The following is a 110,669-nucleotide window of genomic DNA, read 5'->3' as shown; positions in this document are numbered from 1 at the left end:
CGCTCCGAACTGTACGTTGACCTGGTTGGAGATAATCGGCACCGCGACGATGAGCCCGTAGCCAATCAGGCTGCTCAGCGCGCTGAGACGCAGGTTCCAGTATTTCGCCGCTTCATCGCTGAGGTTGAACGGGCGTAGCTCCGGGATGCGGGGGCAAAAAATAAGCCGCAGAATGGCCTTGAAAAATTCAATCAGCGCGAAGGCGTTGAGAAACAGGCTTTGTTGAAAGGCGATGGTGGGGTTGTTACCGTTCAGGCGGTCGCTTAAAAGCTGGCCCACGAAGAGCGTGAGCGCCAGCAGAAGCAGGTCAAAAATAAACGCGCCGGCGATGGTTGCAGGTAGCTGAAGCCAGTTGCTGCGGTCGCGGTTTTTATGCCGTCCCCAGTGGCCCATTTTGCGATACAGCGGCAGGGCCGCCAGGCGTACCAGCCACCAGAACGCAAAGACCAGGCCCGCCAGCAGCAGGAAATGCCAGGCGGCGTTGGTGAAAGTCTGAGAATTAAACGCTTTGTGCGGAGAGCCGGTGATGTTGCGCCACAGCTGGGAGAAGCGCGAAGAGAGCTGCTCTCCGTATTCGCGGCTGATGTGGGTGACGTTCTCCAGCACCGTGGTCTCGTCTTTTATTTCCGGCGGCGTCAGCTTCGGCGTACTGTCCGGCGGCGGCGTGGCGGCGGCTTTCCGCAACTGCTCGATAAGCTCCTGACGGGCGTCGGCGTTTTCAAGCACGTCGGCCAGCGCGCCGTAGGCCGCTTTCTTCTGCGCCACATCGGGTTCACTACTGCTGGACGGGTCCGCTGTGGTTGCCGGAACGCCGGGCAGCGTCGCGGCCCATAGCGGAGCGGTGAAGAGTAGGGCAAGCAGTAACAAAATCCGCGGCACAGGCACCTCCATTGCATCTCAAACCAATAAGTATAGAAGATGAGATCCGCAGAGCGAGGTTGGGATGATTCTGGAAAGCGGCTCTCCCGCGAAGGGAGAGCCGGGGGGCATCAGGCTACGTGCTGCAAAAACTCGCGCAGGCGCGGGCTGGGCGGGTTATTCACCAGCATCTGCGGATCGCCATCTTCCGCAATGCGCCCTTTATCGATAAAGATCAGGCGCGACGCCACTTTTTCGGCGAAGCCGATTTCGTGGGTAACGATAACCATGGTCATGCCTTCTTCGGCCAGATCCTGCATCACTTTCAGCACTTCATGACGCAGTTCAGGGTCAAGCGCGGAAGTCGGCTCATCAAACAGCATCATTTTGGGTTTAACCGCCAGCGCCCGGGCAATGGCCACGCGCTGCTGCTGTCCGCCTGAAAGCTCAGAAGGGTAGTGGTGCGCACGTTCCGCGAGGCCCACTTTCTCCAGCAGGTCTTTCGCCAGTTTTTCCGCCGCCGCTTTATTGGCGCCGCGAACGCGCAGCGGGCCGAACATCACGTTTTCCAGCGCCGTCAGGTGCGGGAACAGATAAAACTGCTGGAATACCATCCCGGCTTCCTGGCGAATCAGCCGCTCGTCAACCTTCGGGTCGTTGACCTTCAGACCGTCGACGATCAAATCGCCGCTGGTAATCTCTTCAAGTTTGTTAATACAGCGCAGCAGGGTCGATTTACCGGAACCGGACGGCCCGATAATCACCACGACTTCGCCCTGGTTGATCTTCAGATCGATATCATGCAGCACCTTGGTTGGGCCAAAATGCTTGGAAACGTTTTTAAATTCAATCACAGGATTTTCATCCTTCTTTCAAGACGACGCAGAACAAAGCTCAGCACCAGGGTGATGATCAGGTAGATAACCGCAACGGCGCTCCAGATCTCCAGCGCGCGGAAGTTACCGGCAATAATTTCCTGGCCCTGACGGGTCAGTTCGGCCACGCCGATGACGATAAACAGCGAGGTATCTTTGATGCTGATAATCCACTGGTTGCCCAGCGGCGGCAGCATACGGCGCAGCGCCAGCGGCAGGATCACGTAGCGGATAGTTTCCCGACGAGAAAGGCCCAGCGCGAGGCCGGCTTCCCGGAAGCCTTTATGGATCGACAGCACCGCGCCGCGGGTGATTTCCGCAATATAGGCGCCGGAGTTGATCATAATGGTTACCACCGCCGCCGAGAACGGGTCGATGCGTAAATCGCTAAACGCCATCGGCAGGGCGAAGTAGATGAACATGACCTGCACCACAATTGGGGTGCCGCGGATGATTTCGATAAAGACCAGCGCGATGTGGTTGGCAATCCAGCCGCCGAAACAGCGGGCGAAACCGGCCACCAGACCGATTATCAGACCGCCGACCAGGCCGAGGACCGAAATCCACAGCGTCATTTTGGCGCCTTCCAGTAAAATTGGGATGGCGGGCCAGATGGCACTCCAGTCAAACTGCATAATGTGTTCCTGTTACCGTGTCGAAAACAGAGGAAAACCCCCTGAGAAAACTATTCAGGCCTGCTGACGGGTAGCCCGGAGAGCTCCAGGTCTACCAGACCACAGCAGGCCTGGAAGAGAGTATCGCTAATTATTATTTGGGTTCAGTACCGAACCATTTTTTATAAATTTCGTTGTAAGTGCCGTTCTCACGCAGCGTTTTCAGCGCGCCGTTCACTTTTTCACGCAGCTCGTCGCTGCCTTTCGGGAAGGCGATACCGTAGTTTTGCGCTTCCAGCGAGTCGCCTACCGCTTTGAACTTGCCGTTACCCGCAGTTTTGATGAAGTAAAGGATGTTTGGCGTATCGTGCAGAACCGCATCAGCGCGACCGGTACCCAGTTCCATATAGGCGTTATCGATGTTCGGGAACTGGCGCAGATCTTTGGTTTTGATATTGGCTTTCGCGTAATCAACGGAGCCGGTGCCGCCCTTCACGGCAACCACTTTACCGTTCAGATCTTTGACATCTTTAATATCGTTATTATTCGCGTTAACCATGACCAGCAGGCCGCTTTTGTAGTAGCCGTCAGAGAAGTCGATCGCTTTTTTACGTTCGTCGGTGATGGTGATCCCCGCCAGCGCGAGATCGATGTTTTTGGTCTGCAGCGCCGGAATGATACCGCTGAAGTCCATTGGCTTCAGGGTGTAGTCAAGCTTCAGCTCTTTCGCAATGGCAGCCCACAGGTCAACGTCGAAACCGACATACTTATCGCCCTGTTTAAATTCGAACGGTACAAACGCCGTGTCGGTCGCGACAACCAGTGTTTTATCAGCGGCGTGAGAAGAAACCGCAAAAGCCAGGGTCAGTGCAGCCAGTGAAACTTTAAATACAGACTTCATAGCATTTCCTTTTATATCCACGGGACGATCCCCTGCGAGAACGAGTTGCCTTATGAAAAAATCATGCCACTTTTACAACCTGTTGTTTTATAACAAGCAGGAAGGCGCCTGTTGCACAATTTTGATAACGGATAACGTTAAATGCACCGATATGGGGCGCTGTTTTGGTGCGTCATAAAGGCATCGCATAACAAGAGCATTTTTAACGCAAACCCTGATGTTAAAACAATCTCGGCGTAACGATTGTGTGAGGTGATTATTACAATTGTTTTACTTTTGCGCGTATTTTGTACATTCTCATGCACTGAAGTGGTGCGCGGCGGGGAAGTGGAAAGAAAAAAAAGCCGCCAGCATGGCTGACGGCAGTTGGCCTTACTCGATATTGGCTTCGATGAACCACAGGAATTTATCCAGGTCGCGGGAAGCGGCGGTAAAGATATCAGCGGTATCTTCATCTTTGGCTTCATCGATGGCTTTACGCACATCGTTGGCGACGATCGCATAGCGGTCGGCCAGCTCTTTCAGATGGTCCTGGACGCTATGGATATCCAGCGGGTAGCTTTTCAGCGGGCTTTTGCTGTTGATGACCTGAGTCGTACCCAGCGCTACGCCACCAAGCTGTACGGCACGTTCTGCCATCGTATCAAGGTGGTCGACGAGCGCAGTGCGGAAGCCGTCCAGCATCTCATGAACGGCAATAAAGTTTGCACCGCGCATATTCCAGTGAGCCTGTTTGGTAATCAAAGACAGGTCAATGAACTGGATCACCTGGCGATTCAGCAGCTCAACGGTCGCTTTCTTCGCGCTATCAGCGACGTCGTTACGGGTATAGAGCAGATTCGTTGCTTTAGTTTTAACCAGTTTTGCGGTACTCATAGTGTCATATCCTCTTGATATTTGTACTCGTCATACTTCAAATTCGAATTATTCGGAGCGTCTCATCCCAATAACTTGCGGAATTAAGTATAGCAACGGATTTGAGCTTTGCAGCGGCGGTAGTCTCTATCGGTCTGATAGCGCAGGGCTGTTAGTCAGGAAAAATAGTTTATAAATTAAGGAGATGATTGAGTTTCTCGTCAATCAGCTCCTTTTCGCTAGCTGATGTCGACCTTCTGTATCTTCGTTTCCCGACGCATCGTCAGCGTGGAGCCCATCGAGGCAAGAATAATCGCCCCCAGCGCCAGCGTTTGGGTCGCGGTTAGCGTTTCCCCAAGAAACACCATTCCGGAAAGCGCGGCGAGAGCCGGCTCCATGCTCATCAGGGTGCCAAAGGTCTTGCTGGGCATGCGGGTCAAGGCAACCATTTCCAGAGAGTAGGGCAGCGCGGTCGATAAAATGGCGATCCCCAGTCCCGGCAGCAGCAGCCCCCACTGAAAGAGCGTATCGCTGGCCTGGATCATCCCCATCGGGACGAAGACCACCGCAGCGATCAGCGACCCCATAGCGACCGTTGCGGGGCCATGCTCTTCGCCGGCGCGCTGGCCGGTCAGAATGTAGACCGCCCAGCAGGCGCCAGCGCCGAGGGCCAGCAGCGCGCCAATGGGATCGATCTGCGCCACGCTTTGCCCCAGCGGCAGTAGAAACCAGAGCCCGAGCACCGCCAGCGCCACCCAGACGAAATCGAAAGGGCGACGGGAGCCAAAGAGCGCCACCGCTAGGGGGCCGGTAAATTCCAGCGCGACGGCGACGCCTAGCGGAATGCGCTGAATCGATAAATAGAACAGGTAGTTCATCGCACCGAGCGACAGGCCGTAGAAAAGCAGCGGCAGGCGCTGCTCCGGGGCAAAGCGCAGGCGCCAGGGTTTGAAGATAACCACCAGGATGAAGGTGCCGAGCGCGAGGCGCAGGGCGGTAACGCCTGGCGCACCCACCAGCGGGAAGAGTGACTTGGCCAGCGAGGCGCCACTCTGGATCGAAATCATGGCAATTAAAATAACCAGTATCGGCAACCATGCCGGTACTTTGCGGGAAGAGCCGGGCATCCTTTCTCCTGTCAATTTTGTCAAATGCGGTAAAGGTTCCAGTGTAAATGAATTACCCCGCGCCGGTTGAGCTAATGTTGAAAAAAAGGGGTGTAAAAGCAGTACAATAGCGCGGGGTTGAAGATAATTTCACCAGAAGATTAGGAATAATCTGGATACACGTCTGGCGCTTTATGAGCCTTAATAGGAGTATATTTGTAAAAAAGGTTTGTTTTCCAGTTTGTTATAGAAACGTAGAAACCTTTAGTTACATGAAAAAGTACGTTAGACAATGTAAAGTGAAAAGAGTTTCCCAAAAGTTTTTGTTATATTTAAGGCTTAGGACTTATTAGAAACACATTTGAGGTGGTTATGAATAAAATTGCACGTTTTTCAGCACTGGCCGTTGTTCTGGCTGCATCCGTAGGTACCACTGCTTTCGCCGCGACTTCTACCGTTACCGGTGGCTACGCGCAGAGCGACATGCAGGGTGAAGCGAACAAAGCAGGCGGTTTCAACCTGAAGTACCGCTACGAGCAAGACAACAACCCGCTGGGTGTTATCGGTTCTTTCACCTACACCGAAAAAGATCGTTCTGAGTCTGGCGTTTACAAAAAAGGCCAGTACTACGGCATCACCGCAGGTCCGGCTTACCGTCTGAATGACTGGGCGAGCATCTACGGCGTAGTGGGTGTTGGTTACGGTAAATTCCAGGACAACAGCTACCCGAACAAATCTGACATGAGCGACTACGGTTTCTCTTACGGTGCTGGTCTGCAGTTCAACCCGATCGAAAACGTTGCTCTGGACTTCTCCTACGAGCAGTCTCGCATTCGTAACGTTGACGTTGGCACCTGGATTGCTGGCGTAGGTTACCGCTTCTAATCACTCCGGTGATATAAAAAATCCGCCTCAAGGGGCGGATTTTTTTTGCCTGCGGTTTACGCAACCGTGTTAATTGACGGTAAACGCGTCGGTACCCAGATGGGTATAGTCCACTTTCTTCAGCTGGAAGTTAGTGATGTAGATGGGGCCGGCCTTCTGTTCCGAGATAAAACGATAGCGCGGGGCAATCTCCTGAGCGCTGATGCCGGTCCACTGCGAAAAGAAGCTGAGGAAGTCGTTGGCGGACCGCCGCGCTTTAATGACCTTATGCGCTTTATCATCGCTGGAGATCACCATAAAGGGGACCTGGAAATTCTGCTGGTACTTATCGTCGTGCGCCAGATACTGCACCTCTTTCCCGCGCTCTTTAAAAGCCAGACCGTGATCGGAAAAATAGGTCATCGAGAAGGTTTCGCCCGAGTTTTGTAGCTGAGTATAAAGATCGCTCAGCAGCGTATCGGTTTGCGTCATGGTGTAGAGATAGCAGGAGGTCTCTTTCGACTGAACAAAAACCGCGTATTTCCCTTTGGTGCGGTCGCAGGCCTGCGGATGCGAACCCATCAAATGCAGGACAATCAGCTGCGGCTGGGTGCGGCGGGTGGCAAGCACCTGCGCGGTCAGCTTTAATAGCTGCTCATCCTGAGTGTTTTTATTGGCCTCGAAATCGCCGTTCTTGAGGAACTGAACTTCGTCCGCGCGTTTGGCGATGCTGGCAATTGCCGTATCGTATTCGCCAATTTGCCCCTGATTCGAGAACCACCAGGTCTGAAAACCGGCGCGGTTGGCGAGGGTGACAAAGTTATCCTGAAACTGCGGTTTATCATCGACCACCCGGTTGAGGGTTAAACCGAGCGATTTCTGCGTTGAACCGCTGGCGGCAACGTAGTCATTGAACAGATAGCCTTTTACCGAGCTGGCGAACGGGGTGTTGTCCCAGTGGCCGCCAAAGGCGCCGAGCGCATCGCGACGCGCGCTCTCGCCGATCACCACCACATACAGATGATATTTGGGCTTTACCGCCAGCACGTGCCAGCTGTCTTTCATATTCGCCAGCTGCGCCATTCGCGCCTGCTCATCCAGCACTTCATTATTATTCACCACCACGTCTTTAACGAAGCGTACGGCGGGGTAGCCGGTGTCGATAACCTTAAAGACGCCGCCCCAGGCGAGGTTTTGCACCGGCTGGAGAAAGAAAATAGCGGTGCAGAACAGCAGCCCCAGCGTCTCCATTTTCCCCCATCGCGCCGATGCATCCGGCTTGCGCCGTACGGCAATCACGCCGAGCGCAAAGATAAACACGGCCAGCAGATAGTTGTACCACGGGAAAATGGTCAGGATCTCGGTGGACTCTTCGATGTTTGTGGCATGCAGCGCCAGCAGCGTGTTGAAATTGGGCGCGCCGTAGGCCTGGCCGAAAGGATAGTACATGGCCGCCAGCAGCGAATAGGCGCCGATCGTCACTTTTTGCGCGCGCGGAAAGCTGCGCCACAGCAGATGCAGCACGCAGGTAAAAGCAACGGTATAGAGCAGGCTAAAGTCGTAGCCCAGCGCCAGGTTAATAAACAGCGATTGTAAAAAGTAGAATCCTGTCCATGGGTTCAGTACCAGTCCGCGGGCGACCAGCGTTTCTTTCAGCGTGACATTCATAGTAAACAATCAAAAAGAGCCATGTGCGTCCCCTGGCATCAAGGGGTAAAACCTGCTGGACAGTGCGTGAAGAGGGTCTCTGCGAGCCGCAGTAGTGGCAGGGCTGACAAAAGATAGGGCTTGCAAATGTTAAGGTCAACCATCCATAACGGATTGTTTTGGGAGGAAGCTTACAAAACTTGAAAAAAGTTGCCGTAGCGCTGAGTAATCAGCCAGTTTGACGGGGAATTATGACAGAAAAATGAAGCGGCGTACCGCGACGCCGCATTAGTTGTTGGGTTTATCCTGCTGGGGCTTGCCGTTGATCAGATCGCACAGCATACCGACAAGCATTAACCGTACTTTAAAAGGAGAATGGGTAAACACGTTTAAACACCTCTTGAATTCATTCATCTCGACCTCCTGTAACTTCGTCCTTCACTCCTTGAAGGATGTGTGTATTACATACAGATATAGCACAGGCTATATTTTATAGCTATGGCTAAAACGTTAATTTTTTGTTCTCTGTGCGCGATCCATTACAATAGGGATCCTTTTATATGATGCTTGATGCGTCACAGGAATGAGGAAGCACAATGAACCGTCGCGCAGGTAAGCCAATAACAAAAAAAGTGACGCAGCTAGTGAATGTCGAAGAACACGTTGAGGGGTTTCGTCAGGTGCGCGAGGCGCATCGTCGGGAGCTGATTGATGACTACGTGGAGCTGATCTCCGATCTGATTATGGAAGTGGGGGAAGCCCGTCAGGTGGACATGGCCGCGCGTCTTGGGGTGTCGCAGCCAACGGTTGCGAAAATGTTAAAACGACTGGCCAGCGTCGGGCTGATCGAACAGATCCCATGGCGGGGGATCTTTTTAACCCCGGAAGGTGAGAAGCTGGCGCATGAAAGCCGCGAACGCCACCAGATCGTCGAAAACTTTTTACTGGTGATCGGCGTTAGCCCGGAAATTGCGCGTCGCGACGCCGAAGGCATGGAGCACCACGTCAGCGAAGAGACGCTGGCGATGTTTAAACAGTTTACCCTCAAGCAGGGGTCACCGGGAGAATGAACCTCGTCTTTGTTCAGTCGCTAATCCGCGACCGTTTTTTGCATCTGCTGCTGATCGTCGGCGTTGTTTTAAGCTTTTTTGTTCCGTTTGCCCCTGCAGGCTGGCTACACGCCATTGACTGGCATACGATTATCACCCTTAGCGGGCTGATGCTACTGACCAAAGGTATTGAACTGAGCGGCTATTTTGACGTAATAGGTCGCAAAATGGCGCGCCGCTTTGTGACCGAGCGCCAGCTGGCCATCTTTATGGTGCTGGCGGCCGCGCTGCTATCCACCTTCTTAACCAACGACGTGGCGCTGTTCATCGTCGTGCCGCTCACGCTGACTCTGAAAAAATGGTGCGCCATCCCGACAAGCCGTCTCATCATTTTTGAAGCGCTGGCGGTGAACGCCGGGTCGTTGTTAACGCCCATCGGTAACCCGCAAAACATTCTTCTCTGGGGGCGCTCGGGCCTCTCCTTTCCGGCCTTTATCGGCCAGATGCTGCCGCTGGCGGCAGCGATGATGCTCACCCTGCTGGCGCTGTGCTGGTTCTGTTTCCCCGCGAAGCGTCTCGACTATCAGAGTAGCGACAGGGCGCCCTCCTGGCGGCCAAAGCTGGTCTGGAGCTGCCTGGCGTTTTATGGGGTCTTTTTAGCCGCCTTAGAGCTGAAGCAGGAGCTGTGGGGACTGGCACTGATCGCGCTGGGTTTTTTGCTGCTGGCGCGGGCGGTCATTATCCACGTCGACTGGACGCTGCTGCTGGTCTTCATGGCGATGTTTATTGACGTTCACCTGTTGACCCAGCTACCGGCTCTCCAGCATGCGCTTAACGGCGTCGGCCAGCTCTCGGCAGGCGGATTGTGGCTGACGTCGATTGGCCTGTCGCAGTTTATCAGCAACGTCCCGGCGACCATTTTGCTGCTCAATTACGTTCCACCATCGGTGCTGCTGGCCTGGGCGGTAAACGTCGGCGGGTTCGGCCTGCTGCCGGGCTCTCTGGCAAACCTGATTGCGCTGCGCATGGCTGGCGATCGCCGTATCTGGTGGCGTTTCCATATCTACTCTCTGCCCATGCTGCTGTGGGCCGCGCTGGTAGGGTACGGATTGCTGCAGCTCTGATTTTCAGAGAATTGGGCAAGAAACGGACAGAAACGCCACATTCGCGCTCTCCTTTTCCGGGGTATAACGTTATTCACGATGGTGAATCACCCTGATTGAAGGAGAGTCCTATGCGTTATCAAAAACTGGGCCATACCGGCCTTTTTGTCTCTGAGCTGTGCCTCGGCACCATGACCTTCGGCGGCGAAGGCGGCCTGTGGGGGAAAGTGGGGCAGCTGCGCCAGGCGGAGGCAGAGCAGCTGGTGGGCAGCGCGCTGGATGCGGGCATCAACTTCATCGACACCGCTGACGTCTATTCAGAAGGGCGCTCGGAAGAGATTACCGGCCAGGCGCTGAAGAATCTGAAAGTGCCGCGTGAAAACGTCGTCGTGGCGACCAAAGTGTTTGGCGAAACCGGCACCGCAGGCGTGAACTCGCGCGGCAGTTCGCGCTATCACATCATCGGCAGCGTGAAGGAGAGCCTGCGTCGCCTGCAGCTCGATCATATCGATCTCTATCAACTCCATGGCTTCGATCCGGCGACCCCGATCGAAGAGACGCTGTATGCGCTGGATAACCTGGTGCAGCACGGCCACGTCCGCTATATCGGCGTGTCGAACTGGGCGGCATGGCAGATAGTCAAAGCGCTGGGCATTTCCGAACGTCTGGGGCTGGCGCGTTTTGCCTCGTTGCAGGCTTACTACACTCTTGCCGGCCGGGATCTGGAGCGCGAGCTGGTGCCGATGATGCAGAGCGAAGGCCTGGGCCTGATGGTCTGGAGCCCGCTGGCGGGAGGGCTGCTCAGCGGTAAGTACGATCGCGATGGGCACTCGGCGAGCGGCGGCCGCCGTCAGGAGTTTGATTTCCCGCCGGTGAATAAAGCGCGGGCTTTTGACTGCATTGATGTGATGCGCGAGATTGCCGATGCGAAGGGTGTTTCGGTGGCGCAAATCGCGCTGGCCTGGCTGCTGCATCAGCCGGCGGTAAGCAGCGTGATTATTGGCGCGAAGCGCGCTGAGCAGCTCGCCGATAACCTCGCGGCGACCAGCATTGCCCTGAATGATGATGAACTGGCGCGGCTTGACGCGGTCAGCGCGCTGCCGCGAGAGTATCCGGGCTGGATGCTGGAGCGCCAGGGCGAATACCGCCGCGACCAGCTCGCCCAGCAGTAACTTCCTCTCTTGCACGCCGGATCGTCTGTTTCGCGATCCGGTTTTTTTATCCGTTGCGCTCACAAAACGCGATCCTGGACTTTGCCTGACGGGAGAATTTCGTTTATATGACTAGTCATGAAATTAATATGACTAGTCATAGGTGCGAGCGATGAACAGAACACTACCGGCAGATTTTTTATGGGGTAACTCGGTTTCCAGTATGCAAACCGAAGGGGCGTGGAATGAGGGCGGGAAGGGGATGTCGGTTTACGATATCCGCCAGCCGGCGGAATTTGCGTCCGACTGGAAGGTGGCAACCGACTCGTACCACCGCTACCGGGAAGACTTCGACCTGATGCAGGATTTGGGCATGAACTGCTACCGCTTCCAGATTGCCTGGAGCCGCGTTTGCCCGGAAGGCGACGGTGAGTTCAATGAAGAAGGTATCGCCTTTTATCACCAGTTTATCGATGAACTGCTTGCCCGCGGCATTGAGCCGATGATCTGCCTCTATCACTTCGATATGCCGCTGTCGCTGGCTGAACGCTACAACGGTTTTACCGACCGTCGGGTGATGGAAGCCTTTATTCGTTACGGGCAGAAGATGATCGACTGCTTTGGCGACAAGGTGAAGTGGTGGCTGACCTTTAATGAACAGAACCTCTACCACATGCCGGACGCGTTTCTGATTTCAGGCTATATGCGCGGCGAGAAGACCCTGCGCGAGCTGTATCAGATCCAGCACCACGTGATGATGGCCCACGTGCACCTGACGCAGTATCTGCACCAGGCGAAGCCGCAGTGCCTGATGGGCGGCATGCTGGCCCACGCGCTGGTCTATCCGGCGACCTGCAAACCGCGCGATATCCTTTGCGCCCAGCAGCTCGATGAGTTTTTAAACCAGAACCTGCTGCGCGCCTTCGCCGGAGAGGGCTACAGCCCGGAGGTCATGCACGTTGTCGCCCGCGAAGGCTTTGCGGATATCTACCGCGCAGAGGATCTGGCGCTGATGGCGCAGGTTAAAATCGACTATCTGGCCTTTAGCTACTACGCCAGCAAGGCGCTGGATAGCGACCCGATCCCGCCGGGCACGCCGGTGAACCACTACATGCGGTTTGGCGATAAAAAGAATGACTTTCTGCAGGCCACCGAGTGGGGCTGGCAGATTGACCCGCTGGGCTTTCGCACCATCATTACCCGCTACTACAACGACTGGCGTCTGCCGGTATTCCCGATTGAAAACGGCATCGGGGTGATTGAGTCCTGGGACGGCGAAAATCCGGTCGCTGACGATTACCGCATCGCCTATCATCGCGACCATATCAACGCCATGAAAGAGGCGATGTTTGAGGACGGCGCGCGGGTGATTGGCTATCTGGGCTGGGGGTTAATCGATATTCTCAGTTCGCAGGGAGATATGCGCAAGCGCTACGGGGTTGTCTACGTGAACCGTGAAAACCACGACCTTAAGGACCTTAAGCGCGTCCCGAAGAAAAGCTATGCCTGGCTGAAGCGGGCCATCCGCAGTCACGGCGAAGAGATGTAGCGGCGCCTCGCGCGGGCAGATGGTATATTCTGCCCGCCAGCCACTATCAGACACGTAAAAGGATCCGGGAATGACGGCCAAATATCTGAGTATCGCGCGGGAAATCAAAAAACGTATTATCAGCCGGCAGTATCCCGCCAGCGCGCCGTTACCCGACCAGTTCGCCTTAGCGGCGGAGTTCAGCACCAGCAGGATGACCATCCAGCAGGCGATGCGCCAGCTGATTGTCGAAGGCCTTATCTACACCCGTAAGGGGCAGGGAACCTTCGTGCGCAAAAACTTCCTCCAGCTTTCGCAGTGGGAGCTGCCCGGCAGCGACTATTTTGGCGCCACCAAAACCTGGGAGCATGTAGGGGAAGTGACCAGCCGGGTGATTCGCTTCGAGCTGCGTTTTCCGTCGGAAAAAGAGCAAAGCTCGTTGCTGATTGACGCCGATGCCCCGGTCTATGATTTCGTCCGCCTGCGGCTGCTCAACGAGGAACCCGTGTCGCTGGACCTCACCGTGATGCCCGTTGCGCTGGTGCCTGGCCTGAATAAAACGCATCTCGAAAGCTCGGTATTTCGCTACGTGCAGGAGACGCTGGGGCTGAAGATGATGGGATCGTATCGGGTGGTGCGGGCGATGAAACCGCAGGCGCTGGACAGGGAGCATCTCAACTGCGAAGCGAGCGACCCGGTGCTGGAGGTGGAGCAGGTGATCTATCTGGAGGACGGTACGCCGCTGGAGTATGCCCATTGCCACTATCGCTACGACCACGGCGGAATTATTCTGGTCAATAACGGATAAAAAAATGGCGGGCACCGGGCCCGCCACTCTGTGCGATGCGTTTTAGTTCAGACGCACCGGCATACCGGAACGGTTCTGGATCGCCTGATCGACCACGCTCTGGTCTACGTCAGTCTGGCTGGTAATCGCCTGTACTGATTTGGTCAGGTTAATCGGCACGATTTCGCCGCCCTGGAACTGCTCTTCCGTGGTGGACAGCGGGTTGTGAACTTCAATGAAGCGGCTGCCGTCAGGCTCGGTAGTGGCTTTTACCGGCTCATCGATAAACTCAACGCGGGTGCCGACCGGCACGTTTTCAAACAGGAATTTGATATCGTCGTTACGCAGACGCACGCAGCCGTGGCTGACGCGCAGGCCGATGCCGAAGTTAGCGTTGGTACCGTGAATAGCGTACAGGCGGCCGATATACAGCGCGTACAGGCCCATCGGGTTATCAGGGCCGGCAGGAACAACGGCCGGCAGCGGTTCACCGGCTGCGGCATATTCAGCGTGCATTTTGGCGGTAGGCGTCCAGGTCGGACCGGCTTTTTTACGCTCAACTTTCGTCACCCAGTTGATCGGCGTGTCTTTGCCTAACTGGCCGATACCGATCGGCAGCACGATGACGGTGTTGGTGCCTTTCGGATAGTAGTAGAGGCGCATTTCCGCGCTGTTGATGACGATACCTTCATGCACGGTGTCCGGCAGGATCAGCTGCTGCGGGATATTCAGCACGGTGCCGCCTTTCGGCAGGAAGGTGTCCACGCCCGGGTTGGCTTCCAGCATGTTGGATAAACCCATCTGGTATTCAGCGGCGAAATATTCCAGCGGCTGCTTGTTGCCTTCCGGAATGGTGATCACCTGGTTCTGGCCAATCAGACGGCTGCCGTCGGTGGGCAGAGGGTAGGTTACAGCAGAAGCTGTGTTGCAAAAGCCCACGATGGCGAAGGCTGCCGCGAAGAGTGTTGATAATTTCATAATCTTTATGTCGTGGGCGATGTTAATGCCGCACAGGCCTTTGTCAGTTTAAACAGGAAGTCGATGGGAGCGCATTATATGTGCTTTCCGGCAAACAGGTAAATGAGATGTGTACGAAATCACATTTTTTTCCTGTGACCCTGAGTGTAGCCCGTCAACGCGGGCTCTGCAGCCTGAAAACGGGAGGGGATTACCCCTCCAGAAGCCGCGACTGGAGCGCTTCTCGCGCCTGCGGCGTGAGCTGATACTCTTTCTCCAGCCAGGCATCGACGCTGGCGTAGCGTTCGTCGATTTGCGAAAGTGCGGCGGCAAGGTAGGACTCATGCACCGTCATCATTTCCGCCAGGTTCTGCCGGCCGCGGGGGGTCAGCGCATTGCCGAGGGACTGGAGCATGAAATCTTCGACCTGCGTCAGCATGCCCTGGGTGAGCAGATATTCCTCCATGACCGTATGACGATCGCAGCCGAGGGCGAACAGCGTCAACGCGCAGCCAACGCCGGTGCGGTCTTTTCCCACCGCGCAGTGCTGCAGCAGCGCGCCGTCGAAAGGCTCCATCAGCCAACCGGCCAGCTGGCGATAAGCGGCGTTATTGAACGGCAGCTGGCGGTAGAGCGCCAGCATAAACTGCTCGCCGTTAAGGACGTTCAGGGTGGCGGCGTTGAGCTCGGTGACTTTGGCGTTGACGTCGCGAACGTGCGGATTCGCCGGGGCGTTGAGGTAGTGAGCCGCTTCGTTCAGCTTATCGGGGCTGCGATTCACTTCGCCCGGATCGCGATAATCAATCACTCGGCTAAGCGGGATCGCGTCCAGATGGGTGAGGTCATCTGCCGTCATCATATGCAGCGAGCCGGAGCGGAATAATTTCCCGGTACGCACGCGACGGCCGTCGGCGGTACGCTGGCCGCCCAGGTCACGAAAGTTGATACCGCCCTGCAGCGATAAGAAAGCCGGATGGCGGGAGAGTGTGGTCATAGGTTCCTTCCAGATTAAGGTAAAAAATTACGCATTAAGCAGTGTAACCGCGCAATATGACATGACCCTAACACAGGCGTCATTGATGATTTTATAACGCCCCGTGAAAAGTGAAGCATTTGCTGGCATAATGTCTGGTTCATCACACTTCTCATTCTCTATTTTCAGGATAACCCCGTGCTAGTATCCAGCAACGTCACCATGCAGTTCGGCAGTAAGCCGCTGTTCGAAAATATTTCCGTCAAATTTGGCGGCGGCAACCGTTACGGCCTGATTGGCGCCAACGGTAGCGGCAAATCCACCTTTATGAAGATCCTCGGCGGCGATCTTGAGCCGACGCTGGGCAACGTCTCCCTCGATCCGAACGAGCGTATCGGTAAGCTGCGTCAGGATCAGTTTGCGTTTGAAGAGTTCAGCGTGCTGGATACGGTCATTATGGGCCACGGCGAGCTGTGGGAAGTGAAGCAGGAGCGCGATCGTATCTACTCCCTGGCGGAGATGAGCGAAGAAGATGGCTACAAAGTGGCTGACCTGGAAGTGCTGTACGGCGAGATGGACGGTTACTCCGCTGAAGCGCGCGCCGGCGAACTGCTGCTCGGCGTCGGCATCCCGGTTGAACAGCATTACGGCCCGATGAGCGAAGTCGCTCCCGGCTGGAAGCTGCGCGTGCTGCTGGCGCAGGCGCTGTTCTCTAACCCGGACATTCTGCTGCTTGATGAACCGACGAACAACCTGGACATCGACACCATCCGCTGGCTGGAGCAGACCCTCAACGATCGCGACAGCACCATGATCATCATTTCGCACGACCGTCACTTCCTGAATATGGTCTGTACCCACATGGCGGATCTGGATTACGGCGAGCTGCGCGTTTACCCGGGCAACTACGATGAGTACATGACCGCGGCGACCCAGGCGCGCGAACGTCTGCTGGCGGACAACGCCAAGAAAAAAGCGCAGATTGCCGATCTGCAATCATTCGTCAGCCGCTTTAGCGCCAACGCCTCTAAATCTCGCCAGGCGACCTCGCGCGCCCGTCAGATTGACAAAATTAAGCTGGACGAAGTGAAAGCGTCCAGCCGTCAGAACCCGTTCATTCGCTTTGAGCAGGATAAGAAGCTGTTCCGTAACGCCCTGGAAGTGGAAGCGCTGGCGAAAGGCTTCGATAACGGCCCGCTGTTTAAAAACGTCAATCTGCTGCTGGAAGTGGGGGAGAAGCTTGCCATTCTGGGCGCCAACGGCGTGGGTAAATCCACGATGCTGAAAACCCTGGTCGGCGATCTGACGCCCGATAACGGTACCGTTAAATGGTCTGAGAACGCGCAGATTGGCTACTACGCGCAGGATCATGAATATGAGTTTGAAAACGATCTGACGGTATTCGAGTGGATGAGCCAGTGGAAGCAGGAAAGCGATGATGAGCAGGCGGTGCGCAGCATCCTGGGTCGTCTGCTGTTCAGTCAGGACGATATCAAGAAGCCGGCGAAAGTGCTCTCCGGTGGCGAAAAAGGCCGCATGCTTTTCGGTAAGCTGATGATGCAAAAACCGAATATCCTGGTGATGGATGAACCAACCAACCACCTGGATATGGAATCGATCGAATCGCTGAACATGGCGCTGGAGATGTATCAGGGCACCCTGATCTTTGTTTCCCACGACCGTGAGTTTGTGAGCTCGCTGGCGACCCGAGTGATTGAAATTACGCCGGAGCGCGTTGTGGACTTCACCGGTAACTACGAAGATTATCTGCGCAGCAAAGGTATCGAATAATATTCCTGTTGTCTGTCCCGGATTGCGGCGCTGCAGCGCCTTATCCGGGCTACCGGCCCACAGACGGCGGTGAACCTGTAGCCCGGGCAAGGCGCGTCAAGCGCCGCCCCCGGGAGCAGTTCGCAGAGTGGCTGAATTCCCTGGAGGCAGCGCGAAAAAGGTGAGGGCTACACTCGCCACTCGCTCCTTTCTTCACCGTTCACCAGCAGCCTGCGTTTTTCCCCCGCCGGCAACGACACCTTCAGCGCTTTCCACGCCGGACGATAATCGCCGCGCGCGTTCACCTTCAGGTTGATGCTGGCGCTATCGCAAACCATTTCCCATTCTACCCACAGCGCATGGCCATTCTGGTAGCTCCAGCTTTCGCCATCATCTTCAAACAGCAGGCCGCAACGGGTCCCCACGCCCTTCAGCGGGAACAGCTTCAGCTCGCGGCAATCGTCTTTTTGCGCATCGACGTGGCGGATACGCTCGCTCAGCGGCAGGCCTGCTCCGGCGCGAACCAGCAGCGGCAGTTTTTCCAGCGGCGCATCAAGGACGATCCACTGGCCTCCCGCGAACCACTGGTGGCTATCAAAGTCGTACCAGCCGTCCTGATTGGCCGGCAGCCAGACGCGGCGCTGACGCGCGCCGGGTTCGACGACGCTGGCGACCAGCAGATCGCGACCCAGCAGGAAGTCGTCGCATTCGGCAAACGTCCGCGGATCGTGTTCGTGATCGAGGAAGGTCGGACGCAGCATCGGTTCATCGTCGGCGTGAGCCTGCCACAGCAGCGTATAGAGGTACGGCAGCAGACGATAGCGCAGCTCAATGGCTGAACGGATAGCCGGCGTGACTTCCGGGTACATCCAGGCTTCGTTGACCGTCTGGTCGTCATTCCACGAGTGAATGGTAAAGCGCGGATGCATAACGCCGTTTTGTACCCAGCGCACGAACAGCTCCGGGTCCGGTTTATCGCCAGAGAAGCCGCCAACATCGTGTCCGACGTTGAACAGCCCGGAGAGGCTCATTCCCAGCCCCATGCGGGTGTTATAGCGCAGCGTATCCCAGTTGGTACGGTTATCGCCGCTCCAGGTCTGGACGTAGCGCTGCATCCCGGCGCAGCCGGAGCGAGAGATCAGGTACGGTCGTTTGTGCGGCGCAAAGCGCTGCTGAGCCTCCAGCGACGCGCGCATCATCAGCAGCGGCATGACCGGGCGAATATGTTTAATGGCAATTTCCTCGCCAAACCCGTAACAGCGGGCTTCGCCGTCCCAGACTTCATACTCGTTATTATCGTTCCACGTGGAGTCGATACCCATCTCCAGCAGCTGGGTTGTCACGCCTTCCTGCCACCAGGCGACGGTCTGCGGGTTGGTAAAGTCAAGGTGCGACCCTTCGTCATCCCAGAAGCTGGAGCGCTCGGGAGCATCCGCCTGTGAATCGCGGATAAAAAGCCCGCGCTCCGCGACCTCGTTATAGCGCGGATGGTCCTGCAGCAGGCAGGGCTTAATATTGGCGGCGAGCTTCAGTCCGGCATCGTGGAAGGCCTGGCTCATCACCTTCGGCTGCGGCACCTTGTCGTTGTTCCAGTTAAAGACGTAGCGCTTGCCGTCAATCGAGGTATAGCCGGAAGAGAGCTGGAACGAATCGCACGGTATGGCGTGTTCATCACACAGGCGGATGAAGTTCATCAGCTGGTTTTGCGCATCCGGCGCGTCGGTGTAGTGCATCGTCGAACCGCTGTAGCCGAGACTCCATTTCGGTCCGAACAGCGTTTTGCCGGTCAGGCGTACGAATGCTTTGGTGATATCCAGTACCCGTTTGCCGGAAAAAAGATAGTAATCGATGTCGCCGGCTTCCGCCTGCCAGCGGCGATAGGCGGTATGGTAATTATCGATTTCGTTGCCGAGATCCAGCCAGCAGCTGCTCAGGTTGTCGTAAAACAGACCGTAGCTGACATCGCTACGCTGCGCGATGGTAAACGGAATATGTTTGTACAGCGGGTCGGTGCTTGCCGCGTTATAGCCCATGGCGTCGAGGTTACGCATCTCATAGCGCTTCCCGTTACGCTGCAGATCGCCGGCTTTTTCGCCCAGACCGTAGAAGCGTTCGTCTTTGCGTCGGCTCAGGTAGTGGGCAACGCCGTCGCCGTGGGCATTCGCCAGGTAGGCGCTGGTGGGGCGGTCGTTAACCAGCGGCTGCCACTCGCCGGCCTCATCGCGATAGCTCCATTCCAGCCACAGCGGCTGGTGGACGGTGACGCGCAGCTGGTCGGTGGCGATGCTCAGGGTATCGCTATGCTCCGTGAGCTGCCAGGCGGGGAGGCTAAAGCCGCTCAAATCTTCGCGCGGGCGTCCTTCCCACGGCACGTCCTGCTGGGGAGCGATACTCCAGGTGCGATCCAGCGCCAGCTGGCCGTGCCGCTTTAGCAGCACGCGGAACATATTCTCTTCCAGCACGTACAGACACAGGGTGTGCTGGCCGTCTACGATCAGCTCAACGTGGTGGTCCAGCCGTTGGTGCAAAGTCCAGTTTTTCAAAGTCTTCATTTTTTACATCCACTCTCAGGCGCGTTTTGCGCGACGTTCAGCAATAAATGCCACCAGGAATACCGCGCCAATCAGGTCAAAGAACCCCATGGCGATAAATAGCGGGTTGAAGCCGATTTTGTCGGCGGTGACGCCAATCAACAGCGAGAACAGAAAGCTGGCGATCCAGGCGGCGGAGCCGCGCATCCCGTTCACGGTCGCCATCTGTCCTTTATCGAACGACTCCACCACCAGCGCGCTGAGCATGCAGGAGATGATCTGGTGGCCGAAGCCGCCTATCGAAATCAGCACGATGGTGATATAGGGATCGCGGGTGATCGCCACGGTGGCGAGCGAAATCATCAGGAAGGCGCCGGTGACGGAGCTGGCGACCACCGAGTTCACCCGCGAACAGCCGAACCAGCGGGTATACAGTTTGGTCAGATAGCCGCTGGCGACGCTGCCGAGGTCGGCCGCCAGAAACGGCAGCCAGGCAAACATGGCGATTTGTTTTAAATCCATGCCGTGCTCTTTCGCCAGGTAGAGCGGTACCCAGAAGCTCAGCACCGCCCAGGCGGGCTCAGCCATAAAGGCCGGAATGGCGATACCGTAGAAGCGCTTGTTTTTCGATACGGTTTTTAGCGCGGTAAAGAAGGGCAGTTTGACCGGTGGCGCTTCATTGTCCTGCTGGATCAGCGCCAGCTCAGCTTTACCGAGGTTAGGGTGTTTTTCCGGGTTATGATAGAACGCCCACCACAGCACGACCCACAGCAGCGCCAGCGCGCCGGTGAACATGAATGCCCCCTGCCAGCCGAACGAAGCGTGTGCGAAGTAGATAATCGGCGGCGCCAGCATGGCGCCCACGGAGAAGCCGACGCCCGCCCAGCCTGCCGCGATCGGCCGCTCGGATTTTGGAAACCACTCACCCAGCGTTTTGGCGTTGGCTGGCGTTGCCGCCGCCTCAGCGCCGCCCATGAAAAAGCGCAGAATCGCCAGGTGCAGCCAGCTCCCCGCCCCGGCATGGGCGATGCAGGCGATGGCCCACAGGGTGGCGCAGATCATAAAGCCGAGCTTGAGGCCAATAACGTCGATAAGCCAGCCGCAGAGCGGCTGGAAAATGGTGTACGCCAGCTGAAAAGCGCCGACTATCCATGAGTACTGTTCAGTGGTAATACCCAGGGAGGTTTTTAGTTCCGGGGCGATAATCCCCAACGAATTACGCGTGATGTAGTTAACGGTGACGCCGAGTAAAAACAGCACCAGCATCCACCAGCGCAGGTTCTTCACTATGCGGCGCGATTTACTGACCGCCATATCATTATTGAGGCCTTGGCTCATAGAACTCTCCACGAGACATGTAGTAGGGAAAATTGACCAACCCGCTTGTTGAGTTGTCGCTAAAATTTTCTATTTCGTTGTTTGTTAAGGTTGATGTCTCGACACTATTGGTTGACTAATCTCAAAGGTGTTGGACCAATTCAGGCTAAGGGAGAATGCGAGCGGGCAATAGCGACAATTCTGCAAATATTTTCATGGAACGATCCAGATCGCAGTATGACATCGCCAAATCGCTTAAAAATATTCACATTCTCAATATGAAAATTTTTTCATGAGCAAAGTAGAGCGCGATCACAAAATGGACAAAAAGCTGAAAGTGAGCGAAATTGCGGCGCGTACCGGGCTGTCGGTGAGCACGGTATCGCGGGTGCTGGCGGGAAAAGCAAATACCAGCGCCAGGGCTCGCCAGAGGGTACTGGATTGCGCCCGCGAGCTGGGCGTGATGGAGGGTATCGCCGCCGGGCGAATGCTGCTCAATAATCTGGTGGTCTTTGCCCCTCAGCGCGCTTTCGATGAACGCACGGATATTTACTACTATCGGGTGATTCAAAGCATCAATTGCGCCCTTATGCCGCATGAGGTACACCTGCGCTATTGCGCGCTGGAAGAGAACGACAGCGATGCCAATTTGTTTTTGCAGCGCATGCATGAAGCATCGACCCAGGCCGCGATTTTACTGGGTATCGACGATCCGCATATTCACGATCTGGCGGCCGATCTGGCGAAGCCCTGCGTGATGATTAACTGCCACGACGCGGGAATGCGTTTACCCTCCGTCGCGCCGGATCATCGGCTGATCGGCCAGTTCGCCGCCCGGTATCTGTTTGAGATGGGGCATCAGGCGATCATGAACGTGATGTGCCTGCGCCGCTATACCATGGAGCTGCGTCTGCTGGGCATTAAGCAGGCATGGCGGGCGCGGAATCTCCGTTTCGTTGACGGCAGGGATTTACTCGCTGTGGCCAACTTCAGCGCCAGGGATACCGAGGAAAAAGTCGGGGAGTGGCTGGATCAGCGCGGCGATGGCCCGCTGCCGACGGCATTTCTGGTGGGCGGTGATTTTATGGCGGCAGGCACGATCGCCGCATTACAAAAACGCGGTTTGCGCGTCCCGCAGGATGTTTCCGTCATGAGCATCGACGGCTTTAACCTGGCGGCGATCCAGGATGTACCGCTAACCGCCGTCCACGTCCCACGCGATGAATTAGGGGTTGAAGCGGTACATCTATTACAGCAGAGACTGATCCGTCCCGATGCGCCGCACGGCGCGTTACTCCTGCATGGGACGCTGGCGGTACGCGATTCGGTGCGGCGGATACGCGCCGGTAACCGCCGTACCGCCGTTGAAGCGAAGGGGTTATATGATGATTAATTCGCCATCCCCAACGCGCGCTTACCGTGGATATTTAAGTCATCCAGCGTAAAGCGGCCTTCCCAGTCGCTTTCATAATCCTCGCGGGGGAAATCTCCCGGCGAAGCGCCGCGCGCCAGCGCCGCTTTGACCTTCTGCGCGTAGGCGAGGTTTTTCTCGCACATTGGTGCGGCGGGAATATACATCACGTTGCCCCAGCCCTGCTGATTTTCCACCGGCGCGACCGAGTGGATCACGTCGCAGTGCCACCATACCGAATCGCCCGCATTCAGCGCCGGAATAGAGCTTAAGGCTTTGATCAGCAGCGGGTGCCATTTTTCCGAAATCGGCAGCACCTTGCCCGGCGCGACGCCGCACAGCTCATCTTCCGGGACATCGTCGAGCAGCGGACGCAGCAGCACGTAAGCCATCGCTTCCGGGATCGGCACCACGTGCAGCAGGCCCTGATCGGGGATCATATCGGAGAGCGCGGTCCACCCCTGGAAGGTGCGGAACACCGAGCATTTGGTGGTGTTGTCGACCGTATACTCTTCGACTTCGGTGCGGTGCGCCGCGTCCCACGGGTCGTAAGCATCAATGTTGCCGTTAAACACGTCGGCAAACACTTTCTGATAGGCCGGCAGCAGCCAGCGCTCCAGGGCGCCGGAATCGGTATGCGCCCCCAGACCTTTCGAGGTGGTTCCCGGCGGGCGGCGGCGAATGCGGTCCGGGTAAATGACGCTGACGTCCGGGTCGAACCACTGTTTGCCGTCGCGGTTAAAGGTCCACAGACGGTTGAGGAACGACTGCACGGCGGCCATTTCATCGCTCTGTCGCGCCTGCATCTGCGCCTGGGACCAGTAAATCGGATAGATTTCCGGGCGCGAAGCTTCCAGCGACCCGAAAAAGGTATCGCCGGGACCTTTATAAACGTCATCGAAATGGTTGCGGTCGAGATACTCGAGCATTGCGTTGTCCCACGCCAGCGCCTGTTCGCGAGAAAAATGGCCCTTGATAACGGCGCAGCCGCGACGCTTGATGAGCTCGCGCTGGGCTTCCGTGACCTGGCCCCGGGCAATATCGGCGAACGGGATCGTTGGCCAGACGTCCTGACCGCTGGCCTTAAGGGCGTCAATCTCTTCCAGACGCGCGGAGATACGCGCCGTCAGCCGATCGAACACCGCCTGCACGTCGCCAATTTGCGCCCGCAGCTCCTGTTTAATCCGGCGGATGGCCGCTTTGGGGTCGGCGGGTAAAGTTTCACAGGTATGGGTAACAGCCATAATGACCTCTCATCTTTCATTCGAAAGTAATTTATCTTACATATGATAATTTAAGTTAAAATTAAGTTAATGCAAGTTTAAAATTATGCGGAGGTGCACAAAACGGGAAGCCGGGGCGGTAAACCCCGGGTGGCGTTACTCGTTGAACGGGGCGGTGTGGTCGAGGACGGCCTGAATGACGTTCAGCGCGCCGTCGTGGTTGTTATCATCGGTGGCAAAACGCGACACCGCTTTGATGCTTTCGGCGGCGTTGGCCATCGCGAAAGAGTATTTCACCAGCTTGAGCATTTCCGTATCGTTAGCGCTGTCGCCAATGGCTACGCAGGCCTGCGGCGAGATGTTCCAGCGCTTCAGCAGGCGGCTGATGCCGTTGGCTTTATGCAGGCCGGGGATAATCAAATCGACGAAGCCGAAGCCGCTGGTGACCGGCTTCATGATGCCGTCCAGCGAGACGTGCAGTTTGTCGATAAGCTGCGGGATTTCGCTATCCGGCAGGTTCAGGGAAAACTTAAACAGCGTGTCGTCGATGTCATGATAGCTGCTAATGCGCTGCAGGCGATGGTAGTGCTTTGACATCAGGGTGACAAACGCCTCGGGCGCGCGCTCGCTGACGTAAGCGCTCTTGAGGCCGCAGGCGACGAAGTTGAGCTGCGGGTCTTTCAGCAGTTCGCCGATGACGACCTGGGATTCATGACGGGTGAGTTCGCCGTGGAACAGCTGTTGACCGCGTTCGTAAACCAGCGCGCCGTTCTCGGCAACAAAGGAGATTTGGTCACGGATTTCCGGGAAAAAAGAGATCAGCTGGTAGTACTGGTTGCCGCTGGCGACCACGAACTCAATACCCTGCTGCTGGAGTTGCGCAAACTGCGCGAGAAAACGCGAGCGGTCATACTGCTTGGCGTCATTGAGAAAAGTTCCGTCCATATCGGTGACGATAACTTTAACGGTCATAACACATGCTCCTGGCTTAACTTCGACCAGTAACATTCTAATTACAATGTGATGGGGAGCACAAATTTATTTCGAATGAAAGTTTGCGTTCACCTCTGTGCAGCAGAAAACCCCGGATTGCGGCGTAAACGCCTTACCCGGGCTACCGGCCCGCAAACGGCTTCGAACCTGTAGCCCGGCTAAGCGTAGCGCAAGCCGGGGGATGAGATTTACAGCGTATGCTCGGTACGGGCGATAATATCGTCCTGAGCATCCGGCGACAGGGCGGTAAAGAACGCCGAGTAACCGGCCACGCGGACCACTAAATCACGATACTGGTCTGGGTGCTTCTTCGCTTCCAGCAGCGTCTCGCGCGACACGATGTTGTACTGAATATGCCAGCCTTTATGCACCTCGAAGAAGGTGCGCAGCAGCACCATCAGTTTCTGCTTATCGGATTCGTTCTCCAGCGTGGCCGGGTTCAGCTTCTGGTTAAGCAGTACGCCGCCGAGGATTGAGCCGGTCGGCAGTTTGCCCACCGAGCTGATTACCGCTGTCGGCCCGAGATGGTCGGTACCGGAGGCCGGGCTGGCCCCTTCCGCCAGCGGCGAGTGCGCTTTACGGCCATCCGGCGTCGCCATCGTTTGGGCGCCAAACGGCACGTTGGCGGAGATGGACGAGGTGCCGGCGTAGTAGTTGCCGCCGATCGGGCCGCGACCGTAGCGCGGGTTATGATACAGCTTCAGCTCGTCGATATAGGTCTGGTAGGCGCGAGCCAGCAGCATATCCACGCTGTCTTCATCGTTACCGTATTTCGGCGCGCCGTTGATTAAGCGCTGGCGCAGCTGCTCGTGGGTCAGGCCTTCGAAGTCTTCAGCCAGCGCCTTTGCCAGCTCCTGCTGGCCAATAACGCCCTGATCGAACACCAGCTTCTTCACCGCCGCCAGGCTGTTGCCGAGGTTAGCGATGCCGACCTGCAGACCGGAAACCCAGTCATACTTCGCGCCGCCCTGCTTGATGCTCTTCGCGCGCTCGATGCAGTCATCGACCAGCGCCGAGCAGAGAATATCGTGCACGTTCTCTTCCAGCATGGTGTCGACCACGTACTCAATCTCGATAGATTTGCGCGTGTAGTAGCGGATCTGCGTATCCCAGTCGGCCAGAACCTGTTCAAAGTTGTCGAAGTTGCCTTTTGACAGCGCATGTTCCTGCGGCAGGAAAACCTGGCCGCTGGTGGCGTCGCGGCCGCCTTCCAGGGTTGCCAGCATGACGCGGGCGAAGTTGATAAAGCTCATCCCGGTGCAGCGATAGCCCCATTTACCGCCGACGGCGGTTTCGATGCAGCCGATAGCGGCATAGTCGTACGCGTCCTGCGGCTCAATCCCCAGCTTGATAAATTCCGGGATGACGATTTCATCGTTGTTGAACGCCGGCATGCCGAAGCCGCAGCGGATCACCTGCACGCAGGCGTCGAGGAAGTCGTTGCTCATGCCCGCGTGATAGCGCACGCTGAGGTTAGGTTGAGTCGAACGCAGCCGACCGCAGGATTCCAGGATGGCGTAGGAGAGCGGGTTCACCGCGTCCTGCGCGTTGCCGTCCACCAGATTCTGGCCGCCGATGGTGACGTTCTGGTACAGCGGGCTACCGGCGGAAGCCTTAGAGTGCGAGCCGGAGCGAATTTTGTTCACTTCCAGCAGCTTCAGCCAGCAGCAGTGCAGCAGCTCGATGGCGTGTTCGCGATCCAATGATTGCGCCAGCTCAACGTCGCGGCGATAGTAAGGGTAGAGATACTGGTCCATACGGCCGAAAGAGACCGAGTGACCGTTGGATTCGATCTGCAGAATCAGCTGGATGAAATAGCACAGCTGCAGCGCCTGCCAGAAGGTTTTCGGCGGCTCGTGGGCGATAATATCGCAGTTTTCGGCTATCGCCAGCAGCTCGTCGCGGCGGGATTCGCGGCTCTCCGTCGCGGCCATATTGCGCGCCAGCCCGGCATAGCGCTTACAGTGGTCGCTGACCGCTTCCAGCACGATATCAATGGCTTTAAGGAACTGCTCGCCGTGCAGATCTTCCAGCACTGTCAGGTTAATGCGCGAACGGCGCTCGGCGACTTTCGCCCGCATGCCGTCGAGGCCTTTTTCCAGCAGCAGCGGATAGTTGACCGCAAGGTGAGCGTCGCCGGAGGTCATATTGCCTTCGGCTTTGATAATGCCGGTCGCCAGCAGCGCTTTTTGCTCGTCGGTAAACATGCCGTAGCAGCGATCTTGTACGGTTTGACCGCGCCACCACGGGCACACTTCATGGAGCACGCGTTTGTTCTCTTCGCTAACGGCAAAACCGGCGCCGGGGCGATCGGCGAGGTCGTCGATCTCTTTTTCGATCCAGCTAACGGTGTATTCCGGGAAGATAGGCGCCGCGCGAACTTCGCTGGCCTGGTTGCCGACGATCAGTTCATCGTGCTTAATCCAGATCGTGCGTTCCGCCAGGTGATGGGCCAGCGCCAGCGCGCGGCGTACCGGGATCGGCTTATCCAGGTGCTGCTGATAGGCTTCGGTATAGTGCAGGGCGCGCTCGGTACAAACCGGCGGCTTAACGATATGCACCAGCGCCATTTTATGCGCCTGAATGCGCGGGCTCAGAGTATCCAGTTTCAACGTTGTCATAAGGTTATCCTCGTAGAGTCGCCGTTAAACCTTTGCTCTGAGCATAGCGCTGCGCGAAGGCGAGCAGCTCGGGTGCAGCAAGCGGTTTATCCGGAGCGGTATAGGGCTGACTGAGTAATTGGTATTTATTCATGCCTAAGGTGTGGTAAGGCAGGAAGTGGATCTCGCCAACCTGTAAACGGTCAGCGGCAAAATCGGTAATGGCGGCAATATCGCTTTCGTTGGCGTTAAAGCCCTGGATCAGCGGCACGCGAATGATGATTTTCTTTCCGGCCTGCGCGACGCGCTGCAGGTTATCCAGCACCCGGCGAGCGCTGCCGTCCGTCCACTGCTGGAAAATCGCTTCGTTGACGTGCTTGAGGTCGGCGAGAAACAGGTCGATAAACGGCAAAGCGGGCTCGACGTATTTCCACGGCACGTGCAGGCAGGTTTCGACCGCGGTGTGGATCCCCGCGTTGTGGCTGGCCTCAAACAGCTGTCGGGCCAGTTCGGGATTCATAAACGGCTCGCCGCCGGAAAGCGTGACGCCGCCGCCGCTGCGGTCGTAAAACGGTTTGTCGCGCAGCACCGTGGCCATAATCTCTTCGACGCTTTTCTCTTCGCCGCACACGGTTAATGCCGTGGTCGGGCAGCAGTCGCGCAATTTGCCGATATGCGCATCGGTGAGCTCTTCGCGGTGGATAATCAGACCGTCCAGCTTGCGGGTAATCACCTCCGGCGCAGCCTGCTGGCAGAGGTCGCAGCCGTCCAGGCAAAGGCGGGCGTCATACAGCAAATCCGCCGTGCGGGCGCGGCTTTCCGGATTCTGGCACCAGCGGCAGCCCAGCGAACACCCTTTGAGGAAGACGACAGTGCGGATCCCCGGGCCGTCATGGGTTGAATAACGCTGAATGTTGAAGATCATGATTCACCCTCTTATTTGCATATGAAGATTAAATTACTTTCGAATGAAAGTTGTATTGATATAAATCAACAAGCAGAAAGAGGAAGGAGAATGAAGGTTAAAATGCCGCTGCGGGTCACAAAACATCCGGCGACAGCGCCGCCGGAAAAGGGTCAGGGCGTACCGCACACCTCGCAGTGAGGGTTACGCGGCAGCCTCATTTCACGGAACTGGCAGCGCATGGCGTCGTACATGACGATTTTTCCCGTTGCCGGGCTGCCATAGCGGGCCAGCAGCTTAATCGCTTCCATCGCCTGCAGCGAACCGATGGTGCCGACCAGCGGCGCCATGACGCCGGCTTCGACGCAGGTGAGGGCGTTTTCGCCAAACAGGCGGCTCAGGCAGCGGTAGCAGGGTTCATCTTCCTGATACGTAAAGACGCTGATTTGCCCTTCCATGCGAATCGCCGCGCCGGAGACCAGCGGCGTTTTATGGCGGAAACATCCGGCGTTGAGCTGGTTACGGATCGCGACGTTGTCGGTACAGTCGAGCACCAGATCGTGGGCGGCGATTTGCGCCGCCAGCGCCTCGTCTTCCAGCCGCGCGTTGAGCGCCGTGAGCTGAACGTGGGGATTAATCCGCGCCAGCGCGGCGCGGGCGGAGTCGACCTTCGGCTGGCCGATGGTGTCGTCGCTGTGCAGCGTCTGGCGCTGAAGGTTGGAGAGCGAGACGGTGTCGAAATCGAGCAGGGTTAGCTGGCCGACGCCTGCCGCCGCCAGATACTGCGCGGCGGCGCAGCCCAGCCCGCCGAGGCCGACGACCAGCACGCGGGAGGCTTTCAACTGCTCCTGACCGTCAAAATCGAAATCGCGGAGAATAATCTGCCGGTTATAGCGCAGCATCTCCTCATCGCTCAGCTCCACGCCCATTACAGCCCTCCGAACAGATGATTAAACGGCTCGACTTCCACCCATTCGCCCGCTTCCACGTTGCCGCGCTCGCGTTCGAGAACGATAAAGCAGTTGCCGAGGCTGAATGAACTGAAGATATGCGAGCCCTGGTGACCGGTGCTGCTAACCACCAGCTCGCCGTCGGGACCGCGCTGCAGCACGCCGCGCTGAAAATCGAGGCGGCCCGGCGATTTCTTCAGGCCGGAGGCGGCGCGAACGCGCAGGCGCATCGGCTGAGCTTGCCCGACGTTGCCGGACAGCTTCGCCAGCAGCGGCTGAACCAATTGGTAGAAGGTCAGCGTTGCGGAAACCGGGTTGCCGGGCAGGCCGCAGAACCAGCTGTGGTTGAGCTTGCCGAAAGCGAAAGGTTTACCCGGCTTAATCGCCAGCTTCCAGAAGCCGATTTCCCCCAGCTCTTCGAGGATCGCTTTGGTGTAGTCCGCCTCGCCGACGGAAACGCCGCCGGAGCTAATCACCACGTCGGCCTGCTGGTCAGCCTGAATAAAGGCTTCGCGCAGTTTAGCCGGGTCGTCGGGAATAATGCCGAGGTTAATGACCTCGCAGCCCAGCTCCTGCAGCATCAGGTGCACCGCCAGGCGGTTGGTATCGTAAATTTGCCCGTCGGCCAGCGGCTGGCCCGGTAGCTGGAGCTCATCGCCGGTGGAGAAGACCGCCACCCGCACTTTACGCACCACCTCAACCTCGGCAATCCCCAGCGAGGCGATGACCGGCAGCTCGGCGGCGGTCAGGCGGGTACCTGCGGGGAAGACGACCGCGCCGTGGGCGATGTCTTCGCCAAGACGACGAATATTCTGCCCGTTTTTCACCGGGGCGAGGAAGCGGATACCCTCATCGGTTTGTTCGGCCTGCTCCTGCATCACCACCGCGTCGCAGCCTTCCGGCACCGGCGCGCCGGTCATAATGCGGATACAGGTGCCCGCGGGCCAGACGCCGTCAAAGGGTTGACCGGCGAAGGCCTTGCCGGCCACCGGCAGCGCTGCGCCGTCGGTGAGATCCGCCAGGCGCACGGCGTAGCCGTCCATCGCCGAGTTATCAAAACCGGGAACGTTAAGCGGCGAAACGAGATCATGGGCGGTCACGCGCGAAAAGGCCTGCAACAGCGGTACGGTATCCGTCGCATTCAGCGGCGTAATACGAGTGAGCATCTGGGTCAGGGCTGTGTCGAGCGGCATCAGTCCGGCGGTAAAATCCATGGGTTTCTCCTGCGGGCAAACATCGAAAACGCCTATTATGGCAGAAAAGAGAGACGGGCTATAACCCATCTGGCGACAAGCTTTACATCACCGTCCGCTCTTTCTATATTCAAAAATTGTATAGGACAGTCAGCACGATAATGATATTTATACACTTTATCGTTAAGGAATGGCGCAATGGGTAAGGCGGTTATAGCAATTCACGGCGGGGCCGGGGCGATTAGCCGCGCGCAGATGACGCCGGCGCGCGAGCGGGAGTACGTGGCGGCGCTGTCGGCGATTGTCGATAGTGGACAAAAAATGCTGGCTGCTGGGGCCAGCGCGCTGGATACGGTAACCGAAGCGGTCCGGCTGCTGGAGGAGTGCCCGTTATTTAACGCCGGTATTGGCTCGGTATTTACCCGCGATTCCCGCCATGAGCTCGATGCCTGCGTGATGGATGGTTACAGCTTACAGGCGGGGGCCGTGGCCGGGGTTCAGCATTTACGTAATCCGGTGCTGGCGGCGCGTCTGGTGCTGGAGCAAAGCCCGCACGTGCTGTTGATTGGCGAGGGGGCGGAAGCGTTTGCCGCTTCCCGCGGTATGGCGCGGGTCGATAACAGCCTGTTTTCGACTCCCGAGCGTTTGCTGCAGCTGCGTCAGGCGCAGGAGGGCGACGATATCGTGCTCGATCATCACGCCGCGCCGCTGGATGAACGGCACAAAATGGGCACCGTCGGCGCGGTCGCGATGGATCTGGCGGGCAACCTCGCGGCGGCGACCTCCACCGGCGGCATGACCAATAAGCTACCGGGACGCGTCGGCGACAGCCCGCTGCCCGGTGCGGGCTGCTATGCCAATAACGCCAGCGTCGCCGTTTCCTGTACCGGTACCGGCGAAGTGTTTATACGTACGCTCGCGGCCTACGATATTTCGGCGCTGATGGAGTATAGCCAGCTCAGCCTGCAGGAGGCCTGCGAAAGGGTGGTGATGGAGAAACTTCCGGCGCTGGGCGGCAGCGGCGGCCTGATCGCCATCGACAGAGAAGGCAACGTGGCGCTGCCGTTTAATAGCGAAGGCATGTACCGGGCCTGGTGTTATGCGGGCGATACGCCCACGATTGGTATTTATCGCGAATAAGAGGAAAGGGCGTTGCCGCATAGTCAAGAAATCGATGCCGATGATGTTCTGCAGGTGCGCGGCCTGAACGTCGTGTTCAATCAGCAGCAGCAGGCTTTTTCCGCCGTCCGCGACCTGTCGTTTACCCTGCGGCGCGGCGAGACGCTGGCGATTGTCGGCGAGTCCGGCTCCGGGAAGTCGGTGACGTCCCTGGCGCTGATGCGCCTGCTCGACCAGGCGGTCAGCGAAGTGCGCAGCGATGCGCTGCTGCTGCGTCGTCGCAGCCGGCAGGTGATTGAGCTGAGCGAACAGTCTGAAACCGAGATGCGCGGCGTGCGCGGCGCGGATATGGCGATGATCTTCCAGGAGCCGATGACGTCGCTGAATCCGGTCTTCACCATCGGTGAACAGATTGCCGAATCTATCCGCTTACACCAGGGCCTGAAGCATGATGAGGCCCTGCGCGAAGCGAAGAAAATGCTCGATCAGGTGCGCATTCCGGAAGCGGAAGCCATGCTCTCGCGCTATCCGCATCAGCTTTCCGGCGGGATGCGTCAGCGGGTGATGATCGCCATGGCGCTCTCCTGCCGACCGGCTGTGCTGATTGCCGATGAACCGACCACCGCGCTGGACGTGACTATTCAGGCGCAGATTTTACAGCTGATTGCCGTCCTGCAAAAAGAGATGGCGATGGGCGTTATCTTTATTACCCACGATATGGGGGTGGTCGCCGATATCGCCGACCGCGTGCTGGTGATGTATCGCGGCGAAGCGGTGGAAACCGGCAGCGTGGAAGAGATTTTCCGCGCGCCGAAGCACCCGTATACTCAGGCGCTGCTGGCCGCGGTGCCGCGGCTGGGGGCAATGCGCGGCACTTCGCTGCCGCGCCGCTTCCCGCTGTTAAACCAGAGCCCGTCGCCGGAGGGGCAGAACACCGTTGTGCCCGGGGAACCGATCCTGAAAGTTCGCGATCTGGTGGCGCGCTTCCCGCTGCGTAGCGGCATTCTCAACCGCATTACCCGCGAGGTGCATGCGGTCGAAAAGGTCAGCTTTGATTTATGGCCCGGCGAAACCCTGAGCCTGGTGGGGGAGTCCGGCTGCGGTAAATCAACGACCGGCCGGGCGCTGCTGCGGCTGGTGGAAACTCAGGGCGGCAGCATCACCTTCAACGGCCAGCGGATTGATACGCTGACGGGCAGTAAGCTTCAGGCGCTGCGCCGCGATATCCAGTTTATCTTTCAGGACCCCTACGCTTCCCTCGACCCACGGCAAACGGTGGGCTATTCGATTATGGAACCGCTGCGCGTGCATCGGCTGCTGGAGGGCGATGCCGCTCGTGAGCGGGTCAGCTGGCTGCTGGAACGCGTCGGGCTGGAGCCGGAGCATGCGTGGCGCTATCCGCACGAGTTTTCCGGCGGCCAGCGGCAGCGCATCTGTATTGCCCGCGCGCTGGCGCTCAATCCGAAAGTGGTGATTGCCGATGAGTCGGTATCGGCGCTAGATGTGTCGATTCGCGCGCAAATTATCAATCTGATGCTCGATCTACAGCGTGAGATGGGTATCGCATTTCTGTTTATCTCCCATGACATGGCGGTGGTTGAGCGCATCAGCCACCGCGTGGCGGTGATGTATCGCGGGCGTATTGTCGAGATCGGCCCGCGCCGCGCCGTGTTTGAAAACCCGCAGCACCCCTATACCCGTAAACTGATGGCCGCCGTTCCGGTGGCCGATCCTGCGCATCGTCGTCCGCAGCGCGTGCTGCTCTCAGACGAGCTGCCGGGCAACATCTTCAAGCGGGGCGAAGAGGGGATCGGTACGCCATTACAGCAGGTGGGACCGGGGCACTTTGTCGCCAGAGAGCCCGCCGCCGACGTGCTGGCGCGCTAACAACGACACCAATAATGCAGCATTTCAGGAGAACAACATGACTCAACGCGTATCAGGCAAATGGCTGTTGGCGCTGGGCGTCGCCTCGGCGCTGACAGCGGCTCCGGCTCTGGCCGCAAAAGATGTGGTGGTGGCGGTCGGCTCTAACTTTACGACCCTCGACCCGTATGATGCTAACGACACGCTGTCGCAGGCCGTCGCGAAGTCGTTCTATCAGGGGCTGTTCGGCCTTGATAAAGAGATGAAATTGCAAAACGTGCTGGCGGAAAGCTATACCGTTTCCCCGGACGGCCTGGTGTATACCATTAAGCTGCATCCGGGGGTGAAGTTCCAGGACGGAACCGAGTTCAATGCCGAAGCGGTTAAAGCGAACCTCGATCGCGCCAGCAATCCGGAAAATCATCTCAAGCGCTATAACCTGTATAAAAATATCGCCAGCACCGAGGCGGTTGACCCGACAACGGTGAAAATTACTCTCAAACAGCCTTTCTCGGCGTTTATCAATATCCTGGCCCACCCGGCGACGGCGATGATTTCTCCGGCGGCGCTGAAGAAATATGGTAAAGAGATTGGTTTCCATCCGGTTGGCACCGGCCCGTACCAGCTCGACACCTGGAATCAGACCGACTTCGTTAAAGTGAAGAAGTTCGCCGGTTACTGGCAGCCGGGGCTGCCGAAGCTGGACTCCATCACCTGGCGTCCGGTCGTGGATAACAATACCCGCGCGGCGATGCTGCAGACCGGCGAAGCGCAGTTTGCGTTCCCGATCCCTTACGAGCAGGCGCCGCTGCTGGCGAAAAACAGCAAGCTGGAGCTGGTGGCCAGCCCGTCGATCATGCAGCGCTATATCAGCATGAACGTGACGCAGAAGCCGTTTGATAACCCCAAAGTGCGCGAGGCGATTAACTACGCCATTAACCGTCAGGCGCTGGTAAAAGTCGCCTTTGCGGGCTATGCCACCCCGGCGACCGGCGTGGTGCCGCCGTCAATTGCCTACGCTGAAAGCTACAGCGCCTGGCCGTACGATCCGGCGAAGGCCCGCGAGCTGCTGAAAGAGGCGGGCTATCCGAATGGATTTAGCACCACGCTGTGGTCGTCGCACAACCACAGCACGGCGCAGAAAGTGCTGCAATTTACCCAGCAGCAGCTGGCGCAGGTGGGCATTAAGGCGCAGCTGACGGCGATGGATGCGGGCCAGCGCGCGGCGGAAGTGGAAGGTAAGGGGCAGAAAGAGAGCGGCGTACGCATGTTCTATACCGGCTGGTCGGCGTCGACCGGAGAAGCGGACTGGGCGCTGTCGCCGCTGTTCGCGTCGCAGAACTGGCCGCCGACCCTGTTCAATACGGCTTTCTATAGCAATCCCCAGGTGGATAAAGACCTCAACGACGCGCTGAAAACCACCGATGCGCAGGAAAAAACGCGGCTGTATAAAGACGCGCAGGATACCATCTGGAAAGAGTCGCCGTGGGTGCCGCTGGTGGTAGAGAAACTGGTCTCGGCGCACAGTAAAAATCTGACCGGATTCTATATCCAGCCGGATACCGGATTTAGCTTTGAACAGGCGGATCTTAAGTAGATAGCTGCGGGTCCCCGGGCGCAGGCTGCGGGGACTTCGCGCAAGGAGAAGCATGCTCAATTATGTGATTAAACGCCTGCTGGGGCTGATCCCCACGCTGCTGATTGTGGCGGTGCTGGTGTTTCTGTTCGTGCATATGCTGCCCGGGGATCCGGCGCGGCTGATTGCCGGACCGGAAGCCGATGCTCAGGTGGTGGGAATGGTGCGCCAGCAGCTGGGGCTCGATCGGCCGCTGCACGTGCAGTTCTGGCACTATATCAGCAATATTGTGCAGGGGGATTTCGGTACCTCGATGGCCTCGCGTCGCCCGGTAAGCAGCGAAATCGCCAGCCGTTTCATGCCCACGTTCTGGTTAACGCTCGCCAGCATGAGCTGGGCGGTGATCTTCGGTATGGCGGCGGGGATCGTGGCGGCAGTCTGGCGCAACCGCTGGCCGGATCGCCTGGGAATGGCGCTGGCGGTAACCGGCATCTCGTTCCCGGCGTTCGCGCTCGGCATGCTGCTGATGCAGGTCTTTTCCGTTGAGCTGGGCTGGCTGCCGACGGTGGGCGCCGACAGCTGGCGCCACTATATTCTGCCTTCGCTGACCCTGGGCGCGGCGGTAGCGGCGGTGATGGCGCGCTTTACCCGCGCCTCGTTCGTCGATGTCCTGCATGAAGATTACATGCGTACCGCGCGGGCGAAAGGCGTCAGCGAAACGCTGGTGGTGCTCAAGCACGGCCTGCGCAACGCGATGATCCCGGTGGTGACCATGATGGGGCTGCAGTTCGGTTTTTTGCTCGGCGGCTCAATCGTGGTGGAGAAGGTCTTTAACTGGCCAGGCCTCGGGCGTCTGCTGGTGGACTCGGTGGAGATGCGCGACTATCCGGTGATTCAGGCGGAAGTCCTCCTGTTTTCTCTGGAGTTTATTCTTATTAATTTAGTGGTGGACGTGCTGTATGCCGCCATTAATCCGGCTATCAGGTACAAGTAAGGTGCGATTGCTCAACTGGAGAAGACAAGCGGCTATCAACGCGATGCCGGGGATTAAACCCGGGCAGATACGTACCCCGTGGCACGAGTTCTGGCGGCGGTTTCGCGGTCAGCCGGTGGCGATGGGAGCGGGGGTATTTGTTCTGCTGCTGATTGCGGTGGCGATTGTGGCGCCGTGGATTGCGCCGTTCGACGCGGAAAACTATTTTGATTACGACCGGCTCAACGACGGACCGTCAATGATGCACTGGTTCGGCGTTGATTCGCTGGGGCGGGATATCTTTAGTCGGGTGCTGGTCGGCGCGCAGATCTCGCTGGCCGCCGGGGTACTGGCGGTATTCATCGGCGCGGCCATCGGCACCGTACTTGGGCTACTGGCCGGGTATTACGAAGGCTGGTGGGATCGCATCATTATGCGTATCTGCGACGTGCTGTTCGCTTTCCCGGGGATTTTGCTGGCAATTGCGGTCGTGGCGGTAATGGGGAGCGGGATGTCGAACGTCATCATCGCGGTGGCGATCTTTTCGATCCCGGCCTTTGCGCGTCTGGTGCGCGGCAATACCCTGGTGCTTAAGCAGCAGACCTTTATTGAGTCGGCGCGCAGCATCGGCGCCAGCGATGCTACCATCCTGTTTAATCATATATTGCCCGGAACGGTATCATCGATTGTGGTCTACTTTACGATGCGTATCGGGGTGTCGATTATCTCCGCTGCCAGCCTGTCATTTCTGGGGCTTGGCGCGCAGCCGCCGACGCCGGAGTGGGGGGCGATGCTCAACGAGGCGCGGGCGGATATGGTGATGGCGCCGCACGTGGCGCTGTTCCCGGCAATCGCGATTTTTCTGACGGTGCTGGCGTTTAACCTGCTGGGTGACGGCCTGCGCGATGCGCTGGATCCGAGGATAAAAGGGTAGCGTTCGAGGATTGTGCAGCCCGGACAGGTGTCCGGGAAAGCACACCGCACGTTAATCCTGTGCGGTTTTGTCGCCCGGATAAGGCGCGCGAGCGCCTTCATCCGGGATAGGTTAAGCGGGCGGAATTAAACCCGGCTGCCCCACAGATCGTATTCGTCGGCGTGTTCGACTTTCACCCGCACAATGTCGCCCGGTTTGACTTTACTCTCACCGTTCAGGTAGACCGCGCCGTCGATTTCCGGCGCATCGGCCATGCTGCGGCCAATTGCCCCTTCTTCATCCACTTCGTCGATCAGCACCATAATTTCACGACCGACTTTCTCCTGCAGGCGCTCGGCGGAGATCTGCTGCTGCAGCTGCATAAAGCGGTTCCAGCGCTCTTCTTTCACCTCTTCCGGCACCTGATCCGCCAGCTCGTTGGCGGTCGCGCCTTCCACCGGGCTGTACTTGAAGCAGCCGACGCGGTCGAGGCGAGCTTCTTTCAGGAAGTCGAGCAGCATCTGGAAATCGTCTTCCGTTTCACCCGGGAAGCCGACGATAAAGGTCGAGCGCAGGGTGAGTTCCGGGCAGACTTCGCGCCACTGCTTGATGCGCGCCAGCTGGCGGTCGGCGGAGCCCGGACGCTTCATCATCTTGAGAATACGCGGGCTGGCGTGCTGCAGCGGAATATCGAGGTAGGGCAGAATTTTGCCTTCCGCCATCAGCGGGATCACATCATCGACGTGCGGGTACGGATAGACGTAGTGCAGGCGCACCCAGATACCGAGCTTCGCCAGCTCTTCGCACAGGCTAACCATACTGGTTTTGACCGGCATACCGTTGTGGAAACCGCTGCGATGTTTGACATCAACGCCGTAGGCGGAGGTGTCCTGAGAGATCACCAGCAGCTCTTTGACGCCGGCGTCGGCCAGGCGTTTGGCTTCCGCCAGCACTTCGCCAATCGGACGGCTGACCAGATCGCCGCGCATTGACGGGATGATGCAGAAGGTGCAGCGATGGTTGCAGCCTTCGGAAATTTTTAAGTAAGCGTAATGACGCGGCGTCAGCTTCACGCCCTGTTCCGGCACCAGGCTGAGGAACGGGTTGTGTTTAGGCTTCGGCGCGTAGTGGTGGACGTGTTCCAGCACCTGTTCATAGCTGTGCGGGCCGGTAATTTCCAGCACCTTCGGATGCACTTCGCGGATCTGATCTTCTTTTGCGCCCAGGCAGCCGGTGACGATCACTTTGCCGTTTTCTTTCAACGCTTCGCCAATCGCTTCCAGCGACTCCTGCACGGCGCTATCGATAAAGCCGCAGGTGTTAACGATAACCATATCAGCGTTATCGTAGGAGGGAACCACGTCATATCCTTCGGTACGCAGTTCAGTCAGGATACGTTCTGAGTCCACGAGGTTTTTCGGGCAGCCCAGAGAGACAAAGCCGATCTTCGGCTGAGGGGTGACATTGCTCATAGCTTAAAAAGTGTTCAATTATTGGGATGGTCAGGGCAGGGATTCTACAGAGATCGGCGGAAAGTTTATACTCCTTTTCTTGTTAGCCTGGCGATGTCCGTGTTTCTTTTTATCGGGATGATTATCCAGATTGTTAATCAAAATAAGGGAGTTATTCACCTTTTATCTTGCAACCCGGGGAAGTCGGTTTAGATCTGGTTTAACCTGAAGCGGTAAAATAGCCGCTGCTTTCAGTCTTTATTTTTATCAGGTTTCCCATGTTTAAAAAGTTGGGTGGTTTCGTCTGCGCGCTGGCCATGATTGGCGCGACGCCCGTTTATGCCAACGAGATGGCGTTATATTCGGTCAATACCGGTTCCTTTGTTTACCACATGACCGGCAATCACGGTCAATATAACGAAAAATTCAATAACCAATTTTTTTCCGTTGAGCGCAAGCTGTCAGCGGATTCAAAGTACAGCCTGTTGGCCGGCACCATGAAGAATAGCTTTGCCGACCGCTGCCTCTCTTTAGGGGCGAGGAGAGACTGGTACGCGGGGGCAAGCGGCTGGACGTTCAAGGGCGTCTATGCCTATACCGGCGAGTTTTTCTTTAAAGCCTTTCGCGATTGCGGGGATTCAGGCACCTATCGAACGGCGAAGAAAATCACCGGCGTCGGTTTCTCTCCCTATATTTATCATGGCCTGCAGTACAATTTTACCGATTATTTCGGCGTGGAAACGGGCATTATCGTCCCGGCCATATTTGTGATGAGCGTGCAGTGGAGCTTCCGCTAATTTGCCCGAAAAAGGCTTCCGGGCGAATTTTGATTAATGGCTTTGCGCAACGCCAGCGCCTGGCGCAGCCCCCGGCGCGGTCGGTTCTCTATTGTCGCGCAGCGTAAATACCGAGATCAGCGTAAACAGCCCGGCAATGCCGCCCAGAATATAATAGGTATGCGCGAAGCCGATGGTGTCGTACAAATACCCGGCCAGCGGCGAGTAAATCGCGGTGGCGATGGAGGCGACGAACAGCACCAGCAGGTAGACCGTCGAGGAGAGCTTGTTGTCGAAGTTGGCGGCGATAAATTTAAACACCGACACCAGAATCAGCGGTTTTTCCAGCGCATGCATCATTTTGACCGCGCCGATCCACACCGGGCCCAGCGGAATCGCGGAGCCGACGATACGCACCGACATGATCAGTCCGGCGATGATCAGCGCCCATTTCGCGCCGGTGCGGTTTACGAACCACGGCATCAGGCATAAAAACAGCGTCTCGCCGCATACCTGAATGGAGGCCAAAATGCCGTACCAGCGATTGCCTTCTTCCGGCGTCGGGAACTGCAGAGAAAAGTACTGGGCAAACTGCTGATCGTAGGTGTCGTAGATTTGCGTGACGAACAGGGTAAAGACCAGCAGCATCCAGAACTGGCCGTTCTTCGCCAGCTCCAGGGCATGCGAAACTTTCAGCGCGCTGGTTTTCTGCATTTCCGCTTCGGTCAGCTCGATTTTGGTCAGCATAAAACAGAGCGCGGCAATCACAATGGCGATACTCGCCAGCCAGAAGGCGAGGTTCGGATTGCTGTCGATATACTTGCCGACGATCCACGCGGCGGCGGCCCAGCCTAACGATCCCCACATTCTTACCCGGCCATATTCGAACTGGTAGCGCCGCGAAATTTTATCAATATACGAATCAATCACCCCGCAGCCGGAGTTAAAAATTATTCCCAGGTATACTCCGCCAAGCAGCGCACCCAACCAGAAGCTGTGCACCAGCAGCGGCGCGTACAAATAAATAAAGAACGGGCCTACCGGTAGCAGCATGGCGACCAGGATCCAGATCAGCCGCTTTTTCAGGCCGAACTTATCGGAAATAAAGCCGAAGAAGGGCTGCATCAGCAGGGCAATAAAGGCGTTGACCGAGTAGAGCAGGCCGGTTTTCGTTGCGCTAATCCCGAGGTGCTGAGTCGTCCAGATCACAAAGAACGCCATGGTCGAGGACCAGGCGAAGAGATAGAGGAAATCGAAAAGACTCAACAAGATATAGTTTCTTTTGCCGGGCGTCATCATTTCAGTTCCTTCAAGCGATAGAGATAAAGGTTACAAACAGGATCGATATGCCTGCCGTTCTTATTGAATGTTATACGTAATACATTTTATTTGATGATATGACACCCGGCGGCATTTTCTGGCAACGTGAATTGCGCTAATTTGTGATCATTACTGCAATAAATGATTTTATATCCCAGGGTTGGAATTTTTACTTTTATGAGAACGTATGACATTTTTGGCTTTCAGGAGATGATGTCGCAGGTGGGGATTTTAAGCTTCGTTGTAACATTGTAAAGGATGTTAATGACCTGAGAATTATTGATCTGCCTCATCGTTTTGTACAAAAAATGACCATATTATGATTGTGGTAAAGGACGACAGAGGAGGAACCGCGATGAGCGTTGACAGACTATATCGTAACCTGATGAATAAGCTGATTAATGCCAACATTGATCTCGATGCTTATTTACAGCTGCGTAAAGCAAAAGGCTATATGTCAGTCAGCGAAAACGACCATCTACGTGATAACTTGTTTGAACTGTGCCATGAAATGCGTCAACACGCGCCGCGCCTGCAGCACGTCGTTGCGCCGGAGGAAAAGGATGCCCTGCGGCTGGCGGGCGAAGCCGTCGCTTCCGCGGCGGTGTGCCTGCTGAGCGGACATCATGACTGCCCGTCCTACATCGCTGTCGACGTAGATAAGCTGGAAAGCTGCCTGGCGGTATTGCGGCTAAATATTCATAAATTGAATGATTCCAAGCCCATTACTCATGCCTGAGATCGGGGGGAGCCTGCTCCCCCCGATTAATGTTATGTAAAAATCCCTTCCCGTTTTCCCACGCTGGCTACCCTTATCGCATTGCTGACAAAAGGAGTATGCCATGCGCCAGACCATTACCCTGATGATAGCCCTTACCGCACTGTTGCTGCCTGCGGCTGCCCTTGCCGCCCGGGAGCGCGTAGAGGTGCTGCAGAACCAGCTTGAACACCCGTGGGCGCTGGCCTTTCTTCCGGACGATCGGGGCATTCTGATGACCCTGCGCGGCGGTGAGCTCCGGCTGTGGCAGCGGGAAAAAGGCCTCGCGCCTGCGATTTCGGGCGTACCGCAGGTCTGGGCCAACGGGCAGGGGGGGCTGCTTGACGTGGCGCTGGCCCCGGATTTCGCCCAGTCGCGCCGGGTCTGGCTAAGCTACGCCGAAGGCGGGAGTGACGACAAGGCCGGGACCGCCGTAGGCTACGGCCGACTGAGCGAGGATCTCCAGCGCCTGGAAAACTTCCAGGTGGTTTTCCGCCAGCAGCCGAAGCTCTCAACCGGCAACCATTTTGGCGGGCGGCTGGTGTTCGACGGCCGCGGTTATTTGTTTATCGGTCTCGGGGAGAATAACCAGCGTTCGACCGCTCAGGATCTTGATAAGCTGCAGGGAAAAGTGGTGCGGCTAACGGCTGATGGCAAGGTCCCGGATGATAATCCTTTTGTCGGCCAGGCTGGCGTCAGGCCGGAAATCTGGTCTTACGGTATTCGCAACCCCCAGGGGATGGCGATGAACCCGTGGAGCGATACGCTGTGGTTAAATGAACACGGCCCGCGCGGCGGGGATGAGATCAACCTGGTGCAAAAAGGGAAAAACTACGGCTGGCCGCTGGCGACGCACGGCATTAACTATAGCGGCCTGCCGATCCCGGAGGCCAAAGGCAAAACGCTGGAGGGAACCGAAGCGCCGCTGTTTGTCTGGGCGAAGTCGCCAGCGGTGAGCGGTATGGCGTTTTACAACGCGCCGACCTTCCCGCAGTGGCAGCACAGGCTATTTATCGGCGCGCTGAAGGATACGTCGCTGATTGTCCTCAAGGTTGACGGCAATAAGGTGACGGAACAGGAGCGGATTCTGGGCGATCGCGGTAAACGTATCCGCGATGTGCGCGTTGGACCCGATGGCTATCTGTATGTCTTAACCGACGAATCCAACGGCGAGCTGCTGAGGGTGAGCCCGGCGGGCTAATATCAGGTGACCGGGATCATCACCACGTTGCGCCAGGCCTGGCGCTGGTTAATCTGCTGATACCAGCGCTGCAGGTGCGGGCGCGGTTGCCAGGTTTTCACGGTCTCCAGCAGGTTATAAATGAACGGCGCGACGGCGATATCGCCGAGGCCGAAGGCGTCGCCTGATAGCCACTGATGGCGCGACAGTTCGTCATCGAGAATGGCGAACAGGGTCTCGCAGGTGGCAATACCGGCTTCAATCGCGGCGGGGTCGCGTTTTTCCGGCGGGGTTCTCACCAGCCCCATTAAAATCGGCCGATGGGCCGGCGAGAGCGAACCGTTGGCCCAGTCCATCCATTTCTCTCCCTGAGCGCGTTCGGCGGGCGACTCCACCCACAGGCGATCCTGACCATACTGCGCGGCCAGATAGCGGATAATGGTGTTTGATTCCCAGAGCACGATATCGGTCGTCTCATCTTTCAATAGCGGTACCAGCCCATTGGGATTCATGACCAGATAGGCCGGATCGTGATTCAGACCGAACTCCAGGCCTGCCAGAATTTGCTGATACGGGAGGTCGAGTTCTTCCAGCACCCAGCGCACTTTCTTCACATTGGTCGAGTTATTTCTGCCCCACAGCGTAATCATATCCGCTCCTGCTTTTTATTTCGCCGCCGTTGCGGCGTAGTGAGCATTCATGTTGGAATAAAGTTAATATTCCGGCAAGTGATTTTATTCTACTGAAACTAAACGTTTTTTATGCCTACTACCTTGCGTTTGGGGCACCCTTGGGACACAACGTCAGAAAAACTGTTATTCAACATTTCCACCTGGTTGCGGTCCATCTCTCCGATCCACTTTGAGTAAATCTCATAAACCATCTTCGCGTTCTCGTGGCCCATCTGCCCGGCGATGAAAGAAGGGTTAGCTCCGGCAGTTAAAAGCCAGCATGCGAACGTGTGGCGCGACTGGTAAGGGCGTCTGCTCCTGATTCCCGCCTTCTTTAATCCCGCCTCCCAACTATACCCCAGAGACTGAGAGCCATAATACTTCGTTTGCCCGCGCCAGTTTTTGGGCGGGATAAACACGAACCGCAATTTATGTTGTTCAGTTAAGCCATGTTCTCGGTGATGAAAAGTGATTTCGGTTTTGCTTAATGCGCCAGTTAGCTTGAATTGCTCACGTAAGGCGTTCAGCGCAGGCTCAAGCAGGGTTACAGTTCTGTTCCCCGCTTCGGTTTTGGGTGGCACAAACAGCCCCTCATTAGTTTGATTACGCCTGATGTGAAGTTCACCCTTATCAAGATCTACATCTTCCCAGGCTAAGGCTGTTAGCTCTCCATGCCGAAGGCCGGTAAAAATGGCCGTAGTCCAGAGCAAAGCATACCGATGAGATAGTGCCTTTATAAAACCTTCGTACTCGCTCTGGAGAAGCGGATCAGGGTCTCTCCTGGTGCGTTTAAGCATCTTTATCCCTTCATGAGGGGTATGCTCGATAAAGCCGCTCAGGTTCGCCAGTTTGAGCAACGAAGTCAGGTTGTTCATCAGGCCGTTGACCGTGGATACAGCCCGACCTTTTCTTTTAAGCCAGGGCGCGTGATCGCTAAAGGTGTTACCAGTTAATAGCGCGTTCCTGTAATTCAACAGGTCGGTATGCTGAATATCCGCAATATGCGTATTACTTCCGACGATAGCGCAAAGTGTTGCTATGCGTGATTCCGCGCCTCTGAATGATGCAGCTGAAACCTCAAGCTTTTTGGCATCAAGATAAACTTTGCATAATTCACCGAATGTTTTAATTTTTTGCGTCGTGGTGAATTTTTTAAGCGCCTTTGATTCAGGGAAGTGCTCTGCATAGTCAAATTTACCTTGCTGAATCTCACTCATAATTAAAGCGCGGAGATTGCCAGCCTTTCTTATATTGCTATTTGATACAGTCCAGCCTCGCAAAACTTCGCGGCAACGTATGCCGCGATATAGAAAGCTAATTCTTATTCCTTTCCCATGCAGCTCTACGCCAGCAGGCATATTCATTATGTTTCCCCGACAAGCCTATTGATCCTAGTGTAGTTGTAGAGAAGCGTTACCCTTCCTTCTGAAGCTTTTGGATCTGGTGGGTGCTTCTTATAATGAACGCCCTCAATCCATCTTCCCTCCCGGTAAGATTTAATTTGCCGGGGAGTCATATACATCTTCGCTACAATTCCCTTTTCCATCACCCATTCATCTTCTTGAGTAATATCGGCCATAAATAACCTCATGGCCGGGAAACTATAATCAGTTCCCCGGTTTAATGTTGATTATTGGAAATCATTCAGTTTCTACAGTCGTATCATGCTATTTATGCGATAGAGCCTTTCACAGCCAGAAACGTACCCATCGCTTTATCAACAATCTTCGCGTTGTGGTATTTGCTGATTGCCCAGGTGATAGCGAATAGAATCCACCGGAAGTGGCTGGTATACGTTTTAAAGGTCAGGCCGTCGCATACATCCCATGCGCTAAACCTTTCAGGCCAGTTGGCATCATAAACAGCGTTATAGGCTTCAAAATCGTTGTTAAACTCAGCACGACATAATTCACGGACGATTTCGCGCACCTTAGCCTTTTCGCTGTCCGGCGTTTCGTCATCGTCGTCCCAGTCTTCATCTTCTTCTGGATCCGTACTTTCGTCGTCCTCCAGGTAATTACTGAGCGACTCTTTCAGGCTTTTGCAAAATGCTTCGTGGTTGTACTCTTTCGCCAGCATTTCACGTGCCGAACATCCCGCGCCAGCCACCAGCTTTTCAGACCAGTAATGGGTATTGATTCCACCTTCCCAGGCACCAAAAAAGTCGAACATGTCCGCGATTCGGGAAAAGATCCAGGTTCCCATGTCGCCGGTTACGGTCAAGTATCCAGGCCAGGTGATCACGTCGTAGTAGTAGCAGGATGTTCCCGGCTGCTGCATGCGCAGGTGGCGATACAGACCATCATCACGGATGATTTCCAGGCGGTGAAATGCTGTATCGATTAAAAATCGTGAGTCAATTTCGAAGAAACTCATGCCGCACCGCCTTCAAGGCGTTTGAACTCGATAACCCAAACCCACGGGTTGGAATTCCATGATTCTTTGCCGTAGATTGATTTCCAGAGGGTTACGAATGAGCCGCGGGCGCTCAATTGATGCTGCGTCCAACCTGGCTGATAGTGCTGCCAGAATCCCCCTCGTAGTTTCGCTACTCCTTCGGCCTGAGCATCGCGCTCGCTGATAGCGTTTAATCGCTCCATACGCACGTCGGTGATTTCCAGCAGAATGCGGCTTGCTGCTTTCGGCATATGAATGGATGGCTTCCAGCACGAACGACCATCTTCATAACCATCGTCATCACCCCAGGTAAAACCACCATCAGCTGCATAAATGGCGTGGCCAGAGTAATAGCCATTGCCAAACGGCATTTCGTGAATGGCTGTAGCCGGTCGGTCTGGCGTCCATGGTTGGATTCGACCATCCTCATCCAGTTCGTGGCTGACGACTCCCCACGTCTCGCGCACCCAAATTCGATCGTCTGGCTTGCCAAATGCGCTGTTCAGATAGTTGCCTGCCGACAGTTCCCCGGCCAGTTCATTGCCAGCCAGCTCGCACCCAAGGTTTTTATCATGTACAGGGAATTTCACTGGGCGCCGCGTCTGCGTCTTCCGGCCGTCGAGGATGGCACGCACCATTTCTCCATTAAAAATCATTCCACGCTCGATCATCGTGAAGCCTCCGACTGAAGAGCCTTGTATGCACGCAATACATGGGTTGTTTTCCCGGAAATAACCGTTTTTAAAATAAAGAATCCGCTACGCTTTGAACGAACGGAAGGAGCCAGGAATAAAGCAGTATCAACGGCGCGATTGTGTAGCCGGAATTCGAATACCGTACTTGTGACAATCGCGGTTGCTATTACACCTTTATCAATAAATTCTATTTTCATATTTGTCATTTCCTTTTGCAGGATTGCTAACTGAAACTGATTTTATTTATTCCAGAACGAAGGCCGTAATTGGGCTGTTGCTGGTCTGGTTGGTAATGAGTTTCGGAAAGAAGATTTTGCAGCCGTAAGTGTTTCTTTCTTCTTTTGCTTCTCATTACACACAGGGCAGTAATAGGCTTGCTTACGGTATGCACCCTCTCCGATGGGGCGATACTGCAACTCTTCGCGTGCAAAGGAGCCGCCGCAGCTGTAGCAGTGGAGTGTTTCGGTTTCCATATTTATTCCTGTATTAAGGTGTGTGGATACCTGTCATTTAAGGCATTAATTCATTTATTCGATAATTAAAATGAAACTTCGGTGTTTACTTTATATTGACCTGTAAGCAAGTCAGCATCGACGGAAATTAAATCTCCGTACAGGTCATAATTTAAAACAACATCACGAAATTGAAGTCCGGAAAGTGAATCCGTGCGACCACAAAACATATGGTCTTCTTCGTGCTTTGCTGCTTCATGAATATCTTTTATTGACGCCATGGCATCAGACCACATACCACTGTTACCAATAAATTGCGCAATAGCGAGTTTGCTTTGAGCTGCTTTAACCATCGGGTTGCTTTGCAGAAAATTAGCCATTAAACACCCCCGTAACATGCAGAATTTTGATAATGGTCGCTGACCAGGCAACAAGGCAGATGGTCAGAACAATAACCAGTGAACGAATGCCATTTCTGCTCATGCGCCACCCCAGCACTGAACGCTTACCGATGCGACCGCAACCAAAAACGGAACAACCTTCAACCAGAACCGGCGCCATGCTGGCTTGTCTTCGTCTCGAATCATCTCCTTACCCTCTGCGATGGCTATTTTTGATGTCATTCCAGTACTGAAAAGTGCAGGGGATACCTGCATCCAAAACGGCTTGTGTGGCCGCAATGATGTTTGCATGCCAGATGACACATACTGTTGTTCGCATCTGCATATAACGCAGAGACGGATCAACCTTTTGCCCTCTTTTGAATTTGAGTTCCTAACAGACCTTGCAATGCAGTGCCGGGTGCCTCCCGGTGATACCAGCCAGTTAACAACTGGTACCGACAGCTTCTTTTCCACCCCACTCTTCTTAGAAACGAGTGTTACCGCTTAACTGTGCCGCGTGCGCATAGCCGCATTCACTGCATTGCAAAGCCTGTTGATTTTTAGCCTTCAGGCGGCCAACCGAACGTTTTTTTTCTTGCCAGTCACTGCGCGGTGATTGGTTTGATTGAGTGAAGTTAAGTCAACTCAACAATAAAATCAAGCTTTTTTGTTGATTAAACTTAACAATGATGGCGTGAGAAAATAACTAATTGAATAATTAGTTATTTTTTATTTGTTCTCTTGCGGGCTTTGAGGAGTTCTTCGAAGAGGGTGTTGAAATTTTCGACTCTTGCTCTGAGGGTTTCCAATTGAGCTGATTGCTCTGACTCTGGTAGGGAGCGATACAAATCAACTAACTCTCTTTCATCGTCAGAGAGTTTATCTTGCTCGATTAACGCTAATGGGTCGCCTGGGGTCTGATCTGAATCGCCGAACAGAATCCACGTGGGTGTGCACTGCAAGGCGCGAGACAGAGCGTGTAAATTTTTCCCCGTAGGCTCAGTGTTATCACTTTCCCACAGCGAAATCGTGGCATAGGAAACCCCCGCAGCTTTGCCCAACTCTCGCTGCGTCATTTTGATTTCTTTTCGGCGCTGAAGTATGCGCTGACCTAAAGTCTTCTTGCTCATTGTTGAGTTATCTTAATTCTTCTTGACTTGAGCATCCTAAGCAAATTATCTTGTTTAAAGTTCTTAACAAGAGAGTGGGAAAAATGCTCAAACAGGGTGCAATAAATTTTTTTGGTTCTAAGACCCGGTTAGCCAGAGCAGCAGGGGTTGAAAGATCCGCAGTCTCCCAGTGGGGTCTCTTGGTTCCAGAGGGGCGCGCACAAAGATTAGTCGACGCCTCATCCGGCAAGCTGACATACGACAAAGATATTTACGACCAATATCGTAACGAAAAACGTTCTGGTGAGGTGAATCATGAAAATCAGGCATGAGCGCATTCGCGAGGCCATGAATGCCTGGGCGCTTTATCCAGGCGGCCGTAAAACGCCTGTATCGGCGATTGTCGACGCTTACTTCTCCATGGAAATGACTGCACCAGAGTTGTACGACGACAGCCACCCTGACGCACTGAGCCGCAATATCCAGAAGATTTACCGCTGGGTTGAAAGTGATTCACCTGCATCAATCGAAAAAATCGCGCAGCTTCTCCCGGCAATTGAACGGGCTATGCCGCCGTTACTGCTGGCGCGGGTGCGTAGTTATTACTCCGCAACTTTCCGGGAACTGCTTCACCGCAAACAGCGTGTCGACGACGAAATGGAAGCGCTGTTCGGCGCAATGATTGCTATCTCTGACCGGATTGCTGATGGCGGCCCCTCCGGTAACACGCTGATTCACTAAGCGAGGTTCAACCATGCGTAACCAGTCTGCTGCTGAATTGATTGCTCGCCTGAAACGAGCGTATCCGGCGTATGAGCCGTCTGAAGGAGATTGTGCAGGCACTGGCATTCCTAAGTCCGGTTCTCGCTTCCAGCACAGACACAAAGGCCACATGGTGACGGTACTCACAGCGACAGAGAAAGATGTTTCCTACAGCAAAGCCTGCGGGGCTGTTGGCTGGGTGGGGTTGAGAGAGTTTTTACGGCTACACAATGAGGTTTCGGAATGAACAATCAGGTGTTTGAAATTGTTCAGGCCATGTCGGGGCAGGGGAACTGCATAACGATCCCCGGACCGTATCTGGATTTCTTTGCAGGAGACAGGCAACAGTATTTGCTGGCGGCCATTCTCAATCAGCTGGTGTTCTGGTCTGGCAAGTCGAGTCTGGAAAATGGCTGGTTTTACAAAGAGCACGCAGCGCTTGCCAAAGAGATTCGCGCCAAAGATGGCGACGTGGTCAGAAAAGCAATGTTCAAGATTACAGAGCAGTACCTGGCGGGGGTTATTGAGGAAGAGTTACGGCAGGTAAGCGGCACTCCGAAGAAGCATTATCGGGTCGATCAGGAGGCGCTAATCGCCAAAATATTCCCGCAAGGGGAAAATTCAAATAACCCATTGAAAAATATGGATACGGCCCAAGAGCCGAATGGAAACGGCTTAAGAGCCGAATCGAAGCAAGTGATTGAAAGTGATGGAAACGGCTCTCAAGCCGAATGCATTCGTCCCAAGAGCCGAATGGAAACGGCCCAAGAGCCGAATCCTGGAAACGGCTCTCAAGCCGAATCCTATCTCTATACAGATCTTAAAAACAGATCACTACATACAGATCATAAAAACCACGCGGGAGAGATTCTTCCTGTGGATAACTTTGCAGAGTCAGGACGTGAACCGGTCATCCCGGAAGCAAACATTCCTGACGCTACCGAAGACAGTAACCTGGCTACCGATAACGACTTCGATCTCGCGATGTGGTTCTGGTCGACCATCATCGAGATGTACGAACGCGCCGCAGAATTTGACGGCTGCCTGGCAAAGCCGAAGGAACCAAATTTTGTTCGCTGGGCACAGGCAGTTCGTCAACTGCGCCAGGAGCACGGCTGCAGCCACGACCAAATCCGCACCATGATTGAGCGTATTCAGCGCGACCAGTGGTGGTGCGGAAAGGTTCAGGACATGCCGACGCTACATCGTAAATGGCCTGAGTTGGTGCTGAAGTTGTGCCCGGTAAATCTCGCAACCGGCGGAAACCTCGGATTTAGCGGCAAAGTTCAGGCAGATATTCCGAAGGGTTTCAGGGGCTAAGGAGTTTTTTTAATGAAAACAACCAAATCCAAGAAAACACAATACAGCGGTGAAATCACGATGATCGAATTTATCAAGGCCAATCCTGATTTGACCACTAGGGAAATCGCCGCTGCGCTGGGGCGCGGTATGTCCTCGGTGAATGGTCAGCTTCGCCAGTTGCATGGAGCAGGCAAGGTTACCCAGAACGGCCTACGCAACGGCGCAGCCTTGTGGCGCTTTAATGACATGCCGTTTGGCTGCGCGAACCGTATCCGCATGATGTTTGAAAACCTACTGAAGGAATATCGCGGGGTCGCTCAATGAAATTACAAAAATGCCCGGATTGCGGCGCCGTTCCAGAATTTCACTGGAAAGATTATACGTTTGGCTCTTGCTCTGGCGCCCTGAAATGCCCGTATGACCATTACCGGGTCCAGCACAGTTACTGGGCTGGTGGAAAGAACAAAGCCAGACATGCTCTGGAACAAAAATGGGCGGAAGCGGTGAATAAAAAAGAGGTTAAAAATGGCTAAAAACTCAATCGACGCTTACGGCGCCAGCGGCAAAACGAACGTTTTAACGTTCAAACCGGAAAGTTTGCATCTGGTTACCGATAAAGCCCATCCCCTCTACGATGAGCGTATCCACCTGCCTATCAGCGAGGCTATGGTGCTGAACATCATGGACCAGGGTGTTTTGGAGCCGATTATTGTGTGGAAAGACCCGGAAACGGGGCTGTCCTGTGTGGTCGATGGCCGTCAGCGTGTGCGCCATACACTGGAAGCCAACAAGCGTCTGTCGAAAGATGGCAAAGAACCGTTACTGGTACCGGCAGTCGCTAAACGTGGCTCCGCCATTCGCATGGCGCAGGCGATGGTAAGTGCTAACGAAATCCGCCAGGCAGATACGCCGCTGGGCAGAGCAAAGAAAATGGCTGATGCGCTGGAGCGCGGGCACGATGAGGACGATTTAGCACTGATGTTTGGCGTGAGTGTCCAGACAGTACGCGCAACGCTGTCGCTACTGGATGCCACCCAGGCAGTTCGCGATGCAGTTGAATCTGGAACTGTCACCGTTACCCAGGCCCGTCAGCTGGCATCGCTTAAACCTGAAGAGCAGCGGGAGAAGGTCTCTGAAATCGAAGCGGCAACTGCTGGCACAACCGGCCATGAAAAAGCCCGGCGTCAGCGTCAGATCCTCGGTGATACAAAGCCGCGCCTGAAAACCAGAAAAGAAATCACAAAAGCCCTGGAATCTGCAGAGGGTGAATATGCTGATGCTCTGCGCTGGGTTCTCGGGGAGGCTGTATGAATTCTGGAAACTATCATGGCCGACCTATCCGTAAGGCATTAATCCTTAACTTCATCGTGCTGATCGCTGTTGTAGCTCTATCTGCGATTGGTATCTGGCTTATAAATCAGTGGGTGACGGCATGAACATCGAAACAGTAAACGAGCTCATTCAGTCACTGGAGAGTGCGGGCGAGCTGTCGATCAAAGAGCGGAAGTATCTGGAGTTGGCGAAAGCGTACCAGCAGCTGGCTGCGGAGAATGTGGGGCTGAAGACTGGCGTAACTTACTTCGCATACTCGCCTGAATACGGTTTTGATTATTTCAAAGACAAGCAGAACGCTATTGATACAGCGCAGGAAGAGATTGACGCTTACCGTGAGGACGCAGACGACGGCTGGAGCGAAGATGTTCAGCGCGTGTCATGGGGTGTTGTGATTCAACAGGCTCAAGGCTTCGATGCTCAAGGGCTGCATACCTCCGATAGCCAGCACACCTATCAAACATGCAATTACCGGTTGGTTGACTCGGTGGCAACCCCCGCCACCGATCGCATCTATTCCGGGATTAAGGCTGATGGGGTGAAGGAGTTTGCTGAAAGTCAGAAGGAATACGTTCTTCAGCATCGCAACGAAATGGACCAGGTGCTGCGTGCGGCTTATGCAGGGAGCGCAGTAGACGCCGAGAGATTCGCCAAGCAGCTGCGCGAGGGGGACGACAAATGAGCATCGCCACTTACCTCAATACCGGTTTAGCCATTCTTGGATGGGCATACATCATGGTTAAAACAGGCCAGTGGGTTGCCAAAAATGCTCTGAGGCAGTGGGACAAGCGCCGCAAGGAATCTCGCCGCCAGAAAGCCGTGAATGAGTTTTATGACGCCTTTGAGCTTAACAGCCTGGAACCTGGCTCTACCGTTCGCCTGGCCACTAAGGGCGACCTGACAATCATGATGTTCCGCAGCGAGGAAAAGGCCAATGACTGATATCACCGAACTGGCGCAGGCGGCAGAGAAATATCGTTTAACACTTGAGGCTCATCGCCAAAACCCGAGAAATTATGACGCATTGGATGCGTGGGATAAGGCTAGCAGCGAGTTTATGGCGTTAGTTAATAACGACGAACTGAATATTATCTCCTCGTTGCTAGATAAGCTCGAAACTGAAGAGGGGTATCGAAAGGGAGCATTCCTCGCTTGTGACCGTTGGCACAATAAATTTCGAGAGGCCGAAGACAAGCTGGAGGCGGAAGAGCGACGGAACGCTGAGCTGGTAGAGGCGCTGGAGAAGGCGCAGCAGCGCATCTTCGAGCTGGAGTCAAAGCTAGCTAATCCGGTGCAATTGCCAAAAACAAACGGCTACTGGACTGAGCAAGAAAAGGCGTATGAAGAGGCTATTACGCTCGCAAAGCGGCAAATTCGCGTTGCCGGATTTCGCTGTGAGGGGGATGAGTAGATGGGGAAATTAACCAAAAAAGAATCGGCCTGGTTCGATGAAGTTAACGCAGTGCTGGCGCGCTGCCCGTCGCCAGAAAAATTCGGCTTCTACACAATTGGCGATCGCGACGTATCAGTATACGACAAGCGCAAAGAGGAAGAGATCGCGCGCCGGGTAGATACTCGCGCATCTTCTGAATGGTGCACCGCTGTGCGAGATGCGGACGCTGAAATTGACGCCCACATCTACTTTCCTTCTGACGTACTGAGCTCAGCAGGATAAGGAGCTAACCAATGACCAATAACCAGTTAACAGAAGAAGAGCTGCAAACGTTAATCATCGAGTTGCAGCAGACCGCTTACCGCCTTAACGGGACTAATTCTGCTTACCTGATGTCAGATGCGATAAAGCCATTGCGCGAGTTACAGGAACGCCGCACCGCAATGCTCGCAGTCGCTCCACAGGAGGTGAAATGATGGACTCTTTACTGGAAGACACCTGCAAGCGTGTCATTGAGCTGGAAGGTCTGCTGCTGGTGGTCGTTGTATAAACCCGCTGTTGCGGTTTTTTTCTTTCTGTTAGCACGCTTCGGCAACTTTGTGCCGCCACCGTTCGTTGAGGTACTGGTGATGGGCAATTTTCCTGAGTTATGTCAGAAAAGGGACGCAGCCGCATGATGTATTAAAAAGCTGAGATTGCAACTGTATCTGAAATTGTTGAATTAAATTCATGTGGTGCGCTTATTAATATGTGCTTTAGTTTAAATGATTTGGAAACTTCTCAATTTGAAAATAGTTGAATCTTTACTCCATTAAAGCTGCTATTGTCTCCTGTAAAATGGAACCATCAAGTACCGGAGCCTTCTGTTACTTGATTTTTAAGTCTTTTACTTAGGGATGACTGAGGATTTATCATGGCAAATGATTCACGAGGAAATGAGGTGGTTTTCAACCGCGCATATCTAAACTTGTGCTCTAAGAATAAGAATTTAAGTACATTGGTTATAGCCAGAGAGTTTAAGGATGATAATATTGTTGGATGTTTTTCTTTTGGCCTTAAAAAACTAATCGATATTGAGTCAAAGTGTTTGTTTTTGCGCTATAAGTACCCATGGCCAGATTTTGAAATTGAACTGGTTAAAAATAAAGGCGGTGATTACGAGTTCATGCTTTTTCATAATGATTTTCTTAAAGGTAGTGAGGTTTAAGTTAGTTATAACGATTTTTTTAATCAAATCGGATTTAATTTAATTGTTTATGTTAGACATTTTTTACCTTGAGCTTGTCTAAGGATAACATTCGAAGAGTGTCGCACGCTTGCCCGACTACTTTAATCGAACAGTTTTGATGTCACTGCTCGATTAAATTTGGCCATTACGTAATCATATAAGGTCTCGTCAATATGACTTGTTTTACCACTCATGAGTTGGGCGATTTTTGTTTACTGTGACCTAAGACTCTGTCTCTCTTTAGAGAACATGACTAAAAAACCCCATAGATTCAACCCGCTACGGTGGGTTTTGTTTTCCCATGACTGATAAAAATTAACGTTTTGTGCTCTTAAGATATTGCTCATTCAGTGAGTTAGGTGTACTGTGTATTTATACAGTGTTTAGGTGGGTGATACTATGAGAATCGAAGTAACCATCGACAAGACTAAAAAACTGCCAGAAGGGGCCATTCCCGCCCTTGAAGTTGAATTGCTGCGCCGTCTTCATCAAAACTATGAAGGCTGCAAACTAAATATAAGGCGCTCAAGTACTGACGGGTTGACCGTTCTGGGTGGTGCTGACGGCGATAAAAAGCGCATAGAGCAAATCCTGCAGGAAACGTGGGAAAGTGCCGACGACTGGTTTTATTGAGCGGTAAGTAAGTGGCGGCTATGCCGCCATTGTTAACTTTTTACGCCATCTTTAGCGCGGTTATTTTTAGTGCAGTAACTCGTTGGCCGTGTTCGTTGCAGGTGGAGTGTTTCCAATGAGGTATTTATGGAAATACCGGATGATTTATTTCCAGGGTTTAAAGAGCATGCCGGGCCTGTCCTTGTTTATGTAAAAAACGGCGTGGTCGAAAGAGGCTTCCCGCTCCGTAAGGATGAGTTTGTCACCTCGCTCAGATCCCTTGATGAGGCTCGTAAAAAGGCTGGGCTTCCCCCTGTAAGTCAGGATTAAAATTAGTTATATTAATCACGGGCCTGAACAACCCTTCTTGCTAGTCACTGTGCCACGGAGAGAAACCGATGGCGCAGAAGCTACATACTCAAAAGTTGTACCTCTTTATACCGGCTATCACCAACGCTGGTGTTTCCGTTTGTCTGTCGCGCCAAGGCGGTGCGATATGAGCAAATCCAAAACAAAAGCTGAAAAGCTTCATCTTAGCCGCGTAGCCGCTCTTGGCTGCATAGTTTGCCGCAACCTTGATTACGGTGAATCACCCGCTGAAATACATCACTGCAGCTCTGGCACTGGCTTATCTGTCCGCGCTGATAACTTCCATGTCATTCCTCTTTGCCACGCCCATCATCGCACTGGTGGTTACGGCGTTGCTATTCATGCCGGCCGTAAATCATGGGAAGAGAAATTCGGTACTGAAAGCGAGTTGTTGGCGCAGGTTCTGCAGGAATTAGGGGAGACCATCGCATGACTAATCCTTACTGCGAATCTCTCACAGCCCTTCGCAACGCACCATCACATTATTTAAAAGAGGTTGGTGACCAGTGGCGAACGCCGGATCCGCTTTTCTGGGGTATCAATGCGATGTTTGGTCCGCTGGTGCTTGACCTGTTCGCTGATGACAGCAATGCAAAATGCCCAGTCTGGTACACCGCAGAAGATAACGCGCTGACGCAAGACTGGTCTGGTCGCCTGGCAGAACTCGGCGGCGCAGCATTCGGCAACCCTCCATATAGCCGCTCTCAGTACCACGAAAAGCAAGCCATCACTGGCATGACTCACATCATGAACTACGCAGCAGCGCAACGAGAGAAGGGCGGACGCTATGTTTTCCTGGTCAAATCCGCAACGAGCGAAACCTGGTGGCCGGAAGATGCGGATCATGTTTGCTTTATTCGCGGGCGAATTGGTTTCGATCTGCCTGTCTGGTTTAAACCCGCCAACGACAAACAAAGGCCGACCAGCGCGTTTTTTGCTGGTGCCATAGCTGTGTTTTATAAGACCTGGCGAGGAGAGAAATTCAGTTATATCAACCGCACCGAACTGGAGGCAAAAGGCCACGCATTTTTGGCGCTGGCGCAGTTTGCCATTGATAAAAAGGTGACCGCATGAGCCGTGACGCAATCGAGCGGATCCGCTACCGCTGGAAAAAGCTTCGCCTTTGCCGTCATCGCGGCACTGTATTAGTTGACTACCGCATACTGAAAAACTTTATTCGCACCTGCCAGATCCGGGGAGAGACAGCATGACTCCAATGCAACGCCGTAGACATAATGCGGCCCTTAATGAGATTGCCCTGGCTACGCATAAGCGCTATCTGGGGCGAGCAAAACTCTTGACCGGCATCCAGTCAGGCTGGATTAAATCATTGCTTACCGTATGGGGCGATACCATGCGCGGTGAAGCCGCGCCACGATTGCCAAGAAGCCATGAATGCTGGCGAGTTATTAGAGGAGATCGCTGGTCTGATAAATCTCTTGAGCGCTTTACTGCGGCAATTAAGCAGGCGAGGGAGGAGGGTTATCGCGGTCAGCATGCGTTAAATAGAGCACACGCAATTTTATGGCCGAAAACCACTACCAGCATAATAGATACCGCTATAAGAGATGATGATGCGGATTTCGTTGAGGAATGTGTGTTAAAGGCATTCGACACAACGGATCCGGTTTATATCGTAGGGGTGAGCTTTTACACCACTCGTAAAAAAGTCGCGGATATTGCCCGCGAGCTGGAACGAGCTGCTCCATGGCTTACGTTCAAGATGGCAAAGGATCGGGTTAACTGGTGCTTACAGGTATTTCAGGCGAAAACTTTCCTGTCTGCAAGGCAAAGCCTGAAAGCTGAATCTGAATGATTTTTAGCAATTAGTGCTTATTTTGTTATTGGTAGTTGATTTCAGGTCTAAAAATTAGATAATCCGTTCATGCTTGGCAGAGCTGCGCCACTCGGCAGCGACAAAAAGCGACAATTTGAACATAACGAGAACCCCGCCAATGCGGGGTTTTTGCTTTCCGGCGATCCGACAGGGGTATTCGCGAGATGCATTGCATCAGTACCCCTGTCACATCGTCGTATAGCATTGAAAATGAAATTGGCAGATGTTAAATTTCTGGGGTGGTGAATCCCCCTATGCGGAGGGGCATTGCCAGTCTGATATGTTTTTTTGCGCATTGCGAGTCGTCTGTGGACTGGCGGCGACTTACCGGGAGGCACCCGGCACCACACCTAATAAAAAATGATGATAGCTGTAAGGCCCACTTCGGTGGGCTTTTTCTTTGGGCAAAAAAAAGCCCGCATGGTTTCATGCAGGCAAGGCAGTTACATTTAGATTTTGTCCCGGTATATGTTTTTTTGTCCGGAAGTCGAAAGATACTGTCTCGAATACATTTTGTAAATAACGGATTCAAATCACAATGCCATGCATTTGCATGGCTTTTTTATTATCAGGTCCCGCAGGAATCATCATCGACACGCTTCGTTGTTAAATCCAGCCTGACGGGCCTGACCCTTTTCAAACACACAGCTTCCCGATCTTCCATCGGAGGCGGTAACTATGGCTAAACGTATGCAAGACAAAGAGAGCATTGCCGGGATGTCCTGGCTGGTTCTGCTGATCATTGCTTGCTGGGGTGGACTTGTCCGCTACCTGATAGATGTGAAGCAGAGCAAGGCAACATGGAGCTTGATCAATGCTCTTGCCCAAATGGTGGTTTCAGGGTTTACCGGCGTTATTGCTGGCCTGGTGAGCATTGAAAGCGGACTGAGCATTTACATGATACTGGCCACTTCCGGAATTAGCGGGGCAATGGGTTCTGTTGCTTTGACCTATTTCTGGGAGCGCATTACCGGAGTTAAGGCGCCATGACAGCAGATCAGATTATTGAGGGCATCCTCGGTAAAGAAGGGGGTTACGTAAATAACCCGAATGATAAAGGCGGCCCAACGCGCTGGGGTATTACGCAGACTACCGCCCGCGCATATGGTTACGCAGGTGATATGAAGGCGTTACCACGGGAAACCGCCAGAGCCATTTACCTTTCGCAATACTGGACTGAACCGAAGTTTGACCTCATCGCCGAGTTGTCGCCAGCCATTGCACAGGAATTGTGTGATACCGGCGTGAACATGGGGCCGCGTGTCGCAAGTACATTCCTGCAGCGCTGGTTATCGGCTCTGAATATGCAGGGCAAGCTCTATCCGGACCTCAAGCCGGACGGCGCGATCGGCAATATCACCATCGCCGCCCTGAAAAGTTATCTCACCGTTCGTGGCAAAGACGGCGAAGCCACGCTGCTAAAGGCGCTGAATTGCAGCCAGGGTGCTCGCTATCTTGAGTTGGCCGAAGCGAGGCCAGCTAACGAAGCGTTTCTATACGGCTGGGTTAAAGAGCGGGTGAGCCTATGACGATGATTATTTTTTCCCTGCTGGCGCTGGTGGCCGTGCTCGTTCTGTTGCTACTGCGCAAATATACCCAGCTGGAGTTTGTTGGTCATGCCCGGTTGCTGCTTAAAACATGGTCTGTCCGCCTGGGCGCTGCCGGCGCGTTGGTCGGTGTATGGGCCCAATCATTTCCGGACGCTGCTCTTCATGCCTGGGCGATGCTGCCGCCGGATATCAAAGATATTCTGCCTGCCAACATTGTGGCGATGATTAGCCCGGCTCTGGTGGTGCTCGCCATCCTCTCTCAATACGTCAGACAGCCAAAGCTGAAAGAAAAAGCCGATGAGCAGCAGGAGGTGCAATGAGCCTTGAATTTATAAGCGGGTTGGTAGTCGTTCTGCTTGGATTAATCGTAGGCGCATTTGGCATTGGTCATGCTCGCGGAACCAGCAAGGCGGAATCCAAAGCCGAACAGCAGCGCACCGAAGAGAAGGCGGCCGCCAGCGTCGCCGCGGCAGAACGTAAAGCAGAAGCCACGAAAGGGGCCAGTGATGTTGAAGAGAGCGTTAAGCGTATGGGTGATGACAATGTTGATCGCGAGCTGCGCGAAAACTTTACCCGCCCCGGTGGTGGTTGATACCGCGTGCAGCTGGGTGCGAATTATCTACCTGACCGACCACGATATTGACGTGCTAGATAAGCAGACCAAGCGCGACATTCTGGCGCACAACAAATCAGTGCAGGCTAACTGCCCGCAACCAACCGGCAGGGTTACGCGATGACCAAGGCAAAGAATATTGAATTTCGACTAAGCAAACTTGAGAAAGGGCCAGACAAGAACGTTCTGGCCATCATGGAGATAAGGTCGAGAGCTATTGCAGGTAGCTTGCTGAAGCAGATTCCCTGCCAGGCGTTGAAAGATCGATAATGTCATTGAAGATAGCCTTGTAGGCTTTATTTAACTTCTCAACTGTTTTCGGGGTGATATCACTCGTAGGCGGCGCGTCGATACCATCCATTAATTCTATTTCAGCAAATTTTCTCAAAACCTGAAGGACATTTTCTTTTTGTTCTTCGGGCATCGTTTGCACGATAAAAGCAACAACGTTTCTCAGCGCCAGGATTTGAGCGTGAGTTACGTAGTAATGATCGATCATATTTTCTCCCTATTCTGTTGAGTTAGGCGATTTAACAGTATAGAGGAGAAATGTTGTCCGCCACCCTGTAGCAGCCTTTAATCGTGATGCCTCGCAATAGCGGGTAAATTTCCATATCCAACCAAAAGAGAAAAACCAATGAGTGAAGCAAAACCGCAGGACGGCAGCACTGTAAAAGGCTACCGCACATTAACCGCTGGCGACATTGAGCGAATGAACCGCCTTAAAGGCGTCAGCCGCCACTTCTGTAGTTTGCTTGATACCGATCGAGGTGAATTGTTGGCTGTCCGTAATGGCCCGGCAATGTTAAGCGCTGAGCAGGCTCGGGAGATTGATGAAGCTTTGCGCTGTCTGGCAATCGCTCGCACCAAAATGCAGGAAGCCTGTATGTGGGCATGCCGCGCGGTGGCTCGCCCTGACGCTGATTGCTAACACAACTTGCGAAAAGAAATCCACCGAAAATAAGTCAGTCGATGCTTGATGATTAGCAGATAGTCTGCTAACGCTATCGTGATAGTATTTCAGCGGAGTTTATCTATTAAAAGGAATGCGCGATGTGGACGTACTGATTGACAGTGCTTTCGAGGGATATCTCTTCCTCTTACTGGATATGTGGACAGTTTTAATTGTTGCTTTCGTCGGGTTGGCTCTGTCATTTTATGACGTGCAAATGCGTAGAACTGCCGTCACCTTCTTTCTGCTTGCTGCGATAATCGGGACTGCTGGTTCGATCTATACTTAAATGTAGGTTGCAGAGAATATGCAGAAAGTCAACCCGCAATCCAACGGTGGCTATTACTGCGGTTACTCGTGTCATATGCCCTGAAACACATAATTTGAACCCAGGTCGCCAGTGGCGGCCTTTTTTATTACCAGAAGCAGGAGAAGAAGCATGTTAACAGTAAAAGTGATGTCGCCTGGTGGCGGTGAAGAAATTCATTGTGGACTGAGCGTTGGCTTCAACCCCAACCAGCAGAGTATTGCCGTATCGGGAATGGACCAGAACGTATTCCTGAAGCAGGGAGAAGTGGCCTACGTGATGAACGCAAACGGCAAGACCATTTCACGTTACGAACACCTGGAACGACAGTAGGCATTACAGAAGCTCTTCAGCGAAGGGCTTCGATAATGCTCCCCACATCGCACAGAGGTACGACATGGTCGAAATCACCGACGCCCAGCAGATTCGTCTCAACCTGCTCTCAACCCTGAACTACGACACAGCAGCAGCAAAAGTCGCCGTAGAATTTGTTCAGGATGATCCGCTTAAGTATCAGCTGTTTATTCAGTAATACAGCCGTGTCACATCAGAGACTGAAGTGGTGGCAAAGACGATGAAAGCTGTGCAGGAAGCAACTGAAGCGCTGCCGCTCTTTGATACCAGCGCTGAAGCAAACAGCTAAGGCATTACAGCAGGCATTCACTGAGTGCCTGTGATAATGCAAATCTCATAAGGACTTAATCATGCCCGCACTAATTCCCCGAGCATGCCGTAAGCGTGGATGCGCAGGCACAACAACCGACCGCTCAGGCTACTGCGAGAAGCATCGTAATGAAGGCTGGCAGCAGCATCAGCAGGGCAAGAGCAGGCATGAGCGAGGCTATGGCAGCCAGTGGGATATTAAGCGAGCCCGCATCCTTAAGCGTGACAATCACCTGTGTCAGAACTGTCTGCGCAACGGTCGTGCGGTAGCAGCTAAGACCGTGGACCATATCAAGGCTAAGGCTCATGGGGGTACCGATGATGATTCGAATCTTGAAAGCCTGTGCTGGCCCTGTCACAGAACGAAAACCGGGCGTGAACGTTTCAAATGATATCAATTCCCATTTGGATGACAACAGGGAGGGGGCGGGTCAAATCCCTGATGGCAAAGGCCCAAAGGACCGCCGCCTCAGTTAATTTTTTATACCCGCGAAAAATGAAATTTAACCAGGAGTAACGCTTATGGCTGGAACGGCGGGGCGTTCCGGGCGTAGACCAAAGCCAACGGCGCGCAAGGAGTTGGCCGGAAACCCCGGCAAGCGAGCCTTGAATAAAGAAGAACCAGTATTCACCCCCATCAATGGCGTAGCGCCTCCGGACTGGTTTGCCGAAGAGGAACTCCCGTTAGCATCCATCATGTGGGAGCTGACGACCAAAGAATTATGCGGACAGGGCTTGCTCTGCGTGACCGATCTTGCAGTGCTGGAGCGCTGGTGCGTTGCCTATGAGTTCTGGCGAAGGGCGGTAAAAAATATTGCTGTTGATGGGTTATCCATCACTGGCGCAATGGGCGGGAAAATTAAAAACCCTGAACTTACGGCCAAAAAAGAACAGGAATCGGAAATGAGTTCTACCGGTTCAATGTTGGGGCTGGACCCCAGCAGCCGACAGCGCCTGGTCGGTCTGGCCGGGAAGAAAAAGAACGAAAACCCATTCCTGAAGATGATCACGCCATGAGCCGAAAAGCCTATCCTAACGTTAACGCTGCAAATCAGTATGCAAGGCATGTCGTCGCCGGAAAGATTCCGGCATGCCAGTATGTCATTGATGCCTGCCAGCGACATATCGACGATTTGTCAAAATCGCAGGGAAAGAAATTTCGATACCGTTTTGATAAAGACTTTGCTGAGCGTGCAGCCCGGTTTATTCAGCTTCTTCCACATACAAAGGGAGAGTGGGCATTCAAACGAATGCCGATCACGCTGGAACCATGGCAACTATTTATAATTTGTTGCTCATTTGGGTGGGTTCATAAAGGTTCCAGGCTGCGCCGATTCAGAGAGGTCTATACAGAAATCCCCAGGAAAAACGGGAAGTCAGCAATAAGCGCCGGTGTGGCGCTTTTTTGTTTCACCTGTGATGGTGAATTTGGTGCGGAAGTGTATTCCGGTGCAACCACTGAAAAGCAAGCCTGGGAAGTTTTTCGACCGGCACGGCTTATGTGCAAGCGGACACCGTTGTTAACTGAAGCATTCGGGATAGAGGTTAACGCCAAGAACCTCAGTCGCCCTGAAGATGGGGCCAGATTTGAGCCGTTGATTGGAAACCCTGGTGACGGTCAGTCACCGCATTGTGCCATTGTTGATGAATATCATGAGCATGAAAGTGATGCTCTATACACGACTATGATCACTGGCATGGGAGCCCGCAGACAGCCGATTATGTGGGCCATAACAACTGCGGGTTATAACATTGAAGGCCCTTGCTACGATAAGCGTCGTGAAGTTATCGAAATGCTGAACGGAACGGTGCCGAATGATGAACTTTTTGGCGTCATTTACACCGTTGATGAGGGGGATGACTGGACTGATCCGGCGGTTCTTCACAAAGCCAATCCTAATATGGGGGTATCGGTTTATTCTGACTTCCTTTTAAGCCAGCAAAGCAGGGCCAAAAATAATCCCCGCATGGCCGGGATATTCAAAACGAAACACTTGAATATCTGGGTTGCTGCCCGCGCTGCGTATTTCAACCTGTTAAGCTGGCGAAAATGTGAAGATCAAACTCTTACCATTGAGCAATTTGAAGGCCAGCCCTGCATTCTGTCTTTTGACCTGGCGCGCAAACTGGACATGAACTCTAAGGTTCGCTTATTTACCCGTGAGATAGACGGGAAACGGCATTACTACTGTATATCTCCGCGTTTCTACGTCCCTTATGACACCGTATACAGCAATGATATTGACGATCACCGAACCGCTGAGCGGTACCGGAAATGGGTTGAAGCAGGGCTTATCACTATCACCGAGGGGGCAGAAATTGACTACCGCGTAATACTGGAAGATGCCAAGCGTGATAATCAACAGACCCCTGTTGAACAAAGCCCCATCGATCCACATGGTGCGACAAACTTATCCCATCATCTGGCTGACGAACAGCTTAATCCGATAACTATTATCCAGAATTACACCAATATGTCGGACCCGATGAAAGAACTTGAGGCTGCTGTAGAGTCCGGGCGCTTCCATCATGACGGCAATCCGATAATGACCTGGTGTATTTCAAACGTCGTAGGTAAGCATCTGCCTGGAAATGATGATGTGGTGAGGCCAATAAAAGAGCAGAACGAAAATAAAATAGACGGAGCTGTAGCTTTAATAATGGCTATTGGTCGCGCAATGCTCAATGAGGAACGCGATTTCCTGTCTACTCTCGACCCGGGCGAAGGGCTTTTAATTATATGAAAACACTTATCACTGATGCCATTGGGTTGGCCGGGTTCGGTTCGCTCGCTGCAGGCGTATATCTACAGTTCGGACTGGCACCATCTTTGATGATGTCCGGTTGCCTGCTACTGCTTTATGCGCTGGTGGCGGCTATGAGGGGGAAAAATGCTTCTTGATGCCTTGTTCCGTAGTGAACCTCTGGAAAGCCCCGGCACGCCGATCACGGGCGAATCGGCAGAAACAGATAACATTTTTGCCAACGATGTGTTTGTCAGCCCGGAAACGGCCATGAAACTGGCTGCTGTTTACGCTTGTATTTATGTCATTTCATCAAATATTGCGCAGATGCCGCTCCATGTGATGCGGAAAACTAATAATAAGGTTGAAGCCGCTCGCGATCATCCTGTGTTTTATCTGGTTCACGATGAGCCGAATGTATGGCAGACCAGCTATAAATGGCGCGAGTTAAAACAGCGTCATATTCTGGGCTGGGGTAATGGTTATACATGGGTAAAACGTTCCAGGCGTGGGGAAGTCTCCGGGCTGGAATGCTGTATGCCGTGGGAAACGACGTTACTTAATACCGGCGGACGTTATACCTATGGTGTTTATAACGAGGAAGGGGCTTATGCCATTAACCCCGACGATATGGTGCATATTCGCGCGCTGGGGAATAACCAGAAAATGGGGCTCAGTCCTATTATGCAACATGCCGAGACAATTGGTATGGGAATGAGCGGGCAGAAATACACCAGTTCATTCTTTAGTGGCAATGCGCGACCAGCAGGTATTATTTCAGTCAAGCAAGACTTGAATAAGGAAAGTTGGGGATGGCTTAAAGAACAATGGCAGAAAGCAGCTGCCGCTTTGCGTAGCCAGGAGAATAAAACAATGCTTCTCCCTGCCCAGTTGGATTACAAGGCTCTTACTGTTTCTCCGGTCGATGCCCAGATCATTGATATGTCGAAACTGAATCGCTCAATGATTGCCGGAATATTCAACGTTCCGGCACATATGATTAACGATCTCGAAAAGGCCACTTTCTCAAACATTACGCAGCAGGCCATTCAGTTTGTCCGCTACACGATCATGCCGTGGGTGACGAACTGGGAGCAGGAACTCAATCGCCGTTTGTTCACCCGCGCTGAGCTGGCCGCCGGGTATTACGTTCGGTTTAACCTGACCGGTCTACTACGTGGTACCCCGCAGGAACGTGCTCAGTTCTACCACTTTGCAATTACTGATGGCTGGATGAGCCGCAATGAGGCGCGGGCCTTCGAAGATATGAACCCGGTAGATGGCCTGGATGAAATGCTGGTTAGCGTTAACGCCGCGAACCCGGCAGACGACTTTAAGGCACCAAAAACCGACGAGGAAAATACCAATGAATGACCGTGAAACGCGCTGCTATAGCGGGGAGGTTCGCGCGGAACAACGCACCGATGAACCTACCCGCATTCTGGGTTACGGATCGGTGTTTAACAGTCGCTCTGAACCTCTCTGGGGATTCCGTGAAATCATCAAGCCCGGAGCCTTTGACGATGTGCTGAATGATGATGTACGTGGGCTGTTTAACCATGATCCCAATTTTATTCTCGGACGCAGCGCCGCCGGAACACTTTCGCTGTCTGTCGATGAGCGCGGCCTGCGTTACGACATTACAGCGCCGGATACGCAAACTATCCGCGATCTGGTTCTGGCACCGATGTTGCGCGGTGACATTAACCAGTCGTCCTTTGCCTTTCGCGTCGCCCGTGATGGCGAGCACTGGTACGAGGATGACGAAGGGGTAGTTATTCGTGAAATATCGAAGTTTTCCCGGTTGTTTGATGTCAGCCCGGTGACCTATCCAGCATATCAGGAGGCCGATTCCGGCGTCCGATCAATGAAAGCCTGGCAGGAGGCGCGCAACAGCGGTGCGCTACAGAACGCCATTAATCAACGAATGGCGCGCGAGCGCCTGCTGACCCTTCTTAACGCGTAAGGAAATACCATGAAACTGCATGAAATGAAGCAAAAACGTAACACCATCGCCAAAGATATGCGTGCCCTGCATGACAATATTGGTGATTCGCCCTGGACTGATGAGCAGCGCACCCAGTGGAACGCTGCAAAATCAGAGCTTGATTCCCTTGATGAGCGTATTGCTCGCGAAGAGGAACTGCGCCGCCAGGATCAGGACTATATTGAAGGAAATGAGCAGGAGCAGCGCCAGCAGCAAAAACAGAACCAGGGCACACCAGAAGCACAGGCCGAAGCGCGCCGGGCTCAGGCGTTTGATAAATACTTACGCCAGGGGTTTTCTGAGCTGTCAGCAGAAGAGCGTCAGGCTGTAAAAGAGCATCGTGCTCAAGGGGTATCTCCTGACGAGAAGGGCGGGTATACCGTCCCGACACAAATGCTGAACAAAATCGTCGATGCTATGAAAGCATATGGCGGTATTGCCAGCGTTGCCCAAATTCTGAGCACGTCCAACGGGCAGGATATTACCTGGTCCACCTCTGATGGCACCTCTGAAGAGGGTGAACTTCTGGCAGAAAACTCGGCAGCTTCTGAAGGTGATGTGACCTTTGGAACTGCTGTACTTGGTGCCAAAAAACTTTCTTCAAAAATCATTCGCGTATCCAACGAACTGCTGCAGGATAGCGGGGTAGATATTGAAGCTTACCTGGCTGGACGAATTGCCCAACGCATTGGCCGCGGCGAAGCAAAGTATCTGATCCAGGGTACTGGTGCCGGCACTCCTACTCAACCCAAGGGTCTTGCAGCATCCGTTACTGGCACCGTGAATACTGCATCAGCAACTGCGTTCACCTGGAAAGAGATGAATGCGTTGCGCCATGCTGTCGATCCGGCCTATCGCACTGCTCCACAAATTCGCTGGGCCTTTAACGATAAAACCCTTCAGGTTGTGGAAGAGATGGAGGACAACCAGGGGCGTCCTCTTTGGTTACCTTCTATTATCGGTGGTGCCCCCGCCACCGTTCTGAACGTGCCCTATGTAGTAGATCAGGGGATCGCCGATCTTGGTGCCGGGAATAAATTCATCTATTTCGGTGATTTTAACCGCTTCATCGTTCGTCGCGTCACCTACATGACGTTGAAACGGCTGGTGGAGCGTTACGCAGAATATGACCAGACTGCGTTTCTGGCATTCCATCGTTTTGACTGCGTACTGGAAGACACGGCAGCTATCAAAGCGCTGGTGGGCAAACCGGCATCTGGCGGCTAAGGCAATAATCAGCTTCAACCTCCACCGCTCCGGCGGTTTTTTTGTGCCCGCAGTTCGCTGCGGGCCAGGGAAAAACGATGAGCACAACGATTGAAAAGTTAAGGGCTCAGTGTCGGATCGATATCGACGACACAACGGAAGATGAGTCGCTTATGCTCTATTATGGCGCTGCGCGCCGTAGGGCGGAGAACTTCATTAACCGTAATCTTTATGAAGATGAAGTGCCGGAAACTGATCCTGACGGGCTGGTGATTGCTGACGATATTTTACTGGCATTGATGCTGCTGGTTGGGCACTGGTTCAACAGCAGGGAAGAAGCATCAGACGTTAATAAAATGAGCATTCCATTCGGGTTTACTTCGCTGCTTGAGCCCTATCGATTTATTCCGCTCTGAGGTGATTTATGGCCTGTGAAGGATGCCGCCGTCGGCGTGAATGGTTAAAAAAGTGGACGAAAATAGCCTATGAACGAGCAACAGGTAAACGCGCTGATAGCAGCGCTGAGCGAACAAACAGCAGCACAGAGAGAGCAGACAGAAGCGATAAACCGCCTGGCTGAATCAAACGTAGCCCTGTGCGATGTCATTATCCAGTCACTAGCTGCAGATGAAGATATTGAAATCACTTCATTGGGCGACGATCGACCTGTCTACTTGAGCCAACGGCCTGGAGGGTGATATGCAGGCCGGGAAATTGCGTCACAGGGTTACCCTGCAGGAGCCGGTAAAAGAGCAGAACCTGACAACGGGAGCAGTAATTAATACCTGGCGAGATGTCGCAACCATCTGGGCCGAAGTATACCCCTTGTCAGCGCGGGAGTTTATAGCGGCCCAGGCATCACAGGGCGAGATAACAACGCGCATAACGATTCGTTACCGGGCGGGCGTCACCAGAAAGCACAGGATTCTGTATCGCGGTGGTATTTACAACATTGAAGGCGTTTTACCAGACCCGCGCAGCGGCAGGGAATATCTGACGCTGCCCTGCTCAGAAGGGGTGAACGATGGCTGATGGTGTAGAGGTTAACCTTACCGGGCTTGAGTCGGTGCTGGGCAAGATGGATGCCGTCTCACAGGTGACCCGCAATAAAACCGGACGTGCAGCGCTGCGTAAAGCAGCAAACGTCATCCGGGACAGGGCCCGCAATAATGCCGCTCGTGTCGATGACTTTCTTACTAAAGAAGCCATCTATAAAAATATTGTCGTGAGTTTCAGCAGCAAAGCCTTTCGCAGAACGGGCGACCCAACCTTTCGTGTAGGGGTAATGGGCGGTGCAAGGCAATATGCCAATACAAAGGCCAATGTGAGAAAAGGCAGGGCGGGAAAAAGTTATAATACAGCCGGAGATAAAGGCAATCCCGGTGGTGATACCTGGTACTGGCGGTTTCTGGAATTCGGGACCGAGCATATGGCTGCGAGGCCAATACTACGCCCGGCAATGAATGGCGTGGATACTGACGTAATTAATATTTTCGCTGTGGAACTGGAAAAGGCTATCGATCGTGCCGTCCGTAGCGCAGCCAAAAAAGGAACGTCCGTATGATAGCTCCAATATTCTCTGTCTGCGCGGCAAGCCAGGCTGTAAAGGATTTATTGGGTACCAACCCCGTCAGGCTCTATCCCTTCGGGATGCAGGATGACAATATCGTTTACCCCTACGCGGTCTGGCAAAACATTGGCGGCTCTCCTGAAAATTACCTGAACCAGCGGCCAGATGCCGATCACTACTCTCTTCAGGTTGATGTTCACGGTGATACCGATGCAGATGTAATTGCCGTGGCCCGCGCATTGCGTGATGCAATTGAGGGGAAAGCCTATATCAGCCGGTGGGGAGAGCAAATCCGTAATGATTCCACGATGAAATACCGCTATTCCTTCGACGTTGACTGGATAACGACCAGGTAACCAACAACCCCAAACTGACCCGCTACAAGCGGGTTTTTCTATTTATGGAGACTAAAAAATGTCTGTATTAACGCAAGGCACGCAGCTCTTTGTGCTGAAATCTGGCGTGGTCAGCGAGGTTGAATGTATCACCAGCTTCAACCCTGGCGGCAACCCGGCCGATCAGATTGAAGATACCTGTCTGAGTGAGCGGGACTCCAGAACCTATAAAAAAGGACTGAAAACGCCAGCTTCAGCAACTGTCGGGCTGAATGCCGACCCGAAAAACGCCAGCCACATTATGCTTCATGGGCTTTCTGAAACTGATGATCAGACACCGCTAACCTTTGCTATCGGCTGGTCAGATGGTACAAGCGCCCCGACCGTTGCAGCTTCCGGCGATGAAGATGCTGTTGATGGTCTGGTGCTTCCGTCTGATCGCACCTGGTTTATCTTTCAGGGCTACGTTTCCGATTTCCCGTTTGATTTTCAGGCAAATGCCGTGGTTACCACCTCCGCAACTATCCAGCGCTCCGGATCGGCGGTCTGGGTACCTAAAGCAGCAGCGTAATGATTTGCCCGGTCTGCCGGGCTTCTTGATTCAGGAGAAGAAATGAAACTTACTCTCGACACATTAAAAGAGTCCGGGGCATTCACTGGCCGCCAGGTAGAGAAAGAAATCAAATGGAAAGGTCGTGACGGGAAAGAGCATATCGCAACCGTCTATGTGCGCCCGATGGGTTACCACACTACTAAAGCTGAACTGCTGGCGTATAACGGCAAATCAGATCCGGTGGCTGGCCGTATTGCCGCTCATATTTGTGATGAGGAAGGCAAGCAAATCTTTACTGAGGCAGACATTCTCGGAACTGCTTCCGAAGACCGTGGCGCGCTCGATGGGCCAATTGTTATTGCCTTATTGGCTGTGATTCAGGAGGTCAACGATCTGGGAAAGACTACGAACTCACAGGAGAAGACGAGTTCTGGTGTGAGTTAGTCATGAACGGCATCGGTGGGCGCACCATTGCGGAGGCTCAGGAGCGAATGAGCCTCCGTGAGTTTCAGATATGGGTAAAGTACCGCAATAAGTATGGTCAGCTTAACAGCATGATGCGTACCGAGTGGGGGGCTTCACTGGTGGCCTCCGTGTTGGCGAACATCAATAAGTCAAAGAATTCGCCGCCGTTCAAGATTAGCGACTTTGCACCACATATCAATGAGGTCTCTGTATCGCTTGAAGATGCCATGAAAAATTGGCATTGATAACTTTTAAATGTAGTTCTTGAGCACTATCATCAGCAGACCAATTACTACTGGGATAGGGATATGAAAAAAATAGTGTTTTTAATCGCAACATTGCTTTTAACAGCGTGCGCTGCTACTCCACCAAGCCAGGTGCAATTAAATTCTGCCGATTATGGTGTGCTTCCGGATAACTACCAGCAGAGGATTAAGGATTGGTGGGGAGGTATGCTGAGAGATCCTTATTCAGCCCAATATACATTTGGAAAACCAGAAAAAGCATGGTTTAAAGATGGTATTCTTGCTGAATCAGGGGGAGCTATGAGATATGGTTGGCTGGTGCCTATAACGATTAATGCTAAGAACTCTTTTGGCGGCTACACCGGTGCTGAGTCTCATACTATATTTTATTCTCACGGTAAAATAGTTTCTGCTGATGCTCAAGTAAATTCCGGATACACCGGAAGAATAAAGTAATATTTAAATTACATCTAAAACCCCGCTCTGGCGGGGTTTTTTTATGTCCGGAGAATACTTAATGGCAGGCAAATCCCTTGGTACTTTAACAATTGACCTGATAGCAAAAGTTGGCGGATTTGTTCAGGGGATGGATAAAGCTGAAAGGTCATCCCAAAAATGGCGAGATCAGGTAAAAAAAGATGCTAAAGAAGTAGGTGCATCTATAGCCGCCATTGGAGTCGCTGCCGCTACTGCTGCTGTGGGGATAGGTGTTGCTGGACTGTCCATTGTAAAAAATACCGCTCAGCAGGTTACTGAGGCAGATCGTTGGGCTAAATCGTTAAAAATGTCTACACAGGATTTATTATCCTGGCAATATGCTGCTGAACAGGCAGGACTAACCGGCGATAACATTGCTGATATTTTTAAAGATATTAATGATAAAGTCGGCGATGCCGTACTGAATAAATCCGGCGAAGCTGCACAAGCCTTAGATACACTGGGTCTTTCGGCAGAAAAGTTATCGAAACAATCTCCAGATAAGCAACTGATGGCAATCAGTGCTGCCCTGCAAAAAATACCATCACAGGCAGGGAAAACAAATATCCTTGAAAGTCTTGGAAACGACCTGTCAAAGATGCTTCCGTTGTTCGACAACAACAATGAAAAGCTAAAGCAGTTTATCCAGCTTTCAAAAGATTTTGGCGTTGCGCCGCCCCAGGAAGATATTGATAATCTAGTAAAGGTTAATCAGTTTTTCCAGGATATTGAGACCAGTGCGCGTGGCTTGAAAATGGAAATCGCTTCTGGCCTGGCAAAAGTCGATCTCTCACCGTTGCAGGCTGGTCTTGATGATATTCGTGATGTATTTACCGACCCTGCAGTTCTTCAGGGAATTTCTGATCTTGTAGGTGAGGCGATCAGCCTCGCTGGTGTGGTTGGAAGAATTGCTGGTGGTTTGGGTGCCATTGCATCCTACACCCGATCTCGCGTTGGTGCCGTATCAGGGAATTACGATGCTTCTGATATGAACGACGTAGAACAGCGTATTGAATTTCTGAACAAGAGGGGCAACCAGAGCAAGGAACAAAAAGAAGAGTTAGATTTTTTAAATAAGCGTCGCCAATTCCTACAAGCTATCAAAGGATCGATACTCACACCAGAAGAATCGCAAAGGGCCGCGAAGGGTATGCAGTCCCTGCTTTCTGGGATGGGCATAGATCCTGTTATTGTTGATAACAACAATCTCGGTAAGGGAGAATCGAATCAGAAGCAAACTGCCAAGAAAAATCCAGTTGATAACGCATTCCAAAGTAGATTGTTAGATCTACAGAAACAAGCTGCACTTATTGAAACTACTGGAAAGAAAACAGCCGAAGTTACCGAGCTTGAAAAAATTAATTTTGATATCACTAGCGGCAACCTCAAGAAATTGTCAGAGGCTCAAAAAGAACAGCTCCGCACTGCTGCGAAAACTCTAGACTCTAAAAAAGAAGAGCTTAGACTTAATCAGGAAAATGCAAAGATTGCAGAATATGTTTCTGGATTAGAGAAACAAAATAAGTTAATACGTAAGGGGTTTGATAACCAAATTGTTGGCCGTTATTCTGGTAGCCGTGAACGTTCACGGATTCAGGAAAATAATGAAATTCGACTAGACTTTGAATCTCGGCAAGAAGATTTATTAAACCAGCTTCAGTCAGGTGATATTGATAAGAGTCTATACGATAAAAAAAAGGAAGCTTTACAGAGTTCTCTAGATGAAAGACTGAAAATTCAAGAAGAACATTATAAAAGTGTAGATCAACTACAAAAAGATGGTGTGGCTGGTTTCGTTTCTGGTATCTCAGACCAAGCTGCTGCGTATTCTGATTTATATACTAATATGTCGCAGGTGGGTGCAGAAACTTTTAGCAACCTAACGAATATGGTAATCACCTGGGCCGAAACAGGGAAACTTAATGCTGAAGAGTTTGCTGCTACTTTCATTCAGTCTGTAGGTGCTGCATTACTGCAATATGCTGCAGCGCAAGTAGCTATGGCTGCATTGAGCGCATTTACTGCTTGGATCGGCGTGCCTTATGTAGGGCCAGCAGTGGCATCAACCCAAGCAATAGCGGCGGCAGCGGCCGCAGGTGTATTTATGACTGCTATTGGCTCTGCTCTTCAGGGCCAAGCTCACGACGGTATTGACTCCGTACCTGAAACCGGAACCTGGCTTCTACAAAAAGGCGAGCGAGTTACTACTGCTAAAACCAGCGCAAAGCTGGATGCCACTCTGGATAGGGTCGCGACTCAGTCAACCGGTGGTGCTATCTATGCTCCAAGTCTTAGTTTTAATGTCAATGGTGATCCCTCGGATGTGCAAATTGCCATGATGAAGAAAGCTGCTTCGGATGGTGCTCAGATGGGATATCAAAGAGCAGTTCAGTCTGTAGCCAGCGGGCAAGGTGATTTGCATAAAGCTCTGATGGGCAAAACAAATGCGGGCAGGAAATTACGCTGATGGCAATCTCAACCGATATTAACTACCCGGCGGAATATCTTCCGTGTCCATTAAAAGAAAACTTTGGCCTTAAACCAACATCACCACTGAAAAGTAGCACGATGGTTACCGGCCGCCGAAGACAGCGGCGGGCTTATACGTCTGTTCCTTCTCAGACATCAGTCGCCTGGATATTCACTGATGGTCAGGCTCAACTTTTTGAAGCCTGGGTAAGGGATATCACCATGGATGGGGCGAACTGGTTCAATATGCCGTTATTAACGCCCCTGGGTCAGCAGGATTATGTTTGTCGATTTACTGATGATTTCTACGAGGGACCTACTCCCGAAGGGGGGAAATACTGGCGGTATACTGCGACACTTGAGCTTTGGGAAAGGCCAATTCTTCCTCCCGGCTGGGCAGAGTTCCCTGATTTTATAGTGAACAGCGACATTCTTGATTTGGCAGTTAACAGGGAGTGGCCTGAAGCATGACGATACTCAATCGCCTCTATGCCAGCAGCGGGCCGGAGGTCATCATTGAAACGCTGCAGATTAATATCGGTGATGCGGTTCATTACCTGTGCAAAGGCTATGAAGACATTACAGCCACCACCGAGAATGGCGATACCGTAACGTTTATTGCCTGTGCGATGGATATTGCATTACCAGCCCGTAACGCTGATGGCACACAGGATTTGAAGTTTGCCCTTTGCAATATTGATGGGGTTGTTTCGACTGCTATTCGTAACGCTATCAATGACCGTAACCCGGCATCGCTGACGTATCGCAGTTTTATCTCAACGGATTTAACGGCACCGGCTGCTGTGCCCTATACCCTGGCGATTAAGTCCGGATACTGGACGGCTACCGAGGTGCAGATTACCGCTGGTTACATGAATGTTCTGGATACAGCCTGGCCGCGATATCGCTATACGCTCCCATCATTCCCCGGTCTGCGTTACATCAGCTAAGGAATCCCAATGTTTAACCCTGATAAATACCTTTCGGTCACCTGGCTGAAAGGCGGAAGAGTGTATCCGCAGCTCGACTGCTTTGGCATTGTGAACGAGATACGACGTGATCTGGGTTTGCCGCAATGGCCTGATTTTGCGGGAGTGACCAAAGATGATGACGGTCTCGACCGGGAGGCGCGGAAATTGATGTTAAAACTTGAACGTTGCGATCCTTGTGAGGGGGCTGGAGTGGCCTGTTTCTCCGGTTCGACAGTCACTCATGTGGGGATCGTCGTCAATATCGGTGGCCTGCTGCACGTGGCGGAATGCAATCCGGGAACAAACGTCACCTTTCTGCCTTTGCCGCGGTTTAAGCGGCGATTTGTCAAAGTGGAGTTCTGGCAATGACCATTCGTTTTTACCCGTCGCGGCTGCCCGGTGAACCGCTGGAAACGCATGAGCATGGCGTTACGAGTATTCGCAACTGGCTGGCGGCGAATGTTAAAGGTTACGAGGATCGGGATGTTCCGCCGGTAACCATTGAGGTAGACGGTAAATCTGTTCCGCCAGGCGATTGGGGTAGTTGCGTGATCCACCCTGAATGTGATGTCCGGATTTATCCGGTTCCCTTCGGGCTGGAGGCCGCCACCATCGCGTGGATTGCTGTAGGCGTTTCTGTTGCAGCTGCGGCCTACTCTCTGTTCATGATGGGGAATATCGATGCCGGTGGCTACTCTTCATCAACTGGCCGTAGTCTGGACCTCAACCCCGCGAAAGCGAACAGTGCAAAACTGGGCGATCCCATCCGTGAAGTTTTTGGCCGCCGCCGCATTTATCCGGATTATGTTGTCCAGCCTGTCACCCGCTATGATCCCACGGACCCGGCCATCATGCATGTTCATATGCTTGTCTGTATGGGGGCGGGTTATTTTGATTACTCAGAGGGTGATATCAGAGTCGGGGATACACCAAAAACATCTTTGCCGGGCTTCAGTCATACAAACTATCCACCCGGAGCCGATGTTTCCGGCGATGAGCGTAGCGAAAACTGGTTCAACTCGACTGAGGTTGGGGGAACATCCTCCGGCACCGGGCTTGATATGGCGCAGACCTCGCCGGATTCCGACGATATTATTGCTGACAGCATGACTGTTTCTGGTGCGAGCGTAACGTTTACCGGACTTGATACAGATGACGATGAAGATGAGGACGATAACGCGCTGCCTGAAAGTTGGGTCGAAGGCACTATTGTAGAGATTAAGGCGCCAACCAATTTTCTGATTTCGACCTCTTCCGGCTACAGTGTTTTTGCCAGCAAGCTCCTGACCGAAATCGCGCCAGAGCCAGGGATGCCGGTGACACTGAACTTTAACAGTGTTGATTACGACCTCTTTATCGCAGCATACACGCCTGGGCAGGATGCCGTTCCGGGAGAGGGCGGCAGTGCGGCTAAAATTCAGGCCAGCGCAGCGCCGACGACTTACGATTATTCGCTGGGCAGCACAACCTTTACGGTTACCTGGCAAGGAACAACCTATACCGTCTCTCTGGTTGCCGATTATGTCAACATGTCCGGCCTTCTGTCGGCAATTACTGAGGGGCTGACGGGGTCCGGCCTCGTGGCGCAGGATAATGGCGGAACGGTACTGATCACAGAAGAGGCAAGCCCGTTTGCGGGCGGAGAAATCACTTCGTCCTCGCTCCCGGTAGCGGTCTTTGGCGATGCGCCTGTTTATACCGCAGGCAGTGAATCATCCGGCGGTAGCGCAGCTATCATCGCAAACGTCACATTAGCGTATAACAGCGCGACGGGGACTCCTTTTTCGGGGATGCCGGAGGGTACCCAGCGTCTTTCTCTCTCTCATAGGGGGAATGAGTACCAGATAATTTCAACTGATGGCACAACGGCTACCGTTGCGCGTCTGGTTAATGGTGCTGTTGATGCCTCCTGGCCGGGTTTTTCAGCGCGGACGATGATCGACTATGAAGCCACCGGGCTGAATGACAGTGACACATGGATGGGCCCCTTCCTGGCGAGCCCTGATAATGAAACTGTGGATATGTTTGAGGTGAATTTTTCATTCCCCAGCGGTATCTGCGGCTTCGATAACAAGGGCAAGAAACGCATCCGGCATGTTGAGTGGGAAATCCAGTATCGGGTTTATGGTTCAGGTGCGGGCTGGATCAGTAAAACAGGTGAGTATGCGTTAAAGAACGTAAACGGCCTCGGGTTCACAGAGCGGATTGTGCTGGACTCACCGGGTCTTGTCGAGGTGCGTTGCCGTCGCCGGAATGAGCAGGGGAGTAATAACGCGCGCGACAACATGTACTGGCAGGCTCTTCGCGGGCGTCTGCTGACACGTCCTTCATCCTACGCCGGAGTGACTCTTATGGGCGTGACTGTGGAGACTGGCGGGAAACTTGCTGCACAGTCGGATCGCCGGGTTAACGTTGTGGCCACGCGTGTATATGACTCAGGCGTGGCCCGGTCAATTTCGGGCGCATTAATGCATGTGGGCAATTCTCTCGGCCTTCAGATGGATACGGAAGCCATCGGCGTGCTGGAATCGACATACTGGACGCCTGATGGTGAGTATTTCGACTTTGCTACCGGAGACAGTATTTCGGCGCTGGAAATGCTGCAGAAGATAACGAATGCCGGGAAATCCTATTTTCTGCTGAGTGACGGACTGGCGTCCGTCGGGCGGGAGGGGGTCAAGCCCTGGACAGGAATAATCACTCCACACGAGATGACTAAGGAGCTGCAGACCGGCTTCACCGCGCCGTCCAATGATGATTATGATGGCGTCGATGTGACCTATATTAACGGGACCACCTGGGCAGAAGAGACGGTCCAGTGTCGCACCAGTGATAAGCCCACGCCGGTTAAAATTGAGGATTATCAGCTTGATGGTGTACTTAGCCGGGATCGCGCGTATCAGATTGGTATGCGCCGCCTGATGAAGTACCTTCAGCAGCGGGAAACCTACCAGACCACTACCGAACTGGATGCGCTGTGCTACAACGTTGGTGACCGCATTGTTCTGACAGATGACATACCGGATTCAGCGACGACAATCAGTTGTCTCGTTGAATCCTTATCAACTGTCAATGGCGTGACGACGATAACGGTATCCGAGCCCCTGAACTGGACGTATCCGAATCCCAGAGCATTAATCCGCTATCAGGATGGTTCGGCCTCAGCGTTGATGGTCGCGACGAAGGTGGGAGACTATCAGCTGTCAGTGCCTTATCTCAGTAAGTTCGACGAGATAGATTTTTCGACGGCATCCATTGAACCGGTCAGGCTGGTTTTTTGCGATTCTTCCCGCGTGGGTTACAACGCGATAGTGTCGGAAATAGCTCCGCAATCTGACGGGACGTGTCAGGTTACCGCCAAAGAGTACCGCGCGTCATTCTACGACTACGACAACGCCAGCTACCCCGGCGACGTTGAATAAAACTGAAACATCTCTCAACAACCCGCTTCGGCGGGTTTTTTGTTATAGGGCGACTATGAGCACATATAAAACCGGCAACCCGTTGGGTTCGGCGGCTGTAAAGGATTTATTTGATAACGCCGAGAATCTCGACTTTGCACTTAACAGCCTGACCGCCTTAATCTGGACCGATCGTCTGGGCAAAACGCGTCGCTCGTTCTTCGGAATGGAGTCGGCATTTGTCACGCAGCTCACCAGCCAGGAAAGTCGGTTCAATTCCTTCATCCAAAGTTCGGGCTATCAGATTGTCGGTGATTACACTGCCGGCCCGTTGACGCTCACCGAATATAACCAGCTTATTCGCTATAACAACGAGCTGTATAAACTCACCGCAGCGACAGATATCCCGTTTACCACGGCTGGTAATACTGACGAAACATGGACCGATACTGATGCTGCGCATTTTGTATCTGTCGGTGATGCAGCGCTTCGCCAAAGCCTGGCCTCCAGTGAAAAGGGCTCAGGTGGCTCAATGATTGAGCTTGAGCAAGAAGGAACCGTGCAAGGTGCTTTAACAAATGTATTTTTGGTAAGTGATGCAGATAATACCGGTGCTAGCGATGTTACTGCAAAAATTCAGTCCTGGATTGATAAGGCAGCAGCTATCGGCGGAGGTACAGTTGATATTCCAAAAGGCACGTTCCTTTGTGCCAGTTATTCAAATCAAGTTATTCTTCCTGGTGATGACGGAACCGCCGCCCCAGCGTGGGTAGCCGCAGGAACAGATGCAAACATTGCACCAGAAGCGACGCATACAATGTATGCAGCGTTAAAAATTCCCCATAACGTAACTCTTCGGGGGGCAGGTAGAGGTCTAACGACATTAAAGGGAAATTGGGACCCTAATACAACAGCAATGACCCTGGGCAGTGGTATAGGAATTTACGTATCAAGAGACAGTGTTGGTAATAACGGTACCGTCAACTATGGCCTGAAAGATATCACATTATCCAATTTCTTTATTGGCCGGCTGGTTGAAGGCATTTCGTTTGCATCTAATGAATCGAATCTGAAGGTAACATCCTGCACCTTCTCTGGTATTTTTCAGGGCATGGATCAGCACACCTGGTCTGGACAGGTAGAAACAACTGGCTGTGTTGCGGGAGATGTAATCGGTGGTTGGTGGCTTCAGCGAAACAATACACAAAACACCGCCTACATACCTCCATATCCCGCTACTGATGTGTATTTGTTGGGGTGGGCCGACTCTTGCCCTTCAGAGACACTAACTGCAGGTCAGATTAATGGTACCTGGGGAGCGCTGCAAAATAATGCAGATACATTCTTTGATACCTATTTTTTCAAATCTGCGAACTCAGCAACTACAGCCAGCGGAGGCCGGTTAACCAATAACAGCAATAACACAGGAACAATCCCGCAGTGGAAGGGTGTTGCTGGCAGAGCGAGGACCGTTCTTAGCCGGTACGGCCGTCCAATCAACCGAATGGATATCGATAACCTGAAGCTGATCAGGCAGCACAGGACTCCCATTTACCTGTCTAATAGCCTTGGAGAAAGCGTAATAAGTCATGCATATTTTGAAGGCATTGGACTGGTGGATAATACCGGTAGCGCAGTAAGTGGCAACCTTTTCGGGATAGACGTTGTTGACCCACTAAATACATCAGAAAGCGGTGTCGGGTACATGGTTGCGCGAGGGGGGATAGGCCTTAAAAACTTTACTGCAAGTAGCAAAAACCAACACGCCCCATTAAGTGATAATGCTGACAGGAAGAATGCTTTCTATAGAGGCACATTGTATGTTCCGTCAGGTACCGTATCCACCACTCAGGCGGAGATAGACAGGGCATCTGTATGGGATGGGACTACTACGGATATCAGATATCTACGGTATGCTGATAAGGCGTTTACCCAGCCTCTGCAATTCACTCTTGGAGGTCCAACTTTTAGGTATGCTGAGGGAAACTTCACGCCAACTTTAACAGTTAACGGATCGCTAATCACGGGGCTAGCTGTATCTCGCGGGCATTATAAGAGAAACGGCAACACTATAATGGGCGGAGTCCAGTTTTCATCTTCGGCAGCCCTGGCCTTATCAGCTGGACAGGTGGTTATTGGTGGGCTGCCATTCACCATACCATCTGGTGCGATCGCATACCATCACGGTCAGGTAGATGTGTATAGCCACGCCGCCGCGGGGGTGAATGTCAGACCGTTCTTTAATGATGGGGCAACGACAATAAAGTTAGTCACTGACTCAAAAGGCACTGACTTCACCGCATCAAACGCGCCAGGAAGCGTTCAACTATTACTGTATGTTTCCTTCACAATGATTATCTCCGGGTAACTATATGCATTTAAAGAAAAGCATCAATGATAATTCTGGTAATGAGATAATTTTTGCAGAGCATTACATTGCAGAGATATCTATTTCATCAGATGGAGTTGCATTCCTGGTTCAAAGTTATAGACCATCCGCTAATGAATTTTCAGAAAGAATTCCATTTAAAGCTGAATATTATCACTGCCAATATAATGCAGATAAGGATGTATACTCTCAATGCATTGAGTATCTTCTGACCTTAGATGAGTTTACTGGCGGAGAGGTGTTAAGTTAACTTTTTCTCCCCCTTTCAACTTCAGAAAGGGGGAGACAGCAATTAATATTCTCTGATTCTCTTTATAAACAAAGCTGAGTACATCTGCAGGAAGATGTAAGCCGCAAAAACACTAATGGTCTGTTGCTGTGCAAGAATGTTACTTCCAAGCCAGAACATGATGCAGAAAAACATCCACGGATAGAATACAATCCCCAATGGATTACCGCGTTTAAATGACGACCATGATAGTTGCGCCACGCAGCCGTATATGAGCATAAAGAAAGGAGTCAGGTAGGAAGCTGTTACGAAAACATATCCGAATACTGTAATCCAGATGTAAGACTCATTGAGGGAGGCCGCAGCAGTATCAATGAACTCTTTAGAACGGACCATCTCAGGGTTTACCCATCCCAAAACACTACTAGTGAACATATCACCAACTAATGGTATGTACTGCAAGAATACCGCAAGATAATACCCGTCGCCAGGATATAGATACCTTAACTTCCCGTTTAGCAACGCTGCCATGTGGTTGTATGAAGTTATGGTGTACCCAACGATTGATCGCACAACATCATCAGAAGAGTCAAATCCCCTCAGAAAACTAAATACACCAAAAACGGCTATCAATGCAAAAAATGAGATAAGCATATAAAACACAATTGTCTTATTGCCTACCTTTTTGTATTTCTGGTTTAAAATTATTACCATGAATCCAAGCAGGAGTGGCATCATTTCAAATCGAGCCATTTTAATGATGGCGTTAGCCATACATATGGCCGACAGAACGCCTATAAAAAGCAATATAAAAAACCGCTTAAAAAGTCTTAGCTCATGCTTATAGTGATTGTATTGGACTGTAGCCCATAAAGCTACACATATTGAGAATTGAGCGGCCTGGGCCATTGTGTTTGCAAGCACCAGTTCCCTCTTCAGGTTTGCGCCATCACCAAGAAGAAGGTACATAATAAGGTTAGGGTTATTCGCTAACAGAAGCTTTATCGACATAAAGCTGAAAATTATTGAAATAATTACCGGAAGCAAAATGAATTTTGTTACCGAAATCCTTAGCACCTTTCGAACGTCGGGAGAATTTTTAGTTATTATCCTTCTGGACATCTGAGAAACAAACAGCGTCCCAATGAAAAAGAAAAACACGCATGTTGTTACAAAGAGGAATGATGCAGGATCGAATGATATGTAATTCTGTTCTCCGATGAGGTGTCGATAGTATTTCTCAGGAAAGAATAGAGCCACTAGAAAAATAAAGTAGGCAACCATTGCAGCAAAATAAGGGGAAATAAAAAATCTCCCGGGGTTCTTATATTCGTTTATTTGTTGCATATTTACACTAGTTAATTAGACATGAGTTTACAGCCATTGTATAGACTACGCGAGCGATTACAATTACATTAACATTTTGTAACAAAAAATAGTTTCTACCGTCCTTGGTACTATGAAACCCTGATTCTTTTAACCTTGCCAGGGGTGGATATGGACAGAAGATCGCTGTTGAAGATTGCAACTGTCGGTGCTGTTGCGTTGGGCTCTAACTCCATTGCTAGCGCGCGAGATAAGACAAGTGACATCAAAGCATCAGGAAGGAATGTAAGCATATCAAGTATTATTACCGCAGACATGAGTGATGATGATGCGATCTCACTTGCTATTAAAAAGGTAACGGCATCATCTGGCGGCGTAGTTATAAATGACCTTGAAAGAGCTCTTGAAATAAAGAACAGGCAAGTTTTTGAAATTAACAGGTCCTCATTACAAGGAATTTCATCCAGCGCAGGAGTAGATAAAATTGGCATAATTGGCCATTTTGTTTTAACTGGTGGTGGTGGTTTTGATTTCATAGGTTGCCAGTACATTCACGTTGATGTTTTGATCAATGGAGGGGATGGTAACAGCATTACTGATACAGCCATCAGAATGGAGTCTGGTTGTGTTGGTGCTTCATTTAAAATAATAGGCAACCTGTACCAGGGTACTCTTTTTGGTACGTTTGGTAAATATAACAGTAAAACATCAAACGGAGTACAGAGTGTTGATGATTCAAAGATATCTGCATTCTCTTGCGGTAGGGCATTCTATATATCGGGCACAACCGGGTTTGGGACGATATCCACGGTATGGGAAGAATATCCAAAAGGCTCATCTGTTATAACCAAGTCGAGCGATGTCACCATAGGTGTTTATGAGAACTTCGTTCCTGATCAGAATAGCGGATGTCTTGTTATTGAAGATTGTGGAAGTGTCACGTTCGGAAGCCTTGCTACTGGAGCATGGGGGCAGCCTCAAGTGAAGGTATCAAGAACGCAGACCATGGCTATCGGCAATCACTTATCCGTACTTGGCAACAAAGATAAAAATAATGATGACGTATTTGCACTGGATATAGATGCGGCAATTGTATCTATAGGTAATTCAAGACTCGAAAAGCTGGGCAGCGGTTTTAGAATTGGTGGCGGTGGAACTCTAAATATTGCGAATGTAACAGCAAACTTTGTCAACCAACTTGCATATTTGGGGTATGCTTTTGATGACAAGAGAAAGAAGCAATCAGCCTTTTTTAATGCGGCTAGTGTTACTGTGTATAGGCCTAATTCTAGCAACTGCCTTAAAGATAAAGACCTTATTTTTATTAGCGACTCTGTTGATGTTGGATGCCTGGTAATTGAAAACATCAAGGTCATAGGTATGAACTTCAAAAGGAAAGATTCTGCATCGAGAATCATAAACAGCCAATCATCTTCAGGAAATCTATGCATTGCTATAGGGTTATCCGTTCAGGGCATTCCTGATAATAAAAACTTTATTTATATAAAAAACATTGCTTCATTAAAAAGATTCATCTCCTCCGGATACTCTGGAGAAATAGATTTTAATAATGGAACTACCACAGGATATGGAGAGGTATTTTCAATCGCTGATGATAAACCTTTATATAATAAAAAATCATCGCTACCTTTTGACAGAAAAGCAAAACTTTACTTCATCTTTTCTGTTGATGAAGGCGGGAATTTTGAGGTTCTCGTGAACAACAGCCTTGTCTATTGCAGATATGATGCTGGCAAATCCTCTTGTGTCGTAGATTTGCAAAAGGGAGATTCCTACATGGTTAGGATGAGCAAGTGTCAGGTTATCAACGAACGGATCGTGTATCAGATAGCGTAACTCTTTAAACCACGAGCACTGACAGCAAAGACGTCGCTTGATCTTCTCTCTCATTAAAACTACTGTATGCATAAACAGTGTTAATGGGAGGGCAGATCATGCTTCGACAATCAGACATCAACCAGACCTTTCATGAGTCGGTACTCCGAAACTCAAAAGGCTATCAGTATCTACGCACGCGTGATTTAGTCTCTTCTTTGATGCAGCGGGGCATTCATTTCTCAGAGTCGGAAGCCAATCGCTGGATAGAGCGCTATCAGTCGTGCTTTGCTGACAAGACGCGTGAGTACACAGAGAATCGGCTGTGGATTCTCCGCAACATGGGGAGAGTGATGTAATGACTGCCAGCTACTTTCCTTCACCTGCTGCCGACTACGTTGAGTCTGCTCTGACTGTCACGGCTGCATGTGACATCAGCGCTAACTCTCAGGTTATAGAGACAGACCGCGGCTATGTCGTTCTCGATTTATCGCTGAAGGTGACGCAAGGAAGCGTCCTTCTTATCCGCCTGGCTGGCGAACTGCAGTTTGCAAAATTGATGGGACGCTCTTTTATTACAGCCGAAGGCGAGAGCATTGAAGGTGAGGCGCTGAAAGACGTGGAATCGCTCGGAGTCGCAACCCATGCGATTAACGACTTGAGACAGTATACAAGTCCTGTTTGATAAAAAAATCCCCGGAGCAGGCACACTCAGGGGAAAAAAACTTCATGACATTATTGCTGTGTGCGTCTCCGCGCGGAGTATATCTTCTGAGAAAATTCCTGATGTTTCCAGATAATTCTGGTCTGAACAGTTAAGTTAAAGTTCCGGTTGCATGGGTATGTTTTTACTTAAGGGGGCCTGGAGCTGTTGAAGTGCTCGGAGTTGCTATGCACACGATCAACAGCTTGAGGCTGGATACTACCCCTGTTTGAAGGGGAGTGTGATTAACCGCACGTTAACTACTGTTGCCTGAAATTCACATCTGAGATAATAACCTCACGAATAATAGAGCAAAGCGCGTTTAAATATGAGCAGTAAGAAAACGTTAACGTTCATGCAATTTTTGATAATAAATAGTCAACTCGCCGGCATCTCAGATACTTGGGCTGATTTGTGGGTATTGATTTTCCATACGAGCCTTGGTGCGGGCAGGCTGCTGTCTCTTCGTTACGATGACATAGATGGCAATTCGATACTGATACGAGAGAGGGGGAGACTGAAAGCACTGCGCGTTGAAATTCCACCTACGGTGATGGCGATGATAGCGCGGCGACGGGAAAGGCATCCAGAGGATATTTTTGTGTTCCAGAGCCATTCAAATCGTGTGAAGAACGAATGCCGGCCAGTAACACTCATTGCTTTCAATACCGCTTTAAACCGGGCTGCAAAATCCTTATCGGGAGTCACCGTGAGCAGTAGTAGCGCAAGAAACGTATCTCATTAATCGCCCATAAGCACCTGCTGGCAAAGTAGTCAACTTGCAACCCCTTAGTGGGTTATTTGTAAGCTATGAGAATGGTTATTGCCTCAGACCCTTAGGGGGTAAAATTGGGGCAAATTTTGGGGCAGAATAACGTTTGGGGCACGATTTGGAGCAATCAAATGTCCGCATTTGTCCGCATTTGTCCAGAAGTCAACCGAGCTATATCGTTGAAAATATTGCAGATCATTGAATTTGCTAAACTAATTTTTTGCATGCCATAATAAAGTTAATATTTAGGCAACCGCGATCAAAAAAATTGCGCTGTTTGCAGCACCGGGCGAGGTTATTGCGTAAACTTTAAAAACTTTACCAACTCGCTGTTTCTTTAAGGTCATTTGTACGCTTTACTCACCGGCTGCTGCGGCGCGGAACGAGTGTGGCGGCATATTTTTGTTTGGAAAGGATACTTGGGTGGCTCTTATGACGCATGATGCTTTTTCCCTTCGCGGCCTCGCGGCAGGCTGCGCGCTTTTACTTCTCGTTGCGCCTGCGGTGCAGGCTGCGGAACAACTCCCCGATGCGCCATCCATTGACGCGCGAGCCTGGATCCTGATGGACTATGCCAGCGGCAAAGTGCTCAGCGAAGGCAATGCCGACGAAAAACTCGACCCGGCGAGCCTGACCAAAATCATGACCAGCTACGTTGTCGGCCAGGCGTTAAAGGCGGGTAAGATTAAGTCTACAGATATGGTGACCATCGGACGCGATGCGTGGGCCACCGGTAACCCGGCGCTGCGCGGCTCTTCGGTGATGTTCCTCAAGCCGGGGATGCAGGTGTCGGTAGAAGATCTTAACAAGGGCGTCATCATTCAGTCCGGCAACGACGCCAGCATCGCGATAGCCGACTACGTGGCGGGCAGCCAGGACGCGTTTGTCAGCCTGATGAACGGCTATGCGCAGAAAATGGGCCTGACCAATACCACCTTTATGACCGTGCACGGTCTGGACGCGCCGGGTCAGTTCAGTACCGCACGCGATATGGCGCTGCTCACCAAAGCGATGATCCATGACGTGCCGGAAGAGTATGCGATCCATAAAGAAAAAGAGTTCACCTTCAACAAAATCCGCCAGCCGAACCGCAACCGCCTGCTGTGGAGCACGAACCTCAACGCTGACGGGGTGAAAACCGGGACCACCGCCGGAGCGGGCTACAATCTGGTTTCTTCCGCGACGCAAAACGATATGCGCCTGATTGCCGTCGTGCTCGGCACCAAAACTGACCGTATCCGTTTTAACGAATCAGAAAAACTGCTGACCTGGGGATTCCGCTTCTATGAAACCGTGACGCCGATTAAACCCGATGCCACCTTCATTACCCAGCGCGTCTGGTTTGGCGATAGCAGTGAAGCGAAGCTGGGGGCGGGCGAGGCGGGTTCCATCACGCTGCCGAAAGGCCAGCTGAAAAACCTCAAGGCCAGCTACACCCTGAACGATACGCAGCTGACCGCGCCGCTGACCAAAGGGCAGGTGGTCGGCACCATCGACTTTAAACTGAATGATAAAACCATTGAGCAGCGGCCGCTGATTGTGATGGAAGCGGTAAACGAAGGCGGTTTCTTTAGCCGGATGATCGATTTCGTGCTGATGAAACTGCACGGCTGGTTCGGCGGTTGGTTCTCTTAAAATGCAGGCCGCGCCCTGCGGGGCGCGGTTAGTAAAGCAGTGAAATTTGTTTTTCCTTCGCCAGCGCGAGCAGATCGTCATCCGGACAGACGTCGCTGGCTATTACGTCAAACTGCGATAAATCCCCCATCCGCGCCGGCCGGACTTTGCCGAATTTACTGTGATCGACAACCAGCACGTGGTAGCGAGCGCTTTTCATCGCCCAGTGTTTGACCGGCAGCTCTTCCAGGTTAAAACAGGTCGCGCCCTGCTCGCAATCGACGCCCGCGGCGGAATAAAACGCGATGTCCGGGCACAGGTGGCTCAGCGTATCCTGCAGGCTTAGCGGTTTAAAAATGGCGTTGCTGGCGTGGAACTCGCCGCCGCACAAAATTGCGCGGCACTGGGGCTTTTCCTGTAAGGAAAGAAAGGTATTGAGCGAATAGCAGACGCCGGTAAAGGGCAGGGCGCTATCGATGGCGTCGATGATCCACGGCGTGGTGGTCCCGCAGTCAAAAAAGGCCATCTGGTGGGGCTCAAGCAGCTTTGCCGCATGGCGGGCTGCGCGGCGTTTTTCATCCACAAGGCGCGTTTTCTGATCGCTCAGCAGATAGTGCGTTGCGCTGCGCGGCTCCAGAACGATATAGCCGCCCAGCAACACGACCGGGCCGCTGTGGCCGTTGAGGTCGCGACGAATGGTCATCTCTGACACGCCAAGCAGGGTGGCCGCTTCTTTTAGATGGAGTTTATCACTGCGCTTGAGTGCCTGAATAAGCTGGCTGATGCGTTCGTCACGACGAGTTTCCATATTCCCTCTAAGCTGAAAGCGCCCTGCATTGACAGGGCGTCAGCGGCGATTTTACCTGCCGGAAGAGGCTTAGTCACGCGCAGGAATCGGGCGCTGCCGCAACTTTACCGGCTGGTCAGGAACGTCTATTCGCGCACCCAGCCTTTGCGAATCGGCAGCGAAAAGAACAGGCGGTACAGCCGCTGCAGATGCTGATAGAGGGTTTTTCCGCCGCTTTGCCACAGCAGTTGGGCGCTAAGGCAGGCGAGCATCGCGGTGAGAAGCCCGCCCAGCATGTCCATCGGCCAGTGAACGCCGAGATAGACCCGGGCCCAGGCAATCGCGCAGGCAACGGCGATAAGCAGCGCGCCCGACCACAGGCGGTGCCAGAACATAAAGGCCAGCGCAAAGGTAAAGCAGATAGTACCGTGATTGCTTGGGAAGGAGTTATTGGGTGAATGATGCAGGAAGTTATAGCCCACACCGGCGGCAAACGGACGTTCATGCGGAAAAAACACGCCGAATATCCATGAAAGCGTGAGGCTAATCGCGAGCGCCATCATCACCTTAAATACTAGCTGACGCTGGTTTGGCCCCCAAAGCCATAAGGCGAATACCAATAATGGCACAATAATAATCAGGTCTTTGGCGATAAACGTCGCGATTTCAATTGCCCACCACGGCGACGCGGGGGTGGCATTGAGGAATGCAAACAGCGAGTAGTTAATATTTTCCAGCATACATCCAGGCTCTTGGGTCCGTTAGCAACAAGCCGCCCACCTTAAAAAACGGTGGCGATAAGGTAAAGCAGTATTGTCTTAATTATCAGTTTGTTATGAATGAAAGTGCGTATGTGGCTTCGTTAACAGACTGAGTAAAGGAGTATATAGCCTGTAATCTAATTGAAACATAAACGAAATATATACAGTGGGATTTTCATTCGGTGATGGCGACGCGGTCTCTGCGTGGCGATATTTCTCTTCATCGCTCACAATTCACTATCTCCCCGGCACGACTTTCATTAAACTTTGCGCGGTTTTATTTAAATAAGAGATTTCATGCACAATTCTTCGCTTTCAGGCAAACGCCTCGGACGTCAGGCGCTGCTCTTTCCGCTGTGCCTGGTGTTATACGAATTCGCCACCTATATCGGCAATGACATGATCCAGCCGGGAATGCTCTCGGTGGTGGAAGAGTTTGGCGTGGGCAATGAGTGGGTTCCGACCTCAATGACCGCCTATCTGGCCGGCGGTATGTTTTTGCAGTGGCTGCTGGGGCCGCTTTCGGATCGCATCGGCCGCCGTCCGGTCATGCTGACCGGGGTGGTGTGGTTTATCGTGACCTGCCTGGCGACGCTGCTGGCGCAGACGATTGAGCAGTTCACGCTGCTGCGCTTTTTGCAGGGCATCAGCCTGTGCTTTATCGGCGCGGTTGGCTATGCGGCGATACAGGAGTCTTTTGAAGAGGCGGTGTGCATCAAGATCACGGCGCTGATGGCCAACGTCGCGCTGATTGCGCCGCTGCTTGGGCCGCTGGTGGGCGCGGCCTGGGTTCATCTCCTGCCGTGGGAGATGATGTTTGTCCTGTTTGCCGTGCTGGCCGCTATCGCCTTTTTTGGGCTACAGAAGGCGATGCCGGAAACCGCCACCCGCATGGGCGAGAAGCTATCGGTTAAAGAGCTGGGGCGTGATTATCGTGAGGTGCTGAAAAACCTGCGCTTTGTCGCCGGCGCGCTGGCCACCGGTTTTGTCAGCCTGCCGCTGCTGGCGTGGATTGCTCAATCGCCGGTGATCATCATCAGCGGCGAGCAGGCGACCAGCTACGAGTATGGTCTGCTGCAGGTGCCGATATTTGGCGCGCTGATTGCCGGTAACCTGGTGCTGGCGCGCCAGACTTCCCGCAAGACGGTGCGTTCGCTGATTATTCTCGGCGGCTGGCCAATTATGATCGGCCTGCTGATCTCCGCCGTCGCGACGGTGGCGTCAACCCACGCGTATCTGTGGATGACCGCCGGGCTGAGCGTTTACGCCTTCGGGATTGGGCTCGCTAACGCCGGGCTGGTGCGCCTGACGCTGTTTGCCAGCGAGATGAGCAAAGGAACGGTGTCGGCGGCGATGGGGATGCTGCAAATGCTGATCTTTACCGTGGGTATCGAAGTGAGCAAGCACGCCTATGAGGCTGGCGGCAGCGGACTCTTCAGCTTGCTCAACCTGCTGAGCGGGGTGCTCTGGCTGGCGATGACGGTCTACTTCCTGAAGGATAAACGCGTAGGCAGCTCCCTCGAACCGCAGTAATCTTCAGATGCCCTGCTGCGACGTTACGCGCCGCAGCAGGCGCGGCCTCAGGCGAACGGCGCTTCGCGATTAAGCACTTTATCAATAATATGCAGCACGCCTTCTTCGTTATTGTGCGGCGCGCGGTAGCCAGCGACGGCCTTCACCGGCGCGGCGGCGTTGGCCATGGCGAAACCGAAGCCGGCATGCTGCAGCATTTCGATATCGTTGCCGCTATCGCCAAACGCCACCACTTCATGGTTCTCGATGCCCCAGCGTTCCTGCAGGATGCGCAGTCCGTTGGCTTTGTGCACGCCGGGAATAATCAGGTCAATGCTGCCGTAGCCGGTAGCGACCGCGGTCACCATATCGCCAAGCGCAGCGTGCAGCTTCGGCTGTATCTGCGGGATCAGCTGGTCCGGGACGTTGAGACCGAACTTCAGAATTTCATCATCAGCAATATGATTAAAGTCGTCGACCAGTTCGAGGCGATGATAGTACTTCGCCGCGACCGCTTTCAGCTCATCATTATACTGGTTGAGGGTGTAAGCGCTGCGCTTACCGCAGGCGATGATTTCAATGTTGGTCAGCGTCTGGAGATGGTCGATAACAGTATTGAAATGTTCCCGCGGCATCCGGCAGTTAAACACGTCCTCGCCGGCGCTGACCACCCAGCCGCCGTTTTCGGCGACAAAGGCTATCTCATGGGCCACTTCGGGGAAGAAGGAGATAAGCTGGTAATACTGGTTACCGCTGGCGACGACGAAGCGGATGCCCTGCTCGCGCATCCGTTGATACTGGGCGAGGAAGCGCTGACGGTTATAGGTTTTGGCATCGCTCAGAAAGGTGCCGTCCATGTCTACCGCAATCAATTTGATGCTCATTAACTGTTCTCCATCACGGGTTCAGATTGGGGCTTCGCTACCGCGCGGGCGACGATGGCCGCGACCAGCACGAGTGCCAGCACCACCATCATGGCGCTGCGCAGGCCGAAGTGTTCGCCGAGAAAGCCCAGCAGCGGCGGCCCGACGAGGAAGGCGAGGTAGCCGGTAATCGCCACCACGCTGACGCGCTTCGGCGCATCGGGGCCGGTGTCGCTGGCGGCAGAAATGGTCAGCGGGAAGCCCAGCGACGCGCCGAGGCCCCATAATAGTACGGAGAGACCGGCGACCCACGGGTTATCGACGAAAATAATCAGGCCAATGCCCAGGGCGCCCATTACCGCGCTGGCGCGAACCACCGTCACCCGGCTGTAGCGGTCAATAAACCAGCCGCCGGTAAAGCGGCCAAGGGTCATGCCGAGGGTGAAGCCTGCGTAAATCAGCGAGCCGGAGGTTGGGCTGAAGCCGTGGCCGTCAACCATCAGCAGCGGCAGCCAGTCGTTGGCGGAGCCTTCAGCAAAGGCCATGGCCAGGACGATCGCGCCAATCAGCAGCAGCTGGCCATCGCGCCATATCGGCAGGCCTTTGCCTTCATGGCGCGCCGCTTCCGCCGCATTTTTGCCGGTGCCTTCAGGGATCGCGCGAATGGCGATAGCAATGGGGGCGACGGCCACCAGCGCCGCCAGCAGGATGTGCGGCGCGGCGGGCAGGCCGAAGCCGGTTACCGCCATACCAATCCCGGCGCCGACGAGCGTACCGAAGCTGTAAAAACCATGCATCATCGGCAGGACGGTTTTATTCATCTCACGTTCAACGGCGGCGCCTTCGACGTTAATGGCCACTTCCGCGGAGCCAAAGCTGGCGCCGAAGATGGCTAAGCCGATAGCAAACAGCACCGCCGAGGTAAACCATAGCGCGGCGCTGAGCACCAGCATGCCGACCACCGCGTAGGACATGGTGGCGCGAATCACTTTACGGGTGCCGAATCGATTGACCAGCCACGCTGAGCAGAGGATGCCGCTCATCGAACCTATTGAAAGTCCAAATAATACAATCCCCATTTCCGCCGTCGATAGCGCGAGCAGATCGCGAATCGCCGGCGTGCGGGTCGCCCATGAGGCCATGAGTAATCCGGGGATAAAAAAGAACATGAAGAGCGCCCACAGCCTTAGCTGGAGGGCTCTGCGGGAGGTTTGCGCTGTCATCCGTAAATGCCCGAGAGTGAAGAGATGCAGACAACAGTAGCAAGGTTGTGTACATTTGTACATCCAGGCAGGCTGCCGCGGAATGCTTTTTTATTGACCTCTATGATTCGATTCAGCCTGAGGCATATTTGACGCCTACGCCGTGGGATTCAGCATCTGTTTAAATGAAAGAGGAAAAGGGGATGGCCCGTCGACCAAACGACCCGCAGCGGCGGGAGCGGATTTTGCAGGCGACGCTGGACACGATCGCGATACACGGTATCCACGCGGTCACGCACCGGAAAATCGCCACCTGCGCGGGCGTGCCGCTGGGCTCGCTGACCTACTATTTCAGCGGCATTGAGGCGCTGGTCGAAGAGGCGTTCAGCCTGTTCACCGGCCAGATGTCGGCGCAGTATCAGCAGTTTTTTGCCGATGTGCATAGCCGCAAAGAGGCCTGTGACGCCATTGCGGAGCTGATTTTTAGCGCCCAGGTGACAACCGCGCGCAATATGGAGCTGATGTATCAGCTGTATGCTTTTTGCAGCAGCCAGCCGAATTTAAAAGCGGTCATGCAGAACTGGATGCTGCGCAGCCAGCGGACTCTTGAGCAGTGGTTTGAACCGGCAACGGCCCGCGGGCTTGACGCCTTTATCGAGGGGATGACGCTGCACTTCGTGACCGACAGAGCGCCGCTATCGAGAGAAGCGATTCGACTGATGGTAGACCGGCTGGCGGGAGCGTGAGCGGGGCGCAGAAAACAAAAAAAATTTATGTAAATTGGTCAATGAAAACAATTAGTTGCATGATGGTCAATAAGTTAGGTGAGTGGTAAGGAGTGGCGATCACGGGGCAATGCCAACCGCTGCTGCCACTTGGCTCATCGTGACTTATTTTAAACGCCAGGGACCTTTCTCCTCGACTTGCTCCACAGCTCCTTCTGACTCAAGTTCGCGAAGGAGGGCTACAGCCCAATATTGTTGCTGTGTACTGGGGGCTTTAGGATAATCCCCCCAATCGAGACCGCAGAGACGAAATACTTCTGCTTGCTTCACTCCTTTACCATTTATGCTTCCATCCGGGTGCTTTGCCAAAGCAGCAAGAGCCAGTTCTTTTGCTTTAGCGCGAAGTTCTAGCCCCTGTATCTGTAACTCATTCATAATCATATTATTCCTGATAATCAAGACCGTCTTAATAATACTCCGTTGCAGGCTCATCTCCATAGCATGAGCAAAAAAATGATTAGGAAAATGAGCGCTGGGCTTCGTTTGGTTAAACCGACGCGCCGGAAAGGATACGGGTAGTAGATTAAAGATTAGCTGAGACCGCAGCTTGAATATGAGTTGAAGTCCAAAGGTTTTGACGGCAACGAGCAGGATATTGATTTACTGCTGCGTGGCGGAAGTATTCTATTATTGACAGGTTTACGCCTTTTCTACCGAAACCAGGCTTTGCATGAAGACGATAAATGTCGGTAGTGGTTAGAACTTATGGCCCAGCTAGTTGCCAGCTCGGATTGTGCGATAACGATAAGGAGACTGCCATTCCGTGGTTGTCAGAACTGACGAGCGATCTAGTTACTAGGTTGAGTAAGTACGGGTAGGCAAGGATGAAAGCAAGCATTAGCCGTTTTGCGTCATTTGTAACGTTCTCCAAAAGGACGCACCAGCGTTTGAGAAGGAGTGCATGTCTATGGTGCAGGATTTGCATGATCTAAAAAGGATCGTAATGGTCCAAAATCGCCTAGGTTGTCGGGCTTTCAGGCCCATCATGTATCTGCATGAAAACAACTTCACAAAGCTGGCAGACGTGGCGGGGATTTGAGCGCGCGCAACGTAAGTTAATGGGAAACGTTGCGATTGAAGGTGCTTTGATTTTGTGCAAATCTAGTATCTCTTCATACTCGGTGAGACTCAGCAATGGAAAGTAATGCAAACTCTAAGAAAAAAATCGATTCTGGGAACCAAAGATTAGCATCCTTATTAGATGACGTTACCCGTGGAAACATCAAGATCCCGGCTTTCCAGCGAGATTTTGTTTGGACAGATGAACAAATATTAGGGCTTATCGACTCTATTTATAGTGGGTATCCGGTTGGTTCATTATTATTATGGTCGACTAAAACTCCATTGAAATTTGAAAGGAATGTAGGTGGGTTTCATCTCCCTGAGGTCAAAGAGGATTATCCTGTAAATTATGTGTTAGATGGACAGCAGCGTTTAACAACTTTGTTTGGTGTGTTCAATGCGGATAGGAAAACAGAAAACAATGAATTAGCATCACGATTTAATATACATTTTGTTCCTTCCAATGACGAATTCTGTAATTACAAAGATCTGCCGAATGGTGTTAGTAGTGTTCCACTAAGTAGTATTCTTGATACTGCGAAACTTCTGCCGGAGTTGAGGCGATTCCCAGTTGATGAACAAGATAAAATTGCTAACCTTGTAGATAAATTTAAAGATTATGAGTTTCCTATAGTTACGATTAAAGAAAGAAGCAACCAAGAAGTTTGTAGAATATTTCAGAGGATTAACTCATCTGGAACAAGTTTAAGTACCATTGAGCTGCTGACTGCATGGACATGGTCAGAAAAATTCGATTTACGCACAGAGATGGATTCATTAAAAGATTATCTTGCATCTGTGGGGTATGAACAAGTCGATGAAGTCCTTTTAATGCGTTGTTTGACCGCAATAATCAATAAAAAAATAGATTCGGATACTTTGATTGATGTTGATCCAACAATTCTTTTATCCTCAATGGAGGATTTAAAAAGAGGTGTGCGAAGTTCTGTTGATTTTTTAGCAAACGATTTAAAAATTAAGAATTCTATATTCTTACCTTTCCCTATTATGTTAGTTCCGATAACCTATTTCTTCGCTAAAACCGCTCGACCTACAGGACATCAATATAGTTCTATTAAGCGATGGTTTTGGTGTTGTGCATTTTCACAAAGGTATAAAGCGGGACAAATACTTATGTTATGGAAGATATTATCTCTATGGAGGGTATAATAAATTCACCTGATAGCTATATTCAACCAATACCAAAAATTGAAGCGGATTTCTTTAAAAAAACATGGCGAATAAACTCCTCTGCTGCAAAGGCCTCCATTTGTTTATTAGCTCAACTATCTCCTCGAAGTTTCATTACTGGTAAAGTGGTAGATCTTGATTCTGCATTGTCAGCATATAACGCAAGGCAATTTCATCATATTTATCCTAAGGCATACCTTGCTAAGCAAGGTTTTGCATTTCATGAGTCAAATATAATTGCAAATATAGCGTTTTTAACGGCTGAAGATAATAATAAAATTTCAGATTCAAACCCCGATACTTATTTTAAAGCAGTACATGAGGCAGAGAAAGATTTGATTTTTGATGCAGCGGTAATTGATGAAAAATTACGAGATGGTAAAAGTTCTTATGGGGAGTTTATCAATCAGCGTGAAATGGATTTAAATGATCTTGCTTCAAAAGCAATGACAGGGAAAATATAGTAAGCAGTAAAATATGTTTGCTATATTTAAAATATTGGATGTCTTTCTTTGAAAGGAAACTTACTGGAAAGGATGACATCCTTGTTTGTTCAATTATTCTTTCCCATCAACCTTCGTTGAATTGGCTCTAATTCATTTTCCACAAATACTATACTTGCCTTCTTCACAGCCCCAACTCCAATATTGATCGGTATAATCTCCTTCAGCTTAGATGGCATGCGGTGTGCTGCCATAATGTCATTGCGGCTAACATTTTTAATATTCAGAAATACATCCTATGCCTTCTGGCTATAAATGATGAGGTGGAAAGTGTCACCTGTGACATCCTGCCGCAATGGCTAATTGTATTATAAATTATGTTAAATATTCATAACTTTTCTTGATTTCTAATTTATTAAGCTTTGTGATTTTTCTGTTTATATATAAATCAATAAACATAGCTACTCCTAACATAGTGAAACATAGTAATGATAGATAAATAATTGGCGTTATGACTATAAGTGCAAGGGAGTTTTTATTAGTCTCTTTTGATAACTCATCTTTTTTTTGTGGATCTAACATATAACTACAAATAAATAGTTTTGTTTCTGGTTTAATTAACGTGATTTTATCCAATTTGTTTTTATCGATGCAAGTTTCTGGCGTTATATCCCACGCAGGAGTATCCGGTGGGCTTGTTGCCGCTCCTGGTTTTATCCAAAATGAGTCATTTGTTTCTTTGTGTGTATGGGAAATCCAGTATATTGGCTCAACGGTAATGATTTTAGTGAACTGATAAAAACCAATTAAGGGAATTGCTATAACAATGATGCCAAGAGTAGTGAGGGTGATTTTTTCTCGTTTACCGTGTGGTTTAGTACTAACTTTGTACTTGCAAAGGCTAAGCCTAATTATCGGTTTTGCTAATCCGATGGTGGATACTAAAAAATCCTCTTCAGGATGGATTTTATTTAGCCATGACCAAAAGGAAGAGACTCCTCCTGCGAGCCATTTAAATATCAATCCTCCAATTGCCGTAGCAAGAAAGGCATTTATTTTATCGAAATCCATATATCTTTCCTTCTCAATTAGGTATTCGAGATTATATATATCAGAGACCAAACAATGAAGTGAAGTTCATTAAAAATTCAATCGCGGGCATTCTGACACTATGAATGCTCAATTAGCCGAAATCATAGGCCTTATCATCAATCTGATTCGCAATTGCATTGTGACTGAAGTGGACCGGGACGACTGGCTTTGCTGGGTGGAAACTGGGGCCTTGAAACCAGCGGGATTAACTGGCTGACTTACCGCGCCAGTTAATCCCGCACCTACGTGTAAATGCCAGTTAAGGTCATCGACTTTAATCAACCCATCGATAATGTGAACTAGGCTATCACAGCGTTAACGCATACGGTCAAATCCGGACTACGAGTTTAGGACCAGCATAGATGTGGATGTGTAAAATGATGATTTGCCCATTGTGTGGAAGTGCAGCCCATACTCGCAGCAGTTTCCAGGTCTCTTCAATGACCTAAGAACGTTACAACCAGTGCCAGAATATCAATTGCAGCCATACGTTCGTAACGCATGAGACTTTTGTTCGCTCAATTTCTACACCTAAAGAGGCCCATCCTGTGCAGCCTCACCCCACAAATTCAGGCCAGGCTGCGCTGGCTCTTTGAGGCTGTCGCCACTTTGTCGCCATGACTTAAAAAGAGGGTTTGTAACTTAATGATTTTAAAGGCCGTAAAATTCAGGCAACAAAAAACCCATCAACCTTGAACCTAAGTGGCGGGGTTGATGGGCTCCACAAAATGGGGACATCAAAGAAAAGCAGTGGCACTACTTATGACTGATGCCAGCAAAAAAAGTTCTGCGTATGCGCGTTTTTTTTCTTAAAAAATTCACTGTAGCCCCGGCCAGATGATGACAATCAGCGTACCTGCCAGGGTTAACAACACGTTAGCGATGGCGTAGGTCCCCGCGTATCCCAGCGCAGGAATATTGCTGCGCGCGGTATCGCTGATGATTTCCATCGCCGGCGCGCAGGTACGGGCCCCCATCATGGCGCCGAAGAGCATCGCCCGGTTCATGCGCAGCACGTACGCGCCGAACAGGAAACAGATAACCACCGGCACCAGGCTGACGATGAGGCCCGCCGCCAGCATCTGACCGCCGACGGCGCCGAGGCCGTTATTTATGCCGGCGCCCGCGCTGAGCCCCACGCCTGCCATAAACACCATCAGGCCGAACTCCTTCACCATATTCAGCGCCCCCTGCGGAATGTAGCCAAACGTCGGATGGTTGGCGCGCAGGAAACCGAGCATAATGCCGGCAAACAGCAGACCGGCGGCGTTACCGATGCCGAAGCTGAACGAGCTGAACTGGAAGGTGATCATGCCGATCATCAGGCCAACGATAAAGAAGGCGCAGAAGGCGAGCAGGTCGGTCACCTGGCTGTGGATGGAGATAAAGCCGATACGATCCGCGACGGTTTTAACGCGACGCGCGTCGCCGCTGACCTGCAGCACATCGCCCTTGTTGAGCACCACGTTATCGTCGATAGGCATTTCGATCTGGCTGCGGATAACGCGGTTTAAGAAGCAACCGTGATCGGTCAGCTTCAGCTGCGCCAGGCGACGGCCGACGGCATTGTGGTTTTTGACCACGATCTCTTCGGTGACGATGCGCATATCGAGCAGATCGCGGTCGAAGACCTCTTTGCCGTTACGGAAGCTTGGGTCGAGGCGGGCATGGGCATCCGGGTAACCCACCAGGGCGATATCATCGCCCATCTGCAGCACCGCATCGCCGTCCGGGTTTGCGAGAATGCCGTTGCGGCGGATGCGCTCAATGTAGCAGCCGGTCTGGCGGTAAATGCCCAGCTCGCGCAGGTTTTTACCATCAGCCCACGCCACCAGCTCCGGGCCGACGCGGTAGGCGCGGATCACCGGCAGATAGACCTTGCGCCGGGAGTCGGTATCGAGGCCGCGCTCGCGGGCGATCTGCTGGGCGCTGGTTTGCAAATCCTGATGCTGCAGCTTCGGCATATAGCGGGCGCCGACGATCAGGCTGACCAGGCCAATCAGGTAGGTCAGCGCATAGCCGAGGCTCAGATGATCGAGCGAGAGGGCGAGCTGATCGCTGGGCATGCCGAAGTGCCGTAGCGTATCCCCGGCGCCCACCAGCACGGGCGTGGAGGTCATGGCGCCGGCGAGCATCCCGGCCGTCAGGCCGATATCCCAGCCGAAGAGCTTACCCAGCCCCATGGCGATCAGCATCGCGCTGCCGACCATCACCAGCGCGAGCATCAGGTAATTTTTGCCGTCGCGAAAAAAAATAGAAAAAAAGTTGGGCCCCGCTTCCACGCCGACGCAGAAAATAAACAGCATAAAGCCGAGATTGAGGGCATCAGTGTTAATACTGAAATGCTGTTGCCCTAATAATAGGGAAACCACTAAAACGCCAATGGAATTACCAAGTTGTACCGACCCGAGACGCAGTTTCCCGAGGCAGAGTCCTAATGCAAGCACAACGAACAATAACAGGATGTAATTCCCGTTTAACAAATCTGCGACGTTTATATTCACGAAAGCCAACTTCTCATTTACTAGTAAGTTGTTGAAGGAAATGGTTATTTGGTCTAAGGTTGGTCCAGTGTTCGCGTTGTCCCGAACGCTATTCTGGCATCCCGTTATAACCAGCAAAATATAGTCGATAGTTTAATCTTTCCTGGAGGCTGCGGCTAGTAACAATCGTGTTTACATTGACGGGATCTTTTATTGGCATGGATTGCCAGAATCTTTATCTGACTGGGCGAAGTGGAAGTTGGTTAGAGGCAAAATCAGGAGGATGTCGTGAAATCTGAGCGTGCTTGGGCCGGTATTATCTGTGGGTTCTTTCTATTTATCGTGGTTTGTTTATCACTACTGTTACATATGAAAGGCGCCTTTCGGGCTACCGGTCACCCTGAGCTCGGGCTGCTGTTCTTTTTGCTCCCCGGTGCGGCGGCAAGCTGCCTCTCTCCCGGGCAGCGGGTACTGCGTCCGCTTATTGGCGCGATGCTGGCTGCACCTGTCTGTCTGGTGGTTATGCGGCTTTTCTTTGTGACCGAGCGTTCTTTCTGGCAGGAACTGGCGTGGCTGTTTAGCGCGGTGTTCTGGTGCGCGCTGGGCGCGCTGTGCTTTTTGTTTATTTGCGCCTGGCTTGATACCAGACGCAGGCACTCGTCAGAGGAGTGAGCCGTCTCAGGCGAACAGGCCGAGATTCTCTTTCGCCCAGGCTTCAAAGTCAGTGCAGCCGCCAATGTGCTTCTGATCGACAAAAATCTGCGGTACGGTTTCAACCGGTTTACCCACGGTTTTTTCCAGGTCGGCTTTGCTGATGCCTTCTGCGTGAATATCAATATAGCGATAGTTAAAATCATCACGCTCGTTGCTCAGCTTTTCCGCCAGCTCTTTGGCGCGAACGCAATAGGGGCAGCCTGGACGACCAAAAATTACCGTAAACATAGTCCTTCTCCTTAAACCTCAGCCGGATGGCGAATGCCGCGTATCATGCCGCGTTATGTCGAGGAGGGAAAGAAGGTTCTGCCTTTTGCTTCGATGGCTTAAGGCTATGTTTGGTAAATATTCTGCTGATGAAACCGCTATACTCCCCTGATACGCGACCGGTTTTTGCCCGGGAGCGTGCATGATTTTGACCGGAGGAGCGTTATGCGATCGCCCGCTGCATTACCAAAAAGCATTCTGGTAGTCGAGATTATCGGCATGGTGCTGTTGACCCTGGCCTGGCTCTCGCTCAACCAGTACGTCAGCCTGCCCGCGCCGTTTTCCAGCCCAACGGCGGCGCTGCTGATGATCTTCGCGGGGATCCTGCTGATGCTTCCGGCCGCCGTGGCGTTAATGTGGCGAGTGGCGAAAGTGATTGCCCCGCAGTTGACGCAAACGAAAACCCCACCTTCTTCATTGCCTGACAGAGAAAAACGAGATGACGCCGACCATTGAGCTGCTGCGTAGCCACCGTTCTATTCGCCATTTTACCGACGCGCCGATAAGCGACGAACAGCGCGCCGCGATTATTGCCAGCGCGCAGGGCGCTTCCAGCTCCAGTTTTTTACAATGCTCCTCAATTATTCGCGTTACCGACCCGGAAATACGCCAACAGCTGGTCCCGCTGAGCGGCGGCCAGCAGCACGTAGCGCAGGCCGCTGAATTTTGGGTATTCTGCGCTGATTTCAATCGCAATCTGCAAATCTGCCCGGACGCTCAGCTGGGCCTCGCCGAACAGCTGCTGCTGGGCTGCGTCGATACCGCGATTCTGGCGCAGAATGCGCTGGTGGCGGCGGAATCCCTTGGCCTCGGCGGCGTCTATATTGGTGGCCTGCGCAACAATATTGATGCGGTGACCGAGCTGCTGAAGCTCCCGCAGCACGTACTGCCGCTGTTTGGCCTGTGCCTTGGCTGGCCGGACGATAACCCGGAGGTGAAACCGCGCATGCCGTCGGCGATGCTGGTGCATGAAAATCACTATCAGCCGGTGGACGACGCGGTGCTTGCGGAATATGACGAGCAGATAGCGCAGTATTATCTCTCTCGCGGCAGCAATACGCGTCGCGATACCTGGAGCGACCATATCCGTCGGACTATTGTTAAAGAGAGCCGTCCGTTTATTCTGCAATATCTGCATAAGCAGGGATGGGCTACGCGCTGATTGTGTGTAAACTGCCCTCAGTCTGACGCAAGGAAATTCCGCAGGTCAGCGCTAATTGACTACCAGAGGCCCGCCAGAGCGGGTCTTTTCGCAGAGGTGCAGGGTGAAAATTGCCATATTATCCCGGGATGGAACGCTTTATTCATGTCGACGCCTGCGCGAAGCCGCGCAAAAACGCGGACACCAGGTGGAAATCCTCGATCCGCTTTCCTGTTATATGAACGTCAGCCCGGTGGCCTCGTCGATTCACTATAAAGGTCGCCAGCTCCCGCATTTCGACGCCGTGATCCCGCGCATTGGCACGGCGATCACCTACTATGGTACCGCGGCGCTGCGTCAGTTTGAGCTGCTGGGCAGCTATCCGCTGAATGAATCGGTGGCGATCACCCGCGCCCGCGACAAGCTGCGCTCGCTCCAGCTGCTGGCCCGTCAGGGGATCGATCTGCCGCTCACCGGTATTGCCCATTCGCCAGACGATACCAGCGACCTGATTGCCATGGTTGGCGGCGCGCCGCTGGTGGTAAAGCTGGTGGAGGGTACCCAGGGCATCGGCGTCGTGCTGGCCGAAACGCGCCAGGCGGCAGAGAGCGTCATCGACGCTTTTCGCGGCCTGAATGCGCATATTCTGGTGCAGGAGTATATCGCCGAGGCGAAGGGGCGGGACGTGCGCTGCCTCGTGGTGGGTAATGAAGTGGTGGCGGCGATTGAACGGCGGGCGAAGGAGGGGGATTTTCGCTCTAACCTGCATCGCGGCGGCGTGGCGTCGGTGGCGTATATCAGCGAGCAGGAGCGTGAAATGGCCATCAAGGCCGCGCAAACGCTCGGGCTGGACGTGGCCGGCGTTGATATCCTGCGCGCCGCGCGCGGTCCTCTGGTGATGGAGGTCAATGCTTCTCCTGGGCTGGAAGGGATTGAAACCACCACCGGCGTCGATATTGCCGGCAAAATGATCGCCTGGATCGAACGACAAGCCACGCCCGGATTTTGTCTGAAAATGGGCGGATAATTCCCTTTCACGACACCGTCATGGAACAGGACGCTTTTTTTGCGTAAGCTATGGCGTCGCATTTTTCACAGTAAGAGGTCACAGGTCATATGGATTCACTGGTCGTTCCGGGTCTTGATACGTTACGTCAATGGCTCGACGAATTGGGCATCAGCTTTTTTGAGTGTGATTCCTGCCAGGCACTGCACCTGCCGCATATGCAAAATTTCGAAGGCATTTTTGATGCCAAACTTGACCTGGTGGATAACGTGGTGCTTTTCTCCGCGCTGGCAGAGGTGAAACCCTCCGCGCTGCTGCCGCTCTCCGCCGATCTTTCTGCGATTAACGCCAGTTCGTTGACGGTGAAAGCTTTCCTCGATATTCAGGATGATAATCTGCCGAAGCTGGTGGTGTGCCAGGCCTTGACCGTCGGCGTTGGCGTGACGATCGATCAGTTCGCGTGGTTTTTCCGCCAGAGCGAAGAACAGATATCGATGGTCATCCTCGAAGCCAGCGCCAATCAGGTGCTGTATAAGTCTGAGGAAGAAGAGCCGGTGGCTGAGAATATTCAGTACCATTTTCTTCACTAAGCCTGTCGAAAAATAGCGCAGCCACTGCCATAGCGGCTGCGTATTACATGCTTTTATTCTGCTATTAACCTTCCGGAAAAGAATTTTTCACCGCCATTCCGCCGCTTTCGGCTTATCACATAGACCCTTATTGCATAAAAAATTGATAAAAGCCGTTTTTTTACCTGGGCTATAGCCTCTTATTCTGGCTACAGTTATTCTGACGCTGCTTCCAGTTGCGGGCAACCATTCCGGGAGAGGTCCTCTCTCCTTTTCTTAGGCAATGAAAAAATATGCATGATTATTGCATGCGAACAAGTGCGTATATTCAGCCCGCTTGTTAACGGGCATTGAGAAGGAATAAGAGATATGACCGCCTTTGGTAAAAAATGGTTAACAGGTCTGGTTACGGGTGCGCTGATGGCCGTTTCTGCCGGTTCGCTCGCAGCCGAACAAAAAACCCTGCATGTTTATAACTGGTCTGATTATATTGCGCCGGATACGGTGGCGAATTTTGAAAAAGAGACCGGTATTAAAGTGGTGTATGACGTCTTTGACTCCAACGAAGTGCTGGAGGGTAAGCTCATGGCGGGCAGCACCGGTTTTGACCTGGTGGTACCGTCGGCGAGCTTCCTTGAACGCCAGCTGGCGGCAGGGGTATTCCAGCCGCTGGATAAAAGTAAGCTTCCCAACTGGAAAAATCTCGACCCGGAAGTATTGAAGCTGGTCGCGAAGCACGACCCCGACAATAAATACGCGATCCCGTACCTGTGGGCGACAACCGGCATAGGCTATAACATCGATAAAGTGAAAGCCGTGCTGGGCAAAGATGCACCGCTGGACAGCTGGGATCTGGTGATGAAGCCGGAAAACCTGGAAAAGCTGAAAAGCTGCGGCGTCTCCTTCCTGGATGCCCCGGAAGAGATTTTCGCCACCGTGCTGAACTATCTCGGCAAAGATCCTAACAGTACTAAAGCCGATGACTACACCGGCCCGGCGACCGAGCTGCTGCTGAAGCTGCGTCCGAATATTCGCTATTTCCACTCCTCTCAGTACATCAACGACCTGGCGAACGGTGATATCTGCGTCGCTATCGGCTGGGCGGGCGACGTATGGCAGGCGGCTAACCGGGCGAAAGAAGCGAAAAACGGGGTGAATGTTTCCTACTATATTCCGAAAGAGGGCGCGCTGGCGTTCTTCGACGTCTTCGCCATGCCGGCGGATGCGAAAAACAAAGATGAGGCTTATCAGTTCCTGAACTATCTGATGCGTCCGGATGTTATCGCCCACATCAGCGATCATGTCTATTACGCTAACGGCAACAAAGCCTCTGTTCCGCTGGTCAGCGAAGCGATCCGCAATAACCCGGCCATTTACCCGCCGGCCGACGTCTTCGCCAAGCTGTTCACCCTGAAAGTTCAGGATCCGAAAATCGACCGCGTGCGTACTCGCGCATGGACGAAGGTGAAAAGCGGTAAGTAATTCTCCGTGAGTTGTAGGCCGGATAAGCGTCGCGCTGCCGGCAACAGGCGCACCGCGATGGTGCGCCTGCACCATGATTTGATTTCTGCCGGAGAACACCCCGTGAATGATGTGATTCCTCGCCCGCAGGCGAAAACCCCCAAAGCGCTGACCCCGCTGCTGGAAATCCGTAATTTAACCAAGTCCTTCGATGGCCAGCACGCCGTCGATGACGTCAATCTCACCATTTATAAAGGCGAAATTTTTGCCCTGCTGGGCGCATCCGGCTGCGGCAAGTCAACCCTGCTGCGCATGCTGGCGGGATTTGAACAGCCTACCGCCGGACAGATTGTCCTGGATGGCGTCGATCTGGCGCGGGTGCCGCCGTATCAGCGGCCGATTAATATGATGTTCCAGTCCTACGCGCTGTTTCCCCATATGACGGTGGAGCAGAATATCGCCTTTGGCCTCAAGCAGGACAAATTGCCCAAGGCCGAAATCACCAGCCGGGTGCAGGAGATGCTGGCGCTGGTGCATATGCAGGAGTTCGCAAAGCGTAAACCGCATCAGCTCTCCGGCGGCCAGCGTCAGCGCGTGGCCCTGGCCCGCAGCCTGGCGAAAAGACCGAAACTGCTGCTGCTTGATGAGCCAATGGGGGCGCTGGATAAGAAGCTGCGCGACAGGATGCAGCTGGAAGTGGTCGATATCCTTGAGCGCGTCGGCGTTACCTGCGTGATGGTGACCCACGATCAGGAAGAGGCGATGACCATGGCGGGGCGTATCGCCATTATGAACCGCGGCAAGTTCGTGCAAATCGGCGAGCCGGAGGAAATCTACGAGCACCCGACCACCCGCTACAGCGCGGAGTTTATCGGCTCGGTCAACGTCTTTGAAGGGGTGGTGAAAGAGCGGCAGGAAGATGGCCTGGTGCTGGACTCTCCGGGCCTGACCCATCCGCTGAAGGTCGATCCCGATGCCTCTGTCGTCGATAACGTGCCGGTGTGGGTGGCCCTGCGCCCGGAAAAAATCATGCTCTGCGAAGACCCGCCCGCGGATGGCTATAACTTCGCGGTGGGCGAGGTTATCTATATTGCCTATCTCGGCGACCTGTCTATCTACCATGTGCGCCTGAAAAGCGGGCAGATGCTGAGCGCTCAGCTGCAAAACGAACACCGTTACCGTAAAGGGGCGCCCACCTGGGGTGATGAGGTGCGTTTGTGCTGGGATGCCGATAGCTGCGTCGTGTTGACGGTGTAAGGAGAGGGCGATGAGTACATTAGAACCCCCGTCAGGCGTAAAAAAACCTGGCGGTTTTGCGCTGTGGCTGGCGCGGCTGCAGATGGCCCACGGGCGCAAGCTGGTCATTGCGCTGCCCTACGTGTGGCTGATCCTGCTGTTTCTGCTGCCGTTCCTGATCGTCTTTAAAATCAGCCTGGCGGAGATGGCGCGGGCGATCCCACCCTATACCGACCTGCTGGAGTGGGCCGACGGTCAGCTTACGTTAACGCTGAATCTCGGGAATTTCCTGCAGCTCACCGACGATCCGCTCTATTTTGAAGCGTATCTGCAATCGCTTCAGGTGGCGGCGATCTCGACGTTCTGCTGCCTGCTGTTGGGGTATCCGCTGGCGTGGGCGGTGGCGCACAGTAAGCCATCGACGCGAAATATTCTGCTGCTGCTGGTGATCCTGCCGTCATGGACCTCCTTCCTGATCCGCGTCTATGCCTGGATGGGGCTGCTGAAAAGCAACGGCGTGCTGAACAACTTCCTGCTGTGGCTGGGGGTCATCGACCAGCCGCTGGAGATCCTGCACACCAACCTGGCGGTCTATATCGGTATTGTTTACGCCTACTTGCCGTTTATGGTGCTGCCGATCTATACCGCCCTCACGCGTATCGATTACTCGCTGGTGGAGGCGTCGCTGGATCTGGGGGCCCGGCCGCTGAAGACCTTCTTCCAGGTGATCGTTCCCCTCACCAAAGGCGGGATTATTGCCGGGTCGATGCTGGTGTTTATTCCGGCAGTCGGGGAGTTCGTTATCCCGGAACTGCTGGGCGGGCCAGACAGCATTATGATTGGCCGCGTGCTGTGGCAGGAGTTTTTCAATAACCGCGACTGGCCGGTGGCGTCGGCGGTGGCGATCGTGATGCTGTTGCTGCTGATCGTACCGATCATGTGGTTCCACAAGCATCAGCAAAAACAGGTGGGGGAACACGGATGAATAATTTACCGGTAGTCCGTTCGCCGTGGCGAATTTTGATTCTGCTGCTCGGCTTTACCTTTCTGTATGCCCCGATGCTGATGCTGGTGATTTACTCGTTCAACAGCTCAAAGCTGGTGACGGTATGGGCGGGGTGGTCGACGCGCTGGTATCGCGAGCTGTTTCATGACGATGCGATGATGAGCGCGGTAGGCTTAAGTCTGACCATTGCCGCCTGCGCCGCGACGGCGGCGGTGATCCTCGGTACCATTGCCGCAGTGGTGATGGTGCGTTTTGGCCGCTTCCGCGGTTCAAACGGCTTTGCTTTTATGATCACCGCGCCGCTGGTGATGCCCGATGTGATTACCGGCCTGTCGCTGCTGCTGCTGTTTGTCGCGCTGGGGCATTCAATTGGCTGGCCGTCGGATCGCGGCATGCTGACCATCTGGCTGGCGCACGTGACCTTCTGTACCGCGTATGTCGCGGTGGTCATTTCATCGCGCCTGCGTGAGCTGGACCACTCTATTGAAGAGGCGGCGATGGATCTGGGCGCCGCGCCGCTGAAGGTCTTTTTCGTCATTACGCTGCCGATGATTATGCCGGCGGTGGTCTCCGGTTGGCTGCTGGCCTTTACGTTGTCGCTAGACGACCTGGTTATTGCCAGCTTTGTTTCCGGGCCGGGGGCGACGACGCTGCCGATGCTGGTCTTCTCCAGCGTGCGCATGGGGGTCAACCCGGAGATTAACGCCCTGGCGACGTTAATCCTCGGCGTGGTCGGGATTGTTGGTTTTATCGCCTGGTATTTGATGGCCCGCGCGGAAAAGCAGCGGGTGCGCGATATCCAGCGTGCAAGAAGCGGCTGAACCACCTAAAATCTGCAATAGAGTTAACATCGGCGCCGCATTTGTGGCGCCGTTTTCATGGAAGACTTTACGTTGGGATTGTTTACTAAAACGCGTTCGTCTCATGCTCGTCTTAACGTTCCTGCGCTGGTGCAGGTGGCGGCCTTCGCCATTATTTTAATCCGCGGCCTGGATTTGCTGATGATCCTCAACCAGCTTGGCGTTCAGGGAATCGCGGATTTTGTCCATCGCAGCGTGCAGACGTGGGCGCTCACCCTGGTGTTTCTCTCAAGTCTGGTACTGGTATTTATTGAAATCTGGTGCGCGTTTTCGCTGGTAAAAGGGCGCAACTGGGCGCGTTGGCTGTTCCTGTTGACGCAGATTATCGTGATTGGCTACCTGTGGGCCGCTTCATTGGGCTACGGTTATCCCGAGCTGTTTAGTATTGCCGGGGAATCGAAGCGCGAAATCTTTCGCTCCCTGGTGCTGCAAAAACTACCGGATCTGCTGGTGCTGGCGATGCTGTTTGTGCCGGCCCCGTGCCGACGCTTTTTCCGTTTACAGTAACGGTGATACAATCCCCGCCCCTGTTTTTTTGAAGGTCTTGTTATGCATTGCGCACTTTATGACGCGGGCCGCTGCCGCTCCTGCCAGTGGCTGGAACTGCCGGTATCCCAACAGCTCGCCGATAAAATGGCCGATCTGCGCGCGCTTCTCGCCGATGCGCCTGTCGCTGAATGGTGCGCACCGGTTTGCGGGCCGGAAAGCGGGTTTCGCAACAAAGCGAAAATGGTGGTCAGCGGTAGCGTGGAGCGCCCATTGCTCGGGATGCTGCACCGTGATGGCGCCCCGGAAGACCTGACCGACTGTCCGCTTTATCCGCAAAGCTTCGCGCCCGTCTTCGCTGCGCTCAAGCCGTTTATCGCCCGCGCCGGGCTCACGCCCTATAACGTTGCCCGCAGGCGCGGAGAGCTGAAGTACATTCTGCTGACCGAAAGCCGGCTCGACGGCGGTATGATGCTGCGCTTTGTCCTGCGCTCGGAGACCAAGCTTGCCCAGCTGCGCGCCGCGCTGCCGGAGCTTCAGGCGCTGCTGCCGCAGCTGCAGGTGATTACCGCCAATATTCAGCCGGTGCATATGGCCATCATGGAAGGAGAGCGGGAAATTTTCCTCACCGACCAGCAGGCGCTGGCGGAAAATTTCAACGGCGTGCCGCTGTGGATCCGCCCGCAAAGCTTCTTTCAGACCAACCCTGTGGTAGCCAGCCGTCTGTATGCCACCGCTCGTGACTGGGTGCGCCAGCTGCCGGTCAACCACATGTGGGACCTCTTCTGCGGGGTGGGCGGCTTTGGTCTGCACAGCGCAACGCCTGAGATGCGCCTGACCGGGATTGAAATTGCCCCGGAGGCGATCGCCTGCGCGAAGCAGTCGGCGGCGCAGCTCGGGCTGAATAATCTGCATTTTCAGGCGCTCGATTCCACGCAGTTTGCGACCGGCGAAGGCGATATTCCCGATCTGGTGCTGGTGAATCCGCCGCGTCGCGGTATCGGCGACGGCCTGTGCGACTATTTAAACCGTATGGCGCCAGGCTTTATTATCTACTCCAGCTGCAACGCCCGGACGATGGCGAAAGATATCGCTCGCCTGGCCGGTTATCGCATTGAGCGCGTCCAGCTGTTCGATATGTTCCCCCATACCGCCCACTATGAGGTGCTGACCCTGCTGGTTCGCGAAGTTTAAACAAAATGTGAACTCTTCAGGCGGTGAAGATCGGGTAAGCTTGGCTAATCAGAACGTAAGAATAGCGGAGTGCTGCCGGTGGCAAAAAAAATCCTGTTGGTTGAAGATGATGAAGATATCGCCGCGCTGCTGCGCCTGAATCTGCTGGATGAGGGCTATCAGATTGTCCACGTGGCGGACGGAGCCCAGGCCCTGCGCCTGCTGGAAAAAGAGCTTTGGGATGCGGTGATCCTCGACCTGATGCTGCCGGGCGTAGACGGTCTGGAAATTTGTCGGCGCATTCGTCAGCAAACCCGCTATCTGCCGGTGATTATTATCAGCGCTCGCGCCAGCGAAACCCAGCGGGTACAGGGGCTGGAGATGGGAGCGGATGATTATCTGGCCAAACCGTTTTCGATTCTCGAACTGACCGCCCGGGTCAAAGCGGTGTTCCGTCGTCAGGAGGCGATGGGGCAGAATCTGCTGATGGATGCCGGTCGTATCGCCAGCCATGGTTTAAGCATTGACCCCTTGTCGCGCGACGTTAAGCTGCGCGGCGAGACGGTGGATCTGACGCCGCGCGAGTTCGACCTGCTCTACTACTTTGCCCGCCATCCGGGGGAGGTTTTTTCCCGCCTTGAGCTGCTTGATCGGGTGTGGGGCTATCAGCACGACGGCTATGAGCATACGGTCAATACCCATATCAACCGCCTGCGCACCAAAATTGAGCGCGACCCGGCGGAGCCGGACATCATTCTGACCGTCTGGGGAAAAGGCTATAAATTTGCCGTGGAGCGCAAAGAGGCGCAGCCATGATCCGCCGTCTCAGCCTCAGCCAGCGCCTGGCGCTGGTGTTTACCTCACTGCTGCTGCTCTGTGCCGTAGCCGTTTGTCTGATCCAGCTGTACAGCAGCGCGCAGTACGGCAATGTCATGGTCCAGCGTCTCTCCGCCGGGCTGGCGCAGCAGATCGCCGCCCGCGAGCTGCTGTTGGACGCTCAGGGGCAGGTTGATCGCCGGATGCTGAAGCCGCTTTTTGATCGGCTGATGACCTTCAATCCCAGCGTAGAGCTGTATCTGCTTTCGCCCGACGGCGAGCTGCTGGCCGACGCCGCGCCGCCGGGGCATATTAAGCGCCAGCGCATCGATCTGGCGCCGGTGCAAACGTTTCTTTCCGGCGGCGCCTGGCCGGTGTACGGCGACGATCCGCGCAGCCTTGATAAGCAAAAGGTGTTTAGCGTGGCGCCGCTGCGCCAGGACGGCCAGCTGCGCGGCTATCTCTACATTATCCTGCAGGGCGAAACCTTTAATGAACTGGCGGCAAGCGCCTGGCAGAAAACCTTGTGGAGCCTGCTGCTGTGGACTCTGCTGCTGGTGGCCGGTCTCGGCGGGCTGGCGGGTTGGCTTGCCTGGTTCTGGGTAACGCGCCCGGTGCGTCAGCTCACCGCGCTGGTGGCAACCGACAGCCAGGACAGTATTCATGCGATCAAGGCGCTGGCGGCGCAAACTCCGGAGGCGAACCCGGGGAATGAAGTGGCCGTGCTGCATAATCGCTTTATTGAACTGGCCCGCCAGATTGCCGGGCAGTGGGACCGTCTGGCCGACAGCGATCGCCAGCGGCGAGAATTTGTCGCCAATATCTCCCACGATTTACGCACGCCGCTCACCTCTTTGCTGGGATATCTGGAAACGTTAAGCCTGAAGGCCGATCGCTTGACGATGGAGGAGAACAAGCAGTATCTGAATATCGCCCTGCGCCAGGGGAACAAGGTCCGCCATCTTTCTCAGCAGCTGTTTGAGCTGGCTCGCCTGGAGCACGGCGGGATTAAGCCGCAACCGGAAACCTTCGTGCTGGCTGAGCTGGTGCAGGATGTCGCGCAAAAATTCGACCTGGCAATCGCGACGCGCAATATCGGTTTACAGCTGGATCTGGCCACCGGGCTACCGCCGATAACGGCGGATCTCTCGATGATTGAACGGGTGCTGACTAATCTGCTCGATAACGCCATTCGCCATACGCCGGAAGGTGGGCTTATCCGCCTGACGGCGCGTCGCTCAGGGCCGGAGTTTATCGTCGAGGTGGCCGATAGCGGACCGGGCGTTGCCGGTGAGCTGCGGGCAACCTTGTTCGAACGGCCTTCGGTGCTTGAACCTGGCGCGCAAAGCGCATCACGAGGGGGGCTGGGTTTGATGATTGTGCGACGGATGCTGCAGCTGCACGGCGGCGATATTCGCCTGCTTGAAGCGCCCGCAGGGGCCTGTTTCCAGTTTACCCTGCCGGTTTAAGGTGGCGGATTGGCCGATCGGGATACCGGTCTATCGCTGTCTGCGGGCCGGTAGCCCGGGTAAGGCGTTTACGCCGCAATCCGGGGAGTACGCCGGGATTGAGGCTTTAGTGCGGCTTCGTCCCGGGCCGCGCTGCGCTTGCCCGGGCTTCGGGGCCACGGTTGTCTGCGGGCCGGAAGGCGTTTACGCCGCAACCCGGGGAGTGCGCCGGGGTTGAGGCTTTGGTGCGGCTTCGTCCCGGGCCGCGCTGCGCTTGCCCGGGCTACGGGGCCAC

Annotated in this window: 124 protein-coding genes and 5 pseudogenes (1 of these 129 running past the window's edge); 89 read left to right on the top strand and 40 right to left on the bottom strand. The window is 53.3% G+C overall.

All coding sequences use genetic code 11. The annotated features are described in order from the left end of the window. From ybiO to rhtA, 6 genes are all read right to left on the bottom strand, one after another. Positions 1-879, bottom strand: the beginning of a protein-coding gene (gene ybiO / locus ABLV30_RS03900; RefSeq protein ID WP_348865552.1) for a mechanosensitive channel protein. Its footprint begins 1,332 nt before the window's first position; 879 of the gene's 2,211 nt are visible here — the first part of the coding sequence; it begins with the start codon at positions 877-879; its stop codon lies beyond the left edge, outside the window. Positions 880-989: 110 nt separating this feature from the next. Next, entirely contained in the window at positions 990-1,712 is a 723-nt protein-coding gene (gene glnQ, locus ABLV30_RS03895) for a glutamine ABC transporter ATP-binding protein GlnQ (protein WP_004849106.1), read from the bottom strand. After that, positions 1,709-2,368, bottom strand: a complete 660-nt coding sequence (gene glnP / locus ABLV30_RS03890) for a glutamine ABC transporter permease GlnP (RefSeq protein WP_004100490.1) — start codon at positions 2,366-2,368, stop codon at positions 1,709-1,711. Before glnP ends, glnQ begins: the two co-directional genes overlap by 4 nt. A 133-nt stretch (positions 2,369-2,501) precedes the next feature. Continuing rightward, the gene (gene glnH / locus ABLV30_RS03885) at positions 2,502-3,248 is read right to left on the bottom strand and encodes a glutamine ABC transporter substrate-binding protein GlnH (protein ID WP_004849110.1); all 747 of its coding nucleotides are present in this window, start codon (positions 3,246-3,248) and stop codon (positions 2,502-2,504) included. 372 nt (positions 3,249-3,620) lie between these two features. After that, positions 3,621-4,124, bottom strand: coding sequence for a DNA starvation/stationary phase protection protein Dps (dps, locus tag ABLV30_RS03880; RefSeq protein WP_004130751.1), 504 nt, complete (start codon positions 4,122-4,124; stop codon positions 3,621-3,623). A gap of 218 nt (positions 4,125-4,342) precedes the next feature. After that, complete coding sequence (gene rhtA / locus ABLV30_RS03875; protein ID WP_257198868.1) at positions 4,343-5,230, bottom strand: threonine/homoserine exporter RhtA; 888 nt, start codon at positions 5,228-5,230, stop codon at positions 4,343-4,345. Between the two features lie 351 nt (positions 5,231-5,581). On the opposite strand from rhtA, the gene ompX reads away from it, so the two are divergent. Beyond that, the gene (gene ompX, locus ABLV30_RS03870; RefSeq protein ID WP_004130755.1) at positions 5,582-6,094 is read left to right on the top strand and encodes an outer membrane protein OmpX; all 513 of its coding nucleotides are present in this window, start codon (positions 5,582-5,584) and stop codon (positions 6,092-6,094) included. A gap of 69 nt (positions 6,095-6,163) precedes the next feature. Here ompX and ABLV30_RS03865 read toward each other — a convergent pair whose 3' ends face one another. Together ABLV30_RS03865 and mntS are read right to left on the bottom strand one after the other, a co-directional pair. Continuing rightward, a complete protein-coding gene (locus ABLV30_RS03865; RefSeq protein ID WP_032694517.1) occupies positions 6,164-7,741 on the bottom strand; it encodes a phosphoethanolamine transferase in 1,578 nt (525 codons plus the stop codon). 267 nt (positions 7,742-8,008) lie between these two features. Next, positions 8,009-8,134, bottom strand: a complete 126-nt coding sequence (gene mntS / locus ABLV30_RS03860; protein WP_004100500.1) for a manganase accumulation protein MntS — start codon at positions 8,132-8,134, stop codon at positions 8,009-8,011. 182 nt (positions 8,135-8,316) lie between these two features. Here mntS and mntR point away from each other — a divergent pair, with 182 nt between their 5' ends. From mntR to ABLV30_RS03835, 5 genes are all read left to right on the top strand, one after another. Beyond that, the gene (gene mntR, locus ABLV30_RS03855; protein ID WP_014228517.1) at positions 8,317-8,790 is read left to right on the top strand and encodes a manganese-binding transcriptional regulator MntR; all 474 of its coding nucleotides are present in this window, start codon (positions 8,317-8,319) and stop codon (positions 8,788-8,790) included. Continuing rightward, the gene (locus ABLV30_RS03850) at positions 8,787-9,893 is read left to right on the top strand and encodes an anion transporter (protein ID WP_046878648.1); all 1,107 of its coding nucleotides are present in this window, start codon (positions 8,787-8,789) and stop codon (positions 9,891-9,893) included. The genes mntR and ABLV30_RS03850 overlap by 4 nt, the downstream gene beginning before the upstream one ends. 110 nt (positions 9,894-10,003) lie before the next feature. Then, a complete protein-coding gene (locus ABLV30_RS03845) occupies positions 10,004-11,044 on the top strand; it encodes an aldo/keto reductase (protein WP_025108092.1) in 1,041 nt (346 codons plus the stop codon). A gap of 151 nt (positions 11,045-11,195) precedes the next feature. Further along, positions 11,196-12,572 (top strand): glycoside hydrolase family 1 protein, encoded by a 1,377-nt coding sequence (locus ABLV30_RS03840; RefSeq protein ID WP_102803327.1) that lies wholly within the window; start codon positions 11,196-11,198, stop codon positions 12,570-12,572. 70 nt (positions 12,573-12,642) lie between these two features. After that, a complete protein-coding gene (locus ABLV30_RS03835; RefSeq protein ID WP_014228521.1) occupies positions 12,643-13,359 on the top strand; it encodes a GntR family transcriptional regulator in 717 nt (238 codons plus the stop codon). Between the two features lie 42 nt (positions 13,360-13,401). Here the strand turns inward: ABLV30_RS03835 and ldtB are convergent, their stop codons facing one another. Further along, a complete protein-coding gene (gene ldtB, locus ABLV30_RS03830) occupies positions 13,402-14,316 on the bottom strand; it encodes a L,D-transpeptidase (protein ID WP_004130773.1) in 915 nt (304 codons plus the stop codon). Between the two features lie 190 nt (positions 14,317-14,506). Beyond that, entirely contained in the window at positions 14,507-15,289 is a 783-nt protein-coding gene (locus ABLV30_RS03825; protein ID WP_265800481.1) for a tyrosine-protein phosphatase, read from the bottom strand. Between the two features lie 177 nt (positions 15,290-15,466). On the opposite strand from ABLV30_RS03825, the gene ABLV30_RS03820 reads away from it, so the two are divergent. Beyond that, the gene (locus tag ABLV30_RS03820; RefSeq protein WP_004849135.1) at positions 15,467-17,059 is read left to right on the top strand and encodes an ABC-F family ATPase; all 1,593 of its coding nucleotides are present in this window, start codon (positions 15,467-15,469) and stop codon (positions 17,057-17,059) included. A 167-nt stretch (positions 17,060-17,226) separates the two neighbouring features. Here ABLV30_RS03820 and ABLV30_RS03815 read toward each other — a convergent pair whose 3' ends face one another. Both ABLV30_RS03815 and ABLV30_RS03810 read right to left on the bottom strand, forming a co-directional pair. Further along, complete coding sequence (locus tag ABLV30_RS03815) at positions 17,227-19,590, bottom strand: glycoside hydrolase family 31 protein (protein ID WP_048261121.1); 2,364 nt, start codon at positions 19,588-19,590, stop codon at positions 17,227-17,229. A gap of 15 nt (positions 19,591-19,605) precedes the next feature. Further along, positions 19,606-20,907 (bottom strand): MFS transporter, encoded by a 1,302-nt coding sequence (locus tag ABLV30_RS03810; RefSeq protein ID WP_004849139.1) that lies wholly within the window; start codon positions 20,905-20,907, stop codon positions 19,606-19,608. Between the two features lie 271 nt (positions 20,908-21,178). On the opposite strand from ABLV30_RS03810, the gene ABLV30_RS03805 reads away from it, so the two are divergent. Further along, positions 21,179-22,279 carry a LacI family DNA-binding transcriptional regulator gene (locus ABLV30_RS03805; protein ID WP_177952238.1) on the top strand — a complete coding sequence of 367 codons (1,101 nt, stop codon included), beginning with the start codon at positions 21,179-21,181 and terminating at the stop codon, positions 22,277-22,279. Here ABLV30_RS03805 and ABLV30_RS03800 read toward each other — a convergent pair. The 6 genes from ABLV30_RS03800 to moeA all read right to left on the bottom strand — a co-directional run bounded on the left by ABLV30_RS03800 (position 22,276) and on the right by moeA (position 30,181). Then, entirely contained in the window at positions 22,276-23,541 is a 1,266-nt protein-coding gene (locus ABLV30_RS03800; protein ID WP_025108086.1) for a DUF1479 domain-containing protein, read from the bottom strand. The two genes, ABLV30_RS03805 and ABLV30_RS03800, sit on opposite strands and share 4 nt — an antisense overlap. 135 nt (positions 23,542-23,676) lie before the next feature. Continuing rightward, positions 23,677-24,492 (bottom strand): Cof-type HAD-IIB family hydrolase, encoded by an 816-nt coding sequence (locus ABLV30_RS03795; protein ID WP_025108085.1) that lies wholly within the window; start codon positions 24,490-24,492, stop codon positions 23,677-23,679. Between the two features lie 209 nt (positions 24,493-24,701). After that, positions 24,702-27,134 carry a formate C-acetyltransferase/glycerol dehydratase family glycyl radical enzyme gene (locus ABLV30_RS03790; protein WP_048261117.1) on the bottom strand — a complete coding sequence of 811 codons (2,433 nt, stop codon included), beginning with the start codon at positions 27,132-27,134 and terminating at the stop codon, positions 24,702-24,704. Between the two features lie 4 nt (positions 27,135-27,138). Continuing rightward, positions 27,139-28,038 (bottom strand): glycyl-radical enzyme activating protein, encoded by a 900-nt coding sequence (locus ABLV30_RS03785; RefSeq protein ID WP_182158149.1) that lies wholly within the window; start codon positions 28,036-28,038, stop codon positions 27,139-27,141. 152 nt (positions 28,039-28,190) lie between these two features. Next, positions 28,191-28,946: a molybdopterin-synthase adenylyltransferase MoeB gene (moeB, locus tag ABLV30_RS03780; RefSeq protein ID WP_182158150.1), complete on the bottom strand. Its 756-nt coding sequence runs from the start codon at positions 28,944-28,946 to the stop codon at positions 28,191-28,193. Continuing rightward, positions 28,946-30,181, bottom strand: coding sequence for a molybdopterin molybdotransferase MoeA (gene moeA, locus ABLV30_RS03775; RefSeq protein WP_014837888.1), 1,236 nt, complete (start codon positions 30,179-30,181; stop codon positions 28,946-28,948). The genes moeB and moeA overlap by 1 nt, the downstream gene beginning before the upstream one ends. 177 nt (positions 30,182-30,358) lie before the next feature. Here moeA and iaaA point away from each other — a divergent pair, with 177 nt between their 5' ends. The 5 genes from iaaA to gsiD are packed head-to-tail and all read left to right on the top strand — an operon-like array spanning position 30,359 to position 36,628. Continuing rightward, the gene (gene iaaA / locus ABLV30_RS03770) at positions 30,359-31,300 is read left to right on the top strand and encodes a beta-aspartyl-peptidase (RefSeq protein ID WP_009653820.1); all 942 of its coding nucleotides are present in this window, start codon (positions 30,359-30,361) and stop codon (positions 31,298-31,300) included. A gap of 12 nt (positions 31,301-31,312) precedes the next feature. Further along, positions 31,313-33,166: a glutathione ABC transporter ATP-binding protein GsiA gene (gene gsiA, locus ABLV30_RS03765; RefSeq protein ID WP_211801294.1), complete on the top strand. Its 1,854-nt coding sequence runs from the start codon at positions 31,313-31,315 to the stop codon at positions 33,164-33,166. 37 nt (positions 33,167-33,203) lie between these two features. After that, positions 33,204-34,742 (top strand): glutathione ABC transporter substrate-binding protein GsiB, encoded by a 1,539-nt coding sequence (gsiB, locus tag ABLV30_RS03760; RefSeq protein WP_048261106.1) that lies wholly within the window; start codon positions 33,204-33,206, stop codon positions 34,740-34,742. Positions 34,743-34,794: 52 nt separating this feature from the next. Beyond that, positions 34,795-35,715 (top strand): glutathione ABC transporter permease GsiC, encoded by a 921-nt coding sequence (gene gsiC / locus ABLV30_RS03755; protein WP_009653824.1) that lies wholly within the window; start codon positions 34,795-34,797, stop codon positions 35,713-35,715. A 1-nt stretch (position 35,716) separates the two neighbouring features. Continuing rightward, entirely contained in the window at positions 35,717-36,628 is a 912-nt protein-coding gene (gene gsiD / locus ABLV30_RS03750) for a glutathione ABC transporter permease GsiD (protein WP_009653837.1), read from the top strand. Positions 36,629-36,753: 125 nt separating this feature from the next. On the opposite strand, the gene rimO is transcribed toward gsiD, so the two are convergent. Beyond that, complete coding sequence (rimO, locus tag ABLV30_RS03745) at positions 36,754-38,079, bottom strand: 30S ribosomal protein S12 methylthiotransferase RimO (protein WP_064379229.1); 1,326 nt, start codon at positions 38,077-38,079, stop codon at positions 36,754-36,756. Between the two features lie 296 nt (positions 38,080-38,375). Here rimO and ABLV30_RS03740 point away from each other — a divergent pair, with 296 nt between their 5' ends. Continuing rightward, the gene (locus ABLV30_RS03740; RefSeq protein WP_161506334.1) at positions 38,376-38,855 is read left to right on the top strand and encodes a hypothetical protein; all 480 of its coding nucleotides are present in this window, start codon (positions 38,376-38,378) and stop codon (positions 38,853-38,855) included. A 33-nt stretch (positions 38,856-38,888) separates the two neighbouring features. Here the strand turns inward: ABLV30_RS03740 and ABLV30_RS03735 are convergent, their stop codons facing one another. Continuing rightward, entirely contained in the window at positions 38,889-40,130 is a 1,242-nt protein-coding gene (locus ABLV30_RS03735) for an oligosaccharide MFS transporter (protein ID WP_025108077.1), read from the bottom strand. Between the two features lie 379 nt (positions 40,131-40,509). Here ABLV30_RS03735 and bssR point away from each other — a divergent pair, with 379 nt between their 5' ends. Further along, complete coding sequence (gene bssR, locus ABLV30_RS03730) at positions 40,510-40,893, top strand: biofilm formation regulator BssR (protein ID WP_004849210.1); 384 nt, start codon at positions 40,510-40,512, stop codon at positions 40,891-40,893. Positions 40,894-40,996: 103 nt separating this feature from the next. After that, entirely contained in the window at positions 40,997-42,112 is a 1,116-nt protein-coding gene (locus ABLV30_RS03725) for a PQQ-dependent sugar dehydrogenase (RefSeq protein WP_025108076.1), read from the top strand. 2 nt (positions 42,113-42,114) lie between these two features. Here ABLV30_RS03725 and ABLV30_RS03720 read toward each other — a convergent pair whose 3' ends face one another. The 10 genes from ABLV30_RS03720 to ABLV30_RS03675 all read right to left on the bottom strand — a co-directional run bounded on the left by ABLV30_RS03720 (position 42,115) and on the right by ABLV30_RS03675 (position 47,819). Then, positions 42,115-42,741, bottom strand: coding sequence for a glutathione S-transferase family protein (locus ABLV30_RS03720; protein ID WP_154905444.1), 627 nt, complete (start codon positions 42,739-42,741; stop codon positions 42,115-42,117). 98 nt (positions 42,742-42,839) lie between these two features. Beyond that, positions 42,840-44,126, bottom strand: coding sequence for a site-specific integrase (locus ABLV30_RS03715; RefSeq protein WP_348865551.1), 1,287 nt, complete (start codon positions 44,124-44,126; stop codon positions 42,840-42,842). Continuing rightward, complete coding sequence (gene xisR / locus ABLV30_RS03710) at positions 44,126-44,341, bottom strand: excisionase family protein (protein ID WP_048964090.1); 216 nt, start codon at positions 44,339-44,341, stop codon at positions 44,126-44,128. The genes ABLV30_RS03715 and xisR overlap by 1 nt, the downstream gene beginning before the upstream one ends. Before the next feature lie 92 nt (positions 44,342-44,433). Beyond that, on the bottom strand, positions 44,434-45,138 hold the full coding sequence (locus tag ABLV30_RS03705; protein WP_348865550.1) for a hypothetical protein: 705 nt from the start codon (positions 45,136-45,138) through the stop codon (positions 44,434-44,436). Beyond that, complete coding sequence (locus tag ABLV30_RS03700) at positions 45,135-45,830, bottom strand: hypothetical protein (protein ID WP_348865549.1); 696 nt, start codon at positions 45,828-45,830, stop codon at positions 45,135-45,137. Before ABLV30_RS03700 ends, ABLV30_RS03705 begins: the two co-directional genes overlap by 4 nt. Beyond that, the gene (locus tag ABLV30_RS03695) at positions 45,827-46,051 is read right to left on the bottom strand and encodes a hypothetical protein (protein ID WP_042944716.1); all 225 of its coding nucleotides are present in this window, start codon (positions 46,049-46,051) and stop codon (positions 45,827-45,829) included. Before ABLV30_RS03695 ends, ABLV30_RS03700 begins: the two co-directional genes overlap by 4 nt. Before the next feature lie 42 nt (positions 46,052-46,093). After that, positions 46,094-46,327 (bottom strand): hypothetical protein, encoded by a 234-nt coding sequence (locus ABLV30_RS03690; protein WP_348865548.1) that lies wholly within the window; start codon positions 46,325-46,327, stop codon positions 46,094-46,096. A 65-nt stretch (positions 46,328-46,392) separates the two neighbouring features. Further along, positions 46,393-46,686, bottom strand: coding sequence for a host cell division inhibitory peptide Kil (locus ABLV30_RS03685; protein WP_070082864.1), 294 nt, complete (start codon positions 46,684-46,686; stop codon positions 46,393-46,395). Beyond that, positions 46,679-46,789, bottom strand: a complete 111-nt coding sequence (locus ABLV30_RS03680) for a hypothetical protein (RefSeq protein WP_032694892.1) — start codon at positions 46,787-46,789, stop codon at positions 46,679-46,681. Before ABLV30_RS03680 ends, ABLV30_RS03685 begins: the two co-directional genes overlap by 8 nt. A 622-nt stretch (positions 46,790-47,411) precedes the next feature. Then, positions 47,412-47,819, bottom strand: a complete 408-nt coding sequence (locus ABLV30_RS03675; protein ID WP_348865547.1) for a helix-turn-helix domain-containing protein — start codon at positions 47,817-47,819, stop codon at positions 47,412-47,414. An 83-nt stretch (positions 47,820-47,902) separates the two neighbouring features. Here ABLV30_RS03675 and ABLV30_RS03670 point away from each other — a divergent pair, with 83 nt between their 5' ends. From ABLV30_RS03670 to ABLV30_RS03560, 23 genes and pseudogenes are all read left to right on the top strand, one after another. Beyond that, a complete protein-coding gene (locus ABLV30_RS03670; RefSeq protein WP_348865556.1) occupies positions 47,903-48,130 on the top strand; it encodes a Cro/CI family transcriptional regulator in 228 nt (75 codons plus the stop codon). After that, complete coding sequence (locus tag ABLV30_RS03665; RefSeq protein WP_348865546.1) at positions 48,114-48,539, top strand: toxin YdaT family protein; 426 nt, start codon at positions 48,114-48,116, stop codon at positions 48,537-48,539. Before ABLV30_RS03670 ends, ABLV30_RS03665 begins: the two co-directional genes overlap by 17 nt. 264 nt (positions 48,540-48,803) lie before the next feature. Further along, on the top strand, positions 48,804-49,880 hold the full coding sequence (locus ABLV30_RS03660; RefSeq protein ID WP_348865545.1) for a hypothetical protein: 1,077 nt from the start codon (positions 48,804-48,806) through the stop codon (positions 49,878-49,880). Between the two features lie 12 nt (positions 49,881-49,892). Then, on the top strand, positions 49,893-50,186 hold the full coding sequence (locus tag ABLV30_RS03655) for a FaeA/PapI family transcriptional regulator (protein WP_025108069.1): 294 nt from the start codon (positions 49,893-49,895) through the stop codon (positions 50,184-50,186). Continuing rightward, the gene (locus ABLV30_RS03650; protein WP_004849236.1) at positions 50,183-50,395 is read left to right on the top strand and encodes a hypothetical protein; all 213 of its coding nucleotides are present in this window, start codon (positions 50,183-50,185) and stop codon (positions 50,393-50,395) included. Before ABLV30_RS03655 ends, ABLV30_RS03650 begins: the two co-directional genes overlap by 4 nt. Next, entirely contained in the window at positions 50,388-51,173 is a 786-nt protein-coding gene (locus ABLV30_RS03645) for a hypothetical protein (protein ID WP_348865544.1), read from the top strand. Before ABLV30_RS03650 ends, ABLV30_RS03645 begins: the two co-directional genes overlap by 8 nt. Before the next feature lie 121 nt (positions 51,174-51,294). Further along, entirely contained in the window at positions 51,295-51,876 is a 582-nt protein-coding gene (locus ABLV30_RS03640; RefSeq protein ID WP_348865557.1) for a hypothetical protein, read from the top strand. Continuing rightward, complete coding sequence (locus ABLV30_RS03635) at positions 51,873-52,136, top strand: DUF4752 family protein (RefSeq protein WP_348865543.1); 264 nt, start codon at positions 51,873-51,875, stop codon at positions 52,134-52,136. Before ABLV30_RS03640 ends, ABLV30_RS03635 begins: the two co-directional genes overlap by 4 nt. Beyond that, on the top strand, positions 52,129-52,605 hold the full coding sequence (locus tag ABLV30_RS03630) for a hypothetical protein (protein ID WP_348865542.1): 477 nt from the start codon (positions 52,129-52,131) through the stop codon (positions 52,603-52,605). The genes ABLV30_RS03635 and ABLV30_RS03630 overlap by 8 nt, the downstream gene beginning before the upstream one ends. Next, positions 52,606-52,869 (top strand): hypothetical protein, encoded by a 264-nt coding sequence (locus ABLV30_RS03625; protein WP_348865541.1) that lies wholly within the window; start codon positions 52,606-52,608, stop codon positions 52,867-52,869. Between the two features lie 11 nt (positions 52,870-52,880). Continuing rightward, a complete protein-coding gene (locus tag ABLV30_RS03620; protein ID WP_348865540.1) occupies positions 52,881-53,063 on the top strand; it encodes a hypothetical protein in 183 nt (60 codons plus the stop codon). A gap of 437 nt (positions 53,064-53,500) precedes the next feature. Beyond that, positions 53,501-53,794 carry a hypothetical protein gene (locus ABLV30_RS03615; protein WP_004111726.1) on the top strand — a complete coding sequence of 98 codons (294 nt, stop codon included), beginning with the start codon at positions 53,501-53,503 and terminating at the stop codon, positions 53,792-53,794. Positions 53,795-54,214: 420 nt separating this feature from the next. Further along, positions 54,215-54,448, top strand: coding sequence for a DinI family protein (locus tag ABLV30_RS03610; RefSeq protein WP_004111728.1), 234 nt, complete (start codon positions 54,215-54,217; stop codon positions 54,446-54,448). A 126-nt stretch (positions 54,449-54,574) separates the two neighbouring features. Further along, complete coding sequence (locus ABLV30_RS03605) at positions 54,575-54,757, top strand: hypothetical protein (protein WP_004111729.1); 183 nt, start codon at positions 54,575-54,577, stop codon at positions 54,755-54,757. Between the two features lie 166 nt (positions 54,758-54,923). Continuing rightward, positions 54,924-55,229, top strand: coding sequence for a Ref family recombination enhancement nuclease (locus ABLV30_RS03600; RefSeq protein WP_004111731.1), 306 nt, complete (start codon positions 54,924-54,926; stop codon positions 55,227-55,229). Further along, positions 55,226-55,867 (top strand): annotated as a pseudogene (locus ABLV30_RS03595) (phage N-6-adenine-methyltransferase); the annotation flags it as partial. The gene ABLV30_RS03600 and the pseudogene ABLV30_RS03595, both read left to right, overlap by 4 nt. Beyond that, positions 55,867-56,007: a YlcG family protein gene (locus ABLV30_RS03590; protein WP_009653799.1), complete on the top strand. Its 141-nt coding sequence runs from the start codon at positions 55,867-55,869 to the stop codon at positions 56,005-56,007. The pseudogene ABLV30_RS03595 and the gene ABLV30_RS03590, both read left to right, overlap by 1 nt. After that, positions 56,004-56,612, top strand: coding sequence for a hypothetical protein (locus ABLV30_RS03585; RefSeq protein WP_348865539.1), 609 nt, complete (start codon positions 56,004-56,006; stop codon positions 56,610-56,612). Before ABLV30_RS03590 ends, ABLV30_RS03585 begins: the two co-directional genes overlap by 4 nt. A 711-nt stretch (positions 56,613-57,323) precedes the next feature. Further along, positions 57,324-57,623: a phage holin family protein gene (locus tag ABLV30_RS03580; RefSeq protein WP_031280382.1), complete on the top strand. Its 300-nt coding sequence runs from the start codon at positions 57,324-57,326 to the stop codon at positions 57,621-57,623. Further along, positions 57,620-58,162 (top strand): glycosyl hydrolase 108 family protein, encoded by a 543-nt coding sequence (locus ABLV30_RS03575; RefSeq protein ID WP_348865538.1) that lies wholly within the window; start codon positions 57,620-57,622, stop codon positions 58,160-58,162. The genes ABLV30_RS03580 and ABLV30_RS03575 overlap by 4 nt, the downstream gene beginning before the upstream one ends. Next, positions 58,159-58,503: a hypothetical protein gene (locus tag ABLV30_RS03570; protein ID WP_221841839.1), complete on the top strand. Its 345-nt coding sequence runs from the start codon at positions 58,159-58,161 to the stop codon at positions 58,501-58,503. The genes ABLV30_RS03575 and ABLV30_RS03570 overlap by 4 nt, the downstream gene beginning before the upstream one ends. Continuing rightward, positions 58,500-58,775, top strand: coding sequence for a hypothetical protein (locus ABLV30_RS03565; RefSeq protein WP_348865537.1), 276 nt, complete (start codon positions 58,500-58,502; stop codon positions 58,773-58,775). The genes ABLV30_RS03570 and ABLV30_RS03565 overlap by 4 nt, the downstream gene beginning before the upstream one ends. After that, on the top strand, positions 58,726-58,920 hold the full coding sequence (locus ABLV30_RS03560) for a hypothetical protein (protein ID WP_348865536.1): 195 nt from the start codon (positions 58,726-58,728) through the stop codon (positions 58,918-58,920). The genes ABLV30_RS03565 and ABLV30_RS03560 overlap by 50 nt, the downstream gene beginning before the upstream one ends. 90 nt (positions 58,921-59,010) lie before the next feature. On the opposite strand, the gene ABLV30_RS03555 is transcribed toward ABLV30_RS03560, so the two are convergent. Then, positions 59,011-59,295 carry a hypothetical protein gene (locus ABLV30_RS03555; protein WP_004849288.1) on the bottom strand — a complete coding sequence of 95 codons (285 nt, stop codon included), beginning with the start codon at positions 59,293-59,295 and terminating at the stop codon, positions 59,011-59,013. 138 nt (positions 59,296-59,433) lie between these two features. On the opposite strand from ABLV30_RS03555, the gene ABLV30_RS03550 reads away from it, so the two are divergent. The 25 genes and pseudogenes from ABLV30_RS03550 to ABLV30_RS03430 all read left to right on the top strand — a co-directional run bounded on the left by ABLV30_RS03550 (position 59,434) and on the right by ABLV30_RS03430 (position 79,780). Further along, positions 59,434-59,727 carry a hypothetical protein gene (locus ABLV30_RS03550; protein ID WP_025108059.1) on the top strand — a complete coding sequence of 98 codons (294 nt, stop codon included), beginning with the start codon at positions 59,434-59,436 and terminating at the stop codon, positions 59,725-59,727. Positions 59,728-60,187: 460 nt separating this feature from the next. Further along, a complete protein-coding gene (locus tag ABLV30_RS03545; protein ID WP_004136199.1) occupies positions 60,188-60,388 on the top strand; it encodes a hypothetical protein in 201 nt (66 codons plus the stop codon). 64 nt (positions 60,389-60,452) lie between these two features. Next, a pseudogene (locus tag ABLV30_RS03540) lies at positions 60,453-60,698 on the top strand (DUF2560 family protein). 61 nt (positions 60,699-60,759) lie between these two features. Beyond that, positions 60,760-61,110, top strand: coding sequence for an HNH endonuclease signature motif containing protein (locus ABLV30_RS03535; protein WP_025108057.1), 351 nt, complete (start codon positions 60,760-60,762; stop codon positions 61,108-61,110). Between the two features lie 130 nt (positions 61,111-61,240). Continuing rightward, positions 61,241-61,735, top strand: coding sequence for a phage terminase small subunit P27 family (locus tag ABLV30_RS03530; protein WP_004884285.1), 495 nt, complete (start codon positions 61,241-61,243; stop codon positions 61,733-61,735). After that, complete coding sequence (locus ABLV30_RS03525; RefSeq protein ID WP_135721205.1) at positions 61,732-63,462, top strand: terminase large subunit; 1,731 nt, start codon at positions 61,732-61,734, stop codon at positions 63,460-63,462. The genes ABLV30_RS03530 and ABLV30_RS03525 overlap by 4 nt, the downstream gene beginning before the upstream one ends. A gap of 147 nt (positions 63,463-63,609) precedes the next feature. Beyond that, positions 63,610-64,836, top strand: coding sequence for a phage portal protein (locus tag ABLV30_RS03520; protein WP_131929696.1), 1,227 nt, complete (start codon positions 63,610-63,612; stop codon positions 64,834-64,836). Further along, positions 64,829-65,428 carry an HK97 family phage prohead protease gene (locus tag ABLV30_RS03515; RefSeq protein WP_139512782.1) on the top strand — a complete coding sequence of 200 codons (600 nt, stop codon included), beginning with the start codon at positions 64,829-64,831 and terminating at the stop codon, positions 65,426-65,428. Before ABLV30_RS03520 ends, ABLV30_RS03515 begins: the two co-directional genes overlap by 8 nt. 9 nt (positions 65,429-65,437) lie before the next feature. After that, complete coding sequence (locus ABLV30_RS03510) at positions 65,438-66,676, top strand: phage major capsid protein (protein WP_131929700.1); 1,239 nt, start codon at positions 65,438-65,440, stop codon at positions 66,674-66,676. A gap of 77 nt (positions 66,677-66,753) precedes the next feature. Beyond that, positions 66,754-67,071, top strand: coding sequence for a head-tail connector protein (locus tag ABLV30_RS03505; RefSeq protein WP_348865535.1), 318 nt, complete (start codon positions 66,754-66,756; stop codon positions 67,069-67,071). Positions 67,072-67,140: 69 nt separating this feature from the next. Beyond that, positions 67,141-67,353 carry a hypothetical protein gene (locus ABLV30_RS03500; protein WP_109213025.1) on the top strand — a complete coding sequence of 71 codons (213 nt, stop codon included), beginning with the start codon at positions 67,141-67,143 and terminating at the stop codon, positions 67,351-67,353. Position 67,354: 1 nt separating this feature from the next. Further along, positions 67,355-67,687, top strand: a complete 333-nt coding sequence (locus ABLV30_RS03495) for a phage head closure protein (protein WP_348865534.1) — start codon at positions 67,355-67,357, stop codon at positions 67,685-67,687. Next, a complete protein-coding gene (locus ABLV30_RS03490; protein WP_101827061.1) occupies positions 67,680-68,219 on the top strand; it encodes an HK97-gp10 family putative phage morphogenesis protein in 540 nt (179 codons plus the stop codon). The genes ABLV30_RS03495 and ABLV30_RS03490 overlap by 8 nt, the downstream gene beginning before the upstream one ends. After that, the gene (locus tag ABLV30_RS03485) at positions 68,216-68,581 is read left to right on the top strand and encodes a DUF3168 domain-containing protein (protein WP_348865533.1); all 366 of its coding nucleotides are present in this window, start codon (positions 68,216-68,218) and stop codon (positions 68,579-68,581) included. The genes ABLV30_RS03490 and ABLV30_RS03485 overlap by 4 nt, the downstream gene beginning before the upstream one ends. Before the next feature lie 58 nt (positions 68,582-68,639). Next, a complete protein-coding gene (locus ABLV30_RS03480; protein WP_017146242.1) occupies positions 68,640-69,131 on the top strand; it encodes a phage tail tube protein in 492 nt (163 codons plus the stop codon). A gap of 42 nt (positions 69,132-69,173) precedes the next feature. After that, positions 69,174-69,557, top strand: a complete 384-nt coding sequence (locus ABLV30_RS03475; RefSeq protein ID WP_348865532.1) for a phage tail assembly chaperone family protein, TAC — start codon at positions 69,174-69,176, stop codon at positions 69,555-69,557. Positions 69,558-69,559: 2 nt separating this feature from the next. After that, positions 69,560-69,823 (top strand): hypothetical protein, encoded by a 264-nt coding sequence (locus ABLV30_RS03470; RefSeq protein WP_064407446.1) that lies wholly within the window; start codon positions 69,560-69,562, stop codon positions 69,821-69,823. A 63-nt stretch (positions 69,824-69,886) separates the two neighbouring features. Continuing rightward, positions 69,887-70,279: a hypothetical protein gene (locus ABLV30_RS03465; protein ID WP_348865531.1), complete on the top strand. Its 393-nt coding sequence runs from the start codon at positions 69,887-69,889 to the stop codon at positions 70,277-70,279. Between the two features lie 61 nt (positions 70,280-70,340). Beyond that, the gene (locus ABLV30_RS03460) at positions 70,341-72,767 is read left to right on the top strand and encodes a phage tail tape measure C-terminal domain-containing protein (RefSeq protein WP_348865530.1); all 2,427 of its coding nucleotides are present in this window, start codon (positions 70,341-70,343) and stop codon (positions 72,765-72,767) included. Beyond that, complete coding sequence (locus ABLV30_RS03455; protein WP_025108045.1) at positions 72,767-73,240, top strand: hypothetical protein; 474 nt, start codon at positions 72,767-72,769, stop codon at positions 73,238-73,240. The genes ABLV30_RS03460 and ABLV30_RS03455 overlap by 1 nt, the downstream gene beginning before the upstream one ends. Further along, on the top strand, positions 73,237-73,719 hold the full coding sequence (locus ABLV30_RS03450; protein WP_049592239.1) for a DUF1833 family protein: 483 nt from the start codon (positions 73,237-73,239) through the stop codon (positions 73,717-73,719). Before ABLV30_RS03455 ends, ABLV30_RS03450 begins: the two co-directional genes overlap by 4 nt. A 9-nt stretch (positions 73,720-73,728) precedes the next feature. Next, a complete protein-coding gene (locus ABLV30_RS03445) occupies positions 73,729-74,109 on the top strand; it encodes a nitrite transporter (protein ID WP_116281122.1) in 381 nt (126 codons plus the stop codon). Further along, positions 74,106-77,162, top strand: coding sequence for a host specificity factor TipJ family phage tail protein (locus ABLV30_RS03440; protein WP_348865529.1), 3,057 nt, complete (start codon positions 74,106-74,108; stop codon positions 77,160-77,162). The genes ABLV30_RS03445 and ABLV30_RS03440 overlap by 4 nt, the downstream gene beginning before the upstream one ends. Before the next feature lie 55 nt (positions 77,163-77,217). Then, positions 77,218-79,509, top strand: coding sequence for a hypothetical protein (locus tag ABLV30_RS03435; RefSeq protein ID WP_348865528.1), 2,292 nt, complete (start codon positions 77,218-77,220; stop codon positions 79,507-79,509). A gap of 4 nt (positions 79,510-79,513) precedes the next feature. Further along, entirely contained in the window at positions 79,514-79,780 is a 267-nt protein-coding gene (locus ABLV30_RS03430) for a hypothetical protein (protein WP_348865527.1), read from the top strand. A gap of 42 nt (positions 79,781-79,822) precedes the next feature. On the opposite strand, the gene ABLV30_RS03425 is transcribed toward ABLV30_RS03430, so the two are convergent. Then, positions 79,823-81,106, bottom strand: coding sequence for a hypothetical protein (locus ABLV30_RS03425; protein ID WP_348865526.1), 1,284 nt, complete (start codon positions 81,104-81,106; stop codon positions 79,823-79,825). Between the two features lie 150 nt (positions 81,107-81,256). Between ABLV30_RS03425 and ABLV30_RS03420 the strand changes: the two genes are divergently transcribed. The 5 genes from ABLV30_RS03420 to dacC all read left to right on the top strand — a co-directional run bounded on the left by ABLV30_RS03420 (position 81,257) and on the right by dacC (position 86,031). Beyond that, positions 81,257-82,942: a hypothetical protein gene (locus ABLV30_RS03420; RefSeq protein WP_348865525.1), complete on the top strand. Its 1,686-nt coding sequence runs from the start codon at positions 81,257-81,259 to the stop codon at positions 82,940-82,942. Positions 82,943-83,040: 98 nt separating this feature from the next. Continuing rightward, the gene (locus ABLV30_RS03415) at positions 83,041-83,280 is read left to right on the top strand and encodes a hypothetical protein (protein ID WP_348865524.1); all 240 of its coding nucleotides are present in this window, start codon (positions 83,041-83,043) and stop codon (positions 83,278-83,280) included. Then, positions 83,280-83,606, top strand: coding sequence for a hypothetical protein (locus ABLV30_RS03410; protein WP_064404787.1), 327 nt, complete (start codon positions 83,280-83,282; stop codon positions 83,604-83,606). The genes ABLV30_RS03415 and ABLV30_RS03410 overlap by 1 nt, the downstream gene beginning before the upstream one ends. A gap of 346 nt (positions 83,607-83,952) precedes the next feature. Further along, complete coding sequence (locus ABLV30_RS03405; protein ID WP_348865523.1) at positions 83,953-84,369, top strand: hypothetical protein; 417 nt, start codon at positions 83,953-83,955, stop codon at positions 84,367-84,369. 459 nt (positions 84,370-84,828) lie between these two features. Continuing rightward, entirely contained in the window at positions 84,829-86,031 is a 1,203-nt protein-coding gene (gene dacC / locus ABLV30_RS03400; protein WP_032721350.1) for a serine-type D-Ala-D-Ala carboxypeptidase, read from the top strand. 28 nt (positions 86,032-86,059) lie between these two features. On the opposite strand, the gene deoR is transcribed toward dacC, so the two are convergent. Further along, complete coding sequence (deoR, locus tag ABLV30_RS03395; RefSeq protein ID WP_004849345.1) at positions 86,060-86,818, bottom strand: DNA-binding transcriptional repressor DeoR; 759 nt, start codon at positions 86,816-86,818, stop codon at positions 86,060-86,062. A 125-nt stretch (positions 86,819-86,943) separates the two neighbouring features. Next, positions 86,944-87,537, bottom strand: coding sequence for an undecaprenyl-diphosphate phosphatase (ybjG, locus tag ABLV30_RS03390; RefSeq protein ID WP_103815376.1), 594 nt, complete (start codon positions 87,535-87,537; stop codon positions 86,944-86,946). 318 nt (positions 87,538-87,855) lie between these two features. Between ybjG and ABLV30_RS03385 the strand changes: the two genes are divergently transcribed. Further along, positions 87,856-89,091: an MFS transporter gene (locus ABLV30_RS03385; protein ID WP_032748874.1), complete on the top strand. Its 1,236-nt coding sequence runs from the start codon at positions 87,856-87,858 to the stop codon at positions 89,089-89,091. A gap of 47 nt (positions 89,092-89,138) precedes the next feature. On the opposite strand, the gene ABLV30_RS03380 is transcribed toward ABLV30_RS03385, so the two are convergent. Both ABLV30_RS03380 and ABLV30_RS03375 read right to left on the bottom strand, forming a co-directional pair. Next, entirely contained in the window at positions 89,139-89,954 is an 816-nt protein-coding gene (locus ABLV30_RS03380) for a Cof-type HAD-IIB family hydrolase (protein WP_265800492.1), read from the bottom strand. Continuing rightward, positions 89,954-91,156, bottom strand: coding sequence for an MFS transporter (locus tag ABLV30_RS03375; RefSeq protein WP_265800494.1), 1,203 nt, complete (start codon positions 91,154-91,156; stop codon positions 89,954-89,956). The genes ABLV30_RS03380 and ABLV30_RS03375 overlap by 1 nt, the downstream gene beginning before the upstream one ends. Positions 91,157-91,338: 182 nt before the next feature. Here ABLV30_RS03375 and ABLV30_RS03370 point away from each other — a divergent pair, with 182 nt between their 5' ends. Beyond that, positions 91,339-91,881 (top strand): TetR family transcriptional regulator, encoded by a 543-nt coding sequence (locus tag ABLV30_RS03370; RefSeq protein WP_265800496.1) that lies wholly within the window; start codon positions 91,339-91,341, stop codon positions 91,879-91,881. A 144-nt stretch (positions 91,882-92,025) separates the two neighbouring features. Here ABLV30_RS03370 and ABLV30_RS03365 read toward each other — a convergent pair whose 3' ends face one another. Beyond that, positions 92,026-92,301 carry a hypothetical protein gene (locus tag ABLV30_RS03365; RefSeq protein ID WP_223226697.1) on the bottom strand — a complete coding sequence of 92 codons (276 nt, stop codon included), beginning with the start codon at positions 92,299-92,301 and terminating at the stop codon, positions 92,026-92,028. A 21-nt stretch (positions 92,302-92,322) separates the two neighbouring features. Here ABLV30_RS03365 and ABLV30_RS03360 point away from each other — a divergent pair. The 3 genes and pseudogenes from ABLV30_RS03360 to ABLV30_RS03350 form a co-directional block, all read left to right on the top strand. Further along, positions 92,323-92,613 (top strand): annotated as a pseudogene (locus ABLV30_RS03360) (replication endonuclease); the annotation flags it as partial. A gap of 441 nt (positions 92,614-93,054) precedes the next feature. Continuing rightward, positions 93,055-94,152 (top strand): DUF262 domain-containing protein, encoded by a 1,098-nt coding sequence (locus tag ABLV30_RS03355; RefSeq protein ID WP_348865522.1) that lies wholly within the window; start codon positions 93,055-93,057, stop codon positions 94,150-94,152. Then, positions 94,122-94,637 (top strand): hypothetical protein, encoded by a 516-nt coding sequence (locus ABLV30_RS03350; protein ID WP_348865521.1) that lies wholly within the window; start codon positions 94,122-94,124, stop codon positions 94,635-94,637. Before ABLV30_RS03355 ends, ABLV30_RS03350 begins: the two co-directional genes overlap by 31 nt. 354 nt (positions 94,638-94,991) lie before the next feature. Here the strand turns inward: ABLV30_RS03350 and ABLV30_RS03345 are convergent, their stop codons facing one another. After that, the gene (locus ABLV30_RS03345; protein ID WP_014228596.1) at positions 94,992-95,687 is read right to left on the bottom strand and encodes a DUF6216 family protein; all 696 of its coding nucleotides are present in this window, start codon (positions 95,685-95,687) and stop codon (positions 94,992-94,994) included. Positions 95,688-95,787: 100 nt separating this feature from the next. Here ABLV30_RS03345 and ABLV30_RS03340 point away from each other — a divergent pair. Both ABLV30_RS03340 and ABLV30_RS03335 read left to right on the top strand, forming a co-directional pair. Then, positions 95,788-95,939: pseudogene (locus ABLV30_RS03340) on the top strand (phage baseplate assembly protein V); the annotation flags it as partial. A gap of 146 nt (positions 95,940-96,085) precedes the next feature. Beyond that, positions 96,086-96,304, top strand: a pseudogene (locus ABLV30_RS03335) (ogr/Delta-like zinc finger family protein). Between the two features lie 222 nt (positions 96,305-96,526). Here the strand turns inward: ABLV30_RS03335 and ABLV30_RS03330 are convergent. After that, positions 96,527-98,212: an aspartate:alanine antiporter gene (locus tag ABLV30_RS03330; RefSeq protein WP_004849356.1), complete on the bottom strand. Its 1,686-nt coding sequence runs from the start codon at positions 98,210-98,212 to the stop codon at positions 96,527-96,529. Between the two features lie 267 nt (positions 98,213-98,479). Here ABLV30_RS03330 and ybjM point away from each other — a divergent pair, with 267 nt between their 5' ends. Further along, positions 98,480-98,863: an inner membrane protein YbjM gene (gene ybjM / locus ABLV30_RS03325; protein WP_004849358.1), complete on the top strand. Its 384-nt coding sequence runs from the start codon at positions 98,480-98,482 to the stop codon at positions 98,861-98,863. Between the two features lie 6 nt (positions 98,864-98,869). Here ybjM and ABLV30_RS03320 read toward each other — a convergent pair whose 3' ends face one another. Continuing rightward, on the bottom strand, positions 98,870-99,133 hold the full coding sequence (locus ABLV30_RS03320; RefSeq protein WP_004100567.1) for a GrxA family glutaredoxin: 264 nt from the start codon (positions 99,131-99,133) through the stop codon (positions 98,870-98,872). Between the two features lie 204 nt (positions 99,134-99,337). On the opposite strand from ABLV30_RS03320, the gene ABLV30_RS03315 reads away from it, so the two are divergent. The 12 genes from ABLV30_RS03315 to ABLV30_RS03260 all read left to right on the top strand — a co-directional run bounded on the left by ABLV30_RS03315 (position 99,338) and on the right by ABLV30_RS03260 (position 110,395). Beyond that, the gene (locus ABLV30_RS03315) at positions 99,338-99,628 is read left to right on the top strand and encodes a YbjC family protein (protein ID WP_009653259.1); all 291 of its coding nucleotides are present in this window, start codon (positions 99,338-99,340) and stop codon (positions 99,626-99,628) included. Continuing rightward, entirely contained in the window at positions 99,612-100,334 is a 723-nt protein-coding gene (gene nfsA, locus ABLV30_RS03310) for a nitroreductase NfsA (RefSeq protein WP_025108025.1), read from the top strand. The genes ABLV30_RS03315 and nfsA overlap by 17 nt, the downstream gene beginning before the upstream one ends. A gap of 103 nt (positions 100,335-100,437) precedes the next feature. Further along, a complete protein-coding gene (rimK, locus tag ABLV30_RS03305) occupies positions 100,438-101,340 on the top strand; it encodes a 30S ribosomal protein S6--L-glutamate ligase (protein ID WP_009653278.1) in 903 nt (300 codons plus the stop codon). A gap of 89 nt (positions 101,341-101,429) precedes the next feature. Beyond that, the gene (locus ABLV30_RS03300; RefSeq protein ID WP_004849367.1) at positions 101,430-101,909 is read left to right on the top strand and encodes a YbjN domain-containing protein; all 480 of its coding nucleotides are present in this window, start codon (positions 101,430-101,432) and stop codon (positions 101,907-101,909) included. 348 nt (positions 101,910-102,257) lie between these two features. Beyond that, positions 102,258-103,370: a spermidine/putrescine ABC transporter substrate-binding protein PotF gene (gene potF, locus ABLV30_RS03295; RefSeq protein WP_186006478.1), complete on the top strand. Its 1,113-nt coding sequence runs from the start codon at positions 102,258-102,260 to the stop codon at positions 103,368-103,370. A 102-nt stretch (positions 103,371-103,472) separates the two neighbouring features. Next, positions 103,473-104,606 carry a putrescine ABC transporter ATP-binding subunit PotG gene (gene potG / locus ABLV30_RS03290; RefSeq protein ID WP_265800500.1) on the top strand — a complete coding sequence of 378 codons (1,134 nt, stop codon included), beginning with the start codon at positions 103,473-103,475 and terminating at the stop codon, positions 104,604-104,606. Between the two features lie 10 nt (positions 104,607-104,616). Further along, positions 104,617-105,570 (top strand): putrescine ABC transporter permease PotH, encoded by a 954-nt coding sequence (gene potH / locus ABLV30_RS03285; protein WP_014228601.1) that lies wholly within the window; start codon positions 104,617-104,619, stop codon positions 105,568-105,570. Beyond that, positions 105,567-106,412 (top strand): putrescine ABC transporter permease PotI, encoded by an 846-nt coding sequence (gene potI, locus ABLV30_RS03280; RefSeq protein ID WP_004130847.1) that lies wholly within the window; start codon positions 105,567-105,569, stop codon positions 106,410-106,412. The genes potH and potI overlap by 4 nt, the downstream gene beginning before the upstream one ends. A gap of 57 nt (positions 106,413-106,469) precedes the next feature. Beyond that, on the top strand, positions 106,470-106,958 hold the full coding sequence (locus ABLV30_RS03275) for a YbjO family protein (RefSeq protein ID WP_004100588.1): 489 nt from the start codon (positions 106,470-106,472) through the stop codon (positions 106,956-106,958). Between the two features lie 42 nt (positions 106,959-107,000). Then, a complete protein-coding gene (rlmC, locus tag ABLV30_RS03270) occupies positions 107,001-108,131 on the top strand; it encodes a 23S rRNA (uracil(747)-C(5))-methyltransferase RlmC (RefSeq protein WP_049082080.1) in 1,131 nt (376 codons plus the stop codon). 78 nt (positions 108,132-108,209) lie between these two features. Then, a complete protein-coding gene (locus tag ABLV30_RS03265) occupies positions 108,210-108,926 on the top strand; it encodes a response regulator transcription factor (RefSeq protein ID WP_004849381.1) in 717 nt (238 codons plus the stop codon). Next, positions 108,923-110,395 carry an ATP-binding protein gene (locus tag ABLV30_RS03260; protein ID WP_265800503.1) on the top strand — a complete coding sequence of 491 codons (1,473 nt, stop codon included), beginning with the start codon at positions 108,923-108,925 and terminating at the stop codon, positions 110,393-110,395. The genes ABLV30_RS03265 and ABLV30_RS03260 overlap by 4 nt, the downstream gene beginning before the upstream one ends. Positions 110,396-110,669 lie beyond the last annotated feature (274 nt).

Origin of the sequence: Klebsiella sp. CN_Kp113 (genome assembly GCF_040064585.1) — a bacterium.
Taxonomy (GTDB): Bacteria; Pseudomonadota; Gammaproteobacteria; order Enterobacterales; family Enterobacteriaceae; genus Klebsiella; species Klebsiella michiganensis.
The sequence above is the reverse complement of the archived record's forward strand: the minus strand, read 5'-3'. Positions and strand labels throughout refer to the sequence as shown.

Excerpts from the sequence above, each read along its gene's own strand:
- glnP (WP_004100490.1), bottom strand. The coding sequence starts at position 2,368 with ATGCAGTTTGACTGGAGTGCCATCTGGCCCGCCATCCCAATTTTACTG.
- glnH (WP_004849110.1), bottom strand. The coding sequence starts at position 3,248 with ATGAAGTCTGTATTTAAAGTTTCACTGGCTGCACTGACCCTGGCTTTT.
- dps (WP_004130751.1), bottom strand. The coding sequence starts at position 4,124 with ATGAGTACCGCAAAACTGGTTAAAACTAAAGCAACGAATCTGCTCTAT.
- rhtA (WP_257198868.1), bottom strand. The coding sequence starts at position 5,230 with ATGCCCGGCTCTTCCCGCAAAGTACCGGCATGGTTGCCGATACTGGTT.
- ompX (WP_004130755.1), top strand. The coding sequence starts at position 5,582 with ATGAATAAAATTGCACGTTTTTCAGCACTGGCCGTTGTTCTGGCTGCA.
- ABLV30_RS03865 (WP_032694517.1), bottom strand. The coding sequence starts at position 7,741 with ATGAATGTCACGCTGAAAGAAACGCTGGTCGCCCGCGGACTGGTACTG.
- mntS (WP_004100500.1), bottom strand. The coding sequence starts at position 8,134 with ATGAATGAATTCAAGAGGTGTTTAAACGTGTTTACCCATTCTCCTTTT.
- mntR (WP_014228517.1), top strand. The coding sequence starts at position 8,317 with ATGAACCGTCGCGCAGGTAAGCCAATAACAAAAAAAGTGACGCAGCTA.
- ABLV30_RS03850 (WP_046878648.1), top strand. The coding sequence starts at position 8,787 with ATGAACCTCGTCTTTGTTCAGTCGCTAATCCGCGACCGTTTTTTGCAT.
- ABLV30_RS03845 (WP_025108092.1), top strand. The coding sequence starts at position 10,004 with ATGCGTTATCAAAAACTGGGCCATACCGGCCTTTTTGTCTCTGAGCTG.
- ABLV30_RS03840 (WP_102803327.1), top strand. The coding sequence starts at position 11,196 with ATGAACAGAACACTACCGGCAGATTTTTTATGGGGTAACTCGGTTTCC.
- ABLV30_RS03835 (WP_014228521.1), top strand. The coding sequence starts at position 12,643 with ATGACGGCCAAATATCTGAGTATCGCGCGGGAAATCAAAAAACGTATT.
- ldtB (WP_004130773.1), bottom strand. The coding sequence starts at position 14,316 with ATGAAATTATCAACACTCTTCGCGGCAGCCTTCGCCATCGTGGGCTTT.
- ABLV30_RS03825 (WP_265800481.1), bottom strand. The coding sequence starts at position 15,289 with ATGACCACACTCTCCCGCCATCCGGCTTTCTTATCGCTGCAGGGCGGT.
- ABLV30_RS03815 (WP_048261121.1), bottom strand. The coding sequence starts at position 19,590 with ATGAAGACTTTGAAAAACTGGACTTTGCACCAACGGCTGGACCACCAC.
- ABLV30_RS03810 (WP_004849139.1), bottom strand. The coding sequence starts at position 20,907 with ATGAGCCAAGGCCTCAATAATGATATGGCGGTCAGTAAATCGCGCCGC.
- ABLV30_RS03805 (WP_177952238.1), top strand. The coding sequence starts at position 21,179 with ATGAGCAAAGTAGAGCGCGATCACAAAATGGACAAAAAGCTGAAAGTG.
- ABLV30_RS03800 (WP_025108086.1), bottom strand. The coding sequence starts at position 23,541 with ATGGCTGTTACCCATACCTGTGAAACTTTACCCGCCGACCCCAAAGCG.
- ABLV30_RS03795 (WP_025108085.1), bottom strand. The coding sequence starts at position 24,492 with ATGACCGTTAAAGTTATCGTCACCGATATGGACGGAACTTTTCTCAAT.
- ABLV30_RS03790 (WP_048261117.1), bottom strand. The coding sequence starts at position 27,134 with ATGACAACGTTGAAACTGGATACTCTGAGCCCGCGCATTCAGGCGCAT.
- ABLV30_RS03785 (WP_182158149.1), bottom strand. The coding sequence starts at position 28,038 with ATGATCTTCAACATTCAGCGTTATTCAACCCATGACGGCCCGGGGATC.
- moeB (WP_182158150.1), bottom strand. The coding sequence starts at position 28,946 with ATGGGCGTGGAGCTGAGCGATGAGGAGATGCTGCGCTATAACCGGCAG.
- moeA (WP_014837888.1), bottom strand. The coding sequence starts at position 30,181 with ATGGATTTTACCGCCGGACTGATGCCGCTCGACACAGCCCTGACCCAG.
- iaaA (WP_009653820.1), top strand. The coding sequence starts at position 30,359 with ATGGGTAAGGCGGTTATAGCAATTCACGGCGGGGCCGGGGCGATTAGC.
- gsiB (WP_048261106.1), top strand. The coding sequence starts at position 33,204 with ATGACTCAACGCGTATCAGGCAAATGGCTGTTGGCGCTGGGCGTCGCC.
- gsiC (WP_009653824.1), top strand. The coding sequence starts at position 34,795 with ATGCTCAATTATGTGATTAAACGCCTGCTGGGGCTGATCCCCACGCTG.
- rimO (WP_064379229.1), bottom strand. The coding sequence starts at position 38,079 with ATGAGCAATGTCACCCCTCAGCCGAAGATCGGCTTTGTCTCTCTGGGC.
- ABLV30_RS03740 (WP_161506334.1), top strand. The coding sequence starts at position 38,376 with ATGATTGGCGCGACGCCCGTTTATGCCAACGAGATGGCGTTATATTCG.
- ABLV30_RS03735 (WP_025108077.1), bottom strand. The coding sequence starts at position 40,130 with ATGACGCCCGGCAAAAGAAACTATATCTTGTTGAGTCTTTTCGATTTC.
- bssR (WP_004849210.1), top strand. The coding sequence starts at position 40,510 with ATGAGCGTTGACAGACTATATCGTAACCTGATGAATAAGCTGATTAAT.
- ABLV30_RS03725 (WP_025108076.1), top strand. The coding sequence starts at position 40,997 with ATGCGCCAGACCATTACCCTGATGATAGCCCTTACCGCACTGTTGCTG.
- ABLV30_RS03720 (WP_154905444.1), bottom strand. The coding sequence starts at position 42,741 with ATGATTACGCTGTGGGGCAGAAATAACTCGACCAATGTGAAGAAAGTG.
- ABLV30_RS03715 (WP_348865551.1), bottom strand. The coding sequence starts at position 44,126 with ATGAATATGCCTGCTGGCGTAGAGCTGCATGGGAAAGGAATAAGAATT.
- xisR (WP_048964090.1), bottom strand. The coding sequence starts at position 44,341 with ATGGCCGATATTACTCAAGAAGATGAATGGGTGATGGAAAAGGGAATT.
- ABLV30_RS03705 (WP_348865550.1), bottom strand. The coding sequence starts at position 45,138 with ATGAGTTTCTTCGAAATTGACTCACGATTTTTAATCGATACAGCATTT.
- ABLV30_RS03700 (WP_348865549.1), bottom strand. The coding sequence starts at position 45,830 with ATGATCGAGCGTGGAATGATTTTTAATGGAGAAATGGTGCGTGCCATC.
- ABLV30_RS03695 (WP_042944716.1), bottom strand. The coding sequence starts at position 46,051 with ATGAAAATAGAATTTATTGATAAAGGTGTAATAGCAACCGCGATTGTC.
- ABLV30_RS03690 (WP_348865548.1), bottom strand. The coding sequence starts at position 46,327 with ATGGAAACCGAAACACTCCACTGCTACAGCTGCGGCGGCTCCTTTGCA.
- ABLV30_RS03685 (WP_070082864.1), bottom strand. The coding sequence starts at position 46,686 with ATGGCTAATTTTCTGCAAAGCAACCCGATGGTTAAAGCAGCTCAAAGC.
- ABLV30_RS03680 (WP_032694892.1), bottom strand. The coding sequence starts at position 46,789 with ATGAGCAGAAATGGCATTCGTTCACTGGTTATTGTTCTGACCATCTGC.
- ABLV30_RS03675 (WP_348865547.1), bottom strand. The coding sequence starts at position 47,819 with ATGAGCAAGAAGACTTTAGGTCAGCGCATACTTCAGCGCCGAAAAGAA.
- ABLV30_RS03670 (WP_348865556.1), top strand. The coding sequence starts at position 47,903 with ATGCTCAAACAGGGTGCAATAAATTTTTTTGGTTCTAAGACCCGGTTA.
- ABLV30_RS03665 (WP_348865546.1), top strand. The coding sequence starts at position 48,114 with ATGAAAATCAGGCATGAGCGCATTCGCGAGGCCATGAATGCCTGGGCG.
- ABLV30_RS03660 (WP_348865545.1), top strand. The coding sequence starts at position 48,804 with ATGAACAATCAGGTGTTTGAAATTGTTCAGGCCATGTCGGGGCAGGGG.
- ABLV30_RS03655 (WP_025108069.1), top strand. The coding sequence starts at position 49,893 with ATGAAAACAACCAAATCCAAGAAAACACAATACAGCGGTGAAATCACG.
- ABLV30_RS03650 (WP_004849236.1), top strand. The coding sequence starts at position 50,183 with ATGAAATTACAAAAATGCCCGGATTGCGGCGCCGTTCCAGAATTTCAC.
- ABLV30_RS03645 (WP_348865544.1), top strand. The coding sequence starts at position 50,388 with ATGGCTAAAAACTCAATCGACGCTTACGGCGCCAGCGGCAAAACGAAC.
- ABLV30_RS03640 (WP_348865557.1), top strand. The coding sequence starts at position 51,295 with ATGAACATCGAAACAGTAAACGAGCTCATTCAGTCACTGGAGAGTGCG.
- ABLV30_RS03635 (WP_348865543.1), top strand. The coding sequence starts at position 51,873 with ATGAGCATCGCCACTTACCTCAATACCGGTTTAGCCATTCTTGGATGG.
- ABLV30_RS03630 (WP_348865542.1), top strand. The coding sequence starts at position 52,129 with ATGACTGATATCACCGAACTGGCGCAGGCGGCAGAGAAATATCGTTTA.
- ABLV30_RS03625 (WP_348865541.1), top strand. The coding sequence starts at position 52,606 with ATGGGGAAATTAACCAAAAAAGAATCGGCCTGGTTCGATGAAGTTAAC.
- ABLV30_RS03620 (WP_348865540.1), top strand. The coding sequence starts at position 52,881 with ATGACCAATAACCAGTTAACAGAAGAAGAGCTGCAAACGTTAATCATC.
- ABLV30_RS03615 (WP_004111726.1), top strand. The coding sequence starts at position 53,501 with ATGGCAAATGATTCACGAGGAAATGAGGTGGTTTTCAACCGCGCATAT.
- ABLV30_RS03610 (WP_004111728.1), top strand. The coding sequence starts at position 54,215 with ATGAGAATCGAAGTAACCATCGACAAGACTAAAAAACTGCCAGAAGGG.
- ABLV30_RS03605 (WP_004111729.1), top strand. The coding sequence starts at position 54,575 with ATGGAAATACCGGATGATTTATTTCCAGGGTTTAAAGAGCATGCCGGG.
- ABLV30_RS03600 (WP_004111731.1), top strand. The coding sequence starts at position 54,924 with ATGAGCAAATCCAAAACAAAAGCTGAAAAGCTTCATCTTAGCCGCGTA.
- ABLV30_RS03590 (WP_009653799.1), top strand. The coding sequence starts at position 55,867 with ATGAGCCGTGACGCAATCGAGCGGATCCGCTACCGCTGGAAAAAGCTT.
- ABLV30_RS03585 (WP_348865539.1), top strand. The coding sequence starts at position 56,004 with ATGACTCCAATGCAACGCCGTAGACATAATGCGGCCCTTAATGAGATT.
- ABLV30_RS03580 (WP_031280382.1), top strand. The coding sequence starts at position 57,324 with ATGCAAGACAAAGAGAGCATTGCCGGGATGTCCTGGCTGGTTCTGCTG.
- ABLV30_RS03575 (WP_348865538.1), top strand. The coding sequence starts at position 57,620 with ATGACAGCAGATCAGATTATTGAGGGCATCCTCGGTAAAGAAGGGGGT.
- ABLV30_RS03570 (WP_221841839.1), top strand. The coding sequence starts at position 58,159 with ATGACGATGATTATTTTTTCCCTGCTGGCGCTGGTGGCCGTGCTCGTT.
- ABLV30_RS03565 (WP_348865537.1), top strand. The coding sequence starts at position 58,500 with ATGAGCCTTGAATTTATAAGCGGGTTGGTAGTCGTTCTGCTTGGATTA.
- ABLV30_RS03560 (WP_348865536.1), top strand. The coding sequence starts at position 58,726 with ATGTTGATCGCGAGCTGCGCGAAAACTTTACCCGCCCCGGTGGTGGTT.
- ABLV30_RS03555 (WP_004849288.1), bottom strand. The coding sequence starts at position 59,295 with ATGATCGATCATTACTACGTAACTCACGCTCAAATCCTGGCGCTGAGA.
- ABLV30_RS03550 (WP_025108059.1), top strand. The coding sequence starts at position 59,434 with ATGAGTGAAGCAAAACCGCAGGACGGCAGCACTGTAAAAGGCTACCGC.
- ABLV30_RS03545 (WP_004136199.1), top strand. The coding sequence starts at position 60,188 with ATGTTAACAGTAAAAGTGATGTCGCCTGGTGGCGGTGAAGAAATTCAT.
- ABLV30_RS03535 (WP_025108057.1), top strand. The coding sequence starts at position 60,760 with ATGCCCGCACTAATTCCCCGAGCATGCCGTAAGCGTGGATGCGCAGGC.
- ABLV30_RS03530 (WP_004884285.1), top strand. The coding sequence starts at position 61,241 with ATGGCTGGAACGGCGGGGCGTTCCGGGCGTAGACCAAAGCCAACGGCG.
- ABLV30_RS03525 (WP_135721205.1), top strand. The coding sequence starts at position 61,732 with ATGAGCCGAAAAGCCTATCCTAACGTTAACGCTGCAAATCAGTATGCA.
- ABLV30_RS03520 (WP_131929696.1), top strand. The coding sequence starts at position 63,610 with ATGCTTCTTGATGCCTTGTTCCGTAGTGAACCTCTGGAAAGCCCCGGC.
- ABLV30_RS03515 (WP_139512782.1), top strand. The coding sequence starts at position 64,829 with ATGAATGACCGTGAAACGCGCTGCTATAGCGGGGAGGTTCGCGCGGAA.
- ABLV30_RS03510 (WP_131929700.1), top strand. The coding sequence starts at position 65,438 with ATGAAACTGCATGAAATGAAGCAAAAACGTAACACCATCGCCAAAGAT.
- ABLV30_RS03505 (WP_348865535.1), top strand. The coding sequence starts at position 66,754 with ATGAGCACAACGATTGAAAAGTTAAGGGCTCAGTGTCGGATCGATATC.
- ABLV30_RS03500 (WP_109213025.1), top strand. The coding sequence starts at position 67,141 with ATGAACGAGCAACAGGTAAACGCGCTGATAGCAGCGCTGAGCGAACAA.
- ABLV30_RS03495 (WP_348865534.1), top strand. The coding sequence starts at position 67,355 with ATGCAGGCCGGGAAATTGCGTCACAGGGTTACCCTGCAGGAGCCGGTA.
- ABLV30_RS03490 (WP_101827061.1), top strand. The coding sequence starts at position 67,680 with ATGGCTGATGGTGTAGAGGTTAACCTTACCGGGCTTGAGTCGGTGCTG.
- ABLV30_RS03485 (WP_348865533.1), top strand. The coding sequence starts at position 68,216 with ATGATAGCTCCAATATTCTCTGTCTGCGCGGCAAGCCAGGCTGTAAAG.
- ABLV30_RS03480 (WP_017146242.1), top strand. The coding sequence starts at position 68,640 with ATGTCTGTATTAACGCAAGGCACGCAGCTCTTTGTGCTGAAATCTGGC.
- ABLV30_RS03475 (WP_348865532.1), top strand. The coding sequence starts at position 69,174 with ATGAAACTTACTCTCGACACATTAAAAGAGTCCGGGGCATTCACTGGC.
- ABLV30_RS03470 (WP_064407446.1), top strand. The coding sequence starts at position 69,560 with ATGAACGGCATCGGTGGGCGCACCATTGCGGAGGCTCAGGAGCGAATG.
- ABLV30_RS03465 (WP_348865531.1), top strand. The coding sequence starts at position 69,887 with ATGAAAAAAATAGTGTTTTTAATCGCAACATTGCTTTTAACAGCGTGC.
- ABLV30_RS03460 (WP_348865530.1), top strand. The coding sequence starts at position 70,341 with ATGGCAGGCAAATCCCTTGGTACTTTAACAATTGACCTGATAGCAAAA.
- ABLV30_RS03455 (WP_025108045.1), top strand. The coding sequence starts at position 72,767 with ATGGCAATCTCAACCGATATTAACTACCCGGCGGAATATCTTCCGTGT.
- ABLV30_RS03450 (WP_049592239.1), top strand. The coding sequence starts at position 73,237 with ATGACGATACTCAATCGCCTCTATGCCAGCAGCGGGCCGGAGGTCATC.
- ABLV30_RS03445 (WP_116281122.1), top strand. The coding sequence starts at position 73,729 with ATGTTTAACCCTGATAAATACCTTTCGGTCACCTGGCTGAAAGGCGGA.
- ABLV30_RS03440 (WP_348865529.1), top strand. The coding sequence starts at position 74,106 with ATGACCATTCGTTTTTACCCGTCGCGGCTGCCCGGTGAACCGCTGGAA.
- ABLV30_RS03435 (WP_348865528.1), top strand. The coding sequence starts at position 77,218 with ATGAGCACATATAAAACCGGCAACCCGTTGGGTTCGGCGGCTGTAAAG.
- ABLV30_RS03430 (WP_348865527.1), top strand. The coding sequence starts at position 79,514 with ATGCATTTAAAGAAAAGCATCAATGATAATTCTGGTAATGAGATAATT.
- ABLV30_RS03425 (WP_348865526.1), bottom strand. The coding sequence starts at position 81,106 with ATGCAACAAATAAACGAATATAAGAACCCCGGGAGATTTTTTATTTCC.
- ABLV30_RS03420 (WP_348865525.1), top strand. The coding sequence starts at position 81,257 with ATGGACAGAAGATCGCTGTTGAAGATTGCAACTGTCGGTGCTGTTGCG.
- ABLV30_RS03415 (WP_348865524.1), top strand. The coding sequence starts at position 83,041 with ATGCTTCGACAATCAGACATCAACCAGACCTTTCATGAGTCGGTACTC.
- ABLV30_RS03410 (WP_064404787.1), top strand. The coding sequence starts at position 83,280 with ATGACTGCCAGCTACTTTCCTTCACCTGCTGCCGACTACGTTGAGTCT.
- ABLV30_RS03405 (WP_348865523.1), top strand. The coding sequence starts at position 83,953 with ATGAGCAGTAAGAAAACGTTAACGTTCATGCAATTTTTGATAATAAAT.
- dacC (WP_032721350.1), top strand. The coding sequence starts at position 84,829 with ATGACGCATGATGCTTTTTCCCTTCGCGGCCTCGCGGCAGGCTGCGCG.
- deoR (WP_004849345.1), bottom strand. The coding sequence starts at position 86,818 with ATGGAAACTCGTCGTGACGAACGCATCAGCCAGCTTATTCAGGCACTC.
- ybjG (WP_103815376.1), bottom strand. The coding sequence starts at position 87,537 with ATGCTGGAAAATATTAACTACTCGCTGTTTGCATTCCTCAATGCCACC.
- ABLV30_RS03385 (WP_032748874.1), top strand. The coding sequence starts at position 87,856 with ATGCACAATTCTTCGCTTTCAGGCAAACGCCTCGGACGTCAGGCGCTG.
- ABLV30_RS03380 (WP_265800492.1), bottom strand. The coding sequence starts at position 89,954 with ATGAGCATCAAATTGATTGCGGTAGACATGGACGGCACCTTTCTGAGC.
- ABLV30_RS03375 (WP_265800494.1), bottom strand. The coding sequence starts at position 91,156 with ATGACAGCGCAAACCTCCCGCAGAGCCCTCCAGCTAAGGCTGTGGGCG.
- ABLV30_RS03370 (WP_265800496.1), top strand. The coding sequence starts at position 91,339 with ATGGCCCGTCGACCAAACGACCCGCAGCGGCGGGAGCGGATTTTGCAG.
- ABLV30_RS03365 (WP_223226697.1), bottom strand. The coding sequence starts at position 92,301 with ATGATTATGAATGAGTTACAGATACAGGGGCTAGAACTTCGCGCTAAA.
- ABLV30_RS03355 (WP_348865522.1), top strand. The coding sequence starts at position 93,055 with ATGGAAAGTAATGCAAACTCTAAGAAAAAAATCGATTCTGGGAACCAA.
- ABLV30_RS03350 (WP_348865521.1), top strand. The coding sequence starts at position 94,122 with ATGGAAGATATTATCTCTATGGAGGGTATAATAAATTCACCTGATAGC.
- ABLV30_RS03345 (WP_014228596.1), bottom strand. The coding sequence starts at position 95,687 with ATGGATTTCGATAAAATAAATGCCTTTCTTGCTACGGCAATTGGAGGA.
- ABLV30_RS03320 (WP_004100567.1), bottom strand. The coding sequence starts at position 99,133 with ATGTTTACGGTAATTTTTGGTCGTCCAGGCTGCCCCTATTGCGTTCGC.
- ABLV30_RS03315 (WP_009653259.1), top strand. The coding sequence starts at position 99,338 with ATGCGATCGCCCGCTGCATTACCAAAAAGCATTCTGGTAGTCGAGATT.
- nfsA (WP_025108025.1), top strand. The coding sequence starts at position 99,612 with ATGACGCCGACCATTGAGCTGCTGCGTAGCCACCGTTCTATTCGCCAT.
- ABLV30_RS03300 (WP_004849367.1), top strand. The coding sequence starts at position 101,430 with ATGGATTCACTGGTCGTTCCGGGTCTTGATACGTTACGTCAATGGCTC.
- potF (WP_186006478.1), top strand. The coding sequence starts at position 102,258 with ATGACCGCCTTTGGTAAAAAATGGTTAACAGGTCTGGTTACGGGTGCG.
- potH (WP_014228601.1), top strand. The coding sequence starts at position 104,617 with ATGAGTACATTAGAACCCCCGTCAGGCGTAAAAAAACCTGGCGGTTTT.
- potI (WP_004130847.1), top strand. The coding sequence starts at position 105,567 with ATGAATAATTTACCGGTAGTCCGTTCGCCGTGGCGAATTTTGATTCTG.
- ABLV30_RS03275 (WP_004100588.1), top strand. The coding sequence starts at position 106,470 with ATGGAAGACTTTACGTTGGGATTGTTTACTAAAACGCGTTCGTCTCAT.
- rlmC (WP_049082080.1), top strand. The coding sequence starts at position 107,001 with ATGCATTGCGCACTTTATGACGCGGGCCGCTGCCGCTCCTGCCAGTGG.
- ABLV30_RS03260 (WP_265800503.1), top strand. The coding sequence starts at position 108,923 with ATGATCCGCCGTCTCAGCCTCAGCCAGCGCCTGGCGCTGGTGTTTACC.